Consider the following 115,343-nt stretch of genomic DNA (forward strand, 5'->3'; position numbering starts at 1 on the left):
ATAACATAAAAAAAATCAACCTTTTATATCTGTCCGAAAGGTTGATCGAATGTCATATTATTCAATTTACGAAGGTGATCAGTCAATTCAGTAAAGGCTTGCTGATCCCGTTTGTCCAGAGCTTCGTCTATTTTTTTCAGGATTGCTTGCTGCTGATAGTCGTAAATGGTTTTTTCCAACAGACGTTTTGCTAAATCCTGATCTTCCCCGGTTATAAAATAATCATCAGGAATGAATGGATTCTCAACGAGCACTGCTGCATAGAAAATACTCTGGTAAGACTTATTGAAATTTAATTGAATGTACAATGGCTCATGCTGATTCATGCGGATATCATGAAAAGCTTTTTCGGCATCAGTCGTTACCAGTTGTTTTTTATAAAAACGGAACGGTACTGCATCCGAACACTGACTGCTCATGATTAACCCGCGGGGGCAAAATTTTGCCTCCCGGACGAAATGTACATTATCCAAAAGTTTTTGATGATTGACGATATAATTGAGGATCCACACACTTTCCCGCTTTTTCAGCTGATAGTGGTTCAGGAACCATTGAATAAAGCTTTTTTTGTCCTTTGCAGAAACAGGAGTTTGCATTTTTATGACGAACCTCCCCTGGAAATAGTCCACGCGCGCTATATTTCTCTTGTATGTTTCAAACGCTGCACATATTCCTCAATATCCGGATCAATCGGCTGTATCTTCAAATACGCTTCAAATATTTGAATGGCTGTATCGATCCTCCCTTCCTCTGTCAGAAAATAACCGTATTCTCTCAGGAAATCACTATCCTGGTTTAAGCTATTATATGCTTCCTGATAGTGCTTTAATGCATTTTGATACGATTCTGTTTCATTGTACGCGCGTGCAAGCTCCCATTCATAAAGCGGATCACTGGCCCCCATCTTTTTAATATCAGTAATCAATTCAATAATACTGTCCTGATTTTCCTGTTCTTTAAATAATTCAATTAAAAATAGTATGGCTTCTTTATAGTCAGGATCCAGTGTCACAGCTTCTCTTACCCATTTTTCACTTTCATCATCGTTCCCTGATTGGTGTGCCAGGGAACCTGCAAAAAAGTAAAGTTCTTTATTAAATTCATCGACTTTAAGACCCTGCTTAGCCGTTTCATATGCCTCGTTAATCATTTCTTCATCTTCATATGCCTTCGCTAATTGATAATAAGCCGTATGGTAATACATATCCTGCTCAATGACATGTTTCCATGCATGGATGGCAATATCCCGTCGTCCGGCATGCAGTGCTGTGAAACCGTACTTAAACAAAGTGTCCGGATCCTCACTGTCGATGCTCTGGTAAGTTTGAAGAGCGATTTCATATTCGCCGGAAGCTGCATAAGCTTCTGCCAATCGGTCGTTAATCGATACATTCGCGATTTCTTTTGTAACAGGGAGTATTTTCTCGTAGTACGTGATAGCCTGCTGGTAGTCTCCATTTGAAAACAGCAGCTCTCCAAGTGCAAAATCAATAATTGGTTCGTTAGGCTCGTGATGCTTGGCACTCAGTAACTTTTGTTCTGCTACCTCAAATAACCCCTGTGCCTGGTACAGATCTGCCAACTGCATAAGTGCCTGTACATAGTCAGGGTCATCTTCTCCAATTTCGTTCAATAAGTTTATGGCTTCCTCATCATTATCCTGTTCAATATATACATCCGACAGCATAATTTTTATTTCACTCTCGTTTGGGAAACGATTGATTAATTCCTCTAAGATATCAGTTGCCTCTCTTAAAAACCCCCATTGAACAAACAACTCGGCTATGGTGAATTTTTCCTCATCATCCGCTTTTGGCAAGTAATCTTCAAGTAATGCAATGGCCTTATCGGACTGTTTGGCTTCCATCAGATGAACAGCTTCCATTATGGTGGTGTCCATGAAGAACATCCTTTCTCACTTTCGACTTTTCTAATAGGATTTTTCGTAAACTTTGATGATTTTAATTCCGGGGTCGATATAAAAGCGAAACACTGAAATATTTGAGTGTAATGACACCGCTCCGGAAATACACTTGGTGCTCGTCGTGTTGCAAGAGAATTCGGCGGAGCAGCACTCCTCGCAACTCGTAGCCTACTCGGTGGATGTTTTGCTCGTCGCTGCGGGGTCTCACATTGGCCACTTTTCCCGCAGGAGTCTCCGTGTATTTCCTCCGCTCGTGTTGACTTTCTGTAGATTGAATCTTCTCCACTAGGACAGAACACGACACGAAGCTGCGGAAAAATGCGAGACTCCTGCGGGAAAGGAACAGTCTGATGACCCCGCAGCGAGCGTTCAAGGAACAAAGGCTAAATTCGCCACGTCAATAGCCAACGCCTCCCGCGACCAACATCGTGTTGGCCCGCGAGCGAGGAGGCTGAGGCGTTCCCCGCGGAAAGGGAGTATTTTTCCGCAGCGACGGACGAGCACCCAATGCCGATAGAATTGGAGAAACACATTCCAAAAGTTGTTTCGCAGTTTAGTGATTTTGTGGCAGAAACAATAATCATTAAGAAAACAGCCTTCTAATATGTTTCATCATACAGAAAACAATTTTCATATTCAAACAGAAAAGAATCTGCTCGAAAACAGATTCTTATTGGCTCGTTACAGTCTGTAAATGCTGAAAAAAATCAGGGTATGAAATGTTAATGGATGAAACGTCATCAATCATGACGGCATCTTTTGTTATTAGAGATGAAATTGCAAGCATCATGGCAATCCGGTGATCATTGTACGCTTTTGTTTTTCCGCCCGTCAATGAATAACCACCTTCGATTACCATTCCGTTTTCAGTAGGTTTGACATATGCCCCAAGGCGAGTCAAGCCTTCTGTTGTTGCTTTAATGCGGTCTGTTTCTTTCACCCGAAGTTCTTCGGCATCCCGGATAATCGTCGTTCCCTCTGCCTGGGTTGCTGCCAGGGCGATAATCGGAAGTTCATCAATCAAACGTGGAACGATTTCACCTTCTATGACAGTACCTGTAAGTTTTTGATGTGTAATCGTAACATCACCGAACGCTTCTCCACCAATTATTTGCTGATTCGAAATATCAAACGATGCCCCCATTTCTCTCAGGACATCGATAATGCCCGACCGGCTATGGTTAAGCCCTACGTTTGTCAATGTCAGCTTACTCCCCGGCACGATTGCTGCAGCTGTCATGAAAAATGCTGCTGACGAAATATCACCGGGGACATATACATCGGTGGCAATCAAGGACTTTTCATTTGAAATGCGGATATGACCATTTGATGCAGATATATCAGCACCAAATGCCCGCAGCATATTTTCGGAATGATCCCTGGTAGGTGAGGCTTCCACGACTTCAGTAGCCCCTTCCGCAAATAACCCGCCAAGTAAAACGGCTGACTTAACCTGCGCACTTTTAATCGGCAATGTATAGTGAATGCCCTTGAGATTACCGCCTCGTACTGCCAGTGGCAAATAGCTTCCCCCTGAACGGCCATCGAATTGGCCCCCCATTTTTTCAAGGGGCTTGACAACCCGATTCATAGGCCGCGATGCCAAAGAAGCATCACCATATACAGAAGTGAAAAATGGCAATCCAGCCAGTATGCCCGGCATGAGCCTTGCAGTCGTTCCTGAATTTCCGAAATAAAGCGGTTCAATTGGTTCGTGAAAGTTACCAGGTCCATTACTTTCGATTGTCAGCGATGTATTATTTTGCTGAATGGACACTCCAAACTGCCTGAATGCATCCACTGTTCGATTGCAATCCTCACCGGTTAAAAAATTAGTAATATGTGTCGTCCCTTTGGCCAGAGCTCCCAACATCACTGCCCGGTGTGAAATGGATTTATCCCCCGGTACCTGCAAATTACCGGTCAGCGGGGATGATGAAGGCTTCAACGTTACACCATTCAATGGACATCACTTCCTTCACTCTTTTAATCTTCAAGCATTAATTCATAATTATGACGTTTTAATATGTGATAACTTTTCAATTGCTCATCTTTCGTTGAAACACTTAATCTTAATACACCTGTAATGCCTTCGCGTATCTCCAATATTCGTATGTTCGTAATACTGACTTCTTCCTCAGCCAGCAGATTGGCTACGGAAGCTATGGCACCGGTCTGGTCACGAATATCCACATACAAATCATAAAACGCTGGTATCGCGCCTTTTTCTTTTGTGCCCAAGCCGTCCCGGTAATCTTTTGCCTGCTTCAAATAAGCTGTCAAATCCGACTTATGATCTTTTTGAAGCATTTGTTTTAAGACGGCCATTTCATCTGTCCAGTCATCAATCATCTTCATCATCTTGTGCTTATTGTGATAAAAAATATCCTGCCATAGCTGCGGATTACTGGATGCTATACGGGTCACATCACGAAAACCGCCGGCTGCAAGTTTAGGAATGAACGTGTGTGTGTCTTCCCATTTCCTTGCCTGCTGGACTAAGGCAGAAGCAATCAGATGAGGAAAATGTGAAATAACCCCCGTCATCTCATCATGTTCATTTGCTTTCAGTTTAATAATATGACTTTTGGTCACCTTCAGCATATCTTCAAGCGTATCAACTGCTGATGCCTCACAGACCGGAGATGGCGATAGCACGTAAATGGCATTCTCAAACAGATGTGATTTCGCTGCTGTTATCCCTATTTTATGGGATCCTGCCATCGGATGACCGCCAATAAACTGTATACGATCATTGTTTATTGTATTAGCCAGATCATGAATCGGCTTTTTGACTGACGATACATCAGAAACAATGACATCATGATCAAACGTGATTTGTTCCAATTGTTTCAAATAATCAAGGGTTTCGGTTATCGGTGTTCCTAACAAAATAATATCTGCTTTTTGGGCTGCTTCTATTATATCCGTACAGGACTCATTGATAATGTCATTCATTCGAGCGAAATCCAGTGATTTTTGATTCGTATCAAAGCCAATGATGTGGTTTTCCTCGGACTCGCGTAAACTCTTTGCCAAGGAGCCGCCTATCAAGCCCAGTCCGATCATTAAAATTGTTCTTTTCACGATTCTGTTCCCTCATTTATTTTCAAGTGTAACTGATATAGTACTTTCTGCAGCTCCTCCATATCTGTTTCATTCCCGATTGTCACTCGAATTGTTTCAGGTGCACCAAGCCCTTCACCAGGACGCACAATGAACCCATTTTCCAGCAAATATTGAAAAGCGTCTTGACCGCTGATTGGTGTCGAAACGAGCAGAAAATTCGTTTGAGAATCAAAGTAATGCCAGCCAAGCGAATCAAGAAATGCCTTAAATGATTGTTTTACTATGTTATTCCGTGAGATTGATTCCCGAATAAATGCATCATCATTCAATGCGACCATCGCAGCGTTTTGAGCAATCGACGATGTATTAAATGGGCCTCTGACAACATCCAATCGCGTTATAAGTTCATTGTCCGCAATACCATAACCTATTCTCAAACCGGCCAATCCATATGCTTTTGAAAATGTCCGCAGCACAACAAGATTTTTATAGTGTTGCATATTTTCTAAAATATTCGGGTGCAATTGATCATCAACGTATTCGAAATAGGCTTCATCCAAAACAACAAGAACATCGTCCGGACATTTTTCCATAAACGTATAAAAATCATCACGTGGAATCAGACACCCTGTTGGGTTATTCGGGGAGCAAAGCCAGACAACGTTTGTTTTATCATCAATTGCCTCCAGCATGCCCGGGAGATCATGATAGCCATTAACTGTCGGCACTTCTTTTACATCAGCCCCCTCAACAAGTGCATTGTGTTTATACTGCGGAAATGTGGGGGTTGCCACGACTGTATTGACGCCGGGATATAAAAACGCACGTCCAATCAATTGCACAATCTCATCTGTCCCATTTCCAAATATAAGCTGGTTTTCATATACATTTAATTTCTTTGCCAGAACATTTCTTAATTCCGCCGTGTAGCCATCCGGGTATATATTAAGTGTCATATTATGATTGGAAAAGCAGTCCTCCACTTCCCTGGAATAGCCGAATGGATTTTCATTTGAAGCCAGCTTAACAATGCGATTTAAGCCATATTCTTTTTTGACCTCTTTTGTTTGTTTTCCGGGTTGATAAGGTGTCATGTCTTTTAATATATGTTTACTTTTCATTACGTCCTGCCCCCCTATTTGTTTCGTTGTTTCAGTTCCCTGAGAAAATCATACACTTTATTCAGTAAGTCTTCGTCGCTTATTTCCATAAGTGCTGGCTGGGCTATATCTTGTAAAAGCACTAACTGAATTGTACTGTCTAGTGTTTTTTTATCCTTTTTCATTTTCAAAAGAATCTCCTCGGGATCAATGTCAGGTAATTGTAATGGATAACCGTTATCCTTTAACCAGGTATATAATTGTTCAAAAGGAAGATTAATGGCATACATTTTTTCACTTACTCTGACTGCAAATAATAATCCGATTGCTACCAGTTCCCCGTGAGTCCATGAGCCATACCCCAGAATGGACTCCAGGGCATGCCCTAACGTATGGCCAAGGTTAAGGTGTTTTCTTATTCCTGATTCATGTTCATCAATCTCCACAATTCCGGCTTTGATTTTGATTCCCCTGGTTAAATGATTTGTGAGATTCTGACCCGTTAATGACGACAGGTCCATCATGATTAATGATTCGTACAAGCTTTTATCTGCCAGCAAAGCTTCTTTCAGCAACTCAGCATAACCGGACCTGACTTCTTTGTTATGCAATGTATGAAGTGTTTGAACGTCATAGATAACTGCAACCGGCGCGTAAAAATTGCCGATCATATTTTTTCCATGTTCATGGTTGATCGCTACTTTCCCGCCAACACTGCTGTCATGGGCAAGGATTGTCGTCGGCATTTGAATGAAATCAACCCCGCGCATGAAGGTGGCAGCCACAAACCCTGCAACGTCGCCAACAACACCGCCGCCAAGCGCAATGATAAGTGATTGTCTGTCAAGGCCAAATTCAATAGCTTTGGAATGCAGCTGATAAAAGATTTCAATATTTTTGGCTTTTTCCCCTGCCGGAATCGTGTGGGAAAAAACAGTTTCCTCTGACAGACTTTCCTTAACATCCTGTAAATAATGGGCAGCCACTGCGTCATCCGAAATAATTAAAATGGAAGCGTAATGTTTTGGTAAATATTGCTTCACGTGATGCCGCAAGTCTTCCCCTATATAAACGGGGTAGGTATGTGCTTCAGCCTTCACCTTTATCTCGTTCATTAAAAACACCTTATTTCTTCACGGTAGTCATCGATGGCTTGCTTAAGCTTTGGAAACTGATCACTTGGAAATTGTTCGGTTATCGCCTTGGCCACTTCAAAAGCTACAACGTGTTCCATCACCACTGACGCAGCGGGTACAGCACATGAATCTGAACGTTCAATGCTTGCATTGAACGGTTCTTTTGTTTCGATATCGACACTTTTAAGCGGTTTGTATAGGGTTGGGATAGGTTTCATAACACCTTTGACGACAATTGGCATACCAGTTGACATGCCGCCTTCAAACCCGCCAAGGCGATTGGTTTCCCGGTAGTAGCCATCCTTTTCGCTCCAGGCAATCTCATCGTGGACCTCACTGCCGTTTTTACGTGCCGCTTCAAATCCAAGTCCAAACTCGACGCCTTTAAAGGCATTGATACTGACGACACTGCCTGCTATTCTGCTGTCAAGCTTCCGGTCATACTGGACATACGAGCCAACACCGGCAGGGACGCCTTCCACATAAACTTCTGCTACACCACCGATTGAATCACCATCTTTTTTTGCCTGATCAATCGTATCCATCATGTCCTGTTCAACAGCTTTATCCAATGTACGGACCGGTGATTCCTCAGATATCTGCTGCCGTTCGTCCATTGTGAAAGTTGGCTGATCTTTTGCAACAACTCCGCCTATTTCTTTGACATACCCGGATACTTCAATCCCCAAATGTCGCAGCAGCGTTTTGGCAACTGCTCCAGCGGCCACACGGGCAGCTGTTTCTCTTGCTGATGAACGTTCAAGGACATTTCGCATATCGCGGTGACCATATTTTAAAGCCCCGTTTAAATCAGCATGACCCGGTCTCGGCCGTGAGACAATCCGTCTTAATTTCCTGTCCGCGCCTTCTTCAATCGGGTCCTCTCCCATAATGTTCACCCAATGCTTGAAATCATCATTATGTATAACCAATGAAATAGGTGATCCTAATGTGTAACCATGCCTTACACCGCTGGCAATTTCAGCCATATCTTTTTCAATTTGCATCCGTTTACCCCGGCCATGACCTTTCTGCCTGCGACGCAATGACTGATTAATATCATCCTGTATTAGTGGCATGTTGGCTGGAACACCTTCAATGATTGTTGTTAATTGCTTGCCGTGTGATTCTCCCGCTGTTAAATAACGCATGGGTCATCTCCTCCTTCATATCAAGTGAATCTATAATCAGCAGAGAGGGTATAGCCAGTCAGTGCTGAATAATTTTGTATAACTATATCATAAATTATAGATTTTTTGTTGGACATTAAGAAAGTTTTAAACATTCAAGGATTAAAGTTTAAGAAAAAATGACAGCATTAAGGTGCAGCAAGTTGCTTCGGATAAAAGAAAATACGTTTGCTGTCAGTCACAAACGTATCGTTAATCAATGGCCTTTTGATAAAAAAATGTGTCCATTAAAGTAAGCTGATATTGTTCAGGGCTGAATGTTTGTTCTGTACTCGCCACAAACAATACACCGTTTTGTTTTAATGGACCTATTTGATAAAGTTTCACGTGATTCCTCTATTCTATATTTACAAAAACCTCCGCCGAAACGGAGGTTTTCATTACAAATAACTAGTAAATCCACTCGCTATCCTGTTTTGTATAAGCCAATACCTCATGATCACTGAAAAACAAATTAATTTCTTTTTCTGCACTTTCAGGTGAATCAGAACCATGAATAATGTTTTTGCCCACTGTCATGCCAAAGTCACCACGGATAGTTCCAGGTGCAGCTTCAAGAGGGTTTGTTTTACCCATCATGTCACGTGCAGTTGCAATAACATTTTCACCTTCCCAGACCATAGCTAAAACAGGTCCGGATGTGATGAATTCAACCAGTTCCCCGAAAAATGGTTTATCTTGATGCTCGCCATAGTGTGTCTTAGCCAATTCATCGGAAATTTGCATTAACTTAGCGCCAACCAGTTTAAAACCTTTACGCTCAAACCGGTTTACAATTTCTCCTGTTAAATTACGTTGAACCCCGTCAGGTTTAACCATCAAAAATGTTTGTTCCATTTCAGCACCTCTTTTATATGTATTGATATAAGTAACCGTTAAAATTTTAACAAACTTTAAGTGGTATCACAAACAATCTATGATCGCCTTTTCCCGATATACCTTGCAATACTTTGCAGTGTGTTTTTTGCCTTATGGTTCGGTAAGTCATCTAATTCCTTTAATGCTTTTTGCAGGTATTGATCACTAACCTGGTATGATTGCTGAATAGCATCTGTTTCTTTTAATTTGACGAGTAATGGATTCAAATCATTCGCAGTTACGTTTTGCGGTTCGTAAAAAGTGTCTTTTAACATTTCGTAAAACGTCTTATTTTTCATTGCATACAACACCGGCAGTGTCACATTTCCCTGCAGAAGATCAGTGCCGGCAGGTTTGCCCAATTCAGCTTCGGATGACGTGAAATCAAGAATATCATCGATTATCTGATAAGACATTCCAATGTAATACCCATACCTGAACAGCTTTTTGGAATATGCAGACGGTGCCCCTGAAGCAATCGCCCCGAGTTTACAACTTGTTGCTATTAATAAAGCAGTTTTTCGTTTAATTCGCCGCAAGTAATGACGCAGATTCTGATTCCAGTTATATTTATCCCTGATTTGCTCAATTTCCCCTGCCGAGAGCTGGACCATGGTTTTTGAAAGCGCATGATGTGCTGCTGGTTCTTTAATCGTTGTGATATTCTCAATTGCCCGTGCCAGAATAAAATCTCCCGTATACATTGCAACACGATTTCCGTATAAATGCTTGATTGTCGGTTTGCCACGACGTAATTCCGCATCATCTATCACGTCATCATGGACCAGTGAAGCCATATGTATTAACTCCAGTGATACAGCAACCGTTTTTATCCGCTCAATATCAAAATTTCCAAATTGCCCGCTTAACAAAACAAAAACAGGGCGGATCCGTTTTCCCCCTGCCTGCAGCAATTTTGTGGAAGATTCACGCAAAATATCATGATCGGCTTGAATGGCATCCGTTAAAGCATGTTCAATTAATTCCAGTTCTTTTTTTAAATGCCCGTATGTTTTCGTTAATTTCATGCATGTCACCTTTTATCGTCATTCTTTTGTACCCATGTGCATTGCGGCAACACCACCAGTATATTGCTTAATGCTAACGTGTGAAAAACCCGCTGAATGAAACATTTGCTTCAATTTTTGTTTGTCGGGAAAATCTTTTGCCGATTCTTGTAACCAGGAATATTCTTCATAACTTTTAGCAACCATTTTTCCCAATAAGGGCATGATAAAGCGGAAATACAGATAGTATACTTGCCGAAATCCGATCATCGTCGGTTGTGACGTCTCAAGACAAACCACTTTACCCTCAGGTTTGACAACACGATACATCTCCTTTAGTACCGTCATATAGTCGGGAACATTACGCAGGCCGAAACCTATTGTCACATAGTCAAATGAATTATCAGCAAACGGGAGTTCCATTGCATTCCCCTGGATAAAGGATAGCTGATCATATTGTAAGGATTGGTTTTTTTCCTCAGCAACCGATAACATATTATGACTGAAATCAAGACCAATCACTTCTCCGGTACTGCCGGCAGCTTCAGCAAGCGAAATTGACCAATCTCCGGTACCACAACATACGTCAAGCGCTTTTGAACCTGTTTCTACATTCATACGCTTCATGACATCCTTCCGCCAGGATTTATGACGTTTGAATGAAATAATGGAATTCATGGAATCGTACTGGCTGTATATTTTTTCAAAAACACGATGGACGCGTTCTTCTTTTGTCTGCTGCTGCATATATTACCCTTCTTCCGCTATAGAACTATTGACTGACGACGATATTCCTGAAGTATCTTTAATATACGCTGTTATGGCTGACAGGTGTGCCGGAAAATACCTCAGCCGCTCCTCAATCATGATAGTTTCCTGGCGGACGAATGAGTCGATGGTATTTGAAGCAGTAGTATAGTCATTTAAAGGAATTTGTTCAGACCAGGAGCTAAAGACGTTATCAAGTCCGGTATGGTTCTTGCGGTTTTGGGCTGGTGTTAATTTTCGCATCATTAACCATTCTGCTGCAATCCCGCTAATGGCCGTTTCACCGACAAATTCTGCAATCCGGGTAATCAGTAATGATTCAAGCTTTTTAATTATAGATAAAAACGTATCAATTGAATCGAAATCTTTATAATTTAATTCCATTTTTAATTCATTGATATCCGTGATCGCTGTTGCAAGAACCCGGGTCAACTTCACTTCTTCTATTTCCGATAGGAGAAAATAATATAATCCGCTATAGTAATCCCCGGCAAGTACAGATAACTGTTTTGACTTTTCCTCATGATTGGTTAATGCAGCATCATTTGAATTCGGCACTAAATCATGTGTGTCCAGCGCCATTTGAACAAGCATGGCCGTAACAATGCAGTTTTTCTTTGTACATTCGGATAAAGTTGTATTATTCAGGATTGAAGTCAATATATATAATTTATCCTCATCCAATTGAGGGGTTTGTACGTATTGTTCGATATAGGTATGATCCATTTTTTCTTTGATTAACACTTTAAGATGACTTATCTCCATACTGGATGTCTGCAAAACAACCACCTGTACCCTTTCATCATTCCATAAATCATATTGTTATTATAGCATATTATGTGAGTGTTCCATAATTAAAAATAAGTAAGGTGTATGAAAATAAGCATGAGGCTGATTGTTATTCGTTATTAACTTCACCGTGACTGGTTTGAATAATTGCCTTTCCCCTTATCTTGACAGCGGAGGTATGTTCGGTGAATTGAGCAATCATCACTTCATTTTCATCCAATTTTTCGGAATGATGAAACCGGGTGTCTGATCCCCTTGTCAATCCAATAACATTGACTCCATTCTCTAAAGCTTTTATGACAAAAAAATCTTCCATAGCAAACACTCCCGCATGCATAAAATTCAATTCCTTTTTGAATGACATTCAAAAAGGAATTTTCATAAAGTGAAAAAAGAGCACGTAATCACGTGCCCTTTCCTGAGCCCTATGTAAGAAAATCTTATTTAACACTTTCTTTAAGGGCCTTTCCTGGTTTAAATGCAGGAACTTTACTTGCAGGAATTTTAATTTCTTCCCCTGTTTGCGGATTACGTCCTTTACGTTCAGAACGCTCACGTACTTCAAAGTTCCCGAAGCCGATCAGCTGTACTTTTTCACCATTTTTAAGTGAATCCATGACAGATTCAAAAACTGCATCAACTGCTTTTGTAGCATCTTTTTTGGAAAGGTCGCTTTTTTCTGCAACAGCATTAACCAAGTCTGTTTTATTCATGACATTCACCTCCTCCCGGAAAGTTTCAATCGACATTGGAACAAATTGTAAATATATCACCATTTGTTCCCAAATTGCCTTTTTTTATACTTAAGCCATCAAAATCAATGATGACATGGCTTATATTAACCGAGTTTGGAACAAAATTCAACAATAAATGCCTAATTTATCAGGTTTTATTTCATTTTTGGCTATAATTTCCCGTGATTTTAAAAAAATAACGAAATACCATCACTTGCTTATGTTTAACATATACGACATACATAAGCGAATTCCTGCCTGGGACTGTTAAAAAATTTGGCACAAAAAAATAGCAACTATGTATAGCTGCTATAAAATAATGGCTATTAACCCGCCGGATCCCTCGTTGATGATCCTCTCCAGTGTATCTTTTAATTTGTATCTGGCATTTTCCGGCATGAGTGAAATTTTTGCCTGAATGCCTTCCCTGACGATTGAACTCAGTGATCTGCCGAAGATGTCTGATTCCCAGATGGATAACGGATCCTCCTCAAAATCCTGCATCAGGTACCTTACTAATTCCTCACTTTGTTTTTCGGTGCCGATAATTGGGGCAAATTCCGATTCAACTTCCACTTTTACCATATGAATTGATGGCGCAATCGCTTTTAGGCGGACACCGAATCTGGAGCCCTGACGAATAATTTCCGGTTCGTCCAATTCCATATCTTCCAAAGTTGGTGCTGCAATGCCATAACCGGTCTGCTTCACCATTTGCAGAGCACCTGCCACTTGGTCATACTCCCGTTTGGCGTGAGCAAAATCCTGCATAAGTTCAAGTAAATGATCTTTTCCACGTATCTCCTCACCGACTATTTCTTTCAGCACTTCATCATACAAATGGTCTGGCGCATGCAAATCAATTTCTGCTACACCATCTCCCATTTCCATACCAGCTAAATTGGCACTGTCAATATAATCATATTCCGAGAAATCGCCTATAATATGATCAACATCACGCAGCCGCCTGATATTTTTGACAGTTGATTGAATCGCTTCCTGATAACTTCTCTGCAGCCAGTGGTCTTCGTTAAGCACCATCACCCAACTCGGCAGGTTGACATTCACTTCCAGTACCGGGAATTCGTATAAGGCTTCGCGCATGACATTATAAACATCATGTTCGGTCATCGTTTCCACATTCATTGCCAGTACCGGAATGTCATATTTTTCGGTTAGATCCTGGCGTAACAATTCGGTTTCCTCACTCGTCGGCTGTGCCGAATTGACGACCATAATAAAAGGCTTCCCAACTTCTTTCATTTCTTCCACTATTTTTTCTTCCGGTTCCTGATAATCCGTACGTGTAATTTCTCCAAATGTTCCGTCGGTCGTAACAATAACACCGATTGTTGAATGTTCTTGGATAACTTTTCGTGTTCCGATCTCAGCTGCGTCATGGAATGGTATAGGGTCCTCATACCATGGTGTGTTAATCATTCTGGGACCATTTTCATCCTCAAATCCTTTAGCACCTTCTACAGCATACCCAACACAATCAACCAGACGAACGTTTACGTCAAGACCTTCATCAACGTGAACCGATACTGCCTGATTCGGAATGAACTTTGGCTCGGTTGTCATAATTGTTTTTCCGCCGGCACTTTGCGGCAATTCATCATGGGCTCTGCCACGTTCACTTTCATCTGCAATATTCGGCAGAACACCAAGTTCCATGAAATGTTTAATGAACGTTGATTTACCGGTCCGGACAGCACCTACAATACCAAGATAAATATCTCCATTCGTCCGCTTCGAAATATCTTTGAAAATATCAACTCTCTCCAAACGATCCCCTCCCGATCTCCTTTTCCAAAAATCATAAACAATCTGCGAAATATTGACATTACAAGTCTATGATGTTGTCCTATCAAAATATGACTTAATTAGGCCTAAAAGAATCAAAAAAGATCCGTCATTTTTCCAATAATAAATCCCCTGCAACACAATATATGTCACAAGGGATTGATTATGCTTATTAATTTTCCATTGAACTGAAAACGGGTTCACCGTCCTGAATAGTATATGGCAGGGAATAGGCCGGTGCGAATGGTGTGTTTTCAGCTAATAGATATCGGATGTCCTGACCTTCTTCCAAATCATGTTCATATTCTTCCAGTGCTCTTGTTAAATCAATTCGATAGTCGACATAAAGGTTACCTTCTGTGTCCATCACAATCGGCAGGTTTTCCTGTGAGTAGGGACTGACCACATATGGCCGGGATTCAAGTCCCAGTTCTTCATGATCCACCAGGAAAACCCCATCAGCAATTTCCTCGCCAAATGGAGGATAAAGGTTCTCGTTCCGATAAATATTAAGCTTTACAGCTACTTCCCTGATAGCATCTGAAATACGTAAATCAATCACCTTCACACTCGGGTCATCCTCCGGGTTTATAATTGTATATTGATATATACCACCATTCTGGTAAGCAGTTCCCGGAATTTCAGTCATGATATTCTGTTCTTTGAGCAGCTGGAAGTCAACTAAATACTTTTGAAAGATAGGTGTATCACTGGATTTTGTCCTGATTGGCAGGAGACCATTCGTTTGTTTCTGATATTGATCGACTGCTGTTTGCACTTCTTCAACCTGGTGTTCATTCGGCTCCTGATTTTCTGATCGTTCACTATCCGGATAGAGACACCCGCTTAGCAGGCTTATCATCAATAATAAACTAAAGAGCCGGATATATGTATTTTTCATCACCCCTGAGCCTCCTATGCGGTTGGACCGCTAAAAACAATATATAGAATGATAAATGCGCCAACCAGCAATGAAATATATGCAAACAAGGTCACAATTGCCGATAATAAACCTTTTAATTTATATCTGCTGAGCAATATGAGCCCCATCGCCACAATCAATAAGCCCATACCAACGAATGAAATCCACATGTTCATCATACTTTCCGACATTTCATCCACTCCCATTTAAAACATGCACACCGTATTATAACATATCACATGCTGCATGGACACGCCAGAAAAATTAAGGCTTTCACCAAGTTTATAAGTGAAAGCCTTAGTTTTTATTATCAAGTCTATATTAACATGTTAAAAATCCGGAATGAAGGGGGCTGGCTTCATCCCGGCACGACTAAATAATACCCACAGCAACTCCATCCATGAATGCTTGTGCGATTTATATTATGCGAGCATACGGATCAATGTATCCTCACTTGCCCAGTTAAACCTATTTTTTAAACATTTTATTCAATGTCTGCATATCCATGGGCATGTTATTTTTCGTTATTGATTCTACAATTTTATCTTCTTTTTCTTTGGGAATCGGTTTATTTGCTAACTTTGATAATCGCTGTACCAGATCTCTCACTGTTTTTTCATCAGAAAAATCAGCTTGCTTGACAGAATCTGCCACCTTATGAATGTCATTTGGACTAATATCTGAATTCTGCTGAACTTTATCAAAAAGATTGTCTTGAAAATTGCTCACATGCTCGCCTCCTTGCATATTCATTTCAAGACATTATATGCAGGGGCGCGCGATTAAGTGTTATTGCGGATAATTGGCACTTAATAAGCTCGAAATATCATCCATTTCCTCACGTTTATTCCGATTCATTAACTGTTCAACAACATCTCCGGGCTTTTTATCATTAACAAGAATCTGATATAAACCTTCTGTAATCGGCATTTCAATCTGCTGTTCCTGCGCAAACTGGTAAGCAGCTTTTGTTGTCCTGACACCTTCAACGACCATCCCCATTTGCTCCAGCACCGCATCAAGTTTCTGGCCTTTCCCCAGCATGTTACCGGCACGCCAATTCCGGCTGTGGGGGCTTGTACATGTGACAATCAGATCACCGACACCAGGCAATCCCAAAAAGGTTAAAGGGCTGGCACCAAGTGACGCACCCAAGCGGGTTATTTCCGCCAACCCCCTCGTAATAAGGGCAGCTTTTGCGTTGTCGCCATATCCTAAACCATCGGATATTCCGGCCCCAAGTGCAATAATATTTTTTAATGCACCACCCAATTCAATCCCTACCATATCAGTGCTTGTGTAGACCCGGAATGATTCATTAATGAACAAATCCTGTGCGAATTCAACGTTATGATTGTTTAATGAAGAAACAGTCACCGTGGTTGGCTGCCGCTTGCCGACTTCTTCGGCGTGACTTGGTCCGGACAACACGACAATGTCTTCATAATCATAATCGTACATTTCCTCACTGATTACTTGAGAGACCCGTTTCAATGATTCCGGTTCGATACCTTTCGTCGCATGGATAATGACTGCCTTGTGTGTTAATGTTTTATTCAACGCCATGCAAACTTCACGGATTGCTTTTGTTGGTACAACCATAATAATGGCAGTAACATTATCAATTGCTTTTTCCAAATTATTGAATGCTTTGACCTGTTCAGGGATATTGGCATCCAGATATTTTTCATTTCTGAATGCCGTGTTAATTTCTTCTGCCTGTTCCTTGCGGTGTGTCCACAATCGAACGTCGTGTCCATTATCACCAAGAACAATGCTTAAAGCTGTTCCCCAACTTCCGGCCCCTAATACCGCTACTTTACTCAAGGATAGTCCTCCTTATTAAGGTTAATCATAATTATTGCCGTTTTCGTGCAAATATATTAATTGGTGTTCCTGCAAAACCGAATGCATCCCTGATCCGGTTTTCCAAAAATCGCCGATACGAAAAATGCATTAAATCAGGGTCATTAACAAATACAACAAAACTTGGCGGCTTGACAGCAACCTGAGTTGTATAGAGCACTTTCAGCCGTTTACCTTTAATCGTTGGCGTTGGATTCATTGCCAGCGCATCCATGATCACATCATTCAACACATTTGTTGGTACACGTTTCGTATGATTCTCGCTGGCTGTCTTAACCGCAGGAATTAACGTATGTAGTCGTTTCTTTGTTTTAGCGGACAAGAAAACAATCGGTGCATAATCCAAATATTGAAATTGGGCCCGCACCTTTTGCTCAAATTCTTTCATCGCTTTTTCATGTGATTCGACTGTATCCCATTTGTTTACGACGATGATGATACCGCGGCCTGCTTCATGTGCGTAACCGGCAATTTTTTTATCCTGTTCTCTTATACCTGTTTCAGCATCAATCAGAACCAAAACCACATCTGACCGTTCGATTGCCTTTAATGCACGCAGCACACTATATTTTTCAGTTGCTTCATAAACTTTCCCGCGTCTGCGCATACCGGCCGTATCAATAATGACAAAATCCTGATTATCCTTATGCAGGTGAGTATCAATCGCTTCTCTCGTCGTGCCTTCCTGTTCACTTACAATAACGCGTTCTTCATTCAATAACGTATTGACAAGTGATGACTTTCCTACATTGGGTCTTCCGATTAAACTGAAGTAGATGGTATCCTCATCAGGCTCATCATCATACATTTCCGGGAAATACCCGACAACGGAATCCAATAAATCACCAAGCCCCAGACCATGTGAACCGGAAATTGGATATGGTTCGCCAAATCCCAAAGCATAATATTCATAAATGTCTTCCCGCATTTCGGGATTATCCATTTTATTCACGGCAACAACAACCGGTTTATTTGATTTGTATAAGATTTTAGCTACCTCTTCATCAGCGGCTGTGATACCTTCACGTCCATTCAGTAAAAATATGATGACATCCGATTCATCGATTGCTATTTCCGCCTGATTACGCATTTGAACGAGTAATGGTTCATCACTCACTTCAATACCGCCTGTATCGATGACATTAAATGTTGTTGTCAGCCATTCCGCTTCCGCATAAACCCGGTCACGTGTAACACCTGGTGTGTCTTCTACAATTGAAATCCGTTCCCCGACAAGTCGGTTGAAAATGGTTGACTTTCCAACATTAGGTCTTCCTACAATTGCTACGACCGATTTTCTCATGAAAGGAACATCCTTTCTTTTTCTCTTGATTATTATCCTGATTATTATTTGCAACAATGCTTTAAGCTTTTACTAATTCTAGCAAATGAATTGTTTTATCACAATTATTATTGTGCCTGCTTCCTGAATAATGGCTTTGAATTGGTATTCTTTTTATGAAGTTTCTGTGTTAATTTCTGTTTTAGTGTTAATAGAAAATCCTGACAGATAATAGCAACGGTAACCACCAGAATAAAATCGAAAAAGCGTTTATCACCAATGACATCGGTTGCAAAATATGAAGATACCACAATATTATATAATAATTCGCCGCCTGCCATCCCGAGTAATACACAAGCCAACCTGTTCCAAAGTCCTGTTGTTATTAAGGTAATTAGCATGAATAGGATACATGAAATAATTAAAAAAGAAGGGAAAAATAATTTTAATGGTGTAAATGTATCGAAAATAAAAATCCCGGCATATCCAATCATAATGGTGAATGAACCGAACACATGGAAAATCATTCCGGCAATCTTTGTATGCAAAATGACAGCGCCGGCACAAAGAACCAAGTAGCTTACAGCGAGCTGAAAATCGTTAACGGCTATGTATATATTGGAGCATAAAATCAATATTAAAAGCCAGCATGCCAATAATGTCCTGAGCTTTGTTTTTGACATAAAAAAGGTAACAATGATCCATAAAATCCATGAAAACCAATAAAAAAGAAGTCCACTGCTCACTATACCTCACCTGCCACTACCATTATGGCTGGCTTTTCAGTATTTTAAACAAAAGAGTATTTACTAAAGATTACTGCTCAAGGTCCTTTTTCGTATATTTTGTTGCTTTTACGGAGTTGATATAAACTGCGACACAGTGAAAAATATATGAGTGCTGTGATACCGCTACGGAAATACACTCCGCTTTCCGCGGGTGACCCGTTAGCCTCCTCGCTCGTCCCTGTGTGCTCGTCGTGTTGCAAGTGTGTTCGGCGAAGCAGCACTCCTCGCAACTCGCAGCCTACTCGGTGGATGTTCTGCTCGTCGCTGCGGGGTCTCACATTGGTCACTTTTCCCGCAGTCTCCGTGTATTTCCTCCGCTCGTGTTGTGCTTTATAATCTCGTATACACTTATTTAATATTTCTTAAGGGAATATAAAGCGTATAAATTCCTTACTAGCAGCCCGTACACACGAAGACTCCTGGGGGGGCTAAGGCATCGGTGAGACCCCGCAGTGCGTGAGCACGAGGAGGCTCACCAGCCGCCCCCGGAAAGCGAAGTGTGTACGGGCTGCGGGGGCAGAAAGCAACAAACGATGCCGAGATCAACAAAGCACTTACGTCGCAGTTTATGGGTTTTGTGTAAAAGCTAATAAACTTTTTGAAAGCAGGCCATGCAGAAGCTAAAAAAGCTCTTTCCGGATTGGAAAGAGCTTTGATTAAAACGTTAATTACTTGTATTTGTTCAATTCATCGCCGATAAAATCACCCAGCTGGAATCCTGACTGGTCGTCATCTTTTTCATATTGTTTCATTTCTGAAGCTTCTTTTTCCTGTTCCAGCTCTTTTATGCTGAGTGATATGCGTTCTTCCTGTTCATTGACATCCAGGACTTTCACTTGAATTTCCTGGCCTATCTCCAGCACTTCCTGAGGTGTTCCAATATGCCGATTGGCAATTTGTGAAATATGAACCAACCCTTCAACTCCCGGCAGCACTTCAACAAAAGCACCGAAGTTTACCAGACGTTTGACTGTACCGTCGAGAACATCACCTCTTGATACACGATCCTCAATATCTGCCCATGGGCCTGGAAGTGTTTTCTTGTGTGAAAGCGAGATTCGTTCATTATCCCTGTCAACGGATAAGACTTCGACGTTGATCTCTTCTCCTTCTGCAACAACATCTGAAGGTTTTTCGACATGTTCATGTGCCAACTGTGAAATGTGAACAAGACCATCGATACCGCCAAGGTCAACAAAGACACCGAAATTGGTCAACCGCTGTACCGTACCCTCCAGTACTTGTCCTTCTTCCAAGGATTGCAGCACTTCTTGTTTTTTGGCATCCATTTCATCTTGTACAACATCTTTATGAGATAAAATGATCCGGTTTTGCTCCTTGTCCAAATCGACTATTTTAACAGTCAAAGAATTATCTATATAATCCGAAAAATCCTCAACGTAGTAAGTTTCCACCAGTGATGCCGGAATGAACCCCCGTACACCTACATCAGCGACGAGGCCGCCTTTAACGACTTCTTTAACTTCCGTCTCAAATACATCACCACTGTGATACTTTTCTTCTAATTCTTCCCATGCTCGCTCTGCATCGACTGCTTTTTTGGATAAAATGACTTCATCATCATCATCCATTTTTTTAACATATAATGTTAATGAATCACCCTCCTGCACAATGTCACTTGCTTTTTCAATATGCAGGCTGGATAATTCACCAATTGGCACAATACCTTCCGTTTTGTAGCCAATATCGACAAGAACTTGTTTATCTTCCACTTTTATGGCAGTTCCTGTTACGATATCTCCTATATTTATTTGCGTCGTTTCGTTACTGGATTCAGTCATACCATTAGCCCTCCTTAAAATACGTACCAACAGAAATCATATTACTCTTTTTTATAACTTCTAATATTTATAATTATTTGTCAAGCGAAGCATGTTGGGAATTATAATTTTCAATTAAATTTCCGATTTCAGTCATGATTGCCGCTGCTGTTTCTTTAGCCGATGTTTTCGCCGCACGATATGCTTCAATATCCATTGGCTCACCATAAATGACGGTTAATTTACTGCCCGGTTTATATGGCCCGATAATGGCGCATGGCACGATTGCCGCATTGGACCGTAACGCAAAGAAACCAGCTCCTGCCAGCGGATCTCCCAGCTGCCCTGTTTTGCTGCGTGTCCCCTCCGGAAATAAACCAAGTGTATTGCCATTTTCCAAAATTTCCAATCCTTTGCGCAGTGCATTCCTGTCTTTCATTCCCCTTTTCACCGGAAATGCATGAATACCTGACAATAGTTTACCCAAAATCGGTTTTTCGAACAACTCTCCTTTTGCCATAAAATATATGTCCCGTGGTGAGGTGATTCCGACAACCGGAGGATCCAAATTGGAAATATGATTTGAGCAAATAATAACCGGACCGCTTTTTGGGACATTCTCCTTACCAATAACCCGGATGCGGTACAACGGATAAAATATCAATGATACAACCGATTTAGCTGTTTTATAAAGACTCATCATTTCTCCCCTTTATCAGGCAGCATCTTGTTGACTTCTCGAAGAATAGAGGCTGTGACCTCATCAATTGATAAATTTGTTGTATCAAGCTCAATTGCGTCATCGGCTTTTATTAATGGCGCAACTTCACGTTTTGAGTCAATCTGGTCCCTTTGTTCAATTTCCTGTTTTATTTTTTCAAAATCAGCGGAAATTGATTTCCGGACCATTTCCTCATATCGGCGTTTTGCACGCTCTTCCACAGATGCTTTTAAAAATATCTTCACTTCTGCATCAGGGATGACGTGTGTTCCAATATCCCGCCCATCCATTACAACACCACGTTTTTGAGCCAGATTCCGCTGCCTTTTAACCATTTCCCGGCGTATATTTGGATGTTTGGCTGCGTGGGACACATTATTTGTCACTATCTCTGAACGAATGTCCTGTGTTACATCATCACCATCAACCAGGACAAGTTGATTTTCTTTCCCTTGCGCCAATTCGATATTTGTATCAGCTAATAACCCGGAAAGTTCCTGCTCATCCTCCAAAGAAACCTGATGACACAGTGCTTTATATGTCAATGCTCTGTACATAGCCCCGGTATCAATATAAATAAATGATAATTCCTTTGCGACCATTTTAGAAACGGTACTTTTTCCGGCTGCTGCCGGGCCATCGATTGCTACTGCTATTTCACTTTTATCCATTGCTGTCATCCATTCCTCTCAGTCCCGCCACTCAGTTTGTGAACACTCAAACCTTGGCCAAGGCCAAGGTTTAATCTATGTAATATCTTATTTTAAATCATAACATACATACTAAAAAAAGTTCTACTGTTTTAAAATTTATCCCGCATTTAACTGGCAATATGTGTCCGATTTTACCCGACTTTATGATAGTTCCTTTTTCCTGGCTTCCAACTGTTTCTCGAAACAGTAACATATAATAAATTGCTGCTGATTTTCATTAACCGATACGAATTTGTTTCGTTATCGATAAGAAGCGAAAGAAACAAATAGTGCTCATTTTTTTCAATGATCTTGCTTCGGTATGTTTTCCTTTTTTCTGTTTCAGGGTTAAGTTTTTCAATCGTTAGTAAGGTGCCAATTGTCATAACCCCCCCAAACTAAGCCTTTATACCTATTATTGCAAAGAAATCAAAAAGGGAAAGACCTGAATCTTTCCCTAAGACATGGATGCATAATTTATTTCAGTACCACCCAATTTTTCCACTTTTTCTTCCGTTCCATCCATTGCATTTATGAAAATTCGGTATGTCTCATTATCAAGGACACCGAGAAATTCATATACGAACACTTCTTCACCGACATCATTGTCAATGATCGCCATATGCTCTTCATTTATCTCGACTTCCGGATTGACTTCATCCTTTGCTTCTTCGCTGGACAGCTCCGGTTCAGGAATGTCCCGCTCTTTATGATTCATAAAGTAGTTTCTGGCAGTTAATCCAAGCAGTTCCCCGTTATCAAGTGCGATTTTCAGTTCAATGGCATCGGAATAAATCCTTACATCATCCTGATTATATAGAAACGAGTAGACACCGACATTGTCAAACTGATTGCTTGTAAAAACATCCATATTATCAAAGTTAAACTGTTCCAGGTAGTCGTTTGCCTTTTCCAGTCCCTCATTCAGACTGATATTTTGCTCCTGCACATCACGGTTAACCAAAAGTGTGAGTGGGTGCCCACCCTGTTTTGTTATATCAAGGTAACCATTTTTGTTATCGTTTTGATAAGAAATGCTGTAAATGGGGACGTCAGCGCCATCTCCACTTTCTGTAACATTTAAGTTATCCTGATCTTCCACTTGGAATAAATCCCCGCCTTTTCTGGCTGCTTCTTCTTGATTAATTGTTCCACCTGACAGGTTCTGATACTCATGTTCCTCTCCCGACGTTCCCGAAAGTGCGGAATCTGCATTGCTTTCAGCGTATCCTTCAACTCGCTTTTCGACTGTTTCGAAACCGTCAACAATCGTATTATCGGATTGTTCATCCTGGGTAGATAAGGCTAATTGCACATCCATCCACCGTAAATTCTCATCCAATACAGTGTGCTGTACTTGTCTCAGTTCATCTTTCAACTCACCGGATTGTTCATACAGATTTTGCAGAGTTTCCACTTCTTTGTCGTTCAAAGGTTCCTCTTCCAAATCCCTGACGGCTGTCTGGTAGGTAAAATCACCTATATTTGAAAGAAACTCTTCTGTTTTGTTAAATGGCATTAATGTCAGCGGCAGCTGCCCGACATCTGACATAGCTTCAGATGTCAAACGCCATATTTCAATCATCTGCGGTGACAGTTGTTCTCTTGAATTCATAGCCAAGGCTGTGCCGATTTGATCGTGCATTAAATCCATGTAATATGACAGTTCGTGGAAAGCCCGTTGATAATTGTTTTCGGCTTGAATTAATACGGCATTCTTTTCCTGATGTTCCTGGTAGCCCCAAACGCCTACACCGACAAGTCCTACCGTGAGTACGCCAATTAAAATCCACCGTACCACGCACATCACTCCTTCCTATTTAGCAAAAATGTGTTTCCCAATTCTTTTAATTTGTGGCCTGGACCAAATCCAGTCTGAAGTTGCCGTTTCCGGGTTAAAATAATAGGTAGCATTCCCTGATGGATCCCACCCATTGATGGCATCGAGGACTGCCTCTGTGGAGGTGTCACTCGGCGTCAGCCAGATTTGTCCATCAGCTACCGCCGTAAAAGCTCTCGGTTCAAAAATGACACCGGAAACGGAATTAGGGAATGTCGGGCTTTCGACACGGTTTAAAATGACAGCAGCTACAGCGACCTGACCTTCATAAGGTTCTCCCCTTGCCTCACCATTAACAGCATTGGCCATTAACTGAATATCATTTTGAGAATACCCTTGAGGGACGTTTACAGCGGTTGGTTCAGCGCCGCCACCATCGTTATTAGCGGTATTATTATCTGCCTGGTTATTCGTCTCATTATTACCTGCATTATTATTGTTATCAGGACTTGGCTGAGACTGTTCTGAATTATCGGCGCCTCCATAATGTGTAAAGTCATTTCCCTGATTTATTTGATTTTGTACGTATTCCCGGTCATATTCGCTCGCCTCAGTCAATTTTTCCTTTGTTGCTGTGCCGGCAAGGCCATCGATCTCCATTCCAAATTCATATTGAAAATTACGTAACGCCCAATACGTACCCCAACCAAAGACACCATCTATGTCGCCATTGTAAAAACCTAAATATTGTAATCTTGCCTGCAGTTCAATAACATCCTCCCCAACTGCACCGTGTTGAATGACTTGGTCAGTGAATGCACTTACCGGTTTGGCGGAATCTGTCGTTTGCACTCCCAGTACCAAAAAACATATAATGATGAATAGGTACATTTTTTTATTCGTCATATGGTTTCCTCCTGCTCATGCATAGTCGTATGATGTTGCACCTATTTTTTTACGAAATTGCCTTTTTATTCACCAATATGTCTATTTGATATAGTTGTCTTTTTAGTAATGCCTTATATTAAATAAACGAAAAATCCTTTGCATCGATTGATACAAAGGACTTCACGCTTCTATTTTCTTTTTTTGAGAGGGACTGTATATGACCTGTTTATTAGCAGTTTTCATTCGACGCAGGGCAACAAACCAAAGACCGATCATAAAAGGAACTAATAATATCAACCAATTACTTGTTACCGTTTGAAGAATATAATTATAAGTACCATGCAGTAAAACGGGGATTAACAGAGCCAGCAAAATATTCCAGTATCTATGCCGGTGACTCATTTTAGCTTTACCGAAATGATACCCCATCATGACACCGAATAATGCATGGGAAGACACGGGGAATAATGCTCTGGTAACAGCATATTCGATTCCATTCGTGAATAAATATAAAATATTTTCGACCGCTGCAAAGCCCAGGCTGATGGAAACGGCGTAGACAATGCCATCGTAATGCGCATCAAAATCAGTATGGTGAAAAATGACGTACATAAAAATAAACCATTTAAAGAATTCCTCAATCAGTCCTGAAAGCAAAAATGATTGGACAAAACTGCTATCTGTGATATTTTCAGCGGTAAACCCATATTGAATAAACATGATCGGAAACACCAGAAGAGCACCAAACAGAAATGTTTTGCCCATTAGTGCCAGCGGTTCGGTAAATCGATCCTTTAAATAAAAAAAAGCCATTAATGCGAAAGCAGGAGCAATACCCGCTGAAAAAAAAGCAAGCATCCTAAAGACCTCTTCCCAACGAAGTTATCATTATCATATCATGCAGCAGCACAGATGGAAATAACAATTAGAAAAGGTGATTGCCTTGAAAAACATCCTCATTATTCATACAGGCGGAACGATATCAATGCTGGAAAACAAAAACACGGGGGAAGTAACAACAACAAATCGGCATCCATTAAAGGATTTGTCCAATCAGCTGGAATTACCTGCTCAGATCGATGAGATTATTCCTTTCTCGGTTCCTTCTCCGCAAATTACACCGCAGCACATGCTGCAGCTGGCGAAAAAAATTAACGAACTGGCAGACGATTATGATGGATTTGTTGTTACACACGGGACGGATACGCTTGAAGAGACGGCGTATTTTCTTGATCTGGTTGTCGAAACAAACAAGCCGGTTATCATTACCGGCGCCATGAGGTCAACCAATGAAATAGGCTCAGATGCCCTTTACAACCTGATTAGCTCTTTGAGAACAACTGCCAGCGATCAAGCATGGAATAAAGGTGTGCTGGTTGTTATGAACGATGAAATACATACAGCAAGAAACGTAACAAAAACATCAACAAGTAATGTGGCAACGTTCCAAAGCCCGCAATATGGCCCTATTGGTATAGTTACGAAAGACTCCATTATCTTTCACCATACCATTTTATCACGCGTTACATATTCGATAAATGAGACCACTAAAAATGTCTTTTTATTAAAAGCCTATGCAGGTATGAATGGGCAAATCCTGGAAGCTATTCACGCACTTAAGCCGGATGGAATTGTGATTGAAGGGCTGGGTCAGGGCAATTTGCCAATCGATACAGTATCATCATTACAACAAATCATAGATGAAAACATACCAGTCATATTAGTTTCCAGATGTTATCAGGGAATTGTCCAGCCAACATATGGTTATGACGGTGGTGGCAAAGACCTTAAAGATATGGGCGTTATTTTCGCTAACGGATTAACAGGACCCAAAGCACGGCTGAAATTATTAATCACACTTGAAACCACCACAAACCATGATGCGTTAAAAGAAACATTCGAGAAAAGCTATTAAAATGATTGCAAAACAACATACCTGACTAATACTGCTATAATCAAAAGGGATAACAGCAGTTTCGGCTGTTATCCCTTTGATGTAATGGCTCTTGCTATGGTACCGCCATGAAAGCGTCCATTTTCAATAAAAATTTCATTGTTATTATAACCTGATGCCACAACCCCGGCCACATAAATACCGGGTACGTTCGTTTCCATTGTTTCCGGTTCGTAATAAGGACGACCGGTTTCCTCATCAATCTGAATTCCTGCCTGTTTTAAAAACTGAAGATCCGGCTTATATCCGGTCATGGCAAAGACAAAGTCATTATCGATTTCTTTTGTTTTATTTCCAGCTGTATAGATTACTTTTTCATGTGTTATCTTTTGTATTTGCGCATTAAATTCCATTTGAACAATTTCTTTGCGGACAAGTGAATCAAATTCAGGCAAAATCCAAGGTTTAATGCTTTTGGAGTAATCATCTCCACGATATAATACCATAATATTTGCCCCTGCTTTATGAAGTTCAAGTGTTGTGTCCACCGCCGAATTTTTCCCGCCGATAACGACTATATTTTTATTGAGATAAGGATGGGCTTCCTTAAAATAATGCATGACCTTTGGCAACTCTTCACCGGGAATATTCATGTTATTTGGCTGATCATAATAGCCGGTTGCGATAATCACATTCTCAGCTATATAGGTCAGATTGAGCCCTTTTTCATTTTTCGTCTCAATCCGGAAATTGTTGTTATCAGAAGAGACAATGTCAATAACTCTCTCAAACGTATTGACTCGAAGGTTTTTTCGAATGGATACATCCCGATAGTAAGCCAGGGCCTGATTGCGAACTGGCTTTTGTTTTTCCGTTATAAAAGGAATTCCGCCAATTTCCAGTTTATCACTTGAACTGAAAAACGTTTGATGTGTTGGAAAATTATAGATTGTGTTGACGACATTCTCTTTTTCGATGATTAATGGATTTATACCATGTTCCTGAAGATCGATGGCACAAGCCATACCACATGGGCCGCCTCCAATAATAATTGTATCTTCTTTTTGCATCGTACGCACTTCCTTATCATATAATTCCATTAAAAAACTCTTATCCAACTATACATGATAAGAGTTTTTTCGTCACATAATTCGGCTTTACCTCTGTGTGCTTTATCCGACCTCTGACCTCTGGCATCCGGCCTCTGTTTCACACCCAGCCACGGAATCTTGCTGCTTCCGCCATTTTTCGCACACCGGACATATAAGCCGCCAGACGCATATCAACGCGCCTTGTTTCCGCTGTGTTATAAATATTATTGAAGGCTTTTATCATATTTTCATGAAGTTTTTTATCAATTTCTTCTGCCGACCAGTAATATCCCTGGTTGTTTTGCACCCATTCAAAATATGATACAGTAACGCCGCCTGAGGATGCAAGCACATCAGGTACGAGAAGCTTGCCGCGTTCCGAAAGAATCCTGGTTCCTTCCAAAGTGGTCGGGCCATTAGCAGCTTCGACAACAATACGTGCTTTAATATTATGGGCATTCTCTTCGGTAATCTGATTTTGTACTGCTGCAGGTACAAGAATATCGCAATCCAATTCCAGTAATTCTTTATTGGAAATGGTATCATTGAATAGTTTTGTCACCGTTCCAAAACTGTCGCGTCTGTCCAATAGAAAATCAATATCAAGTCCATCAGGGTCGTGGAGTGCCCCGTAAGCGTCTGATATACCAACTATTTTAGCACCAGCATCATACAGGAATTTAGCCAGGAAACTTCCCGCATTTCCGAAACCTTGAACTACAACCCTTGCTCCCTTGACATCAAAACCCTGTTTCTTAGCAGCTTCATTGATGCATATTGTTACACCTTTAGCGGTTGCAGATTCTCTACCATGTGAACCACCCAGAACGATTGGTTTACCCGTAATAAAACCTGGGTTGTTGAATTCATCAATACGGCTGTATTCATCCATCATCCATGCCATAATCTGTGAATTTGTGAATACATCCGGAGCAGGAATATCTTTATTTGGGCCTACAATCTGACTGATGGCCCGCACATAGCCCCTGCTTAGTCCTTCGAGCTCACGGAATGACATCTCACGGGGATCACAGATAATACCGCCTTTGCCGCCACCATACGGCAAATCAACAATTCCGGCTTTTAAACTCATCCAAATCGATAAAGCTTTTACTTCTTTTTCCGTTACATCAGGATGAAATCTGACACCACCTTTTGTAGGTCCAACAGCATCATTGTGCTGGGCACGGTATCCCGTGAAAATTTTAATGGAACCATCATCCATCCGGACGGGAATTCTTACGGTTATCATGCGCATAGGATCTTTTAACAGTTCGAAAACTTCATCAGGGTAACCCAATTTCTCCAATGCATTTTTAACAACAGTCCGTGTTGAAACCAATACATCCTTACTTTCATCCATTTCTTTGGTAGAGTCTGCTGCGTTGTCGGCTACCATGAATTTACCTCCTAGATATTTATAAAATATTTATATTATAACTGTACTCAGAGATTAGTATACACCTTCCCAATAAATATGCAATAAAATCAATCGATTTTCTCCCTAAAAAAACAAGAATATGAAAGCGGTGCCAACACAGCCTTCTGTGTATTCGTCTTAACTATGGAATATATCCATAATTTGTCTGACAGCAGATGAAGCCATAATCACTTTTCCATATTCTTTCAATCTGTGTGATGTGATAATACTTGGAAAGGAATATTCTGACATAATCGCAATCACATTTTCTTTATCTTTTTGAAAAAACTCTGCTTCACGAAATAACATATAGTACCGTTTATCCATATGATAAATTTGACCACCATTTATACCCAATTTAGTCAAATTGGATGCAACCTGAATAATATCTTCAAAATCATTGAAGGAGAAGATTAATTCGCTGCTTTCATCCAGTGTTACTTTCATCTCAACAAAATTCTCATCCCAGCTGGATTCGCTTCCCTTCTGTGTCACAATGACGTGCATTCCTTGTGCCTGCATCAGATGTACCTGCACAAGCAAAACACCTTCCAGTTCAAAACCCAGTTCGGTGCTGGCTTCATACATCATATCACTGAATAAACTCTTCACATTTGCTGCATCATACCACAAATCTTCTTTCGTAAAACCTCGATCTATCAAATCATCAAACGTCAGAAAAATCGTGAATTGGTTATTGGATACCCGCTCAATACGCATAAAGCATCCCCCTCTTTAACATAAATATTCCTGGCATAAAACTGAATAAAAAATTCGTCAGCACTTTTCCTTTACTATACTATATGCTGTTAAAGTAATTGTTGAACATTATAAATTATTATTTGTATTTTTGTGGCGTCTATAAGGTTTTTCAGAAACCACCTGTTAGAGACTACATATTTCCAATTATCTCAAGAAGCTCCTCTCCCCACAGATAAAACATTGTGCCAAACAATAGGAGCAGAATAATAATGACTGATATGAGTCTTTTCGATGCACGGCTGATTTTTAATTTTGTACGCTTATTGTATTTACTGTGCACTTCCTTACGAGGAGGCAAGTTTAATATATCCACATTAGTTTCTGTATCTGTTTCTGTTTCTGACTTTTGTGGTCCATCCTCTTCCTGCAGTTCCTGTTCATTTGAATTCTCCACTTCATCAAGGAGTTGTCTCAATTCTGATGCTTGATCATTTGACTCCCTGGTTTTATTTTCCATCATCACTAAACCTCATTTCTGAAAGCGAATGATAACGCCTAACACAAAATCCACTGTAAAATGAGCAATAATTGTAACAAATAAATTTTCAGTAAGGACAAATATATACCCAATATAGAAACTTACAAATAAAACAGAAATTAACAGTACGGGTTTATTCAAATAGCGAATGTGAACAAGAGCAAATAGAACACTCGCAACTATATACCCGAACACTGCCTGAATAACACCCCGAAACAGCAATTCTTCAGCAACGGAAACCATTAATGAAATAACAAAAATTCCTTTTATGGAACGGTTTTTAAAAATTCTATCATTTATTCCGCCATCGTCATAGTATTTTTTCGGAAAAATATACATCAGGAGCAAATCAATAAGGACGATGATGAATCCCGGTACTATTCCATAAAAAATGAAGTCACTCATATCAATACTGAAGTAGTGCAGCCAATCAGTCATACTGTCAAACAACAGGAAGCTTAGCAGTATACCAATTCCCAACATTAACAACTGGGAAAAGATCAGTTGCTGCTTCAATTCGTTATCAGTTAATTGTTTTACAATGTCACTCTGTTTCAAATTCATAATCCTCATTGAGCAGTAATTTTTTTAATTTGGTCTTCCATGAAATGGCTTCCTGATCGTTTTGCGTTTGTGCCGGTTCCCAATGTTCAAATGAAAACCCGCAATTGCTGCAGCAGGCATACAGCGGTGTTTTGTAGTGTTCCTGAAAACTTTTATAAAGTGAATCGCGTAAACAATTTTCTTCATGAATCCAATTAATCATTTCATGGAGCTTTCTTCCTTTTAAAGCTGACCGTGTTTCAATAAAGCGACCAATTTTCTGAATGGACTTTTCCCATTCGCTCTTATCGTAAACCAGACAATTTTTCTTAATTATACCATGTTGCTCCATTTGATAGTGCAAAAATCGCCACTGAACCTCATTTAGCCGTAATGCGTCGAGCAATTGGTTTAATGGCGGCAATTGCGGGCTGTTTATGTATAGCTGATATAGCTTATTAAAGATATTGTTCAGTTCTTCTTTTACCGGTAACTCATTTTCAATAATGGTGCCCTGAATCATCTCATCCCCCGGGGAATACAATAACAAACTGACACTTGATTGGCCATCACGTCCGGCTCTGCCGATTTCCTGGAGAAAAGACTCGATTTGCAAAGGAAAATGATAATGTAAAACCAGCCGGATATTCCGTTTATTAATTCCCATTCCAAACGCACTTGTACAACAGATGATATCAAGTTGGTCATTCATGAACTGCTGCTGAATCGTAATTCTGTCTAACTGGTCCATATCACCATGATAAAATGCAACACGCTGAGAAGGAAGTGTTTCAGATATGTATGCAGCAATTTCTTCTGTTTTTCGTTTGCTGGAAAAATAAATCAAAGCAGGTACGCGATTTTGTTTTAAAATATTTGTCAGTACATCCTGCTTATCCTTGTCCCCATTTACCTTTTCTACCATGAACGTTATATTTTCCCTGTCCATCGGGTGAATATGCCTTTTAATATCAGGCCTGTCCAATGCGTTAATGATATCGTTCTGCACTTCCATCGTTGCTGTCGCGCTTAATGCCAATACAGTTGGACCATTTAATTTCCTGAGAACGGTGCCAAGCCTTAAATAATCAGGTCTGAATTCGTGTCCCCACTGTGAAATGCAGTGCGCCTCATCTATAACGAATACATCAATTTTGACTTGCCTCAGCCGCTCGATCATGTCACTTTGCTGCAGGAGTTCCGGCGAAAGATAAATTAACTTAAACTGATTCAATTGCTGGAAAACACGCGTTCTTTCATCAGGTCTCATAAAACTGTTTAACGCCACAACTTTTTTAAACCCTGTTGCTTTTAACTGTTTAACCTGATCCTCCATTAATGAAATTAACGGCGACACAACAATTGTCACGCCATCAAACAGGGTTGCGGGCAGCTGGTAGCAGAGGGATTTCCCTGAACCGGTCGGGAGAATGCCCAACACATCGTTTCCGTTCATGATGTCGTCTATGATTTCTTCCTGTCCTGACCGAAATGAGGAAATATGAAATTGTTTCCTTAGTTGCTCCTGCACTTTATCTTTTAACAAAATAATCACCCTGGTGCGTTTTTTCCGTTGCTAAAACGAGACGTATTTGAAAATAACTGATCGTTTCACTTATCTCATGTTTAATTTCTTTTAGTTTATAGGATTTTGTGCTGTTTATGGCAGTGCGTATTTCCTCCTGCTCAGTCGATGTGACGTACTGTCCAAGCGGGAAAGATTCATCATACAATGCAATTTCAACCATATGATCATAGATTGTATTCAATTTTAAGTGCCGTATGGCTGCAATGTCTTCTGCTGAATAGTTCCTTTCCAAAAATTTTTTGGTTTTATTTGCTGAATTGGTTAACTTCGCCTCTTCCGGCAAATCCCGCAAAAATTGTGCAAAAAGCGGATATGCTGCTGTATCCTGTGTGATAATTGCCAGCATGCGATGGATAATAGCTGTCCTGATTAAGGGAATATCAATCTGCCTCAGCCCATAGTGCTCAGCAAGCTGAAAACTGCTCATCCCATAATGCTTATAGCCTGTCAGACTATCAACAAAAAGACTGGCTTCTTTTTCCCAAAAAAGCTGCAGCAACTGAGAGAGTTCACTATAAAGCTGGCTCAGAAACGCTGTCTGATGATTTCTCCATTGGCGATAATAACTTTTCACCCAAGCCATTACATCCGGTTTATCAATAACCGGAATGAAATTGAAAGAATTGCTCCTGCTGTTTGTCATTGTTTGAACACTGAGCAGCAATCGTTCCCAGAACACCGGTGCTTTACGATTGTATTCCATGCCATTAAAATAACGCACCGGCACATTCTCTGCTGGCTCATTTATCCAATTCATTCCCCTATCGGTTGGCAATACAACGTTATCTCCCTTCAGTACGAGCAAGTTATGTTTAAACAGTTTCTGTATGTATTCGTCAAAGTCCTGTTTATGTAATGTCTGATAGATACCATAAAAATGTTTCAAATCATAGATATGTGAATCCTGTACTGTTTGGATCGAGCGTTTTCCCTTCAGTAAATGATAGACAGCGGAAATGCTTCTTCCTTCACGGAATTTGGAACAGCATGAAATAATGATATAGTCTAAGAGCAATGTTTGAACTCCTTTAACAATATGATAACATGCAAGTGTTTTCCCCGCATGTAACTGGCAGTAAGACCTCTATCCGTATCATTTCAATCATAACACGTTAAGCTGGAGTTGAAATGTATAAAACTCAGATTTACAATAAACGGTATAGGTTGTGTTGAAAGTTTTAAACGGCGGGGTGGAGAAATATGGTTAAATATACAATTGTCGATCAGGAAACATGTATTGCCTGTGGAGCATGTGGTGTCACAGCGCCTGATATATATGATTATAATGATGAAGCTCTGGCATACGTTATGCTGGATGATAATGAAGGAACTGCTGAGGTGCCGGAAGAATGGGAAGACGATATCCTGGATGCATATGAAGGATGTCCTACAGATTCTATTAAAGTTGCGAATGAACCATTTTTCGGTGATCCTTTGAAACATGAAGATATGTAGCAGATAGAAAAATTTTGCGATTCCTTTATAATCTATCCTAATCGAAGTTATAAGAAAAGTCAAAAAGTATATAGAAGCGTTCCTATGTTAATATTGAACAGGAACGCTTCATTAATTTTATTCAGGAGTAATGGGGTTTACCCCTTCCGGCACCCTGACCGGAGCGGATAAATCGTATGAATTGATGTTATCATCAGGCAGATTGGAGAATAACACGTCTTCATAACCGAAACTCTTTGCTGTCATTAAAATGGCGTCAATCATGGTTGTCAATATCTCTCCATCACCTGAAATATTTGTGAAATCAACCTGGAGCTGTGAGCCATTTTCCTGCACCGAAAAGTCAGCTGATTCAGGGATTGTTCCAGAAACATTAAATTCTTCCTCATCCCTTTTCATCTCAGATAAAGCTGTTTCAAAACCAGCCTGATCGTCAATTGGAACTTGCACTAGAAACCCTCTTTCTGATTCCGGTACCTGATAGTGCTTATAGATATTTTTTGTCGGTTGTAATGGCAGCTCTTTGACAGTTCCGATTTGACCCAGATTGACGGGTCTACTAAATATGACATGATCCACCTGAATGGGGAGAAACATAGCTGCTAATAAGTCCTCGAACAGACTCACCTCTAAAGACCCATTTTTAACAGGAGAAAAGTCCTCCGGCAGATCAATTTGAGCTTGCTGATTGGATACATCCAACTGGACATCAACATCGGAGAACATGTAATCACTGAGACCCCATGCCTCTTCGTCCAGATGATCGCCAATTTCACCATAAAATTGCTCTTTTTCAACTGAATCGGAAACAACGAGAGACAATGGTATGATGTATTGTCCTTGCAAATCGGCAACAGCACCATGAATCATCATGTCATTATCCCCGGTCTCCTGGATGACATGTGAATCTGATTTATCAGTCATCAAGACAGTTTCCCCCGCTTCCCCATTACTTTCGGTGGATGATCCCGCTTCTTCACCGGCATCCGAACTTTCATTGGAAATCGTTTTATCCAATGCTTGATCAAGAGAACGATCACTATTATCCTGTACCATTGTGTCATTTATAAATAAAGGCACTAACAGGAGTAATACAGCAGCAGCTATAACAGCAGACATTACCGGAGCAAAAGCAAATCTTTTCTTCGTATGTGATTTTTCAGGTTGATTCACCTCTGAGGAAATGCGTTGATATAAGTGGTCTTTATCCAAATCATCTTTAATCTTTGGCATATGTTTCAATGATTCTTTAATCTTGTCTTCGTTGTACTTGAATCTGTTCATTCGGCATCTCCTCCTTCCTGTTGTTCTGAATGAATATACGTTTGTAATTTTTTTAATCCCCGGTGCTGCGTTGTTTTAACTTTACTCACACTGACGTTCAAAATATCCGCTGTTTCCTGAATGGTAAATGACTGTATGTAACGCAGAATGAGAACACTTTTTTGTTCAGGTGTACATTTATCCAAATAACGGTAAACATTACTGATCATCTCGTTTTGAACCGTTATCTCTTCGGGGAGCGGATTCTGATCCTTGATTAATTCACCATGTTCACGCCAGTCAAAAAAACCGGCAATCCGTTTCCTTTTTTGCTTTCTAAAGTAATCGATGGTAATATGTCTGGCAATCGAAAAAAGCCAAGTCTTCTCACTGCTTTCCCCTTTAAACGAATGATAGGATTTCAAAACTTTGATATAAACTTCCTGAACGAGGTCTTCACACGTTTCTTTATCTTTTACCATATAAAAAACAAATTGATACAGGTCATTATGATAATTCTCGTAAAACTTCTCAAAAACGGCTTCCATAAAAATCCCCCGTTCATTACCATAGTCGTTTACCACCAGAAAACGTTACAATTTCATCTATATTTTTATAAAATAGATTTTATCACTGATTATCAATCATGCTGATATTTCATTGTAATGCTATCCCATTTCATTGCTATAACGTTAACTTTTCTTATGATATTACCATAAATTATACGTGATATCGTTTAAAAATGAAAAAATACCAACAGTGTTTAGTTGGCATTTTGTAAATTAAAACGATTATTCGCATATTTTTTAAAGAAGTGGCTTACAATCGGGTATAATAAAATAATAAATACGGCATTGCCAATTGCATGATACGTATCAAACGGCAGACCTGCCAAATAGTATGGCCAAAATTTGCCGGCAATTGAGTATGTTGTCAATGATATGATAAACCCATATAAATAACCGCTGAAAACGGCAAACAAAGCGATGGCGTATATCGGGATTTGTCCGAAATACTTGCCTAACCAGCCGCTCATGACACCTATCATTGCCCAGGAAACAACCTGCCATATCGTCCAAATACCCATGCCCAACAGCATATTTGATAAAAACGTCGTTAATAATGCCAGTGTGAGGGCAGCCATTGGACCCAGCAGGAACCCGCAAATGATAATCAATGCTGTAACCGGCTGCACATTGGGAAGAAATGCAAAAAAACTTCTTCCGACAACCGCAAGTGCAGCGAGCAATGCCAGCAACGTTAATTTATATGTGTTCATCAACTTATTCCCATGCCTGTAAATCGAATGTTACTTCATCGCCGGGAGATAATTCATATTCGGCGGCACCTACATTTGCCATCTCACCATTTACCTCGAAAATCCAAGCCTTTTGTTCATCTTCTTCAGCAGATACACGTTCAATGGTCGTTATAAATTGTCCATTTTCTTCGGTTTCAACATAAAAATTCTCCTGAAGAACATCCATTAAAATAGCGCCTTCTTCAATCTCAATTTCTTTTTCGGCTACATATTCCGCCCCATTATCCATACTTACCGTAATACGAATCTCATCTTCACTAAGTTCTCCATCGGTATTTTCGTTTGTAGCAGTCTGTAAATTGTTGTTTGATTCAGTTTGTTCTTCACCGGCACCACACCCGGCTAGCAATCCGATAACAACGAATAATGATGCAATACGTAAAATCCATTTGTTCACTGCTGATTCCTCCCATATATGTTTGTTTTTGACAGTAAGCCATTTCAGACTTACTTATCTGCATTTGTGTGAACCGGGCTTTGTCTAAAGGCTTGATAATAAGCCAGGTTTAAAAGGAGAAATGGACAATGGAAACCAAAAACACTACAAGAATGGCAGTATAGAACATTAAAAAAGCCAACCTCCTTCAAAGGTCAGCTTAAAGACAATCGAAACATACATACGTCATTCATACTAAGGTTCCGGTTGTCCCAATCGCTCAAATCCCCGAAGCATTGAAACATCAGACATTGGCAGGTCTACTGACTTGTGACATATACCTACTTTAAGCCCTTCCCATATGGAATGCCATACAGTGGTTAATGCTTATTTCGTATCTCACTTACAGTTGCGAGGACAGTTCCAGCTTCTCACTGGATTCCCTTTCAAACAAAAGCACCAATATCTATTATACCTCTTTAAAATGTCAAAGCTATCCTATCATAATTCAATATTTTATTCCAGTGTCTCTTTGAAAAAAACATTTTTAATCAGCATGTAATGGGATTTTGATTTCAAATGTTGTCCCTTCATTCATCTTGCTTTTAACACTAATCCTACCTTCATGAGCTTCAACAATATTTTTGGCAATGGCAAGGCCGAGGCCAGTTCCTTTTTTACTGCTGCTTTTTGCCCGTGATTTGTCAGCTTTATAAAACCGTTCAAAAACAAAAGGTATATCTTCTTCCGGTATGCCACTCCCATTATCTTCAATGGATATATAAAGATACGTATCTGAACTGTCGACAATAACCTTCACATAACCATTTTCTTTCGTGTGTCTGATGGCGTTATCAATCAAATTCGTGAAAACTTGTTCTAAACGGTCAGCATCAATTGATATGTCGGAAACAGTCAGATTCTTTTCCGATATTAATTGAACATCGTTATCCTCAGCTATTCCCCTGAACTTTCTGATAATACGTTCCACATAAGCATCCGCATTAACGGTTTCTTTATTCAACCGCGTATAACCGGCTTCCATTCGGGCAAGATCCAAAAGTTCATTGACAAGTCTGCCCATTCGGAATGATACTTCATGAATAATCTGCGCCAATTCATTTTTTTCCTCTTTTGATTCAGCAACATCATCAACAATCGCTTCACTATATCCTTGCAGCATCGATATCGGTGTCCGCAATTCATGGGATACATTAGCAATAAAACCTTTACGCATTTTATCCATTTGCCTTTCCTCTGTCATATCCCGGATAACTGCTACCGCTCCGCGCACATAAGTCTGATCATACAACGGTGTCATAATCATAACCCATGTACGGCCTTGTGAATTTATTTCCCGGACCACTTCATTTTCATCATGAATCACACTGCGCAATATGTCGTTTAATGGTTCCGGTGATTTCGGATTATCTTCATTCAATTCCATACCATTCTCATAATAAAGATTTTCGATAAACTGTTTCGCAGGCGGATTGGTGACCAGCATATCGCCGTTTCGGTTCAGCGTGATGACACCATCGGCCATTGAACTGACAATGTTCGAAATCTGTTCCTTTTCCTGCCTTAAAGCATTGATATGAAATTTCAGCTGTCTGCCCATTCGGTTAAACGCCATCGCCAGTTCACCAATCTCATCATGCGTCAGGATCGGTACTTTTGTGTTAAATTCCCCTCGCGTCAAATCAAGTGCTGCCTCCCGCATTTTGATCAGTGGTGATGTGATTCGTGTCGACAGGAAAAATGCAAATATGATAGTTAAAATAATAGCAATCCCGGCGGCCAGGAAGATGATTTTAGTTGTCTCAGCTTTTGTCTGATTCACAATATCCAATGATTGAAAGATAAAGACTGCCCCATCCTGATTAACCGGTGTACCAACAATCATCGCCTCAACATCACTGTTTGGCAAACTCGTTTCTTTTCTGACATTTTCACCATCTGTAAAAACGCCCATTAATTCTTCATCCGTCTGCAGCCATTCCAGGTTAAGATCATTTAAGTCATCATCAGTACTGTCCGAAATCCGGTGTGTGCCGTCACCGTGAACAACGGCAATCCGGCTGACCGGATCTTTAATCAGTTCCGCATTTTCCAAAGCCAGGTCCCGGTCATCGTACTGTTCAACCATCTGGGACACCCTTGTTGCGGTTTGCATCATATCATTTTCGGCTTCGTTAATATGAAAGGTTTCAAAAAACTCCAATAATAGAATCGTTAGAATAAACAATACAAAAGAAACTAGCAATAGTATTGTTATTGCTAGCTTTCCTACAACGCTACGCCAGAACATTATGCATCATCTACCTCAAATTTATATCCGACACCCCAGACAGTTACAATCATATCTGCGGCCTGTTTGGATACATGATTTAACTTTTCCCGCAGCCGTTTCACATGTGTGTCAACTGTCCGCAAATCACCAAAGAATTCATATTCCCATACTTCCTTCAGCAATACTTCCCTGCTGAACACTTTATCAGGTGCTTCAGCCAGGAAACATAATAATTCATATTCTTTCGGTGTAAGACTGACCTCGATCCCATCAGCTGTTACGCGATGGGCATCATAGTCGATGGTCAGGTGCGGAAAAACAATTAAATTTTTAGTAGGCTTATCCGTCTCATTATATTTGCTGGAGGTAACCCTTCTTAAAACGGCTTTGACCCGCAGCACAACTTCTCTTGGGCTGAAAGGTTTCACGATATAGTCATCCGACCCGACTTCAAAACCCTGGACGCGATTGGATTCCTCGCCTTTAGCCGTAAGCATGATAATTGGTGTCATTTTTTCTTTGCGCAATTCCTTTGTCACTTCAATACCATCCATCTCAGGCATCATAATATCCAGCAAGATAACGTCGAAGTCTGTATCCAATGCGAGCTCTAATGCTTCTTTCCCGTCTCCCGCTTCTTCTACAATGAAATCTTCTTTCTCAAGATACATTTTAACCAGTCTGCGAATTCGATCCTCATCGTCGACTACTAATATTTTCGGATTTTCATTCATTTTAAGTCCCCCCTTTTTATAAGTTTCGTGCGCCGCTAATGACGTGGAAAGCCATTATGTCTATGCATAGGAGTGAAGCCCCGCTAAAAGCAGGTTAACGGCAATCAGGTTAAATAGTATAATCGCAAAGCCTATAACAGCCAGCCAAGCTGACTTTTCACCATGCCAACCTCTTGATAAGCGCAAGTGCAGGAATGCGGCATAAAAGAACCATGTCACCAGCGCCCAAACTTCTTTAGGATCCCATCCCCAGAAACGATCCCAGGCAATTTGCGCCCAAATGGCAGCGAATATCAGGCCACCTAATGTGAATACAGGAAATCCGATAGCTACTGCACGATATGATATTTCATCAAGCATATCAGGTTTAGCCTTTTTCAGGAAGGGCTGGATAGCCGCTCCGACCCGTTTGCGCAAAATGAGCCGGGTTAAGCCGTATAAACCCAGTCCAGTCAGCACGGACCAAATAAGTGTGTTGAATTTTCTGGCTGCATCGACCCCTTGCATCCATGACGGAGCATCAAACAACGGTTCCATCCGGTCCCCTGTTAAAAGGGACCCCTCGTTCGGGCCGGCAATTGGCGGCAGGTGATAATCCGTTGTAACCGTCTCACCATTGAAGGAGTACTCAAATTCTGCGCTGTATCCTGAAATGTTGAAAGCGGTCGATATGACACTGAAGCCTACAAAGATGAACAAGCCGAACAAAATGATCTCGAGCAATATTGTCCGTTTGCTCCGCACGGTCTGATCGATTTGCCTGATCAGATATATGAGTGCTGCTACAAAACTAACTGCCAAAATTGCCTGACCTAACCCAACTGTTGTCACATGGATGTACAACCAATGGCTTTGCAGTGACGGAACCAGTGGTGCAATTTCGGACGGAAACACACTCGCATAGGCGATTAATATCATGGCGACAGGCAGGGCAAACAAACCTAGTATATCTAACTTGTAAATAAAGTAAAGGACAATAAATGCCAACACCAGTGACATGCCGAAAAATGTCACAAATTCGAACATGTTACTGACGGGTGCGTGCCCGCTTGCCATCCACCTCGTAATAAAATAGACAATTTGTGCAAGGAAACCCACAATGGTAAGTGTGATTCCAATTTTTCCGCTAATCCCCTTTTTGGTACGCTTGTTTTTTTGTCTGATTGTCGCACCAAAAAAAAAGGTAGCAATCAAATAAAGAACGAATGCCGTGTACAGCATCGTACTGCTTATCTCAATCAATGAACCCATTTATATCCTCCTTCGCTATACCGCTATTCAAGTTCCTGTTGATCGTCAACCATTTTCACATCGGTATCTTCAATGATTTCTTCAATATCTTTTTTCAGGCCAAACCAGTTTTTATTTGTATGCCCGGCCATCATAAGACCTTCACCTTCAGGATTCAGCCAAATTCTCCGGTGGTGCCAGTACATGCCTTGAATGACACCAATCATGAATATTGCTGCTCCAATTATGAAAAATGGCAGGGTATGATCAACTCTTACTGTGATCCCGCTTGCATAACGCGTTTCAAAATCCTGAACACCCAGTTTATAATCGTTCTCACCGGTTGCATCAACATTTCTTCCAATACCAACAAAACTCATTTCAGATTCTTCATTATCGGGAGGATGAACTGTAAAAACGAAAGCCGGATTTCTTGGATAATTGGTTTGGGATCTTGGTTCACCTTCGTCGCTGAGCTCATAATCCGGGTAATATTGGCTGACAAGAACCTGGAAACCATTATCAAGATTATATTCATCTTGCGGATCAGTCAAATCAACGGTGAATTCACCCAATGATTCTTCATCGGGATCATCTGTTTCATGAATTTTGAATGACATGCTTTGAAACTCGTTTTGCTGATAACCAGCCTGATATAACGTATATTTGTCAAATTTCAGCGGTTCGTTCATACGCATTTCATCTTCCGTTACTTTTTCAAGTTCGGGCTCCGCTCCTGCTATGTCTTCACCGGTTTCCTTATAAATAACCGCATTTGTCTGGAAGTTTTTTTCCACCATGCCTTGCTGTTCAATCGCATCCTGGAATCGCTCGTCATCCTCGTCATATGTTTCCAGAATAAATTCCTGGTTTTCAATGTGATATTCACCGTCTGTTCCAGGGATGCTTTTTTGCTCACCTTCTCTGACCCAAACGTACTCATCAAGGTACATGAATGGTGTCATACGCAATAATGCCGCAATCAGAATTATGATTAGGCCGATATGGTTGACATACGGTCCCCAGCGGGAGAAGCGCCCCTTTTCCGCCAATATGTGACCATTTTCCTCATATACTTTATACCGTTTCTTTTTAAGACCGGATACGAGTTTTGATTTTTCATCATCGGTTACATAATCTGTTTTGCTGAACAGACGCTGGCGATTAAGAAATTGTTTATGCCGCCTCGGCCTTTGATTTTTCAATGCTTTATACAGTGGAACAAACCGGTCGATACTGCAAATAACGAGTGAGATACCGATTAATGCGATTAAAAGCAAGTACCACCAGGAACTGTATAAATTATGAAAACCGAGCTGATAATAAATTAATCCAAAAATGCCATGCTGAGCTTCATAATAAACGGACGGGTCACGTGAAGGTGCTTCCGGCGGTATGTATTGTTCCTGTGGGAAAATCGTTCCAATCCCTGAGGCAATCAGAGCAAGAACGATTAACCAGACCCCAACTTTTACAGAAGAAAAGAAATTCCATATTTTATCAACAATTGTTTTATTATATGTTTGTGAGCGGCGTGCACTTCCGTCATAACGCATATTGAGCAATTTGCGTTTATCATTTCCATCAATATGCTGGTTCTCTTCTACCGGCTTACCGCACGCTTCACAGAGAACGGTACCCTCCGGATTAACATGGCCGCATTCACATTTTATTTTTTCCATTCGTATCCCTCACAATTGGTACCTCATTTACTGGTCAGGTTGTATTTCCTGAAGATGTTCCTCTATTCGGTCCAAGGTCAGCCCGCCTTCAACAACTTCATTAATTTCGCCATCAGGCTTGATGAAAAATGTCGTTGGAAGCGGTTCGACTTGATAGGCATTCATCACTTCACTATTGGAATCATATGGAACAGGAAATGTCAGATCATATTTGTCAATGAATCTGTCGACAACAAATTTTGTTGTATCGAGGTTGACAGCTATAATCTCAACACCTTTTTCTTTGTATTCGGGGTATAATGATTCCATATATGGCATTTCATCTTCACATGGTTCACACCACGTACCCCAGAAATTCAGCATGACACCTTTTCCTTCAAAATCACTCAATTGAATGGATTCACTTTCGTTATTCGCATTTATTTGCTCAAGTTTAAAGTCTGGTGCCTGTGTGCCTGCACTAACTTCTGCCTGATCCTGGGTGAAATTGGATACTAAAGCATATATAACAGCAACAAGCAGCACCGCCAACACAATTGTCCTGAAAATCAGGCGATTCTTTTTTTTACGTTGTTTGTTGGATTTTGCCAAAGTTTGACTCATTGTTTGTCACTCCCTGTGCCATTATACCATGTAATCAGCATGGCAAATTTGTCTATTGTTTAACAATTTATTCACTTGCCAACAGACGCATTCTTTTAACCTCATGCGGGGTAAGCGAACGATAATCCCCTGGTTTCATACGATGCAACGTCAATAGACCATACCTTTCCCGTTTTAATTTGATAACAGGGTAGCCCAACGCTTCCATCATGCGTTTAATATGTCTGTTCTTACCTTCATGCAGTGTCATTTCAATAATCATTGTATTCTTTTTCCGGTCTGTTTCAAGTATTTTATATCTGATAACCTTTAACAGGTCATTATCTGAACGAACGCCTTTTCGCAGTTTGTTAAGTTCTTGTTTGTCCGGAATCCCTTCTATTTTGGCAACATAGACTTTATCAATGCCATAACTCGGGTGCATCAGCAAATTGGCAAAATCGCCATCATTCGTTAACAACAAAATTCCGGATGTATCATAATCCAACCTGCCAATCGGGTAAATACGCTCCTGAACCTCACCAAGATAATCGGTTACAACTTTTCGTTCTTTATCATCCTGAATGCTGGAAATGACACCTCTGGGTTTGTAGAGCATATAATAGACAGGTTCTTCTTTTTCCAGCAGCACACCCTCCACTTCAATATCATCATGAGGGCCTACTTTTGTCCCTAATTCGGTTACTGTTTTTTTATTAACGTTTACTTTACCATCTGCAATCAGTTTCTCCGCTTTTCTGCGTGATGTTACACCACTTTGAGCAATAACTTTCTGCAATCGTTCCAATGAATTTGTCATCATATCACCATTTTTCTTTAATCTAAAACATAATAATAGCGCTAACCATATGTTAACGCTACTTTAACAGTTTATCCAAAAATTAACGTTACAACAATTATCGAGGCAATTATACCAACAAGGTCAGCTAATAGTCCAACTTTTAACGCATAACCCATTTTTCGTATACCGACTGCGCCAAAATAAATCGTTAGTATGTATAACGTCGTATCCGTACTGCCTTGCATGGTTGATGCTAATCTGCCGATGAATGAATCAGGGTCATGGTTTCCAATCAACTCTGTCGTCATTCCTAATGCTGCTGTCCCTGATATCGGCCGTACCATCGCCAACGGAATGATTTCAGGCGGTACACCAATAAATATGAGAAAAGGTGAAATAAATTGAATGAATGCATCCAATGCGCCCGAGCTGCGTAATATCGAAATGGCTACAATCATGCCTACTAAAAAAGGAAGTAAAGAAAATGCCATTTTGACACCCTCTTTCCCTCCTTCCACGAACTTTTCATATGTTGGCACACGCCTCCAGGTAGCAACAAATAAGACAATCAGAATAAAGCATGGAATCAGCCAGGTGCTGATTGTTGTAATAACACTCATATCCCTTTCCTCCTGAGACTCCTGTAATAAAAAATACGGTCAATGATTAACGCACTGATCGTCGAAATAAGTGTTGCAATAATCGTAGTGCCGACAATCTCAGTTGGTGAGACGGAATCATATTGCATCCGTATTGATATAACGGTCGTTGGTATGATTGTTAAACTGGACGTATTTATAGCCAGAAAGGTGATCATGGAACGTGAAGCAGTGTCGCTCCCGCTTAATTCTTTCATTTGTTCCATTGCTTTAATTCCCATTGGTGTTGCAGCATTTCCCAGGCCAAATAAATTTGCGGTTACATTGGATAGGATATAACCGATTGCCGGATGATCTTTTGGAATGTCCGGGAATATTTTAACGATTATCGGCCTGAATACTTTAGCCAGAAATTCCAGTATCCCCGCTTCTTCGGCGATTTTCATAATTCCAAGCCAGAATACCAGAATACTGATTAAACCGATCGATAACGTAACCGCCTCTTCCGCGCTTTCAAATAAAGCTTCATTAACCTTATCCATCGTCCCGTTGAACATAGCATAAATAATTCCGATACCGGCCATCAAAGCCCATATGATATTAACCATTCGGATCAAATCCAGTCATCCGCTGATAAACCGATACAATATCCGTCAAAAATTCTGTTTCGTGCCGTTCAGAATAGATTGGCGTTTCGATAACCGGTACAGCATCCAGAAAATAGATGGTCTTTCCAATGACATCCTCAGCTGTCCGTGGACTATCATGTAGTATAAATGATTGACTTTCAATTTGGTTTTGTTCATTTGCGTTAAGCGGCAACGTAATATCACGGTGTAAATAGCCGGTAACCTGATTGCCGGTTTCTTCAATTTGATAAATACTTTCGCCTTTTTGATCAATCGTTGTCATATCATATTGCTCGAATCCCCACTCAAACATTTCTATATGATCACGCCAATCATCAGGACCATTTAAGGTGACAGCGATTAATTCCATATCATTCTTTAATGCTGAACTTACCAGCGTTCTCCCGGCAACTCTTGTATAACCTGTTTTTCCGCCATTTGAATAGTCATACATACCCGTTAGTAACTTATTTTTGTTCCGCCAGGCATACGCCCGTTTCTCCGATTTATAGCTTACAGTTTCAGTCACTTCCCTGAAAAGTTCATTATCCATCGCATAACGCATTAAGATTGCCATATCATATGCGGTGGAATAATGATTATCGGAATCGAGTCCATGCGGGTTTTCAAAAGAAGTGTTCGTCATCCCAAGCCACTCTGCTTTCCGGTTCATTAAATGGACGAATCCTTCTACACTTCCGCCGACATGTTCACTTATGGCAACAGCTGCATCATTGCCCGAACGAAGCATCAACCCGTAAACAAGATCTTTCAGTTTCATTTTTTCGTCTTTCTCCAAATAAATGGAAGACCCGATTGCGTTGATGGCACGATCGCTGGCCGTTACCGTTTCGTTCAATTTTCCGGACTCAATTGCAATGATCGCAGTCATGATTTTTGTAATACTGGCAATTGGCTGCTCTTGATGAGCTTGCTTTTCGAATAATACCCTTCCCGATGACTGTTCTATCAATACGGCATTATTTGCTGAAACACCAGGATTGGCTGCTTGTCCAATTGTCGGATTAAACAACCCCCCTATAAGAAGACAAACAAGTGCTATTACGGCATAACGCATACATTTTCCTCCTGCAGACGATTGGTTTGTCTATACAGTTTATGCATGTCCTTATAAGGGATATGACTAGAAAAAACTGACCATTCAAACAAAGCTCCTTTTTGTAAACTTTGATACTTTTTAACCTCGTAGTCGATATAAAATGCGACATAGTAAAATTTGTGTGCAATGACACCGCTCCGGAAATACGCTCCGCTGGTATTGACTTTCTGTACATTGAATGTTCTCTCACTACGATAGAACACGACACTAAGCTGCGGAAAAATACGACACTCCTGCGGGAAAGGAACAGTCTGAAGACCCCGCAGCGAGCGGTTTTTGCGAGCGAGGAGGCTGAAGCGTTCCCCGCGGAAAGGGAGTATTTTTCCGCAGCGATGAATCAGCACTCAGGCCTCAATAGACAGAGGGAACCAAGTCGTATCGCACTTTATGGGTTTTGTGGCAAAAACAACAATATTTGAGAAAACCAGCCTAAACAAAAGAATCCTTACCAATGAAAGTAAGGATCAAGACAAAAATATTTGGGATTGTTAACGATGATTGCTTTGATCGATCTGTTCTGAAAATGTGTCAAAGAACAAATCGGCTTCTTCTTCCAGGTCATCCGTATTAATGTCATCAGGCAAAGGCGGCAGTTCTTCCAGGGAAGTTAACCCAAAATAGGTGAGGAAGTCCTTTGTTGTTGCAAATAATATCGGACGACCTGCCCCTTCTTTTCTGCCAACTTCTTCGATCAATGATCTGGCAATCAAAGTCTGTACAGGCCGATCACTTTTCACGCCTCGTATATCTTCAATTTCAGTTCTGGTAATCGGCTGCTGATAGGCGATTATTGCCAGTGTTTCCAGTGCAGCTTGTGACATTTTTGTAGATTGTGGTGTTTCAAGCAATTTTTTTAAATACGGACTATGCTCAGGTTTGGTCGTCAGATGGAAAACCTCATGTGATTGCATCAATAACATGCCACGACCTGTGTTGTCATAATCATATTTTAATTCTTCCAGTAAATGTTCAACTGTATGACCCTGTACATCCAGAACCCGTGCTAATTGCTTTACTGTAATCCCTTCATCACCACTTGCAAATAATAATCCTTCTGTTATGGCTTTCAATTCATTCATTTCCACGATTAATATCCCTCACATAAAATACATACAGTTGGTCAAAGTGGTTTTCCTGCTTACATGTTACATTATTATTTTTCATGAGCTCCAGTATTGCCATAAATGTCATGACAATATGTGAACGTGACGGGTATTCAAACAATTCGTCAAAAAGTATACCGCTATTGGAATATTTTACTTTATCAAGCACTTCGGTCATTCGTTGTTCAATCGGAATTTCGCTTGTTGTAACCCTGGTTTCCAACGGTTCATTCCATTTTTTGCGATCAAACATGTTTCCTAATGCGTGGATCATATCATAAATGGAGGTATCGCCTTTTACAACAGGCGGTCTGGTTTCAGGATGATCCAAAAATACTGGTGGTCTGGTAAAAATCTGATTTGCTTCTGTTTCTTTAGCTTGCAGTTTTTTGGCAGCACCCTTGTATTTCCGATATTCGATCAGACGCTGCATCAGCTCTTCACGCGGATCTTCCATATATTCTTCATCAGATTCTTCAATTTCCTGCTTTGGCAGAAGCATCTGACTTTTCAGGGCTAAGAGCGTGGATGCCATCACTAAGTATTCACTGGCGATGTTAAGCTCAAGCCACTGCATTGTGTGAATATAATCCATATATTGTTCGGTTATCTGTGCTACGGGGATATCGTATATATCAATCTCATACTGGTTAATCAGGTGCAGCAATAGATCAAGAGGACCTTCAAAAGTATCTAATTTGACCTGATACGACTGATTCACAACAGCCCTCCTCTCATCCGGGAAAAATTAAATATAAATTGAATTAATCGCCCATACAACTTGGCTATTATCATCATAAGTTATTAACGTAAGATAAATGTTACCAAAAAAACATTTATTCGTTAAGCAAAAAAGGAGGAATATCATTATGAGTTATGGTTATGGCGGAGGATTTGCGCTGATCGTTGTATTGTTCATTCTCCTGATTATTGTCGGTGCTGCATGGATGTAATTGATTGACAGAACCTGTCTTAAGACTATTTTCACTAACAAGAGCCATCTTCCTGAAAGATGGCTCCTGGTTAGTCATTTTCATCATTCTGCTGTGTGTCTTCCGTACATTTATTAAGAAATTGTTGTGTTGACTCATTAGCACAGACTGCATACTTATCGCCATACATATTCTGTATTTCCTCTACCATCTTTTTACCAATTCCTGAATTCCGATGCGAGGGATTCACAGTTATATGCTGGACAACTGCATTAATGTCATTCTCTATACGCACACCAATCGCTCCAAGCACGTCTTCTTCCTTCCACAGGAAAAGGTGCCAATCCGTATTCGTTTCATATTCCTTAATGGTCTGCTGCAGCTTTTTGACATCCTTTTCCTCGGGCATAAAGGAGAGCAGCCCCATCGCAATCTTTTCATAATTTTTTTTATACCTGATAAACATATATATCCCTCATTATGATCGAAACTTACCATTTCAGGAAGAGCAAACTATGGAAAATGGTGTCTGAGACACAAACGTTTGTATATATAGTTATGCCGTATGAGACACAATTTGTCAACATTATGAAACATTTTGTCTCACATGTAACTGGCAATAAGCTCGCTGATTGACGTTTCACTTTAACTCAAAAACCTCTATAAAACAATAGCAAACCAATAAATAAAGCCCCAAACGATTCCAAGACCCAAAAGAATAAAAAATAGAAGCCAATTCTTTTTACGCCGGTTCAAATCTACATTCATCCTTTATCATCATGACCATATTTTCGATAAAACATACCTTCCTATCTTTTTCTGATAGCCTGACAGATCACAAATCCATCTGACTTTTTATCTTTGATACGGAATGGAACAATATTAAGGACTGCAATCCATAAATTAAACAGTAACAGTATCAGCAAATAACTGTTGGGATAAACGTTGTACAAGCCATAGCACAGACCTGAAGCGATAATACTGCTCACCGGGCCGAGGGCAGCAATGATGATCTGCTCAGTAGACTGATAGGGCATTCTTCGTTCACTGCCCGCCATTCCGCCTAAAAAGAACAACACGCGTATCGAAATATCTGTTTTGTTCCATACGAAACGAAAAATGGTACTGCCTGCGCCCATCGTCAACGTAATTTTATCAGCGCTGACTAATTTTGCACCAAGAACATGGCCTATTTCATGTATCAGCGTTCCAAACGGTGCAGCAAATAAAATAAGGTATACAACTAAATAAATAGTCATACAATCTATTATTCTGTCATAACTTTAACCTGTTTCATAACATCACCATTTTTCATTGCCTTTGCGAAATCAACACCTGATGTTACTTGACCGAATACAGTGTGTACACCGTCCAAATGCGGTTGTTGTTCATGAACAATAAAAAATTGACAGCTTCCCGTATCTTTTCCGGCATGAGCCATAGACAGTGAGCCTTCTCCGTGTTTATGCGGATTGCCTTCTGTTTCACATTTAATCGTATAGCCGGCATTTCCTGTGCCATCTCCGTTTGGACAGCCTCCCTGACTGACAAAGCCATTGATTACACGGTGAAACGTCAAACCGTCATAAAAATTACTGTTTGCGAGTTTTTCAAAATTCGCCACTGTATTTGGCGCTTCGTCCGGATAAAGTTCAAATTCAATTTTATTTCCATTCTCCATTAAGATATAACCTTTTTTCTGCATTTTCCATATCCCCTTTTTCGGTTTCTTATATCATTTTAGCTGACCTTCCAACAGAAAACAACATCATCACTCATATGAAAGATCGTCTTTTACTACATCGTGATAGGTTTCACGTTTGACAACCAGCTGATCACGTCCATTTTCAACAAAAACAGCTGCCGGTTTTGGAAAACGGTTATAATGACTTGCCATTGAATAGCCATATGCCCCTGTTGAAAAAACAGCCAAAATATCATCACTACTTATCTCAGGTACTGGAAGATCCCAAATCAGCATGTCCCCGGATTCACAGCATTTACCGGCTACAGAAACCGTATCTGTTACTGGATGGGCTGCTTTGTTTGCCAGAACACCCTCGTATTTAGCCTCATACAGTGCTGGTCGTATGTTATCTGTCATACCACCATCAACTGAAACATATTTGCGCACGCCCGGAATCTCTTTCATTGAACCAACAGAATACAGGGTTACACCGGCATTCCCGACTATGGCCCGGCCCGGTTCAATCCATATTTCCGGTAAAGGCAGGTTATAGGAGGCTGATTGTTCCTGAACAGATGCCACGATTTCTCTTACATGTTCAGCATAGGGCAACGGCTGATCTTCCCCGGTATAACGGATGCCAAAGCCTCCTCCAAGATTCAGCACTTCCGGTGTGAAATTGTATTCAGCATACCAATCGGCTAGTTTTCGGAATAATACATCGGCAGTCATCTGAAAGACCTCCGTTTCAAATAACTGTGAACCAATGTGACTGTGCAAACCTTTAAAATGAACGTTTTCTAGTTCCAGTAATTGTAAAAACGCCTTATCAGCTTGTCCATTTTCCAAATCGAAACCAAATTTGGAATCTTCATTTCCGGTTACAATATACTGATGTGTGTTTGGTTTAATTCCTGGTGTAACACGCATTAAGACATTTACGGTTTTATCTTTTTCTTCAAGAATCCGGCTGATCAGTTCAATTTCGTAAAAATTATCAACAACGATACAGCCAATGTCATGTTCGATGGCCATTTCCAGCTCATCATAGCTTTTATTATTGCCATGTAAATGAATTTTCTTTGCAGGGAAATTTGCTAAAAGCGCCGTATACAGTTCACCCTGTGATACGACATCCAGGCTTAAGTTCTCCTGTTTAATCACCTGAAGCATTGCAACAGAAGAAAAAGCTTTACTCGCATATGCTACCTGTGCCTTGACGTCAAGCTCTTTAAATGTGTTGACAAATGCCCGGCAATTTTCCCGTATTAACGAAACATCAAAAACGTATAATGGTGTACCATACTTATTGGCAAGATCCACCGAATCCTTTCCGCCAATTTCCAAATGCCCTGCTTCATTTATCTCAAATGGATGATAATCCACTATCATATAAATTCCTCCCAATAACGTAACGGACAACAGCTCCAGATAATCAGAAAACACGAAAGCTTGCCCTGTTGTATAGCGGCAACCGTGTTTAAATCCGCCTGAATACCCTGTTTCCTAAAGCGTAAAAATACTTTATCACATAAAAACCAAAAACGAAAGTGAGAAAGGCGTAGAAACGCCAAAAATCGGAAGCAGTTCACAGCTGCATATTGAGCGCCTTCCTGTTACAAATTCCTGCCAGTTATCACCTCGGTTGCCTGTAATCATTTTTAGGATGTACAACACTGGGACGCTTGTTTGAGTATGGCATGGGAACACGGAAGATTATCTCAATTATTCCTGCTGCATTGAACGGCATAAAGGGCCACAAGTAAGGTGTCTGTAATGACTTTAAATGCGTCAGATAAAGAATATAAAGTGTGAAACTGATTGCAAATCCAAGCGAACCGAAGAAAGCAGTAGCTAAAATCATGAAGAACCTGGCAATCTTATTGGCCACGCCCAACTCATAACTTGGTGTGACATATATACCAATGGCACTTATCGAAACATACAAAATTATTTCAGGCCCGAACAATCCTACATCAATAGCAATCTGACCGATTAATACTGCGGCGATTAATCCCATCGAGGTTGCCAGTGGGGTCGGTGTATGAATAGCAGCCATCCGTAAAAACTCGATCCCCAGATCAGCCAGAATGATTTGTATAGCAACAGGGATTGTTCCTTCTTCCTTAGGACCAATAAATGAAAGTTCTGCTGGCAATAACGCAGGTTCCATTACGAATAAAAGCCATAAAGGCAGCAGAAAAATGGACGCCATAATGGCGATGAACCTTGTGAAGCGCATAAAGGTTCCGATTAAAGGTGTTTGGCGGTATTCCTCGGCGTGCTGTACATGATGGAAGAACGTTGTTGGCAGAATAATGACACTTGGTGAGGTATCGACAATTAATACGACATGTCCTTCCATCAGATGGGTTGCAGCCACATCAGGACGTTCTGTATACCGGACTAATGGATACGGTTTCCACTTGGGGCCAACAATGAATTCTTCCAACGATTTATCTGTCATGGTAATGCCATCAGTTTCAATCTCGTTTAATCGATCTCTGACTAATTCAATCAGACCATCGTTCGTAATATCATCAATATAACATAAACAAATATCCGTTTTGGACCTTTCCCCGACCTTCAGCATTTCATGACGAAGCCTGGCATCGCGGATTCGTCTTCTTGTGAGTGCTGTGTTTTCAATAATATTTTCTGTATAACCATCCCGGGAACCCCTGACAACATGCTCGGTATCCGGTTCCTGCGGTGATCGTCCCGGGTAATTGCGGACATCAACGATAAATGCATATTTTATTCCATCAATAAAAATAACAACTAAACCGGATAGCATTTGATCGACAGCCTCATCCAGAGACTCCGTTGGTTCAACCTGCTGATAAATAATCCGGTTTTCCACGATTTCCGGTAATTTCTTTGCATTCGTCTCATCATCGTTGATTTGGACGAGTTGACGCATGATCTGCTGAACAACTGATGCATCCGTAAGACCCGTAACATAATACAACTGGACTTTTTGTTTTAAGATGATCATTTCCCGAAAACCGAGATCGAATGATGTCCCCAGTCCAATATTTTCTTTCATATATTGTTCATTTTTTTCTATTTTTGCGTAAATCGGACTTTCGTTCTGATTTTGACTCATAACTATTCAACTCTCCACTTATTCTGTATTTGTATCGGGATAAGTTATTTCACAAATATGGTCCATTGAAAAAGGGAGCCGGCAATTTTGCCAAATACAATGGCCATTAATAACCACAGCATTTTGTTTTCCAGTCGAATACGCTTTGAAAGAATAGGAAATACATTCAGGACTTCTGTCAAAGCAGCTGCCAGCATGCCATTGAAAATCCCGTGAAATACACCCCATATAATGAGTAAAATAAGGGGATGATTTAACGAAATATCCACAAAAGACAAATAAACCCCAAACAAAGAACCAAAAATGATACTTGCGATGTAAACCGGAATAAACGCATCCGTCTTGCTTAATTGGATTAATCTTGGAATGATTCCCAATACCGTTAAAAACGCAACAAAACCGGCCCCGACAGCAACACCAGCAGCGAATCCAATTGTTACCTCCGATAGTCTGATGAAAACGTCACTTATCATTTAGTTTGTTCTCATAATGGCTTAAATAGTGATCTATATTCTGCTGGTAATTGAAGATTTCAACTTCAAGAGGGCTTGGTTCTTCATTAATACGCTTCTGAAACCAATGATTAAAGAATAGCAGCATCCCAATCCCGAGACCGAATGAATACGGAATTTGAATCCATAACGGGTATTGGTTTTCTTCACCCGTCAGTAAAAAGTGAAGTTTCTGCTGCACTTCCTGCATGCTGACATCGTAATGAAAGTTCATAATCGTCATGGCTGCCCCAATAAAAAGAAGCAGCCAAACAATTGCCACGATCAATATATTTGGGGATTTTTTATGCGTTTGAATCCGGATAATGGTATGAGTTGGCCCGATAAGCTGAAATTCCAAGTCATTGTAGTGTTTATTTAAATGATCGATAACTAAAAAGCTGTCAACGATGACAACATTCCTGTCTTTTTTGGTGATACGGTAAATTGGTGTTTTTTCCAATTCATTTTTCAGCGGCGACTTTGTCGAAATATTTGCAATATCCTTCAGGTTCACTTTCTTTAAATATGTCATGTCAACATTTTTTTTCATGCGCAGGTAGACGATTTCTGACATGCAGGAATCACCCTTTACAATGTTATATTCTATAGTATTGGTTAAGAGTGGCAGATTTATCACAGAAAAAGCTAGCTGGACTGAAAAATTCAGAGGCAACGATCATTAGAAACTTTGATGCTTTTAAATTTCGTAGTTGATATAAAATGCGAAACACTGAAATATTTGAGTGTAATGACACCGCTCCGGAAATACACTCCGCTGGTGTTGACTTTCTGTATTGAATCTTCTCCACTAGGACAGAACACGACACGAGCTGCGGAAAAATGCGAGACTCCTGCGGGAAAGGAAACAGTCTGATGACCCGCAGCGGAGCGTTCAAGGAACAAAGGCTAAATTCGCCACGTCAATAGCCAACGCCTCCCGCAACCAACATCGTGTTGGCCGCGAGCGAGGAGGCTGAGGCGTTCCCCGCGGAAGGGAGTATTTTCCGCAGCGACGGACGAGCAACTCAGGTCCCGATAGAATTGGAGAAACCACATTCCAAAAGTTGTTTCGCAGTTTATGGATTTTGCGGCAAATCAACTATTTTTTGAAAGCTGCCTTAGTGAAGGTTAAAAAGGGTACTGTTAACGATAGAAGGCTGTCCCAATTCAAATTAATCGGGACAGCCTTTTGTGCCGCATATAAGGGCCGGTATCCCGCCAAAAAAAACGGCGGGTTACCGGCCCTAAATGTCCGATTCGGTTCACTGACAATCAGTGGAAAAAACCGCTCCACTGATTGAAGTTTCACTTATCCCGCATATAAGGCCGGTATCCCGCCAAAAAAAAACGGCGGGTTACCGGCCCTAAATTCCGATTTCGTTCACTAACAATCAGTGGAAAAAACCGCTCCACTGATTGAAGTTTCACTTTATCATGGAATCCATATTTACTCATATCATTAAGATTTTTTTTCTCCAGCCCTTGATTACTGAACTTGCGAATACCAAGTCTGTCGGCCACTTCCGAATTGCGTTCGGTCTTATAATATCTTAAAAACAAAATGAGCCGTTCGCGTTCATCAAGTCTTCTGATTGCTTCCTGCAGTGACAGTTTATCAAACCATTTAGTGTCATCATCGGCAATCTGATCCAATAATGTAATCGGATCCCCATCATTTTCAAAAACCGTTTCATGGATAGAGTGTGGCGACTTTGCAGCTTCCTCGGCATGTACGACTTCTTCAGATGTAATATGCAGTGCCTCAGCAATTTCCAGAACAGTTGGTGTCCGGCCGAGCTGTTTTGTCAATTCATCCCGGGTTTTACGTATTTTGTTCCCTGTCTCTTTTAAGGAACGGCTCACTTTAACACTGCCATCGTCCCGGATAAAGCGTTGTATTTCGCCGATTATCATGGGCACAGCGTATGTGGAAAACTTTACATCATAGGATAAGTCAAATTTATCTATTGCTTTTATCAAACCAATACTGCCTATTTGGAATAAAATCATTCCGGATCATATCCCCGATTGATAACGTTTGTACAACCGACCATACAAGTCCTGACATTATTTTCAACAAGCAAATCCCGTGCTTGTTTGTCACCTTGCTGGCTCTTATGAATATACGTCTTCACCTGTTCGTCAGTCAACGAATCTTGACGGTTATCATTTCTTACATTAACGTCCATAGGCATCCCTATTTAGAAACCGTTTTTTTTGATAGTTGTTTTGTCATGTGAACGGGTTGTACCACTTTCCGGGGACGATATGATTATCCAGTGGCAATCCCATGAAATTCTCGATGATGGTAAATCCCATCCCGGAATCTTTCCAATTCCGGTTTTGATGTATAGAGCGGTGTCTTGCTTTCATCCACGTCACTAATGCCTTTTACCGTTATCCTTAATGGTTACTTCCACTTCATCTTCATAAAGCACACAGGATATGGAAACATAGTGTCCCGGTTCATTGTTGTAACCATGGATAATCGCGTTTGTTACGGCCTCCGAAACAACTGTTTTAATCTCGGTCAGCTCATCCATCGTCGGATCCAACTGTGCCACAAACGAAGCAACTGTCACCCTGGCAAACGACTCATTTTCACTTACACTTGCAAACTCGACAAACATTTCATTTTTCATGAAGCCACCCCCAACGTAAATAACGCGTGTTCTTCGTTCTCCTCTAACCTGACAATCTTAAACAAACCTGACATTTCAAACAATCTATGAACCGGTGCTGAAATGGAACAAACAACCATCTCCCCTCCCAGCTGCAGTACTTCCTTGTATCTTCCCAGAACAACTCCCAGCCCTGAACTATCCATGAATGTTACAGATTCAAGATTCAAAACGACATGTTTAATGGCGTTTGTATAGATCATTTCTTTCCACTCGTTTCGCAATACCTCAGCTTCATGATGGTCCAATTCGCCGGACATTCTGACGATAAGGACATCTTCTTTAACGTCAAACGAAGTAGTCAGACCCATTTTATTTCCTCCCCACATTTTCGTTCTGGAATACTCTTTCGTCACGATGCAAATCAATTCCTGCTTCTTGACAAAAGAAGTAAAAATTCGAACAGATGCCTATTATTTCACCATTTTTTGCATCGTCCGTTTTAATAACGTTATATACGAAGCTGTTTGGACATCATGATCAACGACCAGTGATGTTTTCGATAATGTTGTGCCATTGTCTTTTACAATTAATTCACCAACCTGATCGCCTTTATTAATCGGCAGGTCCAAATCAGAATGCATATTTACCTCAGTTGTCACATCTTTGTCCTCGTCACCTATACGATGAATGGTGCTAATCGATTCAGATGGAACCACATTAACGGATTCTTCCTCCGCTTTCAGTAATTCCAGAGTTGTAATGGCTTCACCTTTGTCATACAAATTTTCTGTTTCAAAATGATTGAAGGCATAATCAAGCATGTTCGTGATGTCACCATTTCTTTCTTTGGTTGTGTCTGCCCCCATTACAACTGCAATCACACGCATATCGTCCTGTTCCCCGGTAGCCGTTAAACAATACTTTGCCTCATTCGTATAACCGGTCTTCAGTCCGTCAACACCCGGATAAGAATTGACCAGTTTATTTGTATTAACCAGCCAGAATTCATCTTCTTCACCTTCGCGTAAATAATCTTCATAAAGCGATGTATATTCCGTAACGGACTCATATTTTAATAATTCTTTTGCCATAATGGCCATATCATGGGAGGTGCTATAATGATCTTCAGCCGGCAGCCCGGTGGTATTTTGAAATTGTGTGTTTTCCAAATCCAACGCCTTTGCTTTTTCATTCATTTGCTCTACAAACGCTTTTTCACTTCCGGCAATTCGTTCTGCCAGAGCGACACTTGCGTCATTTGCCGAAGCAACAGCTACGGCTTTAAGGAGATCCTCGACAGTCATTTCTTCACCAGTCTCGAGAAACACTTGTGACCCCCCCATTGATGCAGCCCGTTCACTGACACGGATCGTTTCTTCCTTGGTAATTTTCTCCTCATCAAGGGCTTCCATAATCAATAATAGAGTCATAACTTTTGTCATACTGGCAGGTGGCAGTTTTTCATGTGAATTTTTATCAAACAGCACTTTTCCGGTGTCACGCTCAATAAGCATGGCTGACTGGGAATCCGGAGCCAAATTGAGTTCCTGTTCAGCATCATTTTCCGGCTCCTCTTCACTGAACACAGTTAATGGCGTCACTAGAATTGTAAATATAACGCTAACCAATAACACAAACCTTTTCATTGTCCAACCTCCAACATTAAATATAGTTCTAGGATTGCCATTTGAATGTGTTCTTATACATAAGGGGGGTCTGTCCCCCACCACGGTAATGCGTTAAAGTGGCAAGTGACAGACCCCCAAGTGAATCTACTCTGTAATGTTGTCATATGTGAGTGGCGGTGCTTCGACAGTTCTATCTGTTATCGTTATGCTTTCATATAATTTTTCTTTTACATTATCCACCGCTTTGGTATTTGCATGAATCGTCAGCAGTGACTCGCCTTCATTGATGTGGTCTCCTATTTTTTTGTTCAAAACAATGCCGACACCTAAATCAATTTCGGATTCCTTTGTTGCTCTGCCTGCACCGAGCATCATCGCTGCTGTACCAATATTATCGGCAATGATTTCCGAAACGGTTCCGGATTTCTTTGCGGGCAATTCAAATGTATATGTTGCTTGCGGTAATATGTCCGGGTCATCGGCAACACGTGAGTCACCACCCTGAGATTCCAGGAAACGTTTAAATTGGTCTAATGCTTTTCCATTGTTCAGATTGTCAGAAAGACGTTCTCTCGCTTCATCAAGTGTAGCCGCTTTGTTCGCCAATACGACCATTTGGCTTCCCAGCTCCAGACATAATTCGGTTAAGTCGTCGGGGCCATCTCCCTGCAGTGTTTCGATTGCTTCTTTAACTTCCAGAGCGTTACCAATCGCGTTCCCTAATGGCTGACTCATGTCAGAAATAACGGCCATTGTATTACGGCCAACGCGATTACCGATTGAGACCATTGCCTGCGCTAATTCCTTCGCCTCATCAAGCTCTTTCATGAAAGCACCGGCACCGGTCTTGATATCCAGTACAATCGCATCTGAACCGGAAGCTATTTTTTTACTCATAATCGAACTGGCTATCAGCGGAATTGAATTAACCGTTGCCGTCACATCCCGCAGACTGTACAATTTTTTATCAGCAGGAGTCAGGTTGCCTGTCTGACCGACAACCGCCACCTTATTTTCGTTGACAAGATCAACAAATTCATCTGTCGATATTTCGACATGAAATCCTGGCACTGCTTCCAGCTTATCAATCGTTCCGCCAGTGTGACCCAGTCCCCTGCCACTCATTTTAGCAACCGGAACACCAAGTGAAGCAACCAGCGGGGCAAGGATCAAGGTTGTCGTATCACCAACCCCGCCGGTTGAGTGTTTATCAACTTTTATTCCGGAAATAGCGGACAGGTCTATCTGATCACCGGACTCAACCATTGAAGCTGTTAATTCTGCACGTTCCGCTTCAGTCATATCCTGGAAAAAAATAGCCATTAAAAGGGCACTGACTTGATAGTCCGGGATATCACCTTTTGTGTAGCCATTGACAAAGAAACTGATTTCTTCGCTTGAAAGATTTTTGCCATCACGCTTTTTTTCAATAATGTCATACATTCGCATATAATCACCTTTAGTCCATTATGAATTCGGCAATGTGCGGATAATTTCTTTAACAAACCGGAGAAAATCCTCACGCACCTGAGCAGTTGTTTCAATCACTTCATCATGTGTCAGAGACTGATCAAGAATACCTGCAGCCATGTTTGAAATACAGGAAATACCCAATACCCTAAGGCCGGCATGTCCTGAAACAATAACTTCCGGTACTGTTGACATGCCAACCGCATCACCGCCAAGTGTCCGGAGCATGTTAATTTCCGCCGGTGTTTCATATGTCGGACCGGAATTTCCGACGTACACACCTTCCTGAACATTCAACCCAAGTGCTGCTGCATGGTCCTTTGCATGCTGCAGATAGGCTTTATCATACACTTGAGACATATCCGGAAAACGCTCACCAAGCGACGCGTCATTTGGTCCAAGCAGCGGATTGTCACCCATATTATTGATATGATCCGTAATCAGCATTAAGTCACCAGGGCTGTACGATTGATTAATTCCGCCGGCAGCGTTCGTAACGATAATCGAATCGATTCCCATTTCTTTCATGACACGGACAGGGAATGTTACTTGCTGCATGGAATAACCTTCATAATAGTGAAATCTTCCTTGCATTGCGATAACCTGTTTTCCTTCCAGTTCGCCGATGACAAGCTGACCTTTGTGACCGGAAACCGTTGATTCCGGGAAATGCGGTATATCTTTATAAGCGAATGACACCGGATTTTCAATTTCATCGGCTAAAACACCGAGCCCTGACCCTAAAATGAGTCCAATGCCGGGTGCAGACGTCAATTTATCATTAATATATGCTGCAGCATCTTTAATCATTGTCTGATCCATTATCTGACTCCTCTCCATTACATTTCCAATTTCGTTAGTTTATATCATCTAAAAAGCTTTTGCCGTGTTCAGGCATTTTGATATTAAAATTGTCAGAAACAGTAGCACCAATATCAGCAAACGTTTCTCTTAATGGAAGTTCTGTACCCCCATCCATGTTTGTATGATAGATGAGCAATGGCACGTATTCCCGTGTATGATCTGTTCCATGATGGACCGGATCATTGCCGTGATCAGCTGTAATAATCAGCAAATCCTCGTCATTCAGCCGGTTCATGACTTCCGGCAGCCGTGCATCAAATGCTTCCAATGCTCTGCCATAGCCTTCAGGGTCACGTCTATGGCCATATTTGGCATCGAAGTCAACGAGATTCAGAAAGTTTAATCCGGTGAAATCATCTGACATGGATTCAATGAGTTTTGTCATGCCATCTTCATTATCTTCAGTGCGTATGGCTTTCGTAACACCTTCACCATCATAAATATCGGAAATTTTGCCAAGCGCAATCACATCATAGTCACTATCTTCAAGTTCATTCATCACTGTACGGCCAAATGGCTTCAATGCATAATCATGGCGATTGGCAGTACGCTGAAAGGCACCTGGTTTTCCGATGAATGGTCGTGCTATGACCCGGCCAACCATATACTTTTCATCCAATGTCAATTCCCGGGCAACTTCACAAATGTTATATAATTCCTCCAGTGGAACAACTTCTTCGTGGGCGGCAATCTGCAGGACAGAGTCTGCAGACGTATAAACAATCAATGCGCCTGTGTCCAGATGTTCCTCACCCAGCTCTTCAATAATGGCCGTGCCTGATGCCGGTTTATTGCCGATAACTTTTCGACCCGTTTTCTCTTCCAACTCTGAAATTAATTCATCCGGAAATCCATCCGGAAACGTACGGAACGGCTGCTGGATATTCAATCCCATAATCTCCCAATGGCCTGTCATTGTATCTTTGCCATTGGAAGCTTCCTGCATTTTGGTATAATGCGCCATTGGTGGTGCGGCTTTTTCAATGCCCTTAACTTCCCTGATATTGCTTAAGCCTAACTTAGCCATATTCGGCATATTCAGACCGTCCATCCGTTCAGCGATATGACCTAATGTATCGGCACCTTCATCATTAAATTCTTTTGCATCCGGGGCTTCACCAATCCCGACAGAATCCATGACAATCAGAAATATGCGCTTGAAATTTTGCATGAATACCTACCTCCTATAGTTGTTTTTCCCTGTTAGACGAATTAATATGTTAAGTCCTGACGTTGTAAGATGTCTGACCTCTCAAACTGCAAAAACCCTTAATCCCTGGTGAATCAGCAAACTGAGAACCCCGCCTGTCATAAACTAGGCCCGCGGATGATACGATTGATAGATATCTTTTAATCTGGTTTTTGTAATATGTGTATAAATTTGCGTTGTTGATATATCACTATGACCGAGCATCTCCTGAACGGACCGCAAATCTGCCCCATTTTCCAGTAAATGTGTCGCAAATGAATGCCTTAACGTATGGGGCGTAATCTGTTTTCGAATCCCTGCATCACGTGTTATCCCCTTTAAGATTTTCCAGAATCCTTGGCGGGATAACGGTCTCCCATGCTGATTAACAAACAGCGCATTTTGATCCTGTCCGCGTTTCACAAGGTGCCTCCTGGCGTTCTGCAGATAATCATCCACAGCCTTTTTCGCCACATCACCAAGCGGGACAATCCTTTCTTTTGAACCTTTTCCCATACAACGCACAAACCCCATCGTCAAATGCAGGTCGCTCACCTTTAATGACACTAATTCCGTGACGCGCAAACCCGTCGCATACATTAATTCAAGCATCGCCTTATTACGAACTTTCAAAGGGGTATTAGCATTAATTGCCAATAAAGCTTCTACATCTTGTGACGATAACGTACCAGGCAGTTTTCGCTCCTGTTTCGGTGTTTCAATATGTATACTCGCATCATGGTCAACAAGCTGTTCCCGGATCAGGAAATGGTGGAATGCCCGGATTGACGAAATCGTTCGTGCAATCGTAGCCGGTGATTTACCATCTTCCTTTAATTTATACAGAAAAGCCGAGATATCTGTCCGCCCTATGTCGTTCCATTCTGCTTTTCGGCTCACTTTCTCAATATATTGCATATAGTTTTTCAGATCTCGCTGATAAGATGTTAATGTATTATCAGAGACCCCCCGTTCCACTAATAAATAATGGAAAAAATCATCAAAAGCGGGCTTGAGCATCGTCATTACTCCCCTAATCGAAAAAATAAATTCAGACGGTCAAAGAAACTGTCATCTTCTGTTTCAAAAACTTTGACAGACGGTCCCTCAGGCGGATCGTAGCGATGAAATTGTTCATATTCGGTATGCATGTATCTTAATCCAATATAGAACAAACATGTACAAGTTATGAAAATCACAAACACCTTTAATGTATCCCATATCAAGTGTTTCATAAAACCGGTCACCTCTTTTACATAGCCATTTAGAGGTTGTCCCAAAAGTGCTCAATCTCTTTTTGGACACTCATTATTAAAAGATATGCCAAAAAAGGCTGACAATATACATGATACCTTAAAACTGACATAATTTGTCCTGTCACCACCAAAATAACCCATTTTACCCGAAATGTAAATGAGAACAACATCCGTCAATTATTTACCTGAAAAAATCTATAAACTTCGGAGCATAAAAAACCTTTTTCCCATGAAGAAAAAGGCTTATGAGACTCACTTTTATTAACTTGTCGATTTAACCATAACTTCCTGGCATTGCTTGCAAACTCCATGGAAAGTTAATCGATGGTCTTTCACTTGAAAGCTCCAGTTTTTTTCGACTATTTTTTCAACATCTCCCAAAAGGTCCTCAACTATTTCTTCAACAGAACCGCATTCGGTACAAACAAGGTGATGATGAAAATGTTCTGCGCCCTCTTTACGAAGATCATAGCGCGAAACACCATCGCCGAAATTAATTTTATCAACAATTTCCAATTCCGATAATAATTCAAGTGTCCGATAAACAGTTGCCAGGCCAATTTCCGGCGCTTTTTCTTTTACCAGCAGATAGACATCCTCAGCACTAAGATGATCTTCCTCACGCTCCAGCAATACCCTGACTGTGGCTTCCCGTTGCGGCGTGAGCTTGTAACTCTGTGCATGGAGCTGTTTTTTTATCTGTTCAATTCGGTGTTCCATGGCAACTCTCCTCCCTGTAATCCCCAACTTTATTATATGCTCACAGGTATAACGTGTCAAAGTATAATAATTATAATTTGTTATTTATAATTATTATTATATAATATTTGTTACTCATTATAAAGGGATTGTATTAACATTTCCATTGCGCCATTTGCCACATAGGCTTCCAAAGCAGCTGCAGCCAGGGAAAACACCATTAATGAAGCGAATACTGTCGCATATCTTCCCAGAGGCTGGAGAACAGGCTGGGATATCCTCCGTGCAAAAAGCTTTCTTAATAATGTCAGAGAGAAAAGCATGGATAGACTGCCGGCAACGATATAAACCGGAATAATCAGCAAATTTTGCGGTGCAATTGAAAGGGCTGCAAGAAAAAGGCCGTCCAGACCAAGCTGATTAACGATGAAACCGACAGAAAAACCGACAACTAAGCCTTTTAAAAACAGTAAAATCCATACGACCGGAAGTCCGATGACAGACAGTCCTAAAATAAACAGCATAAACAGATACTTCACATGATACAGGAAACTGCTCTGCAGTACGTCACTGCTGTTTATTTTTCCGTCATCAGCTATATCGCCAAAAAAACGCTCAAGATAAAAGAATAAGTCCTGCTTTTGGACAAAATTCATGCTGTTAACAATGATAGCGCCAAAAATGACGCCGGTTAAAAACAGGATTGTCATAAAAATATAAATGGTAGCATGTTCTCTTATATGGTCGATTAATAGTGTGCGCTTATTATACATTGGAATCCTCCATCATTCGTAATGTCTCCTCCTGCATCGGACTTATGTTTGAACAGGTTCTATTAGAAACTATGAAGAATTCCTTGTAAAAATACCAATTTATTTTTTACTGCTTTTATTAAGATGTTGTGACTGTCCCGTATTTTCCGCCGCCACCGGCTTTGATTGATAATTTACCTTGTCTCATATTTATAATCGATGTTGCTAGTTTTTCGGGTATGATTTCTTTCAAATCCTCAAAAGAAGCGTAATGGATCACATTCATTTCTGTCTGGAAATGGTCAAGCAACTTTTTAAACGTTTTAGGCCCAAGCGCCGGCAAATATTCCAGTGGTACCTGGTATAAATATGGCGGCCGATTTCGTTTTTCTTCATGGTTAGTTTTTAATTCCTGAATTCGATCAAATACACCTTTGACAATTTTGGTTGACCCGCAGCGATGGCATTTGGCCGCATCGGCAGATAAGGGCTCAAGGCACTGGCTGCAAACGGTGGTATGGTATTTACCAAGACGGGGATTCATGCCAAAGTTTCGTTTTACCTGTCGTTCATTGATATTATGCAACGCCCAATAAAATTCCTTGAATGAAGGTTCTTCCATCCTAATTGCCTGGTACTCCCTGGCAATCTTCGGAAGCGAATGTGCATCAGAATTTGATAAAAACGTAAAGTCATGGAGTTCGCCGATTTGATCGGCCATGGCTGTATCTGAGCTGAGCCCCAGTTCGATCCCGTCTATTAAGTCAGCATCAAACACTTCGTTCAGTGACGTGTGCACGCCCTTCCCGTACATACTCTTAAATGGTGTGAACACGTGGGCGGGGATAAATATGCCCGAAAGCTCTTTCACCTTATATTGCAGATCTTTTGCTGTTCCGTAATAGCGCTGGGAACTTAATGTAATGTTTTTCATTCGCGTTGTCAGCCACTCCGAAAATTTTTCCATTTTAGCAAGCGTTGGCAGGAAGCACAGGACATGGAGCGGCCCCTGACAGTTTTCATCATAAACTTCGATTTCCGACCCGAGTATGAGGGTGGCATTTTCAAACCGGATTCCCCCATCTTCAAGTTCATGGGCGAGACCCGTTTCCATAAGTTCCTTCAATTCCTGCTGGACGGCCGGTGCATGGCTGTCAATCACGCCGACCATATGGATTCCCTTATTCCGGCTTGCCTCTTTAAGAACATTTGTCAGGGTCAATGTTTTAGCTCCGGTGATTTTGACCGGATGGTTGTACATATCCCGGCCAATGTGAATGTGCATATCAGCAAAAAACGATTTCAGCATCGCCTACATCCTTTCAAGTGTGTCTAAATACAGTATGGCATAGTTTGTTTTCGCGTCATGGATTTGTTTGTCTGCCACATATTGCTTTGCTTCATCCAGTGTCAATTCAATTCGTTCGATAAATTCATCATCATCACCGGCGGCAGCATTCTCCACCGTCTCAAGGTCGTCTGCTATATACAGATACATGATTTCATCAGCGAATCCGGGTGATGTATAAAATGATGTTATAAACCTTGGTGTGCCGGCTGTATACCCGGTCTCCTCCTCCAATTCACGCAGTGCGGTCACAGACGGATCTTCCCCTTCTTCCAATTTCCCGGCCGGAATCTCGACCAGTGATTTTTCCAGCGGTTTCCGGTATTGTTCCACAAAAACAATTTTATTATCGTTTGTAATCGGAATGATGCCTACCGCTCCGGTATGTTTGATCAGTTCCCGTTTAGAGGTTTTTCCGTCCGGAAGTGAGACGTCATCCACCTGCAGTTTCACGACGTTTCCATTATATATGTTTTCTGTATGGATTGTTTTTTCTTCAAATTTTTTCATTGTGGTCATCCTTTTCTGAACGCTTATTAATTATTCTATCATATCTTAATGGTTGTATTTGCTGCAATGTCTTTTCTACAATAGAATCAGACGAACATATTGGAGGCTGATACGATGAAAAAGAACCAACTGGGACAATCGGATTTATCTATTTCCGAACTGACACTTGGCTGTATGTCGCTGGGAACGGATAATCAAAAGGCAAAGGAAATTATCGACCGCGCCCTCGATGCTGGCATTAATCATCTGGATACGGCAGACCTTTATGACTTCGGCCGAAATGAAGAAATTGTCGGTGAAGCGATTAAAGGCAAACGGGATCAAGTCGTTTTAACGACCAAAGTCGGTAACAACTTTAGTAAAGAAAAGCAGGACTGGTTCTGGGATCCGTCCAAAGAACATATTGAACAAGGTGTTAAAGACAGCCTTCATCGATTGGGCACGGATTACATCGATTTTTACATGCTGCACGGCGGCACGATAGATGATCCAATCGATGAATCGATTGAAGCGTTTGAAAATCTGAAACAAGAAGGCCTTATCCGGGCTTACGGCATTTCTTCCATCCGTCCGAACGTCATCCGTGAATATGTCGAACGTTCGAACATTGATGCGGTTATGATGCAGTACAATATGCTCGATCGCCGGCCGGAAGAAGAAATACTCGATCTTCTCCATGAAAACAGCATCAGCGTCCTGGCACGGGGGCCATTGGCAAAAGGAATGCTCAGCGACCGGGCAGATGAACACATTGAGACAAAAGGCAAAGATGGTTTTCTCGATTATTCGTATGATGAGCTGAAATCCATTCACAATGAGCTTGAACACGTAAATGGTGATGGCTCACTGAATGCTCTTGCTTTAAGCTATATATTGAAACATCCTGCCGTTGCGAGTGCTGTTTTTGGTGCCAGTTCCGTCAGTCAGGTTGATGACAATACCGATTTCGACCAGTCGACGTTGACCGATGAAACATACCGGAACATACAGAGCATTACAAAAGCCATTAAATATACGAATCATCGATAGTTCCCTCTTTACCCCCTCTCACTGTTACAATCGAAAGTTTTTCAAAAAAGGGGGCGTGAAAAATTTATTTTTTTCATGCCCCTTTTTCGTGTTTGAATACGATTGTAGTAGTGAAGGAGGGGTCCTATTTAGGTCAAATGTCATGAATTTCCATTGATAATATTCTATTATAGGCATATAATAACAGAACAAACGTTCCTTTTACGAGGTGAATGATGATGGATTATGCCAATTACCCGCGGAATGATGTGCTCTGTATTGATATGCGTTCATTTTATGCCAGTGTTGAGGCGGTCAAGCAGGGACTTGATCCGATGACCGTCCAGCTTGCCGTCGTGGGAGATGTCAACCGATCGGGAAGTATTGTTCTCGCCGCCTCACCAGCCCTGAAGAAAAAACACGGCATCAGCAATGTCAGCCGTTTTTTCGAACTGCCTGATGATCCCGATATTGTCATTGCACCGGCACATATGGCTGATTATCTGGAAGTATCAATGGAAATTACCAAATTGATTAACCAATATGTTCCAAAAGAAGCCATTCACCAGTATTCGGTTGATGAAGTCTGGGTAACTGTGAACGGGCTGGAAAAACTATTCGGTGACCGGTGGCGGGTTGCGGGAAACATCAAACAAGATATCCTGGAAAACTTCGGGATCACCTGCTCCATCGGGATCGGCGATAATAAATTCCTGGCTAAAGTCGTTATGGATCTGCACGCCAAAAAGCACGGTATAGCAGAGTGCACCTATGAAGATGTCAGAGAAAAATTATGGCCATTTCCGGTGCAGGACGTGTGGGGAATCGGCCGGCGGATGCAGCGCAACTTAAACCGGATGGGGATTGTCACACTCGGGCAGCTGGCTAAATTTCCTTTACAGCAATTAACCAAACGATTCGGTATCATGGGTGAGCAGCTTTATTGGCATGCATGGGGGATCGATTTGAGTCCCGTCTTCGGCAACTTTACCAAAACGGAACAGAAAGGATTCGGACACGGCATCTCACTACTGCGTGATTATTCCGGGGATGAGGTTGCCATTTGCATTCTTGATTTATGTGAAGAAGCGTGCCGGCGTGCCAGAAGTGCCAATAAAGCCGGCAGGACCGTGCACCTCGGTATCTCGTACGCGAAAGAAACGGGCGGCGGCTTCAGCCGGTCACGATCTGTCAGCCTGCCGACCAATATCACCATGGATGTCTACGGTACGTGCATGCAGTTATTTCATGAATTCTACGACGGCGTCAGTGATATCCGGCATGTCTATGTAACACTTGATAACTTATACGAAGACGGCGAAACACAATTGAATCTTTTTGATGATAAGCCAAAGAAAAAAGATATTGGCTACGTCATGGATGCCATTCGTGCCAAATATGGTTCCACCGCCATACTCCGGGCAACCAGTTACACCGATGCAGGCATCACAATCGGACGGAGCAGCAAAATCGGCGGACACCAGGCGTAGCAGAGGCCGGATGCCAGAGGTCGGAGGTCAGAGGATGAAAGAAATCGGCAATGGCCGATTTCAAATCAATTGCTATTTCGTGACATCATACACATAAACGCCGTTCTTAAGCGTCGTTGTGACAAGCCCTTCATTTTCAAGATAATCGAGCTGTCCGATTGTTTCGGACATGGTCAGGTTCAGCTGGTTTTCATATTGTTTCGGAAAAAGCTGCTGACACAGTTCGAACGGTGTTTGGGCTTTTTCCTGTAAAAATGTATATACCTTTTCCGCCCGCCTCTCCTGTTTCTGCAGGCTTACAGAAATCACGTCATTCACATCCGAAAAAATTCTGCCATGTCCGGGATATACCATCTGAATGTCAAGTGACTGGCACTTTTTCAGATTGTTGCGGTACTGCAGCATTGGTTTCGGACGCACATCGCTTCCAATTGGTGCTTCCAGAAGCGGATTCGGGGAAATGTGATGAAGCAAATGATCACCTGCGATAAGGGCACCGTCACTTTCACGGAAAAAGGACAAATGGCTCTGTGCGTGCCCTTTTGTCTCGATAACCTGCCAATCATCATGACCGGGCAATCTGTCCCCTTCATCCAGCGTATCTGTCAGCTTTCCCGTTCCTGCAAATTTCAATGTCCCGCCCAATTCACCGGGTCCCGGCATCAGTTCACCCGATACACCACAGGCAACAAAAAACTGCCGGAAAAATTGCTCATATTCCGCGAAAAACGTTTCATCACGTGTTAAATATAAATCAGCATTCCGATGCGCTGCCATCGTTTCAGCACGCGGAAACGCTTCAATCAAACCAATGTGGTCCGGATGATGATGGGTTAAAATGACCTGTTCAACGTCATTTGGCGTATAACCCAATTCATTTAATTGCGTTTTTAATGCTTCCCATCCTTCTTTCGTTTTAACACCAGCATCAATAATCGACAGTGTGTCCCCTTTCAGTAAATATACGTGAACGTCACCAACCGCAAATGGTGTCGGTATGGTCAGCTGGCTGATTGTTTTATCCAATACTTTCATGATTTACTGGCCCCCAAAAATGAATAGCGATTCAGTCTGTGATGACTATTATATACTTTTCTCAGAAAAAAGTCAGCTATTCTTTCTCAAACAATCGGTGAATGGCTTCAGTCAATATCGATGGCAAGTACTCAAAGCTGTAGGTCAACGCCAGTCGTTCTGTCCATTGATGCGGATCTTTTCCCAGTGGTCCGATATTTAAAATCGGCATGGTCAGCTGCTCCATCACATCCTCCGGGAACGAAAATCCATTATTCTGCAATGGCATATTAGCCGTTAACTGCTGCAATTTACTGTTGGAGGAAACAGGACCGACAAAACTTAAGTCAGAAAGCCCGGTGAAAAATTCGGACACGGTCAAATCAAGGTTATAATTGGCATGTGTATAATTCTTTACGTGCGCCATTACATGTTTAATATATGGATCACTGAAAGATGAAACGGCCGGATAAAATGGCGGACTGTAAAACAGCACAATCATAGGCGCCAGATCTTTACACATGGCGGCAAGCTCCTGTACCAGTGTCGTCGAAAAATCACGATCCCCCCTGATCACGCTGACTGACGAGCAGATTTTGCCTGCGTGTCACTTCCTCTTCCCCATGACGTTTGACCGCTTCTCTATACAATTCCTCATACATCATGACATTGATGCGGAATTTCGGCATGGTAAAATCATCAGCCACATTGGCAAAATGGTCTGATTTTTGCTGCACATAGTTTTCAATATTCCCGGCGGCTTTCCTGGCACCCGTCAAAAGTTTTTCATTGATCTCCTTAAAGGACTGCTGCAAAAACAGAACATTGTACATGGCAATAGCTGCATCCGGGGTCTGCACCGAATAGGCTTCTTTCAAATCACGCTGCATCAGACTGACAGGGGGTGGTGTCACGTCATCACCCACTTTTTCAATAAACGCTTCATATTTAACTCGAGCTCCTGTGACAGGAAACTCGCCATTAAATTCGGATTAATACCGGCAAACGGTTCGCCGACATGGGATTCTTTCCCGTGGCAATAAAAACCGGGTAAAACTTTTCCGATCGAACCGGCATAAACATAATAATGGCTGTCACCGGGATACTTGCTGAACATCGGCTCCCCATTCAAACACGCGTTATAAATCAGGTTCTCTTCTTTTTTCAATTGCTCCAAAACAGGCAGCGCGGTCATCATCCCTTGAGAATTGACTTCCTCATCAGGGACTGACAACAGCAGAATGTTCCCGTCAAATTCACCATCCATCGCTTTTTCCAGCATGGCGAGATGTAAGGTGAGCCCGGCCTTCATATCCATTGTGCCACGGCCGAACAGCCAGTCACCGGATGCTATATCAGCTTGTACTGCTTCCGGCAGCCGTTCTTTTATATATGCCATTTCCTTTGTCAATTCCTCTGGATAAAAGGCAAGGTTTTTTAATGAACCATAATCATCCACGCCAACCACATCGAAATGACTTAGCAGGATGACGGTTTCTGATGAATCGTTCCCTTTCACAAATGCGGTGAGAAGCCGCCGTCCATCTTCAAGCGGATGCAATTGCAAATGAGCCGGGTTTTCCCGGAAATAGGATTTTTGTGCCAGTAAATGCTGCAAATACTCCGCCAGGGCAATTTCTGCATTGCTGCCGGTAATGCTTTGATGATTGACCAGTGACGTTAATAAATAAATTAATTGCTCTTTCGTCTGCCAGTTTTTCATAGGGTCCCTCCTCGTTTTCGGTTCAGCCAGTTAAGGCGGGATAAAGATCCTGCTGTTGTAAAGAAATTGACTTATGATGAAAAATAAAACACAATCAAACAAGAGGTGAGTTAATTGTCAACAAATATCTTCGCGCATCGGGGTGCGAGCAAATACGCACCTGAAAATACAATGGCTGCTTTTAACCTTGCTTATCAGCAGGGTGCAGGTGGAATCGAAACAGATGTGCATCTGACTAAAGATCATATCCCGGTTTTAATGCATGATGAAAATGTTAAACGAACAACCAACAGTACCGGGTACATAAACGATTATACGTTTGACCAATTAAAGCAGCTTGATGCAGGTTCCTGGTTTTCACCTGAATTTGCCGGAGCCCGGATTGTATCATTGGAAGAATTGATCAAATGGATTCATGATAAGCCATTATATTTAAATATTGAATTGAAAAATAATAAAATAGATTATAACCACTTGGAACATATCGTTTATGACAGGCTATCATATTATCACCTATTACATCGTACTATATTGTCAACATTTAATCCAACCAGCGTAAAACGGCTCAAACATCTGAATCGGAATGTCGGGGTAGCCTTGTTAACATCAAGACGTCACAAAAATATTGTGCCGGCTGCCAAAGATTTGGGCGCTAATGCGATACACATTCAATACCGGCATCTCAATCAGCTTCTAGTCGATAAGTGCCATCAGGAAAATATGACGGTGCGTGCATATACAGTAAACAAGCCAAGACAATTGCTGCACTGCTTTTCCATTGAATGTGACGGGATTTTTACCGACACCCCGAAAACAGCGGTCAAGTACCGTGATCACTTTAACCATCAATCAATGAAATAAATCAGGAGGAATCGTCATGACCAAATTATTCACACCTATTGAATTTCGTAACGTTGAGCTTAAAAATCGGATTGTTATGTCACCAATGTGCATGTATTCGTGTATGGACCAGGATGGAAAAATAACACCTTTCCACATGACCCATTACATTTCCCGGGCAGTCGGTCAGGCGGGGCTCATTATGACCGAAGCCACAGCCGTTGTACCTGAAGGCCGGATTTCCCATGAAGATTTAGGTATCTGGGACGATGAGCATATCGATGGGTTAAAGCACTTAAATGAACAGATCCATAATTACGGTGCAAAGACAGGCATTCAGTTAGCCCATGCAGGCCGGAAAGCACGGCTCGATTCGGATATCTATGCACCGTCAGCCCAAGCATTCAACGAAAATTCGAAAACACCAACCGCAATGACTGCAGCGGACATTGACAAAACGGTTGAAGCATTTAAAGAAGGGGCAAGACGTGCTAAAGAGTCCGGTTTTGATATCATTGAGATTCACGGTGCCCATGGTTATTTAATCAATCAGTTTCTGTCACCGTTGACCAACCAGCGTGAAGACAGTTACGGCGGGAGCAGAGAAAATCGCTGCCGCTTCCTGTCCCAGGTCATTGAAGCAGTTAAAACCGTATGGGACGGACCGCTTTTCGTCCGCATATCGACGGATGAATATGCTGAGGACGGCAACACACTGGATGACATCCTTTATTTCGCCGAACAAATGAAACAGCAAAACATCGATCTGATTGACTGCAGCTCCGGCGGTGTTGTGCCTGCTTCCATCAAGCCGTTCCCGGGCTATCAGGTGAAACGCTGCGAGACGATCAAACAAGAAGCATCCATTGCAACCGGTGCGGTTGGGCTGATTACAACGGGGATTCAGGCCGAGGAAATTTTACAAAATAATCGCGCCGACCTTGTTCTGATTGGTCGTTCCCTGCTGCGGAACCCATATTGGGCAAAAGCTGCCGCCGATGAATTAAACGAAACATTGCCTGCACCAAAACAGTACGAACGGGGTTGGAAATAATGGAACTCGTTTTTCTCGGGACAGGTTCCGGTGTCCCTTCCAAAGAACGAAACGTATCATCAATCGCATTGAAACTATTGCAGGAACAAAACAGCATTTGGCTGTTTGATTGCGGTGAGGCCACCCAGCACCAAATCTTACGAACGCGCATTAAACCTCGTAAAATCACGAAAATTTTCATTACCCATATGCATGGCGATCATATTTTCGGATTGCCGGGGTTATTAAGCAGCCGATCGTTTCAAGGGGTGAGGACCTTTTAAACCGTTTATGGCCCTGAGGCATAAAGGATTAATATTGAAACAAGTCTGGCTGTCAGTGGCACAACCCTTACTTATCCCCTTTCCATTGTTGAATTTACGGAAGGGATATTACTCGAGGATGAACAATTTAGTGTCTCCTGCAAAAAGCTGGAGCACGGCATTCCGAGTTTTGGCTTCAGGATAACTGAAAAAGACAAACCCGGAAAATTGCTGGTGGATAAATTAAAAACGATCGGGATTGAGCCAGGTCCTATCTATCAGGAAATCAAAACGAATGATGTTGTCGAGATAGATGACGGCAAGATTATCCATCGCAACGATTATCTCGGTCCAGCTAAAAAAGGCCGTGTTGTGACAATAATGGGTGACACACGTTCACCGGATGAAAATGAATCCTTTGTACAAGGATCCGATTGCTCGTTCATGAGGGCAACGTTTTGGCCAGGAAAAAGAGGGAGCAGGCAAAGGCCTATTTCATTCAACAACGAAACAGGCAGCTAATTCTGGCTAAGAAAAAGCAATATTGGAAAACTCATACTAACGCACATTTCATCACGTTACCAGCAAGGGGATGATGATGGGCTTGTGGATGAAGCCCGTGAAGTATTTCCGGAAACAGAGCTTGCAAATGATTTTCATCAGGTCATAATTGAATCCAAATAGGAGGCGTTTATTGCATGGGGAAGATAGACGAAATGGAGAAAATCATCAATCAGCAGCGAAACTTTTTTCAAACCGGTGAGACACTGGAGTACGAATTTCGGAAGCAAAAGTTGATCTCGTTGAAAGAAATGTTAAAAAGCTATGAAAAAGAAATTTACCAAGCGCTGAAAAATGACTTGAACAAATCCGAGTATGAGGCATTCACAACCGAGTTAGGGTTCCTGTATACCGAAATCGACTTTGCACTGAAACACCTGAAGAATTGGATGAAGCCTGAAAAAACAGAAACACCTGTCACGCACAAAGGCAGTAAAAGTTACATTCAAAAAGAACCCTATGGTGTTACCCTGGTTATGGCACCATGGAATTACCCGCTGCATTTGGCCATCGCTCCTGCAATTGGCGCTATTGCAGCCGGAAACACCGTTGTCGTGAAACCATCCGAATTTACGCAATCAACATCCGCCATCCTTAGAGACATGATCCGGACAACATTTGATGAGGCCTATTTTACTGTTATTGAAGGTGCCAAAGAGGTCAGTCAGCAACTATTGGAACAGCGGTGGGATTATATCTTTTTCACCGGCAGCACAAATGTCGGCAAAATCGTCATGGAACAAGCAAGCAAATACCTGACACCGGTCACACTGGAACTCGGCGGCAAAAGCCCAGTCATAGTTGATAAAGATGCAAAGGTTGATCTGGCAGCCAAACGAATTATCTGGGGCAAATTCACCAATGCCGGCCAGACATGTGTTGCTCCGGATTATGTTTATGTCCATGAAAAAGTTAAATTAAAACTATTTAGAGCGATGAAAAAACATATCAAATCATTCTACAGCAAAAAGCCGCTCCAAAATGACGATTATGTCCGAATTGTCGGCAAAGATCATTTTGACAGGCTTAATGCTTTTCTGACGGATGGTGATATTGTTCATGGTGGCAGCGTCAATGAGGAAAAGTTATCCATTGAACCGACCGTTTTGGATAAGATAAATTGGGATGATGCCATTATGCAAGAGGAGATTTTCGGTCCGCTGTTACCTGTGATGACATTCCGTTCACTTGATGATGTTATTTCAGACATGAAACAGATGGAAAAGCCGCTCGCCCTTTACTATTTTGGCGAAAATGAACAAAAACAGCAGCAAGTCATGACAAGCGTATCCTTTGGCGGCGGCTGCATTAATGATACACTCTATCACCTGGCCAACCCCCACCTGCCATTCGGTGGTGTCGGGAACAGTGGTATGGGCGCCTATCATGGCAGATACAGCTTTGATACCTTCTCACACCGAAAAAGTATCTTAAAACAGACCACCAAATTCGATATTCCATTCAGGTATCCCAGCGGCAAACTGTCCAAAGCTATCGTCGAACGGCTCATGAAATAATTACTTAAGTTTCGCACCCCGAAAAACCAATAAAAAAACCCTTTTTCAAACCAGAAAAAAGGCATACAAAACCCGCATGAACACTGGTTTTTTGGTATAATTAAGGTACCCAATCCAAACTATCCAAAAAGGACGTGTTATCATGCGGAAAAAAGTTAAAGAAATCGAAAATGTCTTTCAATCTCACGGATTTTCGATTGATTCCATTATACAAAAAGCGATGAAGAAATTCAAATTCCGTTCGCTTGTCCATGAGGCCGGATTTAAAAAGGAACAAGGTTTTTCTATCACCAATATTTTATCGTTAATGCTTTTATTTCCACTTATGCTCATCAATAGTGTCAATGATCTTTATGAAAGCAATTTTGATACGATGAAAAAGATGAAGAAGGATGCATTTTACCGTGTTAAAAATAATGAACGTTTGCCTTGGCGCAAGCTACTGTTCAGTGTATCCAAACAATTCCAGAAACTGGTCAATCCTGAAAAAGAGGTGAAGTCCAATTCTGCCTTTGTTTTTGATGACACTATTGATCAGCGAACGGGAAAAAAGATTGAAAAGGTGTCCTACGTTAACGATCATGTTGCTGGTAGAAAGAAAAAAAGTACGCTTGGATTTAAAAACTTAACAATGGGATTTTTTGATGGGAAAAGCTTCACTCCGCTTGACTTCAGCCTTCATAGTGAAAAGGCATTAAAACGCAGAGACAAGAAAAAACAGTATAATAAAGAGAGAGACCCGAAATCAAATGGAGCGAAACGGAAAAAAGAATGTGAAATGGACAAAATCACAAGTGCTCTACGTATGCTAAAAAGAGCCGTCAAACACGGATTTCGCGCAAAGTATGTGCTGGTGGACAGTTGGTTTCCAAGCAAGGATTTTTTATCCACTGTCAGAGATATCAAGAATGGGGCAATGCACGTTATTTGTGCTGTTAGACGCGACTTCAGAAAATACAGTTATAACGGTGAAGAACTAAACGCCAAGGAGCTTTTCAAGGTGCTAAAAAAAGAGAAAAAGGAAAAGCGCTGTCGGAAAAAGAATTTTGCGTTATTTTGAGGCCATTGTCTATTATCCCGGCATTGGAGAAACAGTCATGCTTTATTTTTGCCGTTATCCATATCAAAAGGATTGGAAACTATATCTTTCCACAGATGAAACCTTGTCCCTTTTGGAAATGCTTGATATTTACGCTATTCGCTGGTCCATTGAGGTTTTTTTCAAGGAAAATAAGCAGCTGCTTCGTTTAGGTAAATGCCAATCTCAAAATTTTGATGCCCAGATAGCTCATGTCACAACAACGTATATTTTATATGTGTTTTTATCGTACTTCCGCAGAATCAACGACTATGAGACGTTGGGCGGTCTGAGGGATGAAATGGCACAAAAAAATATTGCCGAACAGTTATGGGAGATGTTTGATGAGCTGTTAGATATTGTCATAACGGCCATTTCCGAATCTGGGCTCGTTGATATCCAATCATTTAAAAAGTCGCCGGAATACAAGTATCTGGTGGATTTATTTGAGTCGTCGTTTTTAGGAAATCAACTGTTTGGAGAGGATAATGCTGCTTAAATACACAAAATGGATTGGGTAAAAAAACACCGTAGAAACAAGGGAAGTCAGCACTTATTGTGGTTGAAATCCCTGAATTTTGGGGTAAGGTTTCACAAATATAAATTCGCCCATCCTCCAAAGGTACGATACTAGAAGGGCCTTCGAGTTCGTCTGATACAATATTTTTTTCAGTGATTTTACCACCATCAGTAACATCGGTTACTCTACCAGCACTTGTCTCCGAAACCAGTAATCTTCCCTCTGGTGTCCACTCCATGTGAGATGGAGTCTGTAGATTTGTTGCAAATACTTCCACTTTCCCTTTCGCTAAATCTAACTTGTTTTTTAGAATATTCATCATCCCCTTTAAGTTATTGATACTTCTGAACTCACCAAACTGTTGTAATTTCATAAAGATGTTTTACATTTTACGCGTAAAGCGAACCCTTCCCCCATTTGTCATCAATGTTAGAATAGAGGGACTTATTTGTCAATTTCAAAAATTATGATAAAATAACATTCGAGAGGAGCGATACACATGTGGAAGAATAAAAATTTTACAGTATTTTTTAGCGGACAAATAATTGCGTTTATGGGCCTTGCTCTATATTCAACATCTCTCCCCTTCTTGATCATTTACTTAGATGGTAGTGCAAGTGATATTAGTGGTGTGCAAAGTATGTTTATTATCCCGCAATTATTAATTTTACTTTTTGGAGGGATATTAGTTGATCGACTTCCAAAGAAAACTGTGATCATATGTATAGATATTTTGAGAGGATTGGCCCTATTTGTTATAGCCACTTTAGTGTTCACTGGTAATATTTTGATTTGGCATGTTTACGTACTTACCTTTAGTTTAGGAGTAGTCAGCACTATTTACAGGCCTACTTTAAAAGCTTTTTTACCAACGATTATTAATAAAAATCATATACATCTTTATTTTTATGGAGAAAAAACCTAAGAGTGATGAACATAAATCAGTGGTGAAGGAATTTAAAGAAGGGTTCAAAGTATTAATTAAGAATAGGTGGCTAGGCTTAAGTATTCTCATTGGTTCGTTTGTAAATATAGGTATAGCTTCATTGTGATTGTACTCCCAATTTATGCCGACCAATACTTTGATGGGATTAAAAGTTATGGTTGGTTTTTGAGTAGTATGGCACTCGGTGCTTTTTTAGGAGCGTGGATAATCAGTAAAAAATCTCGTATTGTTAATAGAATGCTAAAATATTATCTTTTTATGTTAAACGTTGGGTTTTTTGTATTGCTTTTATCTTTTATAGATATTTTCTACTTTGCTCTATTGTTTATGTTTTTTATAGGTTTTTCAATTACCTCTTTTGTGATTCTATGGGATAGCACAGTACAGGAAGCAGTAGAGGAGAAGTATTTAGGAAGGGTAACCAGTTTACAAATGTTTGGAGGATTATTATTTTTACCGATGGGCTACTTTGCGTTTGGATTAATTATTGACTATATCAATGTGCAAGTTGCTCTGATCATCAGCGCAATTTTTATAATTTTATCTGCTTTAGCCGGAGTTTTTGTGCAAAAATCATATGACAATAACTCAACTTTCGCAGACTGAAATAGGCAGGTATAACCTGATATAATTCGGCAGACCTGCAAGCCATTGCTGTAGTTGACTTTTGATGAGTTGTTGCATTTTCTTATTCGTATTTTTTTAGGGTATCTTCAAGAAGCCCGATTAACTGTTGTAAAGCCACAGCCCAATCGAAGTCATTTACTTCATCACATAATTCATAAAACATGCCGCCTAAAGTTCGGTCGTCTGTGCTGCAGCGGTTTTGCCATGACAGCACAATATACCTTGCAAACACAATGGTCGTGTGGCTGATAAGAGCATCGAGAGCATCGTAGGTACGGCTCTGGAACTCCTTTTGAAGTTTCAAAAGCGACTTTGTTGTTTTAAAAAAACTTCAATATCCCAGCGCATGCCGTAAATTCGGATGATTTCCCGGTCGCTCAATGTGCGGTCTGTACGTTAAAGTTGTTTTTCGCTATCATAGTAGGAGACACCTCTTCTGTTTTGTTAGTGATTATTGGTTAAATCAACTATACCAAACGTTGAGGTGTTTTTTCATGTCTTGATCAAATGTCAAGCACTGTATATCAAACCTGATAGAAACCGATGGACAGTGAAGTCATTGAAATTTTTGGATGCGAAAGTTGAGACAATGAGATATAGGTAAAAGAAGAAATTTAAAATAAAAACTCTAATTGTTTTCTAATATGCTCCCTTCCAAGTAGTGACTTCGCCATCGAATTAAGCGGCTATGCCAATCGTGGATATCAAATAAACACTAACAATTCATTTTTTTTATTGGGAAATTCTAGCTATTTTATTCATATATAAATCACTTAAAATTAGGGAATTAATGTTAAACAACTATATCTAAATAGCAACTAATATTTGGCATAATATTCAAATATCCTAGCGAACAGACTTATGAGGGCACTCGTCCAAAAAACTGTTACATATTTAAAACACTCCTGCTTTTAAACCGGCAGGAGCGCCTATTTTGTGAAATCGTCCAGAAAGTCTTTTTGAAAGCTTGTTCGTGGCTGATCATGGTCATCATCATTCTGCAGCTGTTTAAATGTATTTTTACCATATTTTTGTGACAATTCATCAATCGTTTCGTACAATTTCTCTTTTTCGGCCTCTTTCTCATACGTAAACAAATCCAATTGTTTGGCAATGTTGTGTTTTTCATCAACATCCTGAACAGTGATGCCCAGCAAGCGGATGGGCTCCAGATCCCAGTGTTTTCGGAACAATTCATTGGCAACGTACAGTATGTCCGCTTTATGCTCAATGAAATAAGGCAGCTTTTTGCTTCGGGTAATCGTTTTGCGGTCGTGATACCGAATCATGATTTGTACACTCTGTCCTACTGCCTGTTTCCGCTTCATGCGCCGTTCAACATTTTCCGTAAGCAGATTCATCAGGTTGCGGATTTCTGCTTCATCGGTCGTATCCGCTGCCAGCGTTTGCGAGCTGCCGATACTTTTGAACTCGTGCACCGCATCAGGATCAACCGGTCGCATGTCAATGCCATCCGCCCTGTTTTGCAGCCGTTCCCCATTAATACCGAAAATTTGTTTCAGCTGATAAGTGTCCCCTTTTGCCAGGTCACCAATCGTCTTAATATCGATGCCACGCAGTTTTTCCGCTGTTTTGTTTCCGACACCATACATGTCTTCAATTGGAAGCGGCCAAAGTTTCTCACTGATATCCCGCTTACGCAAAATGGTAATCCCCATTGGTTTTTTCATGTCTGAAGCCATTTTCGCCAAAAACTTATTGGGGGCAATCCCGATACTGGAAGGCAGGTCAAGTTCATCGCTGATTCTTTGCTGCAGGTTTTGTGCAATCTCAATCGGACTGCCGTGCTGTTCGGTGCCGGTTACATCCATATACCCTTCATCAATGGAAACAGGCTGGACATATGGCGTTATATCGGCAAGCATTTGGAACATTTCTTTAGACGCGGTCCGGTAACGGTCAAAATTGGGACGCAGAACGATTAACTCCGGACATAACTTCCTCGCTTGCCATAGCTGCATCGTTGTCTTGACACCTTTAGCCCTGGCTTCATAACTGCTTGTCACAACAATCCCTTTGCGTTCTTCCGGATTGCCGGCAATTGCGAGCGGTTTGCCTTTCAGTTTTGGATCATAGGCCATTTCAACGGAAGCATAGAACGAATTCATATCCACATGAAAGATGACGCTGCCTTTTTTCGGGTACCATTGTGACATCGTGAGCCATCCCTTTTTTTAAAATGTATTTACCTTCATTATACCATATCAATTAAAGGTTTAAGTGACATACATTCTCTGACGTCAAGAAGCCGCACTCTTCCCATAAGAGTGCGGCTTTGCCTTTTAACGGCTTCTATTCGTTTTTCGATTTATATTCCCTTTGGATTCCTTTCAATATCGCAGCAACCATGATCAGGAGTATAATCGTAAATGGCAATGCTGCCGTTAACGAAGCAGTCTGCAGGGCGTCTAAGCCGCCGGTAAATAATAATATAAGGGCGATTGCTGTAATCAGGATACCCCAAATTATTTTAGTGAAACAATGCCGGATCAAGGTTCCATTGATGTCATACTGCCCAAAATTATAACTGCAGAGTCCAGCAGATGTTACCATGAATGTAAAAATCAGCAGGATCGATATAAATCGATAAAATGTTCTGTAAACGGTACAACTCCCAAGGCTTCAAACAAAGCAACCGTTACGTCTTCATTTACAGTTTCGGCAATTTGTGTTCCATTATTTAAATCACTATATATCGCCGTACCGCCAAATACGGCAATCCAGACACAGGCAATCGCCGGTGGTACGACCATTACACCCGAAACAAATTCACGAATGGTTCGGCCTCTGGATACACGTGCAACAAATGCGCCTACAAATGGTGACCAGGCAATGGCCCATGCCCAGTAGAATATGGTCCATTGGTAAACCCAATCACCGCCGGTATATGGTGACAGACGCAAGCTGTACTGTACAAAGCTGAAATATAATCACCCATGCCAAAGTACAAAGGTATTAAATAAACACGGTTGGCCTAAGAAAATACAATGATCATTATAAAAAGTGCCAGCCCAAATTGAGATTACTCAGCCACTTAATACCTTTGTCCAGACCTGTAACACTGGACGTCAGATATGCGACCAGCATGACCAGTGCTATAATGACTTGTACGCCAATATTATTGGGCACATCAAATACAGATGACAGCCCTCCGTTCAGTTGAATAAACGAGAGGCCCACGGTTGTTGCAACACCCATGACGGTTGCTATGACAGCCAAAATATTTACGGTATTGGCAACGCCCTTGTTTTTACCTGCGACTGGTTCAATTGCAGCAGAAACCAATCCACTTCTTTTCTTTCTGAACTGAAGGAAGGCAATCCCCAACCCTGCGATTGCAAAAACGGCCCACTGGCTGATCCCCCAGTGGAAAAAGGAATAGCCCATTGCTACCCTTGCTGCTTCCTCTGTCTGGGATTCCAGACCGGGGAATGGTGTCACAAAATAGTGACTCATCGGCTCTGCAACACTCCAAAACACAAGAGACACCCCAAAACCGGCGGAAAACAGCATCCCAATCCATGTAAAAAAAGGATACTCCGGCCGTGAATCAGAAGGCCCCAATCGCGTTTTGCCGTGTTTACTAATAGAAATACTGACAAGAAACACGATGATAATAAATACTGCAACTAGATAAAGCCACCCGAAATTAACCGTTGTAAAATCGAAAAGTGACTGGGCGACTGTACCAAATTGTTCTGGCATGAACGCCCCAATGATAACTAATAACCCAACGATAATCACCGAAATAAAAAATACCGGATTCATATATGTCTCTTTTTTCTTCATAAAAGCTCCTTTTCCATTCTGAATTTTGAACTCGTTTTTCTATTATGTAGTATGAACACTTAAAATTATATTACCCAGACCCAAACATCTTAAACTTAATGGATAAACAGCCGCTAAAAAATTTCCAACCCTTCTCTTAATCCAGAAGTTCGCCTGTTTCCGGAACATATTCCATATACATTTTTCAAAATCACAACTCAAATTCCCATTCATCTTTGAGAATCAGATACAAAACAAGCAATGTATTTTCCGTTTTCTGGTAATTCATTTCCTCAGGCTCGAGATCAATTTTTGGAAGAAGTGCTGTCGCCAGCTTTTTCGTTAATTGTATTCGATCGACTTCCTGTAATTGTAATAGTCGTTCACTATAGCCTTTAAGCAATTTCCATTCTTTCATGCCGAACAATCGAAGTGCCCCATCATGAAGTGCCAAACTTTCTTTTGTGAGTCCCCTTGACTCGATTTCCTTTTCAATTGAACGTGATTTTTTCGTTTTCTTTCCTTTCCGTTCATGCACGACAATCGTACCGGCAACAATATCGCCAAGCCGTTTATGTTTTGAATGGAAAAACACCCAGATTATCCCTATGAAATAACCTGTCGGGAGCATGTCAATAATGCGCAGCAAATTGCGAATCAAACTGGAAAGCAGCGTCAGACTGTGGCCGTTGTCCTGCATAACTCTGATGCCCAATATATTTTTGCCGATTGTTTTACCGCCAAAAAAATATTCACATACAAAAAAGTAACCCCAATAAACGATAAATATAAGAATGATTGCAATGGCCAGTGGCAATGTGGAATTGCCCAGAAATGCTGTGAGATCTGACTGAATAACAAAAACCAATACTAAAATAGTTACAATGTTAAAGATTGTGAGCAAAAGCTGATCGATAATCATGGCTCCCGCTCTGCTGCCAAGACCAGCCAGTTTAAAATCCAAAGAAACATATTCCGGTGTTTTAACAGCGACTTTCTCCTGATTCATCAATAAATTCCCCTTTTTATCGTCTATAGGTTTCAATTACCGTTAAGACAAATTATAATAGATTCGTAACCTTATAGTCGAGAAGGAAGGTGCAGCCGTGAACATCAGACAATTTATCAAGCGCAATCGGGACGACTGGAAACAGCTTGAGGACTATATAACGAAAATGCGTAAAAATAAAAGACATTTGTCAGGTCGTGATATCAATCAGTTCTCCCGGCTTTACCAAAAAGCAGCACAACATCTGTCATACAGCCAGACTTATTACCCGAATGAAGATGTAACACCGTACTTGAACGAACTTGTTGCAAGAGCCCATAATCTGTTATACAAAGACCAGGTTTCCAGTTTCCGGCAGGTTCGCACATTTTTCGGTACAACCTTCATTGGGCTGCTGCTGGAACAATGGAAAGCGGTAATAGTGGCCATGCTCCTGTTTGCAGCCGGGCTTCTAGCGGCATTTCTTTCGGTATTGGATGATCCGCTTAACCTTTATTCGCTGCTGCCGGAGCAAGTTGCACAATCTGTTAATCCCGAACAACTGGATACAAATAATGGTTCGATTGATGCATCACTGATGTCCGCCTCAATCATGGCGAACAATATTCGAGTAGCCTTCTTAGCCTTTGCAGGCGGCATCACGTTCGGAATACTGACTGTTTACATAATGGTATTGAATGGTGTGATGGTTGGAGCACTTGCCGGTTTGTTCTGGCATTACGGCTATTCCTACGAATTCTGGGCTTATATTGTTCCACACGGCGTCATTGAATTGGTCGCCATTTTCATTGCAGGCGGAGCCGGTTTATTAATGGGATACAAACTGTTTGCCCCCGGTGCCTTTTCGCGCGGGTTCCAGTTAAAACGTCAGGCAAAACGCTCTGTTCAGCTTTTACTGGGAACCATTCCATTATTCGTTATCGCAGGTATTATTGAAGGGTTTATCACTCCTGCCAGCCTTTCCCTGGAAGCAAAGTATGCTGTTGCATTTCTGACCATGATTGGTCTTATTCTTTACATTGTCAGCGGAAAATGGCTGCTGCAGAAAAACAGTACTAAAGCAACCCTTCATTCATAATCCGGATATATTGTGAGACGGCGGCTGTGGCCAGGTGCTCTTCGTTTGCTTCTATCATGGAGAGCCCCTGTTTTTCCCAATTTGCTTTCTCACGTTTTTTGAAATGCAGTTGCTGCTGAGCGATGCTTTTGACCATAGCTGTTTTCGTATTATCCAGCGCTTGTTTTGTACGTGCCAACAGTTCTTCATCTTCTATCCCAATCATCATAAATAAATGCCGCTGCCGCAGTCGCCTTAGATGATGCAATGCACTTTCTTCATGCAAAAATGAGTGGACATCGCTGAACAACAGGATCAGGCTTCTTTTCTTTAAAACGGTTGATAAATAATTGATCGCAGCTGAATAATTGGCTTCAGTCGCCTCCACTTTCACATTGTAGATAGCTTGTAAAATTTGCTGTAAGTGATTCATTCCTTTTGCAGGCGGCACAAAGCGCTGGATTTCCTTTGAAAATGCAAGCACTGCCACATAATCACCATTTTTGAGCGCCGCTGCGGCTGTTGTCAATGCTGCTTCCAATGCCTTTTCGAGTCGATTTCCCTTTTTAAGCTCTGCTCCCATCATCCTGCTGCAATCAATTAAAATTGTGACATATTTCCCGTGTTCCGGTTCGTATTCATTCGTCATGATTTCCTGCAATTTTGCCGTTTGCCGCCAGTTGATCTTTCGCGGATCATCACCGACAACATAGTTGCGGATTTGCGCGAATTCCCCTGTTTCAGCACGCTGCTTGCGGATTTTACTGCCTTCATACAATAAAAACTGCTGGGGACTATTCAAGTACTGTTTTGTTTCCGTTAAATCAGGAATAACTTTCACATGATGTTCCATCTGTACTGTCAATTGCTTTGTCCAAAGACCAAAGTTGCTTTTGTAACGGATGAACAGTTTATCCACCTCATACTGCCCTCTCACCGGAGCTTGAACCTGATAGGATAATACAGAATTCCCCCGGGCTTTAACGGTTCCAGTTAATGGGAAAGGTGCCCGAAAAGACTGTGGCAATCCATCAATCAGCCTTAGGTCACAAGATTTGTCAGAAGCATTAACAACTTCAATCTGAATGGAATACGTCATATCGCGTTCCAATTCATCAGGAAGTTCCCGTTTAAATGACAATTCTTTTCTCTTCGGTGATAGCCATAAATCCAGCAGACTGATCAGAAAAAGAAGTCCGTTCATAACAGGTAACCAAGTCCATGACACGGATGAGAGGGCAGCGAGGACAACAGCGCCAAAAGAAAAAATGAGAAACAAAACGAGCAGCCGTTTCCCCGGCAGAATGCCCCTATCGCGGAACAGCAATCGCTCCCACAAGTTCTTCAATGATTTCATCGAGGCCAACTCCCTCCAATTCCATATGAGGTGCTAATTGCAAGCGATGCCGCAACGCCGGTTTGGCAACCATTTTCACATCATCAGGCGTAACATAATCCCGATTTGTTAAATAGGCCCAGCTTCTGGCAGCTTTGGCAATCGAGATAGCTGCCCGCGTACTTGCCCCGAACCGCACAGCCTCTATATCTCTTGTCCGGCGCACGATTTGCATAATGTAATTGAAGATATCATCATTGATTGTAATGGATGCCACCTCCCGGCGTATCGATAAAAACGTGTCAATAGTCATGACTGCATCTGTATTTATTTCAGCATGTGGGTTTTCCAGCACGTGTTTTAATACATTGGTTTCTTCTTCAAAAGAAGGAAAGTCAATGTTTAACTTCAATAAAAAGCGGTCCTGCTGAGCTTCGGGTAATGGATAGGTTCCTTCAAATTCAATCGGGTTTTGTGTAGCCACGACAAAAAAGACTTCCGGGAGTGTATAAGTCTCCCCTTGGATTGTTACTTGTTTTTCTTCCATCGCTTCCAATAAAGCGGCCTGCGTTTTGGCCGGTGTCCGGTTAATTTCATCTGCCAGCAATATATTTGAGAATATCGGACCTTTTATCGTTTGGAAATTGCTTTCCTGCATATTATAAATCGTACTTCCGGTAATATCACTTGGAAGCAAATCCGGTGTAAACTGGATCCGATTAAATGTCCCATTCAATAATTCCGCCAATGTGCGCACCGTTTGCGTTTTTCCGGTACCAGGCACACCTTCAATCAATACATGACCATCTGCTAACAGAGCGGATAACAAGAGTTTCAGATTCATAGACTGACCAAGAATCCGCTCCTCGTATTTTTCCAATAGTGATGCCAACTCGTTTCTCATCCTTCCTCCACCTCTTTCCGTAATTGATCGATCTTTTTCGACCATGACACGTATGTTTTTTTGCTTAAACGTTTCTGGTTTAATACATGTGTCAATCCATTAATGAATGTTTCTATTTCCCAATCTGAGCTCACTTTTCGTTCCAGGTCTTCTTTAACATCCGACCAATCTTTATGGTACCGGATTCCCCAGCGTTCCTGCATAAGCAGCTTCACATAATCTGCCTGAATGCTTAAGGAATCAGCGTATCGCCTGCTCCCTTGATACCATGCCGCCAATGCTTGAATACGCTCATCACTGAACCGGACTGTTTCTTCTCTTGGTTCGTGTATAGGTCCAAAACGTTTCCCCTGATACCAGAGCCAAATGACAGCAAATAAAATAGTCTGGAGGCCCAATGCGAGCAGCCAGTTCGGATAAAGTGCTGCGATGCCCGGTGCATTTCCGGATCCATGCACATACTCGTCGAAATAAACCGTATCCCATCCCGTGTTTGCCGGTTCTATGAGAGAAAGGATTAACTCCAAATGGTCTTGCTCCAAAATATTTCCGTTCGTTATCCACTCCGGTGCGACAGTTGTTATTAATCGCCCATTTTCAAACCTTCTTTCCACTGCGATTGCGCCGGCATTGTCGTGCAATAATACGTTATCATGGTTATTGGAATCGATTCGAACCATCGAATTGAGCTCTGCCTGATACGTATCCCCATTCGATGTGGTGACAGACCCGGTAACGCCCTGTACCGGTGTGGTTTCAATATTAAACATCCCGTCCGGATTTGTTTTCATCAGCAAAATGGTATTGCCGGACCCCAAAAAAGACATATATGCTTCCATCTGTTCAGTGTCAGGGGTGAAAGACGGTCCCGCCATAATCAACAGCTGATTATCGTTCTGATCAGATAACAGTTCAGGCGCGTGTGTCCATCTCTCCACAGATCCCTGTTCGTTATCTAAATATGTATAAAAAGCTTTCACACCTGTAGGCGATGGTGACTCTGAAACAAAGTCAGGATACTCTTCAGGTGTATCCGGTGCGAGTATATAACTGATTCCTATAAATAGCAGAAGAACAACAACCAGCCACACCAGTGCTCTTCTGCCTGTTAGTGATGTTTGCAAGCCTGTTGTCCCCCCTTAACCTTCCCCGGAGATTTCCGGCGGTTCATCCTCCAGCAGCCGCATCGCCTCATGCCGATAACGATCATAGTCGTCTTTCACCAGTCGTCGTTCACCATAGACAACTTCATCGAACACTAACGCAAGCTGATAAAATGCGTCTGCGAGTTGACGGTTTACTTGCTGCAGCTCAGCAAAATATTCCCAATTTGTTTTCCAATTCCTCGCCTTAAGCCATTCTCTGTCATGAAAATATAGCAAAAGCGCCAAAAACATATGGCGGGCAGCTTCGTTATAATCTCCGCCTGATTCCTGCTGCCGGACCGCCTGCAAATGATCATTATACGACCAACTCGCCTCATTCATAGACTTTAGTGGCTGGTAGTCGTAAAACGTCCTTCTTTTCCCGGCATGACGGACGCGATAAAAAATAGCAAATCCAATCAGAGCCAGGACAGCAATAATGATGACCACCAAAACCATATCGGCAAAACCACTTGACGGCTCCAATCCGGAAAACAGCTTGGCTAATTGCTCTCCAATCCAGTTTGTCAGACGATCCCACCAGATTTGGAGAAAGTTACGATTTTCCTCATAATAGATTTGATAGTCGTTTTGGTTTAAAATCGTTTGCAGTTCTTCTCTTGCTTTTTCCGCATCAGCGATCAGCATCACCACCCAGCATGACTTTAATCGAATGCATTACGTTTCACTGCCGGCATTTTGATAGTCATCAATCATCTCCTGCAAGTCATCTCCGTCTTTCCGGATCTTTAAATCAAAATAAACAATGGAATAGCCGACCATAAAGATCATGGTTGTGAATAACATAACCAGGTTCACAATGATAGAATATAAGACACTGCTACCCAAGAGTGCTATGAAAACCGATTCAATTGTCACACTGATTGCTAAATAAATCAGGAAAAATATGATAAAAATCCCAAATACTTTCCAGCTGTTTTGACGCGTTAAATGCCAGCTTCTCCCCAGGCCTGGTATATTATTTTCGAATACAGCAGTACCTAAATAAAAACTCCAGCGTATTAGGAAGTAAGCCGTCGTCAAACTAACAGCCAATAAAAGGATAATCAAGATGGCAATACCCAAAATCGGATCTGCAAGAATACTTAGAACACCCATAATCATAATAACAATAGACGGGACGAAAATCATGGTAAAGGAGATAATTCCAAATATTAAACTCCCGCCTAATATAAGCCAAAACTTTGAAAATGCCTGCTTAATCACGCTGCTGACGTTAAAATCCTCATTCTTTTTTAATCGGGAAACAGCAAATAGGATGGCTGCTTGAGCAACAGGTAAGAACACAAACGTTAAAAGCCCTATGCCTATATTGGCCAGGTCCTCTCCCAGTGTCGTATTGGCAGTCGCCTCAAAACTGCTTAACGTTTGATCTAACCAGTTACCGCCACTGACCGCTTCCCTGAAAAAACTGGTCCCGGTTAAGAATAAAATCATTGATTGCAGTAAATAAAGAGGGCCAATAATTATCAGTAAAATCAGGAAAAACTTTGAGAAATACTGTTTACATAACGTAAAAGCAGCATCAAGAATTTCCCCAAACCCTTTTGGTCTGTTTAATTCTTCATTCATGTCAGAGATTCCTCCTCGCTATCAAGTTCTTATTCTATCAGTTATTTTACATGTTTCACACCAGTTTCAGGAAATATTTTCAAAAGGCTCCTGTTGTATATTTTGCTCCTTTAACTCTCGCAGTTGATATAAACTGCGACACAATTAAAAATTTGAGAGCATGACACCGCTCCGGAAATACGCTCCGCTGGTGTTGACTTTCTATACATTGAATGTTCTCTCACTAGGACAGAACACGACACTAAGCTGCGGAAAAATGCGACACTCCTGCGGGAAAGGAACAGTCTGAAGACCCCGCAGCGAGCGGTTTTTGCGAGCGAGGAGGCTGAAGCGTTCCCCGCGGAAAGGGAGTATTTTTCCGCAGCGATGAATCAGCACTCAGGTCCCGGTAGAATGGGATGAAGACTTTTCGATAGTTACGTCGCATTTTATGGATTTTGTGCCATAAAACAATCTTTTAGCAAATAGCTTATAAAAACAAATCGTGCCTGGGCAGATGCCTCCCAAGCACGTGAATTTCGGATCAGACGGTTGTTATGGCCGGTCTGCCGCTTCCTGTACAATAGCTGTGACAAGTTCCGTGATGTTAACAAGTTCATCAACCGGGATCCGTTCATTCGTTGTATGGATTTCTTCATAGCCGACTGCCAGATTGACGGTCGGGATCCCCAGGCCGGAAATAACGTTCGCATCACTGCCCCCACCGCTCTTTTGCAGGTTACTGTCACGGCCGATTGTTTTGGCTGCATTTCGAGCAACTTCCACAACCTCATCATCCGCTGTTTGGGTAAAGCCTGGATACATGATTTGGACATCCACTTCTGCACTGCCGCCATATTCCTCAGCAACCGTTTCAAAGGCTTCCTTCATGTCAGCAACTTGCTTTTCCATTTTTTCCGGGACCAGCGAACGGGCTTCAGCCAGTATATCAACCCGATCCGGGACGATGTTTGTTTGTTTGCCGCCTTCAAACCGGCCAATATTCGCTGTTGTTTCTTCGTCGATCCGGCCAAGCGGCATTTTGGCAATGGCTTTTGCTGCTAACGTGATGGCGGAAACACCCTTCTCAGGTGCAAGACCGGCATGTGCCGTTTTGCCCTTCATAGCTGCAAACAACTTGACCTGAGTCGGTGCTGCAACGATAATGTCGCCGACCGTGCCATTGCTGTCAATCGCATAGCCATATTTAGCATTAATGAGCGACCCATCCAGGGATTTGGCACCCACCAGACCGGATTCTTCACCGACTGTTATCACAAATTGGACATCACCATGCTGGCTATCATTTTCTTTTAATGTACGGATTGTTTCCAAAATGGCTGCAAGGCCCGCTTTATCATCGGCACCCAGAACCGTTGTGCCATCAGATACAATATAGCCATCTTTAATGGATGGTTTAATGCCATTACCGGGTACCACTGTATCCATATGAGAGGTGAAATAAATCAGATCAGCATCTTTTTTGGTGCCCTTTAATGTACAAACCAAATTCCCGGCACCATAGCCTGTTTTTTCCTTGCTGTCATCCTCTTTTACATCCAGGCCCAAATCCGTGAATTTTTTTGTTAATACGTTGGCAATGTCTGCTTCGTGTCCTGTTTCTGAGTCAACTTGAACGAGTTCAAAAAATTCGTCAATTAATCTGTCTTTGTTAATCGCTGGCATCGTCTAATCCTCCTGTATGATTACAATGGTATATTGCCGTGTTTTTTCTTCGGTCGTTCTTCGTCTTTGTCATGCAGCATTTCGAGTCCTTGTATAAGCTTGATTCGCGTTTCTCTCGGGTCAATCACGTCGTCGACCATGCCAAGTCCTGCAGCCACATAAGGGTTGGCAAACTTTTCCCGGTATGTGCTGATCTTTTCCTCGCGGGTCGCTTCCGGGTTCTCACTTTCGGCAATTTCTTTGGCAAAAATAATGTTTGCCGCACCGTCAGGCCCCATCACAGCAATTTCCGCGTTCGGCCAGGCAAATACAAGGTCAGCACCTATTGATTTACTATTAAGTGCAACGTACGCGCCGCCATAGGCTTTCCGTGTAATAACGGTTAATTTGGGGACGGTTGCTTCTGAATAGGCATACAGAATCTTGGCCCCGTGACGAATGATTCCGCCGTGTTCCTGTTTCACACCAGGGAAAAAGCCGGTAACATCTTCAAACGTTATCAGCGGGATGTTAAACGCATCGCAAAACCGGATAAACCTTGATGCCTTATCACTTGAATCAATGTCAAGACCGCCGGCAAGGTATTTGGGCTGATTACAGACAAACCCGACCGTTTCCCCGTTGATACGCGCAAAACCAACAACGATATTTTTGGCAAAGTCTTTATGTATTTCGTAAAAACTTCCCGGATCCACTACTTGCTCGATAACTGACTTAACATCATATGGGCGTGTCGCATTAAAAGGAACAATATCGGTTAAATCAGGACGTGTTTCATCGTTTAATTCAATTGATTTCAATGGCGGCATTTTTTGATTATTGGCCGGCAAATAGTCAACAAGTTCTTTGACGGCATCAAGTGCTTCTTCTTCACTGGCCGCTTTAATATGTGCATTGCCGCTTTTGGCATTATGTACATCTGCACCGCCTAACGCTTCAGAGGAAATTTGCTCTCCTGTTACCGTTTCAATCACTTTTGGTCCGGTTATAAACATTTGCGATGTCTCCTCAACCATGATGACAAAGTCAGTTATGGCCGGTGAATAAACCGCCCCGCCTGCACTCGGACCCATAATGACCGAAATTTGCGGGATAACGCCTGAGTAAATGGCGTTGCGGTAAAATACTTGTCCATACCCGTCCAGAGACGATACACCTTCCTGAATTCTGGCACCACCTGAATCATTCAATCCGATGAACGGTGTGCCTGTTTTGGCAGCAAGATCCATCGCGCTCGCAATCTTTTTGCCGTGCATTTCACCAAGCGCACCGCCATAGACTGTAAAATCCTGGGCAAATAAATAAACAGCCCGTCCATTTATTTTCCCATAACCTGTGACGACACCCTCTCCATTGGCATGCGAATTATTCATGCCAAAATCCGTTTCCCGATGTTCAATAAACGGATTCAACTCAACAAATGATCCATCATCAAGTAAATAATCAATCCGTTCACGTGCTGTCAGTTTCCCTTTGGCATGCTGTTTGTCAATCCGTTCATCGCCGCCGCCAAGCTCAACCTGCCTGCGTTTATCATACAACTCATTAATTTTATCAAAAATATCCATTAGTGCTCACTTCCCTCCGTATGCCGACACAATTCAAACAAAACACCGCCTGCTGCCTTTGGATGAATAAAAGCAACCTGGCTGTTATGGGCACCTTGTTTCGGCTCTTCATTGATTAACGGAATGCCTTCTGATGTCATATTTTGAAGGCGTTCATCAAGTTGTTCTGTCTCAAGAGCAATATGATGAATGCCTTCACCCTTTTTATCCAAAAAGCGCTGAATCGGTGAATCATTGTCCAGCGGCTCCAATAATTCCAGACGGGATTCGCCTATTTTTAGAAAAGCCGTTTTAACCCCTTCCGATTCAACGGTTTCCACACCTTCCAGTTCCAGTCCAAGCGTATCAGTATAAAATGATATCACGTGGTCAATCTGCTGGACCGCAATACCGATGTGGGCTATTTTTTCCGGTGATTTCAATTGTTCCTTTTCCGGATTGACTAATTGCTTGATATATAAAGCAAGTGCTTCAGTTGACGAGCCGCTTGTAAATATTTTCTGAACACCTCTCTCCAGCAAATATGGTATATCTTCAGCAGGGATGACACCCCCGCCAACTACCGGAATATCAGATGCACCCTGTTCTTTCAGGACATTAATGACTTTTGGAAATAATGTTTTGTGTGCACCTGAAAGCGATGATAATCCGATGACATCCACATCCTCCTGAATGGCAGCTTGTACGATTTGGACCGGTGATTGCCGCAGTCCGGTATAAATGACTTCCATTCCATGATCACGCAGAGCCTGTGCAATCACTAAAGCACCACGGTCATGCCCGTCAAGACCGGGTTTTGCGATTAGTACACGTATTTTCCCCATGACGTTTCCCCCTTGTAGAAGACCTTCAAAGTTTATTTATCCATCTTTTGTAACGTACTGATTTACATGCCCGTATATTCACCGAATTCATCACGCAGCACATTACAAATCTCGCCGACAGAGGCATAAACCTTCACAGCATGTAAAATATGCGGTATTAGGTTGGCACCCCGATCTTTTGCCTGTTCGCGCAATCTTGCCAACGCATTGTCAACTTCGTGCTGATCCCTTTCATTGCGGGCTTTTTCCAATAAATCAATTTGTGCTGCCTCAAGTGCTTCATCAACTTTTAATAAATCCGGATTTACTTCTTCATCAAGTTTATATTGATTTAAACCAACAATGATCTCTTCTTCATTTTCAATTTTCTTTTGTGTTTCGTAGGCTGTGCGCTGGATTTCCCGCTGCATGTATCCTTCTTCCACAGCTTTGACAGCTCCGCCGATTTCGTTTATTTGGTCAAGATATTTGTTCACTTCTTCTTCAATCTGATCTGTTAACGATTCGACATAATATGAACCGCCTAATGGATCTGCCGTATCGGCCACACCGCTTTCATTGGCAATGATTTGCTGTGTCCTGAGTGCAATACGGGCGGATTCCTCAGTCGGAAGTGACAACGCTTCATCCCGGGAATTCGTATGCAGACTTTGGGTGCCGCCAAAAACAGCCGCGAGCGCTTGCATTGTCACCCGGACTACATTATTATCAGGCTGCTGAGCGGTCAGTGTCGACCCGCCGGTTTGTGTATGGAACCGTAACTTCCAGCTTTTCGGGTTTTTAGCCTGATAATGGTTTTTCATCGTTTTCGCCCAAATACGTCTGGCAGCCCGGAACTTGGCAACTTCTTCAAGAAAATTGTTATGAGCATTAAAGAAAAAAGCCAGCCTTGGTGCAAACGTATCTATATCAAGACCTGCATCCAGCGCAGCATCAACATAAGCCATACCATTGGCAAGTGTGAACGCTACCTCCTGAACAGCTGTCGAACCTGCTTCACGGATATGATAGCCTGATATGCTAATCGTGTTAAATTTTGGTACGTATTGCTGGCAAAATTCAAATATATTGGTAATTAATCGCATTGAAGGCTTTGGCGGATAAATATATGTACCGCGGGCAATATATTCTTTTAAAATATCATTTTGGATCGTGCCAGTCATTTTCTCGAGTGGCACACCCTGTTTTTCCCCGACAGCAAGATACATGCATAACAGGACAGACGCCGGTGCATTGATTGTCATCGATGTGCTTACCTTATCAAGGGGAATTTGATCAAGCAGTTGCTCCATATCGTGTAAGGAATCGATCGCAACCCCAACTTTACCGACTTCTCCCTCCGCCATGACATCATCGGAATCGTATCCAATTTGTGTCGGGAGATCAAATGCGACTGACAAGCCTGTCTGCCCTTGATCCAGCAAATAGCGGAACCGTTCATTCGTTTCTTTTGCAGACCCGAATCCGGCATACTGGCGCATTGTCCAAAGGCGGCTGCGGTACATAGTCGGCTGGATTCCGCGGGTATAAGGATATTCACCTGGATAGCCGAGTTTTTCCTCATATGTTTCGTCTTCACTGGGATAATATAATCGCTCCACTTCCAAATCCGATGACGTTGTGAACGATTCTTTCCGTTCCGGGAATCGTTCCAGGGTTTTATTGACCGATTTCTCCCAGTTTTCTTTATTAGATTGAAATGTATGATCACTCATAAACAGAACCCCCTGTTTCAAATTACGAATAATGAATTGATGACACTTGTTCAATTCATTAATTAACGATAAAATACAAGTCAGGAAAAGAACTTAAGGAGGATTAAAATTGGCTGCCAGAAATAAGTCCAAACGTGAACGCAGAGTAAAAGTTATCGTCTATATTATGATATTGGCAATGATCCTTTCAACATTGACAATGGGACTTTCAATGTTTATTTAAAGCAAACGTCCACCTGGAAAAAGGCTGGAATTATGTTGTTCCGGTCTTTTTTTTATTTGCTTTTTTCTCCTTAACGTCACTTTTTTTAAACTTTTTCTTCAACAGCAGATAATCCTCTATTTCATGCAGCAGACGGAACAAATTAGCCCGTGTTTCAAATTCTTCAATCGTTTTCGGCAACTCTTCCTGATCAAAGGTGTGACGCAATTCTTCCAATTCATCCAAATACAGACTTGCCGTGTTGCCCGGATGAACGCCATCACCCAGATTCTCAAAAAACTTGGCAATTTTTAATGAAATAGAATCTCTATTCGGCAGCCGGCTCACTAATGGAAGCATTTTCCCGAGCAGTTCCAGCTGTTTACTGCGCATCTTAAAATATTCATAATATGGATGTTCATTTCGTAATAAATGATTTTCCTTATCCAATAATACCAAATCCATGGCATCTTGTAATATATCCTCGCAAATATTCAGTTCTTTTCCATCCCAATTTTCATTTTTATTACGTATGTATAAAGCGATTTCATTTAATATGATTTGGAAATGATGCTCCAGTTCATCCTGCTTCTGCTTTAATTGCTTTTCAAGACTCGGCATATATAAATTAACGAGTAATGCCGTTCCGATACCGATAATAATAATCAGAAACTGCTCTGTTAAAAAAGTATATGAAATATATCCGGCACTGTATAAGTTCAGAATAATAACTGAACTGGTTGCAATCCCTGGTGTCACTTTCAATAAAACCGTTACAGGGATGAAACAAACGAGCATCGCACCAATAACAATGGGATGATACCCGATTAATCCGAAAAAAGTGATTGAAAATAATGCAGCAACAACACAAGCCAAAAAGCGATGCCATGCACTCAGCACTGATCGTTTTCGTGAAGGCTGAATACAAAGAATCGTTAAAATTCCTGCTGAAATAAAATTAGTCAATCCCAAAACCTGTGCAATCGAAATGGAAATCGGGGTTCCGATTGCTGTCTTGATGGTACGGGAGCCAATTTTCACGTCAAATTCTCCTTAGACAGTTATTCGCCAATTCGTTTAACAAAATGAGGCTGACCCGTTTTATTTTGAGACAGCCTCATACGATCGTTTCGTTATGTTTAGACTTCTTCACAATGGTCATCGAACACTTTTTGCAGCTTGCCGACTACATCCATTGGGCTGTAGCCTTCAATCTCAGAGCGTTCAAGCATTGTAACAACCTCGCCGTCTTTCATAAATGCAAATGACGGTGAGGAAGGTGGATAGCCTTCAAAATACTCTCTTGCCTTTTCAGTGGCTTCGCGGTCTTGTCCGGCAAATACAGTGACTAAATGATCCGGACGTTTATCATAATGTATGGCGTTAGCTGCTGCAGGACGTGCAACACCGCCGGCACAGCCACATGTTGAGTTAACCATGACGAGCGTGGAGCCGTCGCGCTTCATTGCTTCGTCAACAGATTCCGGAGTGGTTAACTCCTCGTATCCAGCTTCCCGTACATCTTCACGAGCGGCATTGACGACATCGTTCATGAATACATTAAAATCCATATATGTGTCGATCCCCTTTCAATTATTATTAATGTTTCTTATGATAAGCTTATCAATTTTGTCTGCAGATTTCAATTTAGAAAACTTCTGTATTCGCACTCGGCGGCTGATGTTTCTAAAAACAACAACTCACATTCCTTTTTCCGCGGTTTCGTGTAGTGTTCTGTATAGTGAGAGAACATTCAATGTACAGAAAGTCAACACCAGCGGAGCATATTTCCGGAGCGGTGTCAGTGCTCTCACATTTTTTCACTGTGTCGCAGTTTATATCGACTATGAAGTTGAAGGGTAAAAAGATTACTAAATGGCATTCTAATATATGTTTGTTGTGTCTGCATTGGTGTTTTGGACTATTTCTTTGACCCTGGCTAAAAATTGTCCGACAATCAGTCCGTCCAGTACTCTGTGATCAAGGGACAGACATAGGTTCACCATATCACGCGCAGCAAACATATCATCGATTATAACAGGTCGTTTAACAATCGATTCCACCTGTAATATGGCAGCCTGAGGGTGGTTGATGACACCCATGGACTGGACAGAGCCAAATGATCCGGTGTTGTTAACAGTAAATGTTCCACCTTGCATATCTTCTGATGTCAATTTCCCGGCACGAGCCCGCATCGCCAGATCATTAATTTCCCTGGCAATACCTTTTATACTCTTGTCATCAGCATGTTTAATGACCGGTACAAACAGCTCCTGGTCTTTTGCGACAGCGATGGATAGGTTAATATCTTTATGCTGAATGATTTTATCGCCTGCCCATGTACTGTTCAATTGCGGGAATTCTTTCAGGGCCTGGGCCACAGCTTTTACAAAAAATGGGAAAAACGTGAGACTGTAACCCTCATTTTGTTTAAATTCGTCTTTCACCTGATTGCGATAACGAACTAAATCCGTAACGTCAGCTTCAACAGCCATCCATGCATGCGGTATATCCTGAGTTGATTTGACCATGTTTTGAGCGATTGCTTTCCTGACACCGGTAACCGGAATTTCAATATCACCTGATTGTGCTGATGGTTGTAGCTCAGGTTGCTGCTCGGGCTCTGGTGATTTTGGCTGTTCAGGTGCCGGTGCACTATTCGGTGCAGCGGACTGCGGCTTGTCACCCGAGGCAATCAATTTCTCAAGATCTTTTCGTGTGATTCTGCCGCCTCGACCTGAACCGTTAACCTGCTGCAAATCAATGTCATTTTCCTGTGCCAGCCGCATAACAGCAGGTGAATAGCGTTTTTTCATGGACTGATCGCCGGAAGCTTCCTCTTTTGCTGTCTCTTGCTTTTCTTCAGTCACTTCAGCCGAACCGGATTCATCACCGGACGCACTTCCTTCTATATCGATATAGCACATGAGCTCACCAACCTGAACGGTATCGCCTTCCTGTGCGACAAGTTCCTGAATAACACCTGTAAAGGATGACGGAACTTCAGCATTAACTTTATCCGTCATGACTTCTGCAATCGGATCGTATTTATTGACTTTATCTCCTGTCTTCACCAGCCAGGAACTGATTGTGCCTTCTGTGACACTTTCACCCAGCTGTGGCATGTTAATCTTTTCGGTTGCCAACTTCAAATCCCTCCCTCATCTGAGTTTAAAATTCAGCCAGTTCACGAATGGCATGTTCAACTTTGTCAGGGTTCATCATAAAATACTTTTCCATTGTTGGTGAAAATGGCATGGCAGGTATATCAGGTCCTGCAAGCCGCTGAATCGGCGCATCCAAATCAAACAGGCAATTTTCTGCGATAACGGCTGACACCTCGCCAATAATACTGCCTTCTTTATTATCTTCAGTTATTAACAGGACTTTTCCGGTTTTCTGAGCTGCTTCGATAATTGCTTCCTGATCCAGCGGGTAAACGGTGCGCAAATCAAGAATATGTGTGTCAATGCCCTCTTCTTCAAGCTTCTCGGCAGCCTGAAGCACAAAATGGACGGACAAGCCATACGTTATAACCGTGACATCAGAACCTTCCCGTTTCACATCTGCCTTGCCGATTGGCAGGACATAATCATCTTCCGGAACATCACTTTTCAACAGACGATATGCCCGTTTGTGCTCAAAAAACAGGACCGGATCATTGTCACGAATAGAAGCTTTCAAAAGTCCTTTTGCATCATACGGTGTTGATGGCATGACAATCTTCAATCCCGGCTGGTTGGCAAAAACACTTTCAACTGACTGTGAGTGATACAGCGCTCCGTGTACGCCACCGCCATAGGGCGCCCGAATTGTCATTGGGACGTTCCAATCATTATTGGAACGATAACGCATTTTAGCTGCTTCAGATATAATCTGATTGACTGCGGGCATGATGAAGTCGGCAAACTGCATTTCGGCAACAGGCCGCATACCGTACATGGCGGCACCAATACCGACACCTGCAATGGCAGATTCGGCAAGCGGTGTATCAAGCACACGGTATTCGCCAAACGACTCATGAAGACCTTTAGTGGCACCGAATACACCACCTTTCTTACCAACATCTTCCCCTAGTACAAATACCTTTTCATCACGTTGCATCTCTTCCCGTAAAGCAGCCGTAACTGCCTGAATATACGACATTACTGGCATAACATATTTCCCCCCTACTCTTCGTAAACGTATTTAAGTGCAGATTCCGGTTCAGGATAAGCAGCATTTTCAGCATAGTCAGTCGCCTCGTTAACAGTCGCATCGATGTCAGTGCGGATTTCTTCTTCCATGTCATCTGTCAGAATACCGGATTCTTGTAAATAAGCGGCGTATGAAATAATCGCATCTTTTTTCTTTGCGTCCTCCACTTCAGCACTTTCACGATATTGACGATCGTCATCATCACTTGAATGTGCCGTAAACCGGTAAGACAGAGCTTCTATCAACGTTGGACCTTCACCGTTCATGGCGCGTTCCCTGGCATGTTTAACTTCCTCATAAACCGCCAATGGATCATTGCCATCAACAGTCACACCCGGCATGCCATAACTTTGTGCACGATCGGAAACGTTCGAACTGGCAACTTGCTTTTCCAGTGGAACTGAGATCGCATATTTATTATTTTCAACCATTGTGATGACAGGCAACTTATGAACACCTGCGAAATTCAGTCCTTCATGGAAGTCACCTTGATTGGAAGATCCTTCTCCAAGCGTTACAAAGGAAGCGAAATTTTTCTTTTCCATCCTGGCTGCCAGTGCAACACCGACTGCATGAGGCAGCTGGGTCGTCACCGGTGAGGACTGGCTTAAAATCCGGTTTTTCTTTTGTCCGAAATGACTTGGCATTTGTCTGCCGCCGGAGTTGGGATCTTCCGCTTTGGCAAATGCCGACAGCATTAATTCTTTTGCCGTCATGCCAAATGCCAGAACGACACCCATATCCCGATAGTATGGTGCAACATAATCTTCATTCCGATCGAGTGCAAATGAAGCTCCCACCTGTGAAGCCTCCTGCCCCTGACACGAAATAACAAACGGAATTTTGCCGGCACGATTCAACAGCCACATCCGTTCGTCAATTTTACGGGCTAAAAGCATATGTTTGTAAATATCCACTGCCTGTTCATCCGTTAAACCTAATGATTGATGGCGATTTTTTGCCATTTGCTTTACCTCCCTCAAAATGTATTATGGCTCATCCGTGGATCTGATTGCCTTCTACGGCCAGTGCCGCCTCACCCATCACTTCCGAAAGTGTCGGGTGCGGATGAACACTATGTGCTATTTCCCATGGCGCTGCATCCAGCACTTTCGCCAGACCAGCTTCCGATATCATATCTGTAACATGCGGTCCGACCATATGAATACCAAGTAAATCTTCCGTCTGTTTATCTGCAATGATTTTGACAAATCCCTCTGGTTCACCTTGGACTAATGCTTTCCCGATTGCCTTGAACGGAAACTTGCCGATTTTAACGTCAAACCCTTGATCCGCGGCCTGTTTTTCAGTCAAGCCGACACTTGCAGCTTCCGGATTGGAATAAATACATGAAGGAATACTGTTATAGTCAAGGGGAAGCGGATTATTACCAGTCATATGTTCAACAGCAACAATGCCTTCGTGGGACGCAACATGTGCCAGCTGCATGCCGCCAATCACATCCCCAATTGCATAGATATGTGATTCTTTCGTCTGGTAAAATTCGTTTGTTTGAATAACGCCTCGGTCAACCATGATATCCGTGTTTTGCAGACCAATGTTGGATGTGTTCGCTTCACGGCCGACGGAAACGAGCATTCTATCAGCTGTAAATGTTTCATTAGAACCGTCTATTTCTGCCTCTACCGATATACGATTTTCTTTTTGCAGTGTTTCAGGCAGTACTTGAGCCCCTTTGACGAATCGAACGCCTTTTTTCTTCAGTAACGTTTCAACTTCCTTAGCGACCGCCTCATCTTCTGTCGGTAAAATATGTTCCAGGTATTCCATGACGGTCACCTCAACTCCGAAATCTGCAAGCATCGAAGCCCATTCGACACCGATGACACCGCCGCCGACAATGATAATGGACGATGGTAATTGTTCCATATGCAGTGCTTCATCAGAACTCATGACCAACTTTCCGTCAATTTCCAGACCTGGAAGTGACTTCGGTTTGGACCCGGTAGCAATCAAGACATTCTTTGGAACAATCATGGTATTTTCATCACCATTTGAATGTTCAATCGATATGGTACCTGGCATCGGAGAGAAGATGCTTGGTCCCAGTATCCGGCCAAATCCTTCAAACACATCAATCTTCCCTTTTTTCATAAGGCCTTGCACACCTTGGTGAAGTGTTTTGATGATGCGATTTTTTCGTTCTTGCACTTTTGGAAAATTCAATGTTATATCGTTCGTATCGATTCCATATTCACTTGCTTCCTTTGTTTGTTTAAAAACCTCAGCACTTCGGAGCAGGGATTTGGATGGTATACAGCCGCGGTGCAAACATGTCCCGCCAAGCTCACTTTTTTCAACAACGGCAACCTGCATACCAAGCTGTGATGCACGAATAGCTGCTACATAGCCACCCGTCCCTCCTCCAAGAACAACTAAATCATATTCTTTCGCCATTAAATGCACGCTCCTCTCTGCTTAAACTGGAAGGGTAAATTTTTGCCGATTCATTACCCCGCAATACACGTAATGCCCCTTCATTCAGCGCCTGTAATTCATCTTCACCGGGGTATATGAGCGTATCAGCAATCCAATCAATCCGATCTGTTATCAATTGGACAAACTTTTTCCCGTATGCCAGGCCTCCTGTCAGGATAATGGCATCAACGTCCCCTTTTAGCACAGTGCCCATTGCTCCGATTTCTTTGGCAATCTGATAGGCCATCGCATCATAAATAAGGGACGCATACGCGTCGCCATCAGCAATCCGATGCTCAACTTCCACAGCATCATTCGTATGCAGGTACGCTGTCAGGCCGCCTTGTCCGACCAGCTTTTTCATGATTTCATCCCGGTAATACTGTCCTGAAAAACACATGGAAACTAAATCACCAACAGGGGTAGTCCCGGCGCGTTCAGGGGAAAATGGGCCGTCTCCGTGCAGCCCATTATTAACATCAATGACTCTTCCGTATTTATGTGCGCCGATTGTGATTCCGCCGCCCATATGCGTTACAATTAAATTGAGATTTGTATAATCTTTCCCCATTTCTTTTGCAGCCTTCCTCGCAGCAGCTTTTTGGTTCAGGGCATGAAAAATACTTTTCCTCGGAATTTCAGGAACACCGGATATCCTCGCAACTTCACTTAGTTCATCCACTACGACAGGATCGACAATAAAAGACGGTATATTTAACCCTTCAGCTATTTCATGTGCGATCATCGCACCCAAATTTGAAGCATGCTCACCGTTATGACTCATTTTCAGATCCTGCAGCATCGTTTCATTCACTTGATATGTCCCGCCTTCAATCGGGTGCAGGAGACCACCACGGGCACAAACCGCATTCAATTTCGAAATGTTAATGCCTTCATAGTCCAACTGTTCCAGTAATACACGTCTTCGGAACGCATATTGATCAATAATACGTTGGAATTGTGAAAGTTCTTCTGTGTCATGACGTATCGTTTTTTCAAAAATACAGTTTTCATCATCGAAAACACCGATTTTTGTTGAGGTTGAGCCTGGATTAATAACTAAGACCCGCAATGATTGCTGTGACAAAACAATTTACCTCCGTAACTTTTTAAACACACATTATCGTCTGCTGAGTGTATGATGAGAATTTAATAAAAATTGACTGCGTGATGCCTGCAACGATCGAATCCGTTCTTCTGCCATACGGTCAGCAGCAGCATATGTTGGTATTTGATCGCGTCTGGAAATTTCAAATACTTGCATTAAGTTATCATAAATGGTTTCCACTTTCTTCATAGCTCGTTTTTCATTATAGCCGTTCAGTTCATCTGCTACATTGATCACGCCGCCGGAATTAATAACATAATCCGGTGCATAAACAATACCCATCTCATAAATCATATCCCCATGTTCCGTCGTTTTAAGCTGGTTATTTGCTGATCCGGCAATAACCTTTGCTTTTAATTGCGTAATCGTTTCATCATTTATCGTTGCCCCAAGCGCGCATGGGGCATAGATATCGCAATCGACGCTGTAGATTTCATCCGGTTCGACTGCCCTGGCTCCAAAAGCATCTACCGCACGTTTGACAGCTTCTTTATTAATATCCGTGACGATTATGTCGGCACCTTCTTTATTTAAATGCTCACACAATGTGTAAGCCACATTGCCGACACCTTGTACTGCAACAGTCTTTCCTTCCAGTGAATCATCCCCGAACGCTTCCATCGCAGCAGCTTTCATCCCTTTATAAATACCATAGCCGGTAACTGGTGATGGATTGCCTGAAGAACCGGATTCAGGAGAGGTTCCCGTCACAAAGTCGGTTTCCATATGAATCAGGTCCATATCATGAACTGTTGTACCCACATCCTCTGCTGTAATGTACCGCCCATTCAGGCTTTGGATATATCTTCCAAAAGCCCGGAACATTTCCTGGTTTTTATCTTGTTTTGGGTCACCGATTATGACTGCTTTTCCTCCGCCGAGATTCAAACCTGCTGCTGCATTTTTATAGGTCATGCCTTTTGCAAGCCGTAAAGCATCTTCTATCGCGTCTGCTTCAGTATCATATGTCCACATTCTTGTTCCGCCCAGCGCCGGTCCAATTGTTGTATCATGAATAGCAATAATCGCTTTTAACCCGGAGTTTTTATCCTGACAAAACACCAATTGCTCATAATCATAAGTTTCCATATAGTCAAATATTTCCATCATTAATTCCCCCTTAATATAATATATCTACATATAAAGTTGCCGCAGCAGAAGAACTGCCTGAACTCTCAATTATTCCTGAATGTTTTTTCCGAGACTAAGGCCAGTGCCAGAGAATATAATTTGCTTTCACTGGAATCAGTTCGGGATGTCAGTACAATTGGTGCCCTTGCACCGCTAATGACAGCTGCCACGTTTGCATCCGAAAAATACATAAGTGATTTATACAGCATATTGCCAGCCTCAATCGTTGGCACCACTAATATATCTGCATCTCCCGCTACATCAGAGGTGATCCCTTTTTGGCGTACGGCATTTTCTGAAATAGCGTTATCCAAAGCTAATGGACCATCAACCGTACATCCGGTGATCTGGTTGCGCTTTTGCATTTGTGTCAGTGCCGCGGCATCCACCGTTGCCTGCATATCCGCATTAACAGTTTCTACAGCACCAAGCACTGCTGCTTTCGGGTTGTGGAAACCCACACCATGCGCAACTTGTACCGCGTTTTGAACAATATTCCTTTTTCCTTCCAGGTCAGGCGCTATGTTCATCGCCGCATCCGTTAAGAAGATAAGCCGATTCTGATTGGGAATATCAAATAAGGCAACATGTGACAGACTGTTCCCTGTTCTTAATCCGAATTCTTTATCCAGTACCGCTTTCAACAAATTTTTCGTTGACACATTACCTTTCATCAAAATATCCGCCTTGCGATCGTGAACAGCTTTAACTGCCGCAGAAGCTGTATTGTGCTCTCTGTGTATAATTGTTACTGCTTCCGTTAAAAGGTTAAGATCAACTACTTCAGCAAGTTTCCGGATATCTGTCTCGGCACCGAATAATAAAAATGAACATAATCCTTCATCAACCGCTATTTTCACTGCTGACAATACACCTTTATCCGCACCATTCGCCACAGCGACAATTTTGTTATTATCAGCTTTTGCTTGCTGCACGAGTTCGGTTAAATTTCGCCAAATAGTTCTCACCCCATTCGTATACTTGCAAAAACCATACCAACTCTAATGTTTTGAAAGCGCTTTAGTGTCGCTTGTTGAGCTGTGCAAGTATCTGCATTAATGAAATGAATTGCATGCTGTTTCATGCAAGGTTATGTTTTTCAATTTTATAATAAAGATTTCGTATCGATATGTTCAATGCCTTAGCTGCCCGGGTTTTGTTGTTATCGTGTTCATTTAAAACATCTGTAATATATTGTTTTTCATACTGTTCCATAGCATTTTGCAATGTTTGATTTGCTGTTCCCGGTTTTAATGACTGAGATGTCCCGGCAAATGACATTAAATTGGGAATATGTTTTTTTCGAATCACTTCTTCACTCATATCCATATAAATCATGGCCCGTCCGATGATATTTTCCAATTCACGGACATTACCGGACCAATGGTAATTCTTTAAATAGGCTGCAGCCTCTTCATCAATTGATTTCATATTTCTGCCATAGTCCTGATTAATTTTTTGGATAAGATAATCGATTAATTCGGGTAAATCCTCTATCCGCTCTTTTAACGATGGAATATAAATGGGCAATCGGTTCAAACGATAGTATAAATCTTCCCGGAATGTTTGGTTCATAATGGCTTTTTCAAGATTGATATTTGTCGCTGTAATCACCCGGACGTCTATGGCTATTGGACTGGTGCCGCCAACGCGAATGATTTCACCTTCCTGCAGCACGCGGAGCAGTTTTGCCTGCATGCGATGGGAAAGTTCCCCAATCTCATCAAGAAAAATGCTGCCCATATTTGCTTCTTCAAATAAGCCTTTTTTTCCGCCTTGTTTTGCCCCTGTGAAGGCACCCTCCTCGTAACCGAACAGCTCACTTTCCAGTATATTTTCAGCGATGGCGGCGCAGTTCACCCGAATAAATTTATTGTGTTTACGGTCACTTTCATTATGTATGGCATGTGCAAACAATTCTTTCCCTGTACCGGATTCCCCCCGCAACAGAACGGTTGCTGGAGTTTTGGCTCCTACCTTGGCTTGTTCAAGGGCTATCTGCATTTCGGTTGAAGAGCCAATAATGTCGTCAAATGTATATTTAGCTTCAAGATTACGAATGATTTGTCTGGCACGTTTCAACTCACTCGTTAATGTCTGAATCTCTGAGACATCGTGTAATACACCTACACTGCCTTTCATTTTCCCATCGACAATAACAGGGGCAACATTAACTAATACGTCTTTTCTCGCCGGTCCCACTTTCATACGAACCCCGCGTACGGCCCGGCGTGTCTGCAGCACTTTCATGTGCATACTCTCGCCTTCTGAGATATCAGCCGTGGCGGGTTTTCCGATGATATCCGTTTCTCTGAGTCCGGTAATACGTGTATAAGCGGGATTGATCATAATCCCGATTCCGTTCTCATCAACGACCGAGATGGCTTCATCCGAGGACTGGATGATCGCTTCGAGCGATGTTTTAATTTCTTTTAAATCTGTATTTTCTTCTGCCAGATTCATTACCTCTGTATTGTCTTTAAAAACAGAAAAAGCCCCAACCACTTGGCCCTCATCATTTATAATCGGGATCCTGGTCGTTATAACTTTTTTGCCATTTTCCAGGATGAGCCTTTGATTAACTTCTTTTCTCCGACTCCGTAAAACGTGGGGAAGCCTTGTATCAGCGATAACATGCTTTATATCCTGTCCGCTGAAGTGTTCTTTGGCTATACCGACAATCCGTTCGGCACTTTTATTAACAAACTGGACTATTTCCTGATCGTTCACCACTATCATGCCGTCATGAATGTTATTAAGAATTAATTCCTGGTTATTTGTCTGCAGTTTCAAGCGTTCCAGCAATGATTCCTTTTCTTCCATCAATTCGGAAATGATGGAAGCGACACTGCCCGGAATAACCACTGTTTTTCTGCCTCGTTTCTCAAGCAATTGCTCAAGTACATTCTCTTCGCCAGTGGCTTCAACAATGATATCAAGATCCTCAGTAACCCATTCATCAAGGCTGGTACTTGTCGGAATGCCGTAATCAGCCGCAATCTTTAACCCTTTCGCATTTGGGTTGGTATCGATAATTCCAGCAATAGTCATTTTTTCCGTATTATGTAAAATTTCCAGCAAGGCACTTCCGCCTTTTCCCGCTCCCACAATCAGGACCCGTTTCACAAGCATCCCCATCCTTGCAATATATTGCATGATTCAAGCATACGCTATTATGCATTTTCAGGCAAATAAAATCTAATTGATTATATTTCATTTAAAATGTTCGGCAGTCTGTTCATATTTCTCCGGAATTTTGCTATACTTAAAACAATCTGTCTTACATAGATGTGTGTTTGAGAAAGACTCGGCTTTCGCCTTGTATTTCCAGATGCCAGAGGCCAGAAGTCAGACTTGAGGAAATCGGCGAATTAGCCCTTTTCAGGATTAAAACCAACATTACCCAGAATTATATATTCCACCTTATTAAAAAGGAGGTTTTAACCGGACTTTTTGAACAATCTCATAAAGGGGTAATACAAAACCATGATTCGAATTATCGCGGTACTGATGCTGCTTATACCCGGACTTATTTCTGCTTACGGTATTAAGTTAATGCGCGACTCAATATTCAACGAGTTTTATTCGATATTTTTTCACATTGGTATTCAATTTACTGTTGGTTTTCTGTTATTTATTGGAGGAATCTTATTTATTGGCGGTTTTATTGTATATCGTGACAGAAAAAAGCAAAAGCAACATCGAAATAAAGATGATTAATGAAAAACATCTGCTTAAATCAATTTACAATTAATCAATGGAGAGGTGTAGCATGAAAGTAGCAAAATTTGGGGGAAGTTCTGTAGCAAGCAGTGAACAGATCAAAAAAGTCGGATCAATTATTGCCGATGATCCCGAGCGAAAATTTGTCGTTGTTTCGGCACCGGGCAAACGATTCTCAGACGATTCCAAAGTGACGGATCTTTTGATTGAACTGGCTGAATTGACAGCACAAAATAAAAATTCCGATTATAAATTAACGGAAATAATGAAGCGATTTTCTGAAATTGTGGAAGAACTGCAGATTTCCCAAACTGTTCTGAATGAAATCGAACAATCGATACAAACGATTTTAAACAGCGAGTGGTCAGAGCAAATGAAAACAGATGCGCTAAAATCGATTGGTGAAGACAGCAGTGCAAAAATAGTCAGTGAGTATTTAAACACGTTGGGCTTGAACGCTCAGTATGTCAATCCGAAGGAGGCAGGCATTATCGTCAGCAATGAACCGGGGAATGCACAAGTTCTGCAGGAAAGTTATGAACAATTATATAACATGAGGAAAATGGACGGTGTTTGTGTTATACCCGGATTCTTTGGTTATACGAACGATGGTGAGCTAATGACTTTTCCAAGAGGCGGATCAGACATTACCGGGTCTATAGTTGCTGCAGGTGTTCAGGCTGCTTTATATGAGAATTTTACAGATGTTGATTCTGTTTATGTTGTGGACCCAAGAGTTATTGAAAACCCGGAGGAAGTGACAAAACTGACATATAAAGAGATGCGTGAATTATCCTATTCCGGCTTTGGCGTGTTTCACGACGAAGCTCTAATGCCTGCGTTCCGGGCAGAAATACCCGTTTGCATAAAAAACACTAATAATCCGGCCAAGCCTGGTACTATGATTGTTTCGGAAAAAGATCCCGAGACGAGATGTGTGGTAGGCATCGCTGCTGATACAGGGTTTTCCAACTTATATGTCAGCAAATATCTGATGAACCGTGAAATTGGTTTCGGACGCAAGTTGTTGCAGATACTGGAAGATGAATCCATTTCGTTTGAGCATGCACCTTCCGGAATTGATAATATGTCCGTCATCATCCGTGACGACCAGCTGACGGCTGAAAAAGAACTGAACGTTATCAATCGTATTAACAGCGAATTGAACCCGGATACCATTTCAATTGATTACGGCTTTGCCATGGTCATGGTTGTCGGTGAAGGCATGATGAGTGCAGTTGGCATTGCTGAAAAATCGACAGCAGCTTTTGCTGAAGCCAACATCAGTATTGAAATGATCAACCAGGGATCTTCTGAAGTATCCGTCATGTTCGGTATTCGTAAGGACAAACTGGATTTGGCAGTTAAGTCTTTGTATAACAAGTTTTTTTCATAAGTTAAACTATAAAAAGCTGTATGCGGGAATCCGCATACAGCTTTTTATTTAAGGCTCTTTTCGTAAACTTTGCTGCTTTTTAATCTCGAAGTTGATATAAACTGCGATACAATGAAAAAGTTGAGTGCAATGACACCGCTCCGGAAATACGCTCCGCTTTCCGCGGGCGGCTGGTGAGCCTCCTCGTGCTTACGCACTGCGGGGTCTCACCTATGCCTATCCTCCCGCAGGAGTCTCCGCGTATTTCCTCCGCTGGTGTTGACTTTCATGTTCTCTCATCATGATAGAACACGACACTAAGCTGCGGAAAAATGCGAGACTCCTGCGGAAAAGGAACAGTCTGAAGACCCCACAGCGAGCGGTTTTTGCGAGCGAGGAGGCTGAAGCGTTCCCCGCGGAAAGCGAGTATTTTTCCGCAGCGACGAACGAGCACACGCCCCCGATGTGAAGGAGGACATTGGTTACGTCGCAATTTATGGATTTTGTACCAAAAACAATACTCTTTGAGAAAACAGCCTTATTTAAGGAAAAGTTCATTGTTGAAAAAGACTACAAAAAATGAAACGTCTCTTTGTCCTAGCTTGCTTTGTGTTCCAGGCGAAGACGGTCAGCGACCATGGCGATGAATTCTGAATTGGTCGGTTTCGCCTTTGAAATATTAACCGTATAGCCGAATAATGCTGAAATGGATTCAACATTGCCGCGGCTCCATGCAACTTCTATCGCATGGCGAATTGCCCGTTCCACACGGGATGCAGTTGTATTGAACTTTTTAGCAATATCCGGATACAATACTTTGGTGATGGAACCCAGAAGTTCAATATCATTATAAACCATCGTGATCGCTTCCCTTAAATACATATAACCCTTAATATGCGCCGGTACACCAATTTCATGAATGATATTCGTTATACTCGCTTCCAGATCTTTCTTATTTCGTTCTTTACTATTTGTCTTCTTCGGTACCGCCTGTTTAATCGTTTTTGTGCCCTGCACCTGGCGAACCTGTTCAGCTAAATTATCCATTTCAAATGGTTTTAAAATAAAGTATGAAGCCCCTAAATCGACTGCTTTTTTCATGACCTCTTCCTGACCAAAAGCAGTCAGCATAATAACATTTGGATTATGTCCCCGCTCTGATTCGCGAATTGTATTTAAAACACCCAGGCCATCAATATGCGGCATGATAATGTCTAAAACAATTACATCCGGATCTGTGTCCTCCAGCATTTCCAGACATTCACGGCCATTATAAGCAATGCCAGTCACTTCAATATCCGGCTGGCCGTCAAAATATTCTTCCATTAATTCAACAAGTTCCCGATTGTCATCAACCAAACAAACTGAGATTTTTTCCACGTTAAGTTCCTCCTTTAATTCGAGCTTTCTCCACGTAATATATTCGACACAAGATTCAAATATCCTTTTTTTATTTGAAAAACATTAAATTTTTTTCGGTTTACTTAAATTTTCTCCTTTTTACTTTAAATATCGATATTATTTGATAAAAATTGACATAACTTTGTCGAAAAATCTTTAGATTAGTTAAATTATATCATAAAGCGAATCTCGTGTACGGAAAAAAATGACTTGCTATAGGATTTACCCCATAACAAGTCATTTAAATGCGTATTCAGCTTGCTTGATCTTGCCCTTCTTTATCTTCCACTTCTACACCCGTTTCCTGAAGCATCCACTCAATATGCACGCCATAACCGCTTGTCGGGTCATTCACAAAAACATGTGTAACAGCTCCAATCACTTTCCCATCCTGGATAATCGGGCTGCCGCTCATGCCTTGTACAATTCCGCCGGTTTCATTTAAAAGTTCTTCATCAGTAATCTGTACCACCATTCCTTTTTTGGCGGGGAACTTTTGAGGTACACTGCTGACAACTTTTACATCAAATTCCTTGACTTCTTCTCCTTCAAGCACGGTCAAAATTTTTGCCGGACCCTCTTTTACTTCATGTGACAATGCGATTGGCATTGGTTCGTCATATTCGCCATTCTTTATAGGTTTGTTAAGTTCGCCAAAAATCCCAAATGGACTATTTTTGGTAATACTTCCAATCTTTTCGTCCTGCATGGAAAATTTCGCTTGTTTTTCGCCTGGTGTACCGTGATTTCCTTTTTCAATCGATGTTACATTCGAGCGAACAATGGATCCGTTATGAATTTCGATTGGTTTTTGGGTGTCCATATCGGAAATGACGTGGCCAAGAGCACCGTAGTTTTTAGTTTCCGGATCATAAAAGGTCATCGTTCCAATGCCTGCAGCTGAATCACGTATATATAATCCAATACGGTAATCACCTTCTTCTGCATCTTTCACTGGATCTAATGTCGTCTTAATCGTTTCGTCGTCCCGCTTCACTTTTACATCCATTTTTTCGTCATTTTCGCCAGCTTCTTCTACAACCGGCTTGACATCTTCCATCTCTTTTACTTCTTCTCCATTTATTTCCAGGATCACGTCACCTACTTCAATGTTGGCATCTTCACCGGGGGATACCATCCCATTTTCACCCTTGATTTGATGGTGACCTACAACAAGCACGCCAAGTGTATGAAGCTGAACACCAATTGATTGTCCGCCGGGAATGACCTCAATATCTTCAAGTGCTGAAACGTCCACTTTTTTGATGGGCATTCCCGCCGCTTCATAAATCAGCTCATGGTTACCAGGTTCTTTCGCGTAAAATTCTGTGGAATCAATTGCCTGCAGACTATTTCCTGAAGTATTCACCGACACATTATCACCAAGTGCCGGCACATTTATAGGTGATGAAGCATTATCAAAAGCTGTAACCTGATTAGGAATGGAAAGGTATTGATTTACAGGTGCAATAAAAGGTACTGCCAATATTGCTATAAGAAGCAGGATACCTGTTAATAGCCGAAATGTTTGATGATATTTCACCCAATTCACTCTCCTCATCCTAACCCCATACGATTATTTTTTCTCTCTGTATTTCTAATTTGACCGAACGCGTCCCGTTTTAAACTGGTGAAATTCAAGAAAAGATGTGTAACATTTCCTGTTATATTTATAATGTGGAATCCAGCAAAAAAATAAAGCCGGAAAGTTTATTATGCCGGCTTTTATCGTCATTTATTCATATTGTTTTTTTGTATTTGGAGGCCAGTTCAAGTAATTCAGTTGCATGGTCTTTTGCAGTATTTGTTAATTGAGTGCCTGTTATCATACGGCCTAATTCATTTATTTTTTCGTTTTCGGATAATCCCACAACACTGGTTGAAGTCCGATTGTTATTTTCATGCTTTTGAATGAGTTTGTGGGTATCCGACATGGCAGCAACCTGTGGCAAGTGTGTTATACATAATACTTGTGACTGGGTGGAAATTTGCTGAATTTTTTCAGCTATTGCCTGTGCCACTCGCCCGCTGACGCCAGTATCCACCTCGTCAAATATAACACTTGTAATACCTTGATCCTTGGCAAAAATTCCTTTTAACGCCAGCATAATACGTGACAATTCACCACCCGATGCCACTTTATGCAACGGTTTCAGCGGTTCTCCCGGATTAGTCGATATTTGAAAATGAATAAAGTCGAAACCATTTTGGTGCAGTTTGGGATATTCCCCTGCTTTATTGCTTGTGTTAAAAGAAACTGAAAAAGAAGATTTTTCCAAGTATAGGTCTTTTAATTCATTATGGATATTATGCGTTAATGATTCGGCGGCCTTTCTGCGCAGATCATGCAGTTCCTTCGCTTCCAGGTAGGCATCGTGGTAAATTTCGTCAATTTGCTTCTCCAGCTTTGATAAGTGCGAATCTTTATTCGTGATCTCTTCCAGTTCTTCTTCAATTTTTCCAAGGTACTCTAAAATGTCATTGACGGTTTGACCATATTTTTTCTTTAATCGGTTGATCTCATTCAATCGTGATTCAATTTCATTCAGACGCTCGGGGTCATATTCCAAAGTATCTGTATAATTGCGCAGTTCATACATCAATTCCTCGATTAGAAAATAATGATTGGACATTTCCTCAGACTTTTCAGAGATGAATGTATCATATTCACTGCTGGTCTGGAGTGCTTGATTGGCGATATTAAGCCATTCCAAACCTTTTTGTTCACCATACAGCGCATTATAAGCGTCCTGCAGGCCATTATAAATACGTTCAAAATTCGCCAATTGGCTGCGCTCTTCTTCCAGCTGATCATCTTCATCCGGAACAAGATTCGCTTGTTCGATTTCATTTTTCTGGAACTTAAGCAAATCCAGGCGCTGAGATATTTCCTGTTCATTTTCACTTAATTCCTTATACCGCTTTTGTAATCCGGAAAGTTTATGATATAAGTTCGCATATTCCTCTTTCGTCTTTGTTATCCGCTTAACGTCATATAAATCCAGCAGCTGAATGTGGTTGTCTGCATTCAGTAATGATTGGGTCTCATGCTGACTGTGTATATCGATTAAATTTTTGCCAAATTCTTTTAAAATCGCCAATGTCACTAACTTGCCGTTAACCCTGCAAATACTCTTTCCGCCTGATGTAATCGTCCGGTGAAGCACAACCATCTCATCCTGTATATTAATCCCATATAACTCAGCTGTCTTATAAATCTGGTGTGTGTTTGAGTCTAAAGTGAATAGACCTTCAATTTCCGCCCTGTTTGTTCCATGCCGTACATATTCAACAGATCCGCGACCGCCAGCCAGTAATTGAACGGCATCAATAATAATTGATTTTCCTGCTCCTGTTTCGCCGGTCAAAACCGTTAGACCATCATTAAATGTGATCGATAAATTGTCTATAATCGCAAAATCCTGTATTGATAATTCTGTCAGCACTTATGTCACCTCATCATTAAAGCATACTTAAGAAACGTTGCTCGATTTCGGCCGAATCATCCTCAGTTCTGCAAATGATTAAACACGTATCATCACCGCATATGGTGCCCATGATTTCGTCCCATTCCAGCTTATCAATCAGCGCACCAAGAGCTTGCGCGTTGCCCGGCAACGTTTTTAAAACAATAAAATGACTCGTATGCTCGATTTTTACAAAAGCATCCCTGACTAAGCGCTTTAATTTGTCCAGGGGATTAAACCGCTGATCTGCCGGCAAACTATACTTATAACGGCCATATGACGCAGGGACCTTTACCAGGTGCAGGTCTTTAATGTCACGGGATACGGTTGCCTGCGTCACATTATAATTCAGTGACTTCAATTCATCGACTAACTCGTCCTGCGTTTCGATTTCATTGTCCGTTATAAGTTCCCGTATTTTGATATGACGCTGAATTTTACTCATTA

General features: G+C 41.6%; 110 protein-coding genes, 6 pseudogenes and 1 riboswitch. Of the genes and pseudogenes, 17 read left to right on the forward strand and 99 right to left on the reverse strand.

From position 1 onward, the window contains the following. Positions 1-23: 23 nt before the first annotated feature. From Len3610_RS05845 to prsW, 28 genes are all read right to left on the reverse strand, one after another. Entirely contained in the window at positions 24-596 is a 573-nt protein-coding gene (locus Len3610_RS05845) for a ReoY family proteolytic degradation factor (RefSeq protein WP_176447126.1), read from the reverse strand. Positions 597-634: 38 nt separating this feature from the next. Beyond that, positions 635-1,900, reverse strand: coding sequence for a tetratricopeptide repeat protein (locus Len3610_RS05850; RefSeq protein ID WP_176447127.1), 1,266 nt, complete (start codon positions 1,898-1,900; stop codon positions 635-637). Between the two features lie 694 nt (positions 1,901-2,594). Next, positions 2,595-3,887, reverse strand: coding sequence for a 3-phosphoshikimate 1-carboxyvinyltransferase (gene aroA / locus Len3610_RS05855; protein WP_176447128.1), 1,293 nt, complete (start codon positions 3,885-3,887; stop codon positions 2,595-2,597). A gap of 23 nt (positions 3,888-3,910) precedes the next feature. Next, on the reverse strand, positions 3,911-5,011 hold the full coding sequence (locus Len3610_RS05860; RefSeq protein ID WP_176447129.1) for a prephenate dehydrogenase: 1,101 nt from the start codon (positions 5,009-5,011) through the stop codon (positions 3,911-3,913). Beyond that, positions 5,008-6,114: a histidinol-phosphate transaminase gene (gene hisC / locus Len3610_RS05865; protein ID WP_176447130.1), complete on the reverse strand. Its 1,107-nt coding sequence runs from the start codon at positions 6,112-6,114 to the stop codon at positions 5,008-5,010. Before hisC ends, Len3610_RS05860 begins: the two co-directional genes overlap by 4 nt. 14 nt (positions 6,115-6,128) lie before the next feature. Then, entirely contained in the window at positions 6,129-7,208 is a 1,080-nt protein-coding gene (gene aroB / locus Len3610_RS05870) for a 3-dehydroquinate synthase (protein WP_176447131.1), read from the reverse strand. Further along, positions 7,208-8,380 carry a chorismate synthase gene (gene aroC, locus Len3610_RS05875; RefSeq protein WP_176447132.1) on the reverse strand — a complete coding sequence of 391 codons (1,173 nt, stop codon included), beginning with the start codon at positions 8,378-8,380 and terminating at the stop codon, positions 7,208-7,210. Before aroC ends, aroB begins: the two co-directional genes overlap by 1 nt. A 231-nt stretch (positions 8,381-8,611) precedes the next feature. Continuing rightward, positions 8,612-8,746: a hypothetical protein gene (locus Len3610_RS05880; protein WP_303700123.1), complete on the reverse strand. Its 135-nt coding sequence runs from the start codon at positions 8,744-8,746 to the stop codon at positions 8,612-8,614. Positions 8,747-8,809: 63 nt separating this feature from the next. After that, positions 8,810-9,256, reverse strand: a complete 447-nt coding sequence (ndk, locus tag Len3610_RS05885) for a nucleoside-diphosphate kinase (protein WP_176447133.1) — start codon at positions 9,254-9,256, stop codon at positions 8,810-8,812. Positions 9,257-9,333: 77 nt separating this feature from the next. Continuing rightward, positions 9,334-10,305 carry a heptaprenyl diphosphate synthase component II gene (gene hepT / locus Len3610_RS05890; RefSeq protein WP_176447134.1) on the reverse strand — a complete coding sequence of 324 codons (972 nt, stop codon included), beginning with the start codon at positions 10,303-10,305 and terminating at the stop codon, positions 9,334-9,336. 18 nt (positions 10,306-10,323) lie between these two features. Further along, positions 10,324-11,031 carry a demethylmenaquinone methyltransferase gene (gene menG / locus Len3610_RS05895; RefSeq protein WP_176447135.1) on the reverse strand — a complete coding sequence of 236 codons (708 nt, stop codon included), beginning with the start codon at positions 11,029-11,031 and terminating at the stop codon, positions 10,324-10,326. A gap of 3 nt (positions 11,032-11,034) precedes the next feature. Continuing rightward, entirely contained in the window at positions 11,035-11,832 is a 798-nt protein-coding gene (locus tag Len3610_RS05900) for a heptaprenyl diphosphate synthase component 1 (RefSeq protein WP_176447136.1), read from the reverse strand. A 118-nt stretch (positions 11,833-11,950) separates the two neighbouring features. After that, positions 11,951-12,157 carry a trp RNA-binding attenuation protein MtrB gene (gene mtrB / locus Len3610_RS05905; protein WP_176447137.1) on the reverse strand — a complete coding sequence of 69 codons (207 nt, stop codon included), beginning with the start codon at positions 12,155-12,157 and terminating at the stop codon, positions 11,951-11,953. A gap of 124 nt (positions 12,158-12,281) precedes the next feature. After that, positions 12,282-12,554, reverse strand: a complete 273-nt coding sequence (locus tag Len3610_RS05910; RefSeq protein WP_176447138.1) for an HU family DNA-binding protein — start codon at positions 12,552-12,554, stop codon at positions 12,282-12,284. A gap of 330 nt (positions 12,555-12,884) precedes the next feature. Then, the gene (gene spoIVA, locus Len3610_RS05915; protein ID WP_176447139.1) at positions 12,885-14,363 is read right to left on the reverse strand and encodes a stage IV sporulation protein A; all 1,479 of its coding nucleotides are present in this window, start codon (positions 14,361-14,363) and stop codon (positions 12,885-12,887) included. A 190-nt stretch (positions 14,364-14,553) separates the two neighbouring features. Continuing rightward, a complete protein-coding gene (locus tag Len3610_RS05920) occupies positions 14,554-15,282 on the reverse strand; it encodes a hypothetical protein (RefSeq protein WP_176449567.1) in 729 nt (242 codons plus the stop codon). Between the two features lie 14 nt (positions 15,283-15,296). Then, positions 15,297-15,494, reverse strand: a complete 198-nt coding sequence (locus Len3610_RS05925; RefSeq protein WP_176447140.1) for a DUF2768 domain-containing protein — start codon at positions 15,492-15,494, stop codon at positions 15,297-15,299. A gap of 277 nt (positions 15,495-15,771) precedes the next feature. Continuing rightward, positions 15,772-16,032, reverse strand: coding sequence for a stage VI sporulation protein F (locus tag Len3610_RS05930; protein ID WP_176447141.1), 261 nt, complete (start codon positions 16,030-16,032; stop codon positions 15,772-15,774). A gap of 60 nt (positions 16,033-16,092) precedes the next feature. Beyond that, the gene (locus Len3610_RS05935; protein WP_176447142.1) at positions 16,093-17,130 is read right to left on the reverse strand and encodes an NAD(P)H-dependent glycerol-3-phosphate dehydrogenase; all 1,038 of its coding nucleotides are present in this window, start codon (positions 17,128-17,130) and stop codon (positions 16,093-16,095) included. A gap of 31 nt (positions 17,131-17,161) precedes the next feature. Continuing rightward, complete coding sequence (gene der / locus Len3610_RS05940; protein ID WP_176447143.1) at positions 17,162-18,472, reverse strand: ribosome biogenesis GTPase Der; 1,311 nt, start codon at positions 18,470-18,472, stop codon at positions 17,162-17,164. Positions 18,473-18,579: 107 nt separating this feature from the next. Then, the gene (locus Len3610_RS05945; RefSeq protein ID WP_176447144.1) at positions 18,580-19,197 is read right to left on the reverse strand and encodes a YphA family membrane protein; all 618 of its coding nucleotides are present in this window, start codon (positions 19,195-19,197) and stop codon (positions 18,580-18,582) included. A 710-nt stretch (positions 19,198-19,907) separates the two neighbouring features. After that, complete coding sequence (rpsA, locus tag Len3610_RS05950) at positions 19,908-21,041, reverse strand: 30S ribosomal protein S1 (protein ID WP_176447145.1); 1,134 nt, start codon at positions 21,039-21,041, stop codon at positions 19,908-19,910. 73 nt (positions 21,042-21,114) lie between these two features. Further along, complete coding sequence (locus Len3610_RS05955; protein ID WP_176449568.1) at positions 21,115-21,720, reverse strand: lysophospholipid acyltransferase family protein; 606 nt, start codon at positions 21,718-21,720, stop codon at positions 21,115-21,117. Next, positions 21,720-22,412 carry a (d)CMP kinase gene (gene cmk, locus Len3610_RS05960; RefSeq protein ID WP_176447146.1) on the reverse strand — a complete coding sequence of 231 codons (693 nt, stop codon included), beginning with the start codon at positions 22,410-22,412 and terminating at the stop codon, positions 21,720-21,722. The genes Len3610_RS05955 and cmk overlap by 1 nt, the downstream gene beginning before the upstream one ends. 173 nt (positions 22,413-22,585) lie before the next feature. After that, positions 22,586-22,819: a hypothetical protein gene (locus Len3610_RS05965; protein ID WP_176447147.1), complete on the reverse strand. Its 234-nt coding sequence runs from the start codon at positions 22,817-22,819 to the stop codon at positions 22,586-22,588. Positions 22,820-22,890: 71 nt separating this feature from the next. Further along, positions 22,891-24,234, reverse strand: a complete 1,344-nt coding sequence (gene ypeB / locus Len3610_RS05970) for a germination protein YpeB (RefSeq protein WP_176447148.1) — start codon at positions 24,232-24,234, stop codon at positions 22,891-22,893. 15 nt (positions 24,235-24,249) lie between these two features. Then, complete coding sequence (gene sleB, locus Len3610_RS05975) at positions 24,250-25,119, reverse strand: spore cortex-lytic enzyme (protein ID WP_176447149.1); 870 nt, start codon at positions 25,117-25,119, stop codon at positions 24,250-24,252. A 162-nt stretch (positions 25,120-25,281) separates the two neighbouring features. Then, positions 25,282-25,959 (reverse strand): glutamic-type intramembrane protease PrsW, encoded by a 678-nt coding sequence (gene prsW, locus Len3610_RS05980; RefSeq protein ID WP_176447150.1) that lies wholly within the window; start codon positions 25,957-25,959, stop codon positions 25,282-25,284. 85 nt (positions 25,960-26,044) lie between these two features. Between prsW and Len3610_RS05985 the strand changes: the two genes are divergently transcribed. After that, the gene (locus tag Len3610_RS05985; protein ID WP_176447151.1) at positions 26,045-27,016 is read left to right on the forward strand and encodes an asparaginase; all 972 of its coding nucleotides are present in this window, start codon (positions 26,045-26,047) and stop codon (positions 27,014-27,016) included. Between the two features lie 68 nt (positions 27,017-27,084). Here Len3610_RS05985 and Len3610_RS05990 read toward each other — a convergent pair whose 3' ends face one another. The 7 genes from Len3610_RS05990 to Len3610_RS06020 all read right to left on the reverse strand — a co-directional run bounded on the left by Len3610_RS05990 (position 27,085) and on the right by Len3610_RS06020 (position 33,892). Then, on the reverse strand, positions 27,085-28,065 hold the full coding sequence (locus tag Len3610_RS05990; protein WP_176449569.1) for a YpdA family putative bacillithiol disulfide reductase: 981 nt from the start codon (positions 28,063-28,065) through the stop codon (positions 27,085-27,087). 139 nt (positions 28,066-28,204) lie between these two features. Then, positions 28,205-29,485 carry a Glu/Leu/Phe/Val family dehydrogenase gene (locus Len3610_RS05995; protein WP_176447152.1) on the reverse strand — a complete coding sequence of 427 codons (1,281 nt, stop codon included), beginning with the start codon at positions 29,483-29,485 and terminating at the stop codon, positions 28,205-28,207. Positions 29,486-29,644: 159 nt separating this feature from the next. Continuing rightward, positions 29,645-30,226: a genetic competence negative regulator gene (locus tag Len3610_RS06000; RefSeq protein WP_176447153.1), complete on the reverse strand. Its 582-nt coding sequence runs from the start codon at positions 30,224-30,226 to the stop codon at positions 29,645-29,647. Between the two features lie 172 nt (positions 30,227-30,398). Next, positions 30,399-30,728, reverse strand: coding sequence for a hypothetical protein (locus tag Len3610_RS06005; protein WP_255259810.1), 330 nt, complete (start codon positions 30,726-30,728; stop codon positions 30,399-30,401). Between the two features lie 9 nt (positions 30,729-30,737). Next, positions 30,738-31,310 carry a CPBP family intramembrane glutamic endopeptidase gene (locus tag Len3610_RS06010; RefSeq protein WP_369693649.1) on the reverse strand — a complete coding sequence of 191 codons (573 nt, stop codon included), beginning with the start codon at positions 31,308-31,310 and terminating at the stop codon, positions 30,738-30,740. After that, positions 31,291-32,844: a RecQ family ATP-dependent DNA helicase gene (locus Len3610_RS06015; protein WP_369693650.1), complete on the reverse strand. Its 1,554-nt coding sequence runs from the start codon at positions 32,842-32,844 to the stop codon at positions 31,291-31,293. Before Len3610_RS06015 ends, Len3610_RS06010 begins: the two co-directional genes overlap by 20 nt. Continuing rightward, a complete protein-coding gene (locus Len3610_RS06020) occupies positions 32,822-33,892 on the reverse strand; it encodes a YpbB family protein (RefSeq protein ID WP_176447155.1) in 1,071 nt (356 codons plus the stop codon). The genes Len3610_RS06015 and Len3610_RS06020 overlap by 23 nt, the downstream gene beginning before the upstream one ends. 185 nt (positions 33,893-34,077) lie before the next feature. Between Len3610_RS06020 and Len3610_RS06025 the strand changes: the two genes are divergently transcribed. After that, positions 34,078-34,332, forward strand: a complete 255-nt coding sequence (locus tag Len3610_RS06025; protein ID WP_176447156.1) for a ferredoxin — start codon at positions 34,078-34,080, stop codon at positions 34,330-34,332. 117 nt (positions 34,333-34,449) lie between these two features. Here Len3610_RS06025 and Len3610_RS06030 read toward each other — a convergent pair whose 3' ends face one another. The 15 genes from Len3610_RS06030 to Len3610_RS06100 all read right to left on the reverse strand — a co-directional run bounded on the left by Len3610_RS06030 (position 34,450) and on the right by Len3610_RS06100 (position 48,787). Continuing rightward, positions 34,450-35,616, reverse strand: coding sequence for a hypothetical protein (locus Len3610_RS06030; protein WP_176447157.1), 1,167 nt, complete (start codon positions 35,614-35,616; stop codon positions 34,450-34,452). Continuing rightward, positions 35,613-36,143 (reverse strand): RNA polymerase sigma factor SigX, encoded by a 531-nt coding sequence (locus Len3610_RS06035; RefSeq protein WP_176447158.1) that lies wholly within the window; start codon positions 36,141-36,143, stop codon positions 35,613-35,615. Before Len3610_RS06035 ends, Len3610_RS06030 begins: the two co-directional genes overlap by 4 nt. A gap of 215 nt (positions 36,144-36,358) precedes the next feature. Continuing rightward, complete coding sequence (locus Len3610_RS06040; protein WP_176447159.1) at positions 36,359-36,874, reverse strand: ECF transporter S component; 516 nt, start codon at positions 36,872-36,874, stop codon at positions 36,359-36,361. A gap of 4 nt (positions 36,875-36,878) precedes the next feature. Beyond that, entirely contained in the window at positions 36,879-37,313 is a 435-nt protein-coding gene (locus Len3610_RS06045; RefSeq protein ID WP_176447160.1) for a DUF4430 domain-containing protein, read from the reverse strand. Positions 37,314-37,587: 274 nt separating this feature from the next. After that, a riboswitch (cobalamin riboswitch) is annotated at positions 37,588-37,771 on the reverse strand. 68 nt (positions 37,772-37,839) lie between these two features. Then, a complete protein-coding gene (locus Len3610_RS06050; RefSeq protein WP_176447161.1) occupies positions 37,840-39,603 on the reverse strand; it encodes an ATP-binding protein in 1,764 nt (587 codons plus the stop codon). Next, positions 39,603-40,319, reverse strand: a complete 717-nt coding sequence (locus Len3610_RS06055; protein WP_176447162.1) for a response regulator transcription factor — start codon at positions 40,317-40,319, stop codon at positions 39,603-39,605. The genes Len3610_RS06050 and Len3610_RS06055 overlap by 1 nt, the downstream gene beginning before the upstream one ends. Before the next feature lie 60 nt (positions 40,320-40,379). Further along, complete coding sequence (ccsB, locus tag Len3610_RS06060; RefSeq protein WP_303700136.1) at positions 40,380-41,570, reverse strand: c-type cytochrome biogenesis protein CcsB; 1,191 nt, start codon at positions 41,568-41,570, stop codon at positions 40,380-40,382. A 23-nt stretch (positions 41,571-41,593) separates the two neighbouring features. After that, on the reverse strand, positions 41,594-43,231 hold the full coding sequence (locus Len3610_RS06065; protein WP_176447163.1) for a cytochrome c biogenesis protein ResB: 1,638 nt from the start codon (positions 43,229-43,231) through the stop codon (positions 41,594-41,596). Positions 43,232-43,258: 27 nt separating this feature from the next. Next, on the reverse strand, positions 43,259-43,834 hold the full coding sequence (gene resA / locus Len3610_RS06070; protein ID WP_176447164.1) for a thiol-disulfide oxidoreductase ResA: 576 nt from the start codon (positions 43,832-43,834) through the stop codon (positions 43,259-43,261). Between the two features lie 67 nt (positions 43,835-43,901). Continuing rightward, a complete protein-coding gene (locus Len3610_RS06075; RefSeq protein ID WP_303700370.1) occupies positions 43,902-44,633 on the reverse strand; it encodes a pseudouridine synthase in 732 nt (243 codons plus the stop codon). A 71-nt stretch (positions 44,634-44,704) separates the two neighbouring features. Further along, positions 44,705-45,235 carry a spore maturation protein gene (locus Len3610_RS06080; protein ID WP_176447165.1) on the reverse strand — a complete coding sequence of 177 codons (531 nt, stop codon included), beginning with the start codon at positions 45,233-45,235 and terminating at the stop codon, positions 44,705-44,707. Continuing rightward, positions 45,232-45,822: a nucleoside recognition domain-containing protein gene (locus tag Len3610_RS06085; protein ID WP_176447166.1), complete on the reverse strand. Its 591-nt coding sequence runs from the start codon at positions 45,820-45,822 to the stop codon at positions 45,232-45,234. Before Len3610_RS06085 ends, Len3610_RS06080 begins: the two co-directional genes overlap by 4 nt. Then, complete coding sequence (locus Len3610_RS06090; RefSeq protein WP_176447167.1) at positions 45,815-46,921, reverse strand: D-alanyl-D-alanine carboxypeptidase family protein; 1,107 nt, start codon at positions 46,919-46,921, stop codon at positions 45,815-45,817. Before Len3610_RS06090 ends, Len3610_RS06085 begins: the two co-directional genes overlap by 8 nt. A gap of 530 nt (positions 46,922-47,451) precedes the next feature. Further along, entirely contained in the window at positions 47,452-48,048 is a 597-nt protein-coding gene (scpB, locus tag Len3610_RS06095; RefSeq protein ID WP_176447168.1) for an SMC-Scp complex subunit ScpB, read from the reverse strand. Beyond that, positions 48,035-48,787 carry a segregation/condensation protein A gene (locus Len3610_RS06100; protein ID WP_176447169.1) on the reverse strand — a complete coding sequence of 251 codons (753 nt, stop codon included), beginning with the start codon at positions 48,785-48,787 and terminating at the stop codon, positions 48,035-48,037. Before Len3610_RS06100 ends, scpB begins: the two co-directional genes overlap by 14 nt. Positions 48,788-48,935: 148 nt before the next feature. On the opposite strand from Len3610_RS06100, the gene Len3610_RS06105 reads away from it, so the two are divergent. Further along, positions 48,936-49,019: a YjcZ family sporulation protein gene (locus Len3610_RS06105; protein WP_079529326.1), complete on the forward strand. Its 84-nt coding sequence runs from the start codon at positions 48,936-48,938 to the stop codon at positions 49,017-49,019. Positions 49,020-49,089: 70 nt separating this feature from the next. On the opposite strand, the gene Len3610_RS06110 is transcribed toward Len3610_RS06105, so the two are convergent. The 20 genes and pseudogenes from Len3610_RS06110 to Len3610_RS06205 all read right to left on the reverse strand — a co-directional run bounded on the left by Len3610_RS06110 (position 49,090) and on the right by Len3610_RS06205 (position 66,628). Then, complete coding sequence (locus tag Len3610_RS06110) at positions 49,090-49,464, reverse strand: GNAT family N-acetyltransferase (RefSeq protein WP_176447170.1); 375 nt, start codon at positions 49,462-49,464, stop codon at positions 49,090-49,092. A 343-nt stretch (positions 49,465-49,807) separates the two neighbouring features. Next, a complete protein-coding gene (locus Len3610_RS06115; protein ID WP_176447171.1) occupies positions 49,808-50,257 on the reverse strand; it encodes a site-2 protease family protein in 450 nt (149 codons plus the stop codon). An 8-nt stretch (positions 50,258-50,265) separates the two neighbouring features. Continuing rightward, positions 50,266-50,703: a peptidylprolyl isomerase gene (locus Len3610_RS06120; protein ID WP_176447172.1), complete on the reverse strand. Its 438-nt coding sequence runs from the start codon at positions 50,701-50,703 to the stop codon at positions 50,266-50,268. A gap of 66 nt (positions 50,704-50,769) precedes the next feature. After that, the gene (gene lysA, locus Len3610_RS06125) at positions 50,770-52,077 is read right to left on the reverse strand and encodes a diaminopimelate decarboxylase (RefSeq protein WP_176447173.1); all 1,308 of its coding nucleotides are present in this window, start codon (positions 52,075-52,077) and stop codon (positions 50,770-50,772) included. 244 nt (positions 52,078-52,321) lie between these two features. Then, complete coding sequence (locus Len3610_RS06130) at positions 52,322-53,794, reverse strand: spore germination protein (RefSeq protein WP_176447174.1); 1,473 nt, start codon at positions 53,792-53,794, stop codon at positions 52,322-52,324. A 44-nt stretch (positions 53,795-53,838) separates the two neighbouring features. Further along, the gene (locus tag Len3610_RS06135) at positions 53,839-54,267 is read right to left on the reverse strand and encodes a stage V sporulation protein AB (RefSeq protein WP_176447175.1); all 429 of its coding nucleotides are present in this window, start codon (positions 54,265-54,267) and stop codon (positions 53,839-53,841) included. Then, the gene (locus Len3610_RS06140; RefSeq protein ID WP_176447176.1) at positions 54,257-54,862 is read right to left on the reverse strand and encodes a stage V sporulation protein AA; all 606 of its coding nucleotides are present in this window, start codon (positions 54,860-54,862) and stop codon (positions 54,257-54,259) included. The genes Len3610_RS06135 and Len3610_RS06140 overlap by 11 nt, the downstream gene beginning before the upstream one ends. Positions 54,863-55,782: 920 nt before the next feature. Then, positions 55,783-56,477, reverse strand: a pseudogene (locus Len3610_RS06145) (SigF/SigG family RNA polymerase sporulation sigma factor); the annotation flags it as partial. 100 nt (positions 56,478-56,577) lie between these two features. Then, positions 56,578-56,930 (reverse strand): annotated as a pseudogene (spoIIAB, locus tag Len3610_RS06150) (anti-sigma F factor); the annotation flags it as partial. Next, positions 56,927-57,280, reverse strand: a complete 354-nt coding sequence (gene spoIIAA / locus Len3610_RS06155) for an anti-sigma F factor antagonist (protein ID WP_176447177.1) — start codon at positions 57,278-57,280, stop codon at positions 56,927-56,929. The pseudogene spoIIAB and the gene spoIIAA, both read right to left, overlap by 4 nt. A 102-nt stretch (positions 57,281-57,382) precedes the next feature. Beyond that, positions 57,383-58,558: a D-alanyl-D-alanine carboxypeptidase family protein gene (locus Len3610_RS06160; protein WP_176447178.1), complete on the reverse strand. Its 1,176-nt coding sequence runs from the start codon at positions 58,556-58,558 to the stop codon at positions 57,383-57,385. A gap of 126 nt (positions 58,559-58,684) precedes the next feature. Continuing rightward, entirely contained in the window at positions 58,685-59,989 is a 1,305-nt protein-coding gene (locus tag Len3610_RS06165) for a pyrimidine-nucleoside phosphorylase (protein WP_176447179.1), read from the reverse strand. An 18-nt stretch (positions 59,990-60,007) separates the two neighbouring features. Beyond that, the gene (locus Len3610_RS06170) at positions 60,008-60,832 is read right to left on the reverse strand and encodes a purine-nucleoside phosphorylase (protein ID WP_176447180.1); all 825 of its coding nucleotides are present in this window, start codon (positions 60,830-60,832) and stop codon (positions 60,008-60,010) included. Positions 60,833-60,866: 34 nt separating this feature from the next. Further along, positions 60,867-62,045: a phosphopentomutase gene (gene deoB / locus Len3610_RS06175; RefSeq protein WP_176447181.1), complete on the reverse strand. Its 1,179-nt coding sequence runs from the start codon at positions 62,043-62,045 to the stop codon at positions 60,867-60,869. A gap of 144 nt (positions 62,046-62,189) precedes the next feature. Then, positions 62,190-63,083 carry a site-specific tyrosine recombinase XerD gene (gene xerD / locus Len3610_RS06180; RefSeq protein WP_176447182.1) on the reverse strand — a complete coding sequence of 298 codons (894 nt, stop codon included), beginning with the start codon at positions 63,081-63,083 and terminating at the stop codon, positions 62,190-62,192. Positions 63,084-63,088: 5 nt separating this feature from the next. Continuing rightward, positions 63,089-63,298 (reverse strand): YqzK family protein, encoded by a 210-nt coding sequence (locus Len3610_RS06185; RefSeq protein ID WP_176447183.1) that lies wholly within the window; start codon positions 63,296-63,298, stop codon positions 63,089-63,091. A gap of 282 nt (positions 63,299-63,580) precedes the next feature. After that, on the reverse strand, positions 63,581-64,039 hold the full coding sequence (locus tag Len3610_RS06190) for a ferric iron uptake transcriptional regulator (protein ID WP_176447184.1): 459 nt from the start codon (positions 64,037-64,039) through the stop codon (positions 63,581-63,583). A gap of 110 nt (positions 64,040-64,149) precedes the next feature. Beyond that, positions 64,150-64,791 carry a stage II sporulation protein M gene (gene spoIIM, locus Len3610_RS06195; RefSeq protein ID WP_176447185.1) on the reverse strand — a complete coding sequence of 214 codons (642 nt, stop codon included), beginning with the start codon at positions 64,789-64,791 and terminating at the stop codon, positions 64,150-64,152. Between the two features lie 118 nt (positions 64,792-64,909). Continuing rightward, positions 64,910-66,079: an endonuclease Q family protein gene (locus Len3610_RS06200; RefSeq protein ID WP_176447186.1), complete on the reverse strand. Its 1,170-nt coding sequence runs from the start codon at positions 66,077-66,079 to the stop codon at positions 64,910-64,912. A gap of 3 nt (positions 66,080-66,082) precedes the next feature. Then, positions 66,083-66,628 (reverse strand): NUDIX hydrolase, encoded by a 546-nt coding sequence (locus tag Len3610_RS06205; RefSeq protein WP_176447187.1) that lies wholly within the window; start codon positions 66,626-66,628, stop codon positions 66,083-66,085. A gap of 114 nt (positions 66,629-66,742) precedes the next feature. Here Len3610_RS06205 and Len3610_RS06210 point away from each other — a divergent pair, with 114 nt between their 5' ends. Together Len3610_RS06210 and Len3610_RS06215 are read left to right on the forward strand one after the other, a co-directional pair. Beyond that, complete coding sequence (locus Len3610_RS06210; RefSeq protein ID WP_176447188.1) at positions 66,743-67,657, forward strand: aldo/keto reductase; 915 nt, start codon at positions 66,743-66,745, stop codon at positions 67,655-67,657. A 218-nt stretch (positions 67,658-67,875) separates the two neighbouring features. Further along, positions 67,876-69,126, forward strand: coding sequence for a DNA polymerase IV (locus Len3610_RS06215; RefSeq protein WP_176449574.1), 1,251 nt, complete (start codon positions 67,876-67,878; stop codon positions 69,124-69,126). Between the two features lie 72 nt (positions 69,127-69,198). Here the strand turns inward: Len3610_RS06215 and Len3610_RS06220 are convergent, their stop codons facing one another. Both Len3610_RS06220 and Len3610_RS06225 read right to left on the reverse strand, forming a co-directional pair. Next, the gene (locus tag Len3610_RS06220; protein ID WP_176447189.1) at positions 69,199-70,161 is read right to left on the reverse strand and encodes an MBL fold metallo-hydrolase; all 963 of its coding nucleotides are present in this window, start codon (positions 70,159-70,161) and stop codon (positions 69,199-69,201) included. Positions 70,162-70,237: 76 nt separating this feature from the next. After that, a pseudogene (locus Len3610_RS06225) lies at positions 70,238-71,863 on the reverse strand (M20/M25/M40 family metallo-hydrolase). A 114-nt stretch (positions 71,864-71,977) separates the two neighbouring features. On the opposite strand from Len3610_RS06225, the gene Len3610_RS06230 reads away from it, so the two are divergent. The 8 genes and pseudogenes from Len3610_RS06230 to Len3610_RS06265 all read left to right on the forward strand — a co-directional run bounded on the left by Len3610_RS06230 (position 71,978) and on the right by Len3610_RS06265 (position 79,227). Beyond that, positions 71,978-72,724 (forward strand): glycerophosphodiester phosphodiesterase, encoded by a 747-nt coding sequence (locus Len3610_RS06230; protein ID WP_176447190.1) that lies wholly within the window; start codon positions 71,978-71,980, stop codon positions 72,722-72,724. Between the two features lie 16 nt (positions 72,725-72,740). After that, entirely contained in the window at positions 72,741-73,757 is a 1,017-nt protein-coding gene (gene namA / locus Len3610_RS06235) for an NADPH dehydrogenase NamA (protein ID WP_176447191.1), read from the forward strand. Beyond that, positions 73,757-74,683: pseudogene (rnz, locus tag Len3610_RS06240) on the forward strand (ribonuclease Z). The gene namA and the pseudogene rnz overlap by 1 nt, the downstream one beginning before the upstream one ends. Positions 74,684-74,697: 14 nt before the next feature. Beyond that, a complete protein-coding gene (locus Len3610_RS06245) occupies positions 74,698-76,077 on the forward strand; it encodes an aldehyde dehydrogenase (protein WP_176447192.1) in 1,380 nt (459 codons plus the stop codon). A 382-nt stretch (positions 76,078-76,459) separates the two neighbouring features. After that, a complete protein-coding gene (locus Len3610_RS20700) occupies positions 76,460-77,137 on the forward strand; it encodes a transposase (protein ID WP_255259811.1) in 678 nt (225 codons plus the stop codon). Beyond that, positions 77,124-77,654: a transposase gene (locus tag Len3610_RS20705; protein WP_255259812.1), complete on the forward strand. Its 531-nt coding sequence runs from the start codon at positions 77,124-77,126 to the stop codon at positions 77,652-77,654. Before Len3610_RS20700 ends, Len3610_RS20705 begins: the two co-directional genes overlap by 14 nt. Before the next feature lie 520 nt (positions 77,655-78,174). Beyond that, positions 78,175-78,600: an MFS transporter gene (locus Len3610_RS06260; RefSeq protein WP_176447194.1), complete on the forward strand. Its 426-nt coding sequence runs from the start codon at positions 78,175-78,177 to the stop codon at positions 78,598-78,600. A 123-nt stretch (positions 78,601-78,723) separates the two neighbouring features. Then, positions 78,724-79,227 (forward strand): MFS transporter, encoded by a 504-nt coding sequence (locus Len3610_RS06265; protein WP_176447195.1) that lies wholly within the window; start codon positions 78,724-78,726, stop codon positions 79,225-79,227. On the opposite strand, the pseudogene Len3610_RS06270 reads toward Len3610_RS06265, so the two are convergent. The 4 genes and pseudogenes from Len3610_RS06270 to Len3610_RS06285 all read right to left on the reverse strand — a co-directional run. Continuing rightward, a pseudogene (locus tag Len3610_RS06270) lies at positions 79,210-79,641 on the reverse strand (IS4 family transposase); the annotation flags it as partial. The gene Len3610_RS06265 and the pseudogene Len3610_RS06270 overlap by 18 nt on opposite strands. A gap of 536 nt (positions 79,642-80,177) precedes the next feature. Then, complete coding sequence (locus Len3610_RS06275; RefSeq protein ID WP_176447196.1) at positions 80,178-81,425, reverse strand: DNA polymerase IV; 1,248 nt, start codon at positions 81,423-81,425, stop codon at positions 80,178-80,180. 136 nt (positions 81,426-81,561) lie between these two features. Then, a pseudogene (locus Len3610_RS06280) lies at positions 81,562-83,058 on the reverse strand (BCCT family transporter). Between the two features lie 190 nt (positions 83,059-83,248). After that, the gene (locus Len3610_RS06285; protein ID WP_176447197.1) at positions 83,249-84,046 is read right to left on the reverse strand and encodes an RDD family protein; all 798 of its coding nucleotides are present in this window, start codon (positions 84,044-84,046) and stop codon (positions 83,249-83,251) included. A 97-nt stretch (positions 84,047-84,143) separates the two neighbouring features. On the opposite strand from Len3610_RS06285, the gene Len3610_RS06290 reads away from it, so the two are divergent. Beyond that, positions 84,144-85,124, forward strand: a complete 981-nt coding sequence (locus Len3610_RS06290; protein WP_176447198.1) for a stage II sporulation protein M — start codon at positions 84,144-84,146, stop codon at positions 85,122-85,124. Here the strand turns inward: Len3610_RS06290 and Len3610_RS06295 are convergent. The 9 genes from Len3610_RS06295 to Len3610_RS06335 form a co-directional block, all read right to left on the reverse strand. After that, the gene (locus tag Len3610_RS06295; RefSeq protein WP_176447199.1) at positions 85,102-86,460 is read right to left on the reverse strand and encodes a DUF58 domain-containing protein; all 1,359 of its coding nucleotides are present in this window, start codon (positions 86,458-86,460) and stop codon (positions 85,102-85,104) included. The two genes, Len3610_RS06290 and Len3610_RS06295, sit on opposite strands and share 23 nt — an antisense overlap. After that, on the reverse strand, positions 86,414-87,343 hold the full coding sequence (locus Len3610_RS06300) for an AAA family ATPase (RefSeq protein WP_176447200.1): 930 nt from the start codon (positions 87,341-87,343) through the stop codon (positions 86,414-86,416). Before Len3610_RS06300 ends, Len3610_RS06295 begins: the two co-directional genes overlap by 47 nt. Continuing rightward, positions 87,340-88,467 carry a DUF4350 domain-containing protein gene (locus Len3610_RS06305; protein ID WP_176447201.1) on the reverse strand — a complete coding sequence of 376 codons (1,128 nt, stop codon included), beginning with the start codon at positions 88,465-88,467 and terminating at the stop codon, positions 87,340-87,342. Before Len3610_RS06305 ends, Len3610_RS06300 begins: the two co-directional genes overlap by 4 nt. Positions 88,468-88,482: 15 nt before the next feature. Beyond that, positions 88,483-89,136: a DUF4129 domain-containing protein gene (locus tag Len3610_RS06310; RefSeq protein WP_176447202.1), complete on the reverse strand. Its 654-nt coding sequence runs from the start codon at positions 89,134-89,136 to the stop codon at positions 88,483-88,485. A 30-nt stretch (positions 89,137-89,166) separates the two neighbouring features. Then, positions 89,167-90,081 (reverse strand): hypothetical protein, encoded by a 915-nt coding sequence (locus tag Len3610_RS06315; RefSeq protein ID WP_176447203.1) that lies wholly within the window; start codon positions 90,079-90,081, stop codon positions 89,167-89,169. Between the two features lie 534 nt (positions 90,082-90,615). After that, positions 90,616-91,746 carry a M20/M25/M40 family metallo-hydrolase gene (locus Len3610_RS06320; RefSeq protein WP_176447204.1) on the reverse strand — a complete coding sequence of 377 codons (1,131 nt, stop codon included), beginning with the start codon at positions 91,744-91,746 and terminating at the stop codon, positions 90,616-90,618. Between the two features lie 20 nt (positions 91,747-91,766). Next, positions 91,767-93,314, reverse strand: coding sequence for an acyl-CoA carboxylase subunit beta (locus Len3610_RS06325; RefSeq protein ID WP_176447205.1), 1,548 nt, complete (start codon positions 93,312-93,314; stop codon positions 91,767-91,769). Then, complete coding sequence (mce, locus tag Len3610_RS06330; protein ID WP_176447206.1) at positions 93,314-94,138, reverse strand: methylmalonyl-CoA epimerase; 825 nt, start codon at positions 94,136-94,138, stop codon at positions 93,314-93,316. The genes Len3610_RS06325 and mce overlap by 1 nt, the downstream gene beginning before the upstream one ends. Positions 94,139-94,200: 62 nt before the next feature. Then, positions 94,201-95,853 carry an acyl-CoA mutase large subunit family protein gene (locus tag Len3610_RS06335; protein ID WP_176447207.1) on the reverse strand — a complete coding sequence of 551 codons (1,653 nt, stop codon included), beginning with the start codon at positions 95,851-95,853 and terminating at the stop codon, positions 94,201-94,203. A gap of 109 nt (positions 95,854-95,962) precedes the next feature. On the opposite strand from Len3610_RS06335, the gene prli42 reads away from it, so the two are divergent. Continuing rightward, on the forward strand, positions 95,963-96,076 hold the full coding sequence (gene prli42 / locus Len3610_RS06340) for a stressosome-associated protein Prli42 (protein ID WP_176447208.1): 114 nt from the start codon (positions 95,963-95,965) through the stop codon (positions 96,074-96,076). A 30-nt stretch (positions 96,077-96,106) separates the two neighbouring features. Here prli42 and Len3610_RS06345 read toward each other — a convergent pair whose 3' ends face one another. From Len3610_RS06345 to Len3610_RS06390, 10 genes are all read right to left on the reverse strand, one after another. After that, positions 96,107-97,096, reverse strand: coding sequence for an aromatic acid exporter family protein (locus tag Len3610_RS06345; protein WP_176447209.1), 990 nt, complete (start codon positions 97,094-97,096; stop codon positions 96,107-96,109). 98 nt (positions 97,097-97,194) lie between these two features. Beyond that, positions 97,195-97,626 (reverse strand): BrxA/BrxB family bacilliredoxin, encoded by a 432-nt coding sequence (locus Len3610_RS06350; protein WP_176447210.1) that lies wholly within the window; start codon positions 97,624-97,626, stop codon positions 97,195-97,197. 312 nt (positions 97,627-97,938) lie between these two features. Further along, positions 97,939-99,201: a dihydrolipoamide acetyltransferase family protein gene (locus Len3610_RS06355; protein ID WP_176447211.1), complete on the reverse strand. Its 1,263-nt coding sequence runs from the start codon at positions 99,199-99,201 to the stop codon at positions 97,939-97,941. A 25-nt stretch (positions 99,202-99,226) separates the two neighbouring features. Then, positions 99,227-100,210 (reverse strand): alpha-ketoacid dehydrogenase subunit beta, encoded by a 984-nt coding sequence (locus Len3610_RS06360; protein ID WP_176447212.1) that lies wholly within the window; start codon positions 100,208-100,210, stop codon positions 99,227-99,229. Between the two features lie 14 nt (positions 100,211-100,224). Next, on the reverse strand, positions 100,225-101,217 hold the full coding sequence (locus tag Len3610_RS06365; protein ID WP_176447213.1) for a thiamine pyrophosphate-dependent dehydrogenase E1 component subunit alpha: 993 nt from the start codon (positions 101,215-101,217) through the stop codon (positions 100,225-100,227). Positions 101,218-101,248: 31 nt separating this feature from the next. Next, a complete protein-coding gene (gene lpdA, locus Len3610_RS06370) occupies positions 101,249-102,670 on the reverse strand; it encodes a dihydrolipoyl dehydrogenase (protein ID WP_176447214.1) in 1,422 nt (473 codons plus the stop codon). Continuing rightward, positions 102,654-103,778 (reverse strand): butyrate kinase, encoded by a 1,125-nt coding sequence (gene buk, locus Len3610_RS06375; RefSeq protein WP_176447215.1) that lies wholly within the window; start codon positions 103,776-103,778, stop codon positions 102,654-102,656. The genes lpdA and buk overlap by 17 nt, the downstream gene beginning before the upstream one ends. A gap of 33 nt (positions 103,779-103,811) precedes the next feature. Next, on the reverse strand, positions 103,812-104,906 hold the full coding sequence (locus tag Len3610_RS06380; RefSeq protein WP_176449575.1) for a Leu/Phe/Val dehydrogenase: 1,095 nt from the start codon (positions 104,904-104,906) through the stop codon (positions 103,812-103,814). A 68-nt stretch (positions 104,907-104,974) separates the two neighbouring features. Next, on the reverse strand, positions 104,975-105,889 hold the full coding sequence (gene yqiS, locus Len3610_RS06385; RefSeq protein ID WP_176449576.1) for a phosphate butyryltransferase: 915 nt from the start codon (positions 105,887-105,889) through the stop codon (positions 104,975-104,977). Positions 105,890-106,010: 121 nt separating this feature from the next. Beyond that, positions 106,011-108,056: a sigma 54-interacting transcriptional regulator gene (locus tag Len3610_RS06390; RefSeq protein ID WP_176447216.1), complete on the reverse strand. Its 2,046-nt coding sequence runs from the start codon at positions 108,054-108,056 to the stop codon at positions 106,011-106,013. Positions 108,057-108,416: 360 nt separating this feature from the next. On the opposite strand from Len3610_RS06390, the gene Len3610_RS06395 reads away from it, so the two are divergent. Together Len3610_RS06395 and Len3610_RS06400 are read left to right on the forward strand one after the other, a co-directional pair. Next, the gene (locus Len3610_RS06395; RefSeq protein WP_176447217.1) at positions 108,417-108,650 is read left to right on the forward strand and encodes a DUF2627 domain-containing protein; all 234 of its coding nucleotides are present in this window, start codon (positions 108,417-108,419) and stop codon (positions 108,648-108,650) included. Between the two features lie 52 nt (positions 108,651-108,702). Continuing rightward, the gene (locus tag Len3610_RS06400; RefSeq protein ID WP_176447218.1) at positions 108,703-110,049 is read left to right on the forward strand and encodes an aspartate kinase; all 1,347 of its coding nucleotides are present in this window, start codon (positions 108,703-108,705) and stop codon (positions 110,047-110,049) included. Positions 110,050-110,625: 576 nt separating this feature from the next. On the opposite strand, the gene spo0A is transcribed toward Len3610_RS06400, so the two are convergent. From spo0A to argR, 4 genes are all read right to left on the reverse strand, one after another. Then, positions 110,626-111,408, reverse strand: a complete 783-nt coding sequence (gene spo0A / locus Len3610_RS06405; protein WP_176447219.1) for a sporulation transcription factor Spo0A — start codon at positions 111,406-111,408, stop codon at positions 110,626-110,628. Between the two features lie 274 nt (positions 111,409-111,682). Next, entirely contained in the window at positions 111,683-112,990 is a 1,308-nt protein-coding gene (spoIVB, locus tag Len3610_RS06410) for a SpoIVB peptidase (protein WP_176447220.1), read from the reverse strand. 178 nt (positions 112,991-113,168) lie between these two features. Beyond that, positions 113,169-114,875 (reverse strand): DNA repair protein RecN, encoded by a 1,707-nt coding sequence (gene recN / locus Len3610_RS06415; protein ID WP_176447221.1) that lies wholly within the window; start codon positions 114,873-114,875, stop codon positions 113,169-113,171. A gap of 16 nt (positions 114,876-114,891) precedes the next feature. Further along, positions 114,892-115,341: a transcriptional regulator AhrC/ArgR gene (argR, locus tag Len3610_RS06420; RefSeq protein WP_176447222.1), complete on the reverse strand. Its 450-nt coding sequence runs from the start codon at positions 115,339-115,341 to the stop codon at positions 114,892-114,894. Between the last annotated feature and the right edge of the window lie 2 nt (positions 115,342-115,343).

The organism is Lentibacillus sp. CBA3610 (assembly GCF_013373365.1).
Classification (GTDB): domain Bacteria; phylum Bacillota; class Bacilli; order Bacillales; family Amphibacillaceae; genus Lentibacillus.

Bases quoted from the DNA above. Each gene is read 5' to 3' on its own strand.
- Len3610_RS06310 (WP_176447202.1), bottom strand. From the start codon at position 89,136: ATGCTGATCGCTGATGCGGAAAAAGCAAGAGAAGAACTGCAAACGATT.
- Len3610_RS06165 (WP_176447179.1), bottom strand. From the start codon at position 59,989: ATGCGAATGTATGACATTATTGAAAAAAAGCGTGATGGCAAAAATCTT.
- mtrB (WP_176447137.1), bottom strand. From the start codon at position 12,157: ATGGAAGATTTTTTTGTCATAAAAGCTTTAGAGAATGGAGTCAATGTT.
- menG (WP_176447135.1), bottom strand. From the start codon at position 11,031: ATGCAGCAGCAGACAAAAGAAGAACGCGTCCATCGTGTTTTTGAAAAA.
- Len3610_RS06200 (WP_176447186.1), bottom strand. From the start codon at position 66,079: ATGCTGAAATCGTTTTTTGCTGATATGCACATTCACATTGGCCGGGAT.
- cmk (WP_176447146.1), bottom strand. From the start codon at position 22,412: ATGGATAAAAGTGAAATAGCAGTAGCAATCGATGGCCCGGCAGCAGCC.
- hepT (WP_176447134.1), bottom strand. From the start codon at position 10,305: ATGAAATTAACGAAAACATACGGGCATTTAAAAAAAGAACTGGAATTA.
- spoIIAA (WP_176447177.1), bottom strand. From the start codon at position 57,280: ATGGGTCTGACTACTTCGTTTGACGTTAAAGAAGATGTCCTTATCGTC.
- Len3610_RS06005 (WP_255259810.1), bottom strand. From the start codon at position 30,728: ATGATGGAAAATAAAACCAGGGAGTCAAATGATCAAGCATCAGAATTG.
- aroC (WP_176447132.1), bottom strand. From the start codon at position 8,380: ATGCGTTATTTAACAGCGGGAGAATCACACGGCAAGCAATTAACAACA.
- Len3610_RS06295 (WP_176447199.1), bottom strand. From the start codon at position 86,460: ATGAAATCATTGAAGAACTTGTGGGAGCGATTGCTGTTCCGCGATAGG.
- Len3610_RS06300 (WP_176447200.1), bottom strand. From the start codon at position 87,343: ATGAGAAACGAGTTGGCATCACTATTGGAAAAATACGAGGAGCGGATT.
- Len3610_RS05925 (WP_176447140.1), bottom strand. From the start codon at position 15,494: ATGTCGGAAAGTATGATGAACATGTGGATTTCATTCGTTGGTATGGGC.
- Len3610_RS06285 (WP_176447197.1), bottom strand. From the start codon at position 84,046: ATGAATCAGGAGAAAGTCGCTGTTAAAACACCGGAATATGTTTCTTTG.
- Len3610_RS06275 (WP_176447196.1), bottom strand. From the start codon at position 81,425: ATGTCACAATGGTACCCGAAAAAAGGCAGCGTCATCTTTCATGTGGAT.
- Len3610_RS06130 (WP_176447174.1), bottom strand. From the start codon at position 53,794: ATGAGTCAAAATCAGAACGAAAGTCCGATTTACGCAAAAATAGAAAAA.
- Len3610_RS06065 (WP_176447163.1), bottom strand. From the start codon at position 43,231: ATGGAAAAAATAAAATGTGAATGCGGCCATGTTAATCCGGAGGGTACC.
- Len3610_RS05850 (WP_176447127.1), bottom strand. From the start codon at position 1,900: ATGGACACCACCATAATGGAAGCTGTTCATCTGATGGAAGCCAAACAG.
- Len3610_RS06040 (WP_176447159.1), bottom strand. From the start codon at position 36,874: ATGAACACATATAAATTAACGTTGCTGGCATTGCTCGCTGCACTTGCG.
- Len3610_RS06080 (WP_176447165.1), bottom strand. From the start codon at position 45,235: ATGAGTGTTATTACAACAATCAGCACCTGGCTGATTCCATGCTTTATT.
- Len3610_RS06050 (WP_176447161.1), bottom strand. From the start codon at position 39,603: ATGTTCTGGCGTAGCGTTGTAGGAAAGCTAGCAATAACAATACTATTG.
- lpdA (WP_176447214.1), bottom strand. From the start codon at position 102,670: ATGGCGAAAGAATATGATTTAGTTGTTCTTGGAGGAGGGACGGGTGGC.
- Len3610_RS06075 (WP_303700370.1), bottom strand. From the start codon at position 44,633: ATGACAAATTCATTGGAACGATTGCAGAAAGTTATTGCTCAAAGTGGT.
- Len3610_RS06315 (WP_176447203.1), bottom strand. From the start codon at position 90,081: ATGAATGAAGAATTAAACAGACCAAAAGGGTTTGGGGAAATTCTTGAT.
- Len3610_RS06120 (WP_176447172.1), bottom strand. From the start codon at position 50,703: ATGCAGAAAAAAGGTTATATCTTAATGGAGAATGGAAATAAAATTGAA.
- Len3610_RS05955 (WP_176449568.1), bottom strand. From the start codon at position 21,720: ATGAGTCTTTATAAAACAGCTAAATCGGTTGTATCATTGATATTTTAT.
- xerD (WP_176447182.1), bottom strand. From the start codon at position 63,083: ATGCTCAAGCCCGCTTTTGATGATTTTTTCCATTATTTATTAGTGGAA.
- spoIIM (WP_176447185.1), bottom strand. From the start codon at position 64,791: ATGTATAATAAGCGCACACTATTAATCGACCATATAAGAGAACATGCT.
- Len3610_RS06320 (WP_176447204.1), bottom strand. From the start codon at position 91,746: ATGCCAGCGATTAACAAAGACAGATTAATTGACGAATTTTTTGAACTC.
- Len3610_RS06185 (WP_176447183.1), bottom strand. From the start codon at position 63,298: ATGAAACACTTGATATGGGATACATTAAAGGTGTTTGTGATTTTCATA.
- argR (WP_176447222.1), bottom strand. From the start codon at position 115,341: ATGAGTAAAATTCAGCGTCATATCAAAATACGGGAACTTATAACGGAC.
- Len3610_RS06140 (WP_176447176.1), bottom strand. From the start codon at position 54,862: ATGTCAGAAATCGTCTACCTGCGCATGAAAAAAAATGTTGACATGACA.
- hisC (WP_176447130.1), bottom strand. From the start codon at position 6,114: ATGAAAAGTAAACATATATTAAAAGACATGACACCTTATCAACCCGGA.
- namA (WP_176447191.1), top strand. From the start codon at position 72,741: ATGACCAAATTATTCACACCTATTGAATTTCGTAACGTTGAGCTTAAA.
- der (WP_176447143.1), bottom strand. From the start codon at position 18,472: ATGAGAAAATCGGTCGTAGCAATTGTAGGAAGACCTAATGTTGGAAAG.
- Len3610_RS20700 (WP_255259811.1), top strand. From the start codon at position 76,460: ATGAAGAAGGATGCATTTTACCGTGTTAAAAATAATGAACGTTTGCCT.
- Len3610_RS06395 (WP_176447217.1), top strand. From the start codon at position 108,417: ATGATTCGAATTATCGCGGTACTGATGCTGCTTATACCCGGACTTATT.
- Len3610_RS06210 (WP_176447188.1), top strand. From the start codon at position 66,743: ATGAAAAAGAACCAACTGGGACAATCGGATTTATCTATTTCCGAACTG.
- Len3610_RS06110 (WP_176447170.1), bottom strand. From the start codon at position 49,464: ATGTTTATCAGGTATAAAAAAAATTATGAAAAGATTGCGATGGGGCTG.
- Len3610_RS06010 (WP_369693649.1), bottom strand. From the start codon at position 31,310: ATGAATTTGAAACAGAGTGACATTGTAAAACAATTAACTGATAACGAA.
- Len3610_RS05845 (WP_176447126.1), bottom strand. From the start codon at position 596: ATGCAAACTCCTGTTTCTGCAAAGGACAAAAAAAGCTTTATTCAATGG.
- Len3610_RS06035 (WP_176447158.1), bottom strand. From the start codon at position 36,143: ATGGAAGCCGTTTTTGAGAAGTTTTACGAGAATTATCATAATGACCTG.
- aroB (WP_176447131.1), bottom strand. From the start codon at position 7,208: ATGAACGAGATAAAGGTGAAGGCTGAAGCACATACCTACCCCGTTTAT.
- mce (WP_176447206.1), bottom strand. From the start codon at position 94,138: ATGGGGAAAATACGTGTACTAATCGCAAAACCCGGTCTTGACGGGCAT.
- Len3610_RS06000 (WP_176447153.1), bottom strand. From the start codon at position 30,226: ATGCGTATTGAGCGGGTATCCAATAACCAATTCACGATTTTTCTGACG.
- Len3610_RS06350 (WP_176447210.1), bottom strand. From the start codon at position 97,626: ATGGATTTTAATGTATTCATGAACGATGTCGTCAATGCCGCTCGTGAA.
- ccsB (WP_303700136.1), bottom strand. From the start codon at position 41,570: ATGGGTTCATTGATTGAGATAAGCAGTACGATGCTGTACACGGCATTC.
- Len3610_RS06380 (WP_176449575.1), bottom strand. From the start codon at position 104,906: ATGGAAATATTTGACTATATGGAAACTTATGATTATGAGCAATTGGTG.
- resA (WP_176447164.1), bottom strand. From the start codon at position 43,834: ATGAGTCAAACTTTGGCAAAATCCAACAAACAACGTAAAAAAAAGAAT.
- Len3610_RS06220 (WP_176447189.1), bottom strand. From the start codon at position 70,161: ATGAAAGTATTGGATAAAACAATCAGCCAGCTGACCATACCGACACCA.
- Len3610_RS05995 (WP_176447152.1), bottom strand. From the start codon at position 29,485: ATGGTAGCCGACAACGCAGCAGACTCTACCAAAGAAATGGATGAAAGT.
- Len3610_RS05990 (WP_176449569.1), bottom strand. From the start codon at position 28,065: ATGCAAAAAGAAGATACAATTATTATTGGAGGCGGCCCATGTGGTATG.
- prsW (WP_176447150.1), bottom strand. From the start codon at position 25,959: ATGCTTGCTTTTTTTTCAGCGGGTATTGCTCCTGCTTTCGCATTAATG.
- rpsA (WP_176447145.1), bottom strand. From the start codon at position 21,041: ATGACTGAATCCAGTAACGAAACGACGCAAATAAATATAGGAGATATC.
- Len3610_RS06105 (WP_079529326.1), top strand. From the start codon at position 48,936: ATGAGTTATGGTTATGGCGGAGGATTTGCGCTGATCGTTGTATTGTTC.
- lysA (WP_176447173.1), bottom strand. From the start codon at position 52,077: ATGATAGTGGATTATCATCCATTTGAGATAAATGAAGCAGGGCATTTG.
- Len3610_RS06170 (WP_176447180.1), bottom strand. From the start codon at position 60,832: ATGGATCAGACAATGATTAAAGATGCTGCAGCATATATTAATGATAAA.
- Len3610_RS06025 (WP_176447156.1), top strand. From the start codon at position 34,078: ATGGTTAAATATACAATTGTCGATCAGGAAACATGTATTGCCTGTGGA.
- Len3610_RS06365 (WP_176447213.1), bottom strand. From the start codon at position 101,217: ATGGCAAAAAATCGCCATCAATCATTAGGTTTAACGGATGAACAGGCA.
- sleB (WP_176447149.1), bottom strand. From the start codon at position 25,119: ATGACGAATAAAAAAATGTACCTATTCATCATTATATGTTTTTTGGTA.
- Len3610_RS06335 (WP_176447207.1), bottom strand. From the start codon at position 95,853: ATGAGTGATCATACATTTCAATCTAATAAAGAAAACTGGGAGAAATCG.
- Len3610_RS06085 (WP_176447166.1), bottom strand. From the start codon at position 45,822: ATGGTTAATATCATATGGGCTTTGATGGCCGGTATCGGAATTATTTAT.
- Len3610_RS06215 (WP_176449574.1), top strand. From the start codon at position 67,876: ATGGATTATGCCAATTACCCGCGGAATGATGTGCTCTGTATTGATATG.
- Len3610_RS05965 (WP_176447147.1), bottom strand. From the start codon at position 22,819: ATGACAATTGGCACCTTACTAACGATTGAAAAACTTAACCCTGAAACA.
- Len3610_RS06360 (WP_176447212.1), bottom strand. From the start codon at position 100,210: ATGCCAGTAATGTCGTATATTCAGGCAGTTACGGCTGCTTTACGGGAA.
- Len3610_RS06030 (WP_176447157.1), bottom strand. From the start codon at position 35,616: ATGAACAGATTCAAGTACAACGAAGACAAGATTAAAGAATCATTGAAA.
- ndk (WP_176447133.1), bottom strand. From the start codon at position 9,256: ATGGAACAAACATTTTTGATGGTTAAACCTGACGGGGTTCAACGTAAT.
- Len3610_RS05920 (WP_176449567.1), bottom strand. From the start codon at position 15,282: ATGAAAAATACATATATCCGGCTCTTTAGTTTATTATTGATGATAAGC.
- Len3610_RS06055 (WP_176447162.1), bottom strand. From the start codon at position 40,319: ATGAATGAAAATCCGAAAATATTAGTAGTCGACGATGAGGATCGAATT.
- Len3610_RS06245 (WP_176447192.1), top strand. From the start codon at position 74,698: ATGGGGAAGATAGACGAAATGGAGAAAATCATCAATCAGCAGCGAAAC.
- Len3610_RS06325 (WP_176447205.1), bottom strand. From the start codon at position 93,314: ATGGATATTTTTGATAAAATTAATGAGTTGTATGATAAACGCAGGCAG.
- deoB (WP_176447181.1), bottom strand. From the start codon at position 62,045: ATGCAAAATTTCAAGCGCATATTTCTGATTGTCATGGATTCTGTCGGG.
- Len3610_RS05910 (WP_176447138.1), bottom strand. From the start codon at position 12,554: ATGAATAAAACAGACTTGGTTAATGCTGTTGCAGAAAAAAGCGACCTT.
- Len3610_RS06090 (WP_176447167.1), bottom strand. From the start codon at position 46,921: ATGCGTTATGCCGTAATAGCACTTGTTTGTCTTCTTATAGGGGGGTTG.
- Len3610_RS06115 (WP_176447171.1), bottom strand. From the start codon at position 50,257: ATGACTATTTATTTAGTTGTATACCTTATTTTATTTGCTGCACCGTTT.
- Len3610_RS06400 (WP_176447218.1), top strand. From the start codon at position 108,703: ATGAAAGTAGCAAAATTTGGGGGAAGTTCTGTAGCAAGCAGTGAACAG.
- Len3610_RS06260 (WP_176447194.1), top strand. From the start codon at position 78,175: ATGTGGAAGAATAAAAATTTTACAGTATTTTTTAGCGGACAAATAATT.
- Len3610_RS06135 (WP_176447175.1), bottom strand. From the start codon at position 54,267: ATGATAAGTGACGTTTTCATCAGACTATCGGAGGTAACAATTGGATTC.
- Len3610_RS06160 (WP_176447178.1), bottom strand. From the start codon at position 58,558: ATGAAAAGGTTTGTGTTATTGGTTAGCGTTATATTTACAATTCTAGTG.
- Len3610_RS06205 (WP_176447187.1), bottom strand. From the start codon at position 66,628: ATGAAAAAATTTGAAGAAAAAACAATCCATACAGAAAACATATATAAT.
- Len3610_RS06190 (WP_176447184.1), bottom strand. From the start codon at position 64,039: ATGGAACACCGAATTGAACAGATAAAAAAACAGCTCCATGCACAGAGT.
- spoIVB (WP_176447220.1), bottom strand. From the start codon at position 112,990: ATGAGGAGAGTGAATTGGGTGAAATATCATCAAACATTTCGGCTATTA.